Source organism: Brevundimonas sp. TWP2-1, assembly GCF_049897645.1.
GTDB lineage: Bacteria > Pseudomonadota > Alphaproteobacteria > Caulobacterales > Caulobacteraceae > Brevundimonas.
Map to the genome: position 1 here is coordinate 776,674 of NZ_JAFCWR010000002.1, position 108,644 is coordinate 885,317.

General features: G+C 67.6%; 115 protein-coding genes, 1 pseudogene and 1 riboswitch (2 of these 117 only partly in view). Of the genes and pseudogenes, 48 read left to right on the forward strand and 68 right to left on the reverse strand.

The window, feature by feature from the left end:
* Nucleotides 1-1,519 carry the 5' portion of a prolyl oligopeptidase family serine peptidase gene (locus tag ACP7BH_RS14130; RefSeq protein WP_425986218.1) on the reverse strand. 593 nt of this gene lie to the left of the window's left edge, so 1,519 of the gene's 2,112 nt are visible here — the first part of the coding sequence; its start codon is at nt 1,517-1,519; the stop codon falls past the left edge of the window.
* 112 nt (nt 1,520-1,631) lie between these two features.
* Between ACP7BH_RS14130 and ACP7BH_RS14135 the strand changes: the two genes are divergently transcribed.
* Nucleotides 1,632-1,877 (forward strand): type II toxin-antitoxin system prevent-host-death family antitoxin, encoded by a 246-nt coding sequence (locus ACP7BH_RS14135; RefSeq protein WP_346495819.1) that lies wholly within the window; start codon nt 1,632-1,634, stop codon nt 1,875-1,877.
* Complete coding sequence (locus ACP7BH_RS14140; RefSeq protein WP_425986219.1) at nt 1,874-2,257, forward strand: type II toxin-antitoxin system VapC family toxin; 384 nt, start codon at nt 1,874-1,876, stop codon at nt 2,255-2,257. Before ACP7BH_RS14135 ends, ACP7BH_RS14140 begins: the two co-directional genes overlap by 4 nt.
* 13 nt (nt 2,258-2,270) lie before the next feature.
* Here ACP7BH_RS14140 and ACP7BH_RS14145 read toward each other — a convergent pair whose 3' ends face one another.
* Nucleotides 2,271-4,343, reverse strand: coding sequence for a prolyl oligopeptidase family serine peptidase (locus ACP7BH_RS14145; protein ID WP_425986222.1), 2,073 nt, complete (start codon nt 4,341-4,343; stop codon nt 2,271-2,273).
* 128 nt (nt 4,344-4,471) lie between these two features.
* On the opposite strand from ACP7BH_RS14145, the gene ACP7BH_RS14150 reads away from it, so the two are divergent.
* The 8 genes from ACP7BH_RS14150 to ACP7BH_RS14185 all read left to right on the forward strand — a co-directional run bounded on the left by ACP7BH_RS14150 (nt 4,472) and on the right by ACP7BH_RS14185 (nt 14,788).
* Nucleotides 4,472-5,326 (forward strand): GNAT family N-acetyltransferase, encoded by an 855-nt coding sequence (locus tag ACP7BH_RS14150; RefSeq protein WP_425986224.1) that lies wholly within the window; start codon nt 4,472-4,474, stop codon nt 5,324-5,326.
* A complete protein-coding gene (gene tsaE, locus ACP7BH_RS14155) occupies nt 5,323-5,781 on the forward strand; it encodes a tRNA (adenosine(37)-N6)-threonylcarbamoyltransferase complex ATPase subunit type 1 TsaE (RefSeq protein ID WP_425986226.1) in 459 nt (152 codons plus the stop codon). The genes ACP7BH_RS14150 and tsaE overlap by 4 nt, the downstream gene beginning before the upstream one ends.
* Nucleotides 5,768-6,865 carry an N-acetylmuramate/N-acetylglucosamine kinase AmgK gene (gene amgK, locus ACP7BH_RS14160; RefSeq protein WP_425986228.1) on the forward strand — a complete coding sequence of 366 codons (1,098 nt, stop codon included), beginning with the start codon at nt 5,768-5,770 and terminating at the stop codon, nt 6,863-6,865. The genes tsaE and amgK overlap by 14 nt, the downstream gene beginning before the upstream one ends.
* A complete protein-coding gene (gene murU / locus ACP7BH_RS14165) occupies nt 6,862-7,578 on the forward strand; it encodes an N-acetylmuramate alpha-1-phosphate uridylyltransferase MurU (protein WP_425986231.1) in 717 nt (238 codons plus the stop codon). Before amgK ends, murU begins: the two co-directional genes overlap by 4 nt.
* Complete coding sequence (gene addB / locus ACP7BH_RS14170; RefSeq protein ID WP_425986233.1) at nt 7,575-10,640, forward strand: double-strand break repair protein AddB; 3,066 nt, start codon at nt 7,575-7,577, stop codon at nt 10,638-10,640. The genes murU and addB overlap by 4 nt, the downstream gene beginning before the upstream one ends.
* On the forward strand, nt 10,637-14,071 hold the full coding sequence (gene addA / locus ACP7BH_RS14175) for a double-strand break repair helicase AddA (protein WP_425986235.1): 3,435 nt from the start codon (nt 10,637-10,639) through the stop codon (nt 14,069-14,071). Before addB ends, addA begins: the two co-directional genes overlap by 4 nt.
* A gap of 116 nt (nt 14,072-14,187) precedes the next feature.
* On the forward strand, nt 14,188-14,523 hold the full coding sequence (trxA, locus tag ACP7BH_RS14180) for a thioredoxin (RefSeq protein ID WP_135193854.1): 336 nt from the start codon (nt 14,188-14,190) through the stop codon (nt 14,521-14,523).
* Nucleotides 14,524-14,590: 67 nt separating this feature from the next.
* Nucleotides 14,591-14,788 (forward strand): hypothetical protein, encoded by a 198-nt coding sequence (locus ACP7BH_RS14185; RefSeq protein ID WP_425986237.1) that lies wholly within the window; start codon nt 14,591-14,593, stop codon nt 14,786-14,788.
* A 141-nt stretch (nt 14,789-14,929) separates the two neighbouring features.
* Here the strand turns inward: ACP7BH_RS14185 and ACP7BH_RS14190 are convergent, their stop codons facing one another.
* Nucleotides 14,930-16,216, reverse strand: a complete 1,287-nt coding sequence (locus ACP7BH_RS14190) for a bifunctional folylpolyglutamate synthase/dihydrofolate synthase (protein WP_425986239.1) — start codon at nt 16,214-16,216, stop codon at nt 14,930-14,932.
* Between the two features lie 36 nt (nt 16,217-16,252).
* On the opposite strand from ACP7BH_RS14190, the gene ACP7BH_RS14195 reads away from it, so the two are divergent.
* On the forward strand, nt 16,253-16,696 hold the full coding sequence (locus ACP7BH_RS14195) for a DoxX family protein (RefSeq protein ID WP_425986241.1): 444 nt from the start codon (nt 16,253-16,255) through the stop codon (nt 16,694-16,696).
* Here ACP7BH_RS14195 and accD read toward each other — a convergent pair.
* From accD to ACP7BH_RS14245, 10 genes are all read right to left on the reverse strand, one after another.
* Nucleotides 16,651-17,541, reverse strand: coding sequence for an acetyl-CoA carboxylase, carboxyltransferase subunit beta (gene accD, locus ACP7BH_RS14200; protein WP_425986243.1), 891 nt, complete (start codon nt 17,539-17,541; stop codon nt 16,651-16,653). The two genes, ACP7BH_RS14195 and accD, sit on opposite strands and share 46 nt — an antisense overlap.
* 10 nt (nt 17,542-17,551) lie before the next feature.
* The gene (gene trpA / locus ACP7BH_RS14205) at nt 17,552-18,394 is read right to left on the reverse strand and encodes a tryptophan synthase subunit alpha (RefSeq protein WP_425986245.1); all 843 of its coding nucleotides are present in this window, start codon (nt 18,392-18,394) and stop codon (nt 17,552-17,554) included.
* Nucleotides 18,391-18,861, reverse strand: a complete 471-nt coding sequence (locus ACP7BH_RS14210) for a hypothetical protein (RefSeq protein WP_425986247.1) — start codon at nt 18,859-18,861, stop codon at nt 18,391-18,393. Before ACP7BH_RS14210 ends, trpA begins: the two co-directional genes overlap by 4 nt.
* On the reverse strand, nt 18,858-20,075 hold the full coding sequence (gene trpB, locus ACP7BH_RS14215) for a tryptophan synthase subunit beta (protein ID WP_425987077.1): 1,218 nt from the start codon (nt 20,073-20,075) through the stop codon (nt 18,858-18,860). Before trpB ends, ACP7BH_RS14210 begins: the two co-directional genes overlap by 4 nt.
* A 62-nt stretch (nt 20,076-20,137) precedes the next feature.
* Entirely contained in the window at nt 20,138-20,776 is a 639-nt protein-coding gene (locus ACP7BH_RS14220; RefSeq protein WP_425987078.1) for a phosphoribosylanthranilate isomerase, read from the reverse strand.
* Nucleotides 20,776-21,189 carry a type II toxin-antitoxin system VapC family toxin gene (locus ACP7BH_RS14225; RefSeq protein ID WP_425986248.1) on the reverse strand — a complete coding sequence of 138 codons (414 nt, stop codon included), beginning with the start codon at nt 21,187-21,189 and terminating at the stop codon, nt 20,776-20,778. Before ACP7BH_RS14225 ends, ACP7BH_RS14220 begins: the two co-directional genes overlap by 1 nt.
* Nucleotides 21,186-21,449 carry a type II toxin-antitoxin system Phd/YefM family antitoxin gene (locus ACP7BH_RS14230; protein ID WP_159848814.1) on the reverse strand — a complete coding sequence of 88 codons (264 nt, stop codon included), beginning with the start codon at nt 21,447-21,449 and terminating at the stop codon, nt 21,186-21,188. The genes ACP7BH_RS14225 and ACP7BH_RS14230 overlap by 4 nt, the downstream gene beginning before the upstream one ends.
* A 19-nt stretch (nt 21,450-21,468) precedes the next feature.
* Nucleotides 21,469-22,173 (reverse strand): pseudouridine synthase, encoded by a 705-nt coding sequence (locus ACP7BH_RS14235; RefSeq protein ID WP_425987079.1) that lies wholly within the window; start codon nt 22,171-22,173, stop codon nt 21,469-21,471.
* A 38-nt stretch (nt 22,174-22,211) separates the two neighbouring features.
* On the reverse strand, nt 22,212-23,135 hold the full coding sequence (locus ACP7BH_RS14240) for a class I SAM-dependent methyltransferase (RefSeq protein WP_425986250.1): 924 nt from the start codon (nt 23,133-23,135) through the stop codon (nt 22,212-22,214).
* A 38-nt stretch (nt 23,136-23,173) separates the two neighbouring features.
* A complete protein-coding gene (locus ACP7BH_RS14245) occupies nt 23,174-23,974 on the reverse strand; it encodes an undecaprenyl-diphosphate phosphatase (protein ID WP_425986252.1) in 801 nt (266 codons plus the stop codon).
* A gap of 129 nt (nt 23,975-24,103) precedes the next feature.
* Between ACP7BH_RS14245 and ACP7BH_RS14250 the strand changes: the two genes are divergently transcribed.
* The 6 genes from ACP7BH_RS14250 to queG all read left to right on the forward strand — a co-directional run bounded on the left by ACP7BH_RS14250 (nt 24,104) and on the right by queG (nt 28,434).
* Nucleotides 24,104-25,105, forward strand: coding sequence for a cation diffusion facilitator family transporter (locus ACP7BH_RS14250; RefSeq protein ID WP_425986255.1), 1,002 nt, complete (start codon nt 24,104-24,106; stop codon nt 25,103-25,105).
* 61 nt (nt 25,106-25,166) lie between these two features.
* On the forward strand, nt 25,167-25,853 hold the full coding sequence (locus tag ACP7BH_RS14255; protein WP_425986257.1) for a glutathione S-transferase family protein: 687 nt from the start codon (nt 25,167-25,169) through the stop codon (nt 25,851-25,853).
* 103 nt (nt 25,854-25,956) lie between these two features.
* Nucleotides 25,957-26,667 (forward strand): toll/interleukin-1 receptor domain-containing protein, encoded by a 711-nt coding sequence (locus ACP7BH_RS14260; protein WP_425986259.1) that lies wholly within the window; start codon nt 25,957-25,959, stop codon nt 26,665-26,667.
* A 34-nt stretch (nt 26,668-26,701) separates the two neighbouring features.
* Nucleotides 26,702-26,914 carry a DUF2158 domain-containing protein gene (locus tag ACP7BH_RS14265; RefSeq protein ID WP_425986261.1) on the forward strand — a complete coding sequence of 71 codons (213 nt, stop codon included), beginning with the start codon at nt 26,702-26,704 and terminating at the stop codon, nt 26,912-26,914.
* Nucleotides 26,911-27,168, forward strand: a complete 258-nt coding sequence (locus tag ACP7BH_RS14270; protein ID WP_425986263.1) for a DUF6953 family protein — start codon at nt 26,911-26,913, stop codon at nt 27,166-27,168. The genes ACP7BH_RS14265 and ACP7BH_RS14270 overlap by 4 nt, the downstream gene beginning before the upstream one ends.
* A 147-nt stretch (nt 27,169-27,315) precedes the next feature.
* A complete protein-coding gene (queG, locus tag ACP7BH_RS14275; RefSeq protein WP_425986265.1) occupies nt 27,316-28,434 on the forward strand; it encodes a tRNA epoxyqueuosine(34) reductase QueG in 1,119 nt (372 codons plus the stop codon).
* Between the two features lie 347 nt (nt 28,435-28,781).
* On the opposite strand, the gene ACP7BH_RS14280 is transcribed toward queG, so the two are convergent.
* Nucleotides 28,782-29,297 (reverse strand): FKBP-type peptidyl-prolyl cis-trans isomerase, encoded by a 516-nt coding sequence (locus ACP7BH_RS14280; RefSeq protein WP_425986267.1) that lies wholly within the window; start codon nt 29,295-29,297, stop codon nt 28,782-28,784.
* Nucleotides 29,278-30,480 carry a threonine ammonia-lyase gene (locus ACP7BH_RS14285; protein ID WP_425986270.1) on the reverse strand — a complete coding sequence of 401 codons (1,203 nt, stop codon included), beginning with the start codon at nt 30,478-30,480 and terminating at the stop codon, nt 29,278-29,280. The genes ACP7BH_RS14280 and ACP7BH_RS14285 overlap by 20 nt, the downstream gene beginning before the upstream one ends.
* A gap of 174 nt (nt 30,481-30,654) precedes the next feature.
* Between ACP7BH_RS14285 and ACP7BH_RS14290 the strand changes: the two genes are divergently transcribed.
* Nucleotides 30,655-31,170 carry a hypothetical protein gene (locus ACP7BH_RS14290; RefSeq protein WP_425986273.1) on the forward strand — a complete coding sequence of 172 codons (516 nt, stop codon included), beginning with the start codon at nt 30,655-30,657 and terminating at the stop codon, nt 31,168-31,170.
* 112 nt (nt 31,171-31,282) lie between these two features.
* Nucleotides 31,283-31,480 carry a hypothetical protein gene (locus ACP7BH_RS14295; protein ID WP_135193876.1) on the forward strand — a complete coding sequence of 66 codons (198 nt, stop codon included), beginning with the start codon at nt 31,283-31,285 and terminating at the stop codon, nt 31,478-31,480.
* Between the two features lie 14 nt (nt 31,481-31,494).
* Here ACP7BH_RS14295 and ACP7BH_RS14300 read toward each other — a convergent pair whose 3' ends face one another.
* From ACP7BH_RS14300 to ACP7BH_RS14320, 5 genes are all read right to left on the reverse strand, one after another.
* The gene (locus tag ACP7BH_RS14300; RefSeq protein ID WP_425986275.1) at nt 31,495-32,028 is read right to left on the reverse strand and encodes a GNAT family N-acetyltransferase; all 534 of its coding nucleotides are present in this window, start codon (nt 32,026-32,028) and stop codon (nt 31,495-31,497) included.
* A 168-nt stretch (nt 32,029-32,196) separates the two neighbouring features.
* Nucleotides 32,197-32,484 (reverse strand): 50S ribosomal protein L27, encoded by a 288-nt coding sequence (rpmA, locus tag ACP7BH_RS14305; protein ID WP_159848772.1) that lies wholly within the window; start codon nt 32,482-32,484, stop codon nt 32,197-32,199.
* A 96-nt stretch (nt 32,485-32,580) separates the two neighbouring features.
* On the reverse strand, nt 32,581-33,147 hold the full coding sequence (rplU, locus tag ACP7BH_RS14310) for a 50S ribosomal protein L21 (RefSeq protein WP_425986277.1): 567 nt from the start codon (nt 33,145-33,147) through the stop codon (nt 32,581-32,583).
* A gap of 175 nt (nt 33,148-33,322) precedes the next feature.
* A complete protein-coding gene (locus tag ACP7BH_RS14315; RefSeq protein ID WP_425986279.1) occupies nt 33,323-33,856 on the reverse strand; it encodes a phosphoribosyltransferase in 534 nt (177 codons plus the stop codon).
* A complete protein-coding gene (locus tag ACP7BH_RS14320) occupies nt 33,849-34,817 on the reverse strand; it encodes an MJ0042-type zinc finger domain-containing protein (protein WP_425986281.1) in 969 nt (322 codons plus the stop codon). Before ACP7BH_RS14320 ends, ACP7BH_RS14315 begins: the two co-directional genes overlap by 8 nt.
* A 71-nt stretch (nt 34,818-34,888) precedes the next feature.
* On the opposite strand from ACP7BH_RS14320, the gene ACP7BH_RS14325 reads away from it, so the two are divergent.
* Genes ACP7BH_RS14325 through ACP7BH_RS14345 form a run of 5 tightly spaced genes read left to right on the forward strand, consistent with a single transcriptional unit; the run spans nt 34,889 to nt 38,709 of the window.
* Nucleotides 34,889-35,599, forward strand: coding sequence for a cell division ATP-binding protein FtsE (locus ACP7BH_RS14325; protein WP_425986282.1), 711 nt, complete (start codon nt 34,889-34,891; stop codon nt 35,597-35,599).
* Nucleotides 35,596-36,504 (forward strand): cell division protein FtsX, encoded by a 909-nt coding sequence (locus ACP7BH_RS14330; protein WP_425986284.1) that lies wholly within the window; start codon nt 35,596-35,598, stop codon nt 36,502-36,504. Before ACP7BH_RS14325 ends, ACP7BH_RS14330 begins: the two co-directional genes overlap by 4 nt.
* Nucleotides 36,501-37,160, forward strand: a complete 660-nt coding sequence (locus tag ACP7BH_RS14335) for a YdcF family protein (RefSeq protein ID WP_425986286.1) — start codon at nt 36,501-36,503, stop codon at nt 37,158-37,160. The genes ACP7BH_RS14330 and ACP7BH_RS14335 overlap by 4 nt, the downstream gene beginning before the upstream one ends.
* The gene (locus ACP7BH_RS14340; protein WP_425986288.1) at nt 37,160-37,873 is read left to right on the forward strand and encodes a lysophospholipid acyltransferase family protein; all 714 of its coding nucleotides are present in this window, start codon (nt 37,160-37,162) and stop codon (nt 37,871-37,873) included. Before ACP7BH_RS14335 ends, ACP7BH_RS14340 begins: the two co-directional genes overlap by 1 nt.
* A 50-nt stretch (nt 37,874-37,923) precedes the next feature.
* On the forward strand, nt 37,924-38,709 hold the full coding sequence (locus ACP7BH_RS14345; RefSeq protein ID WP_425986290.1) for a MipA/OmpV family protein: 786 nt from the start codon (nt 37,924-37,926) through the stop codon (nt 38,707-38,709).
* A gap of 45 nt (nt 38,710-38,754) precedes the next feature.
* On the opposite strand, the gene hisC is transcribed toward ACP7BH_RS14345, so the two are convergent.
* Genes hisC through ACP7BH_RS14370 form a run of 5 tightly spaced genes read right to left on the reverse strand, consistent with a single transcriptional unit; the run spans nt 38,755 to nt 44,960 of the window.
* Nucleotides 38,755-39,843 (reverse strand): histidinol-phosphate transaminase, encoded by a 1,089-nt coding sequence (gene hisC, locus ACP7BH_RS14350; RefSeq protein ID WP_425986293.1) that lies wholly within the window; start codon nt 39,841-39,843, stop codon nt 38,755-38,757.
* 14 nt (nt 39,844-39,857) lie between these two features.
* Nucleotides 39,858-40,544 (reverse strand): hypothetical protein, encoded by a 687-nt coding sequence (locus ACP7BH_RS14355; protein ID WP_425986295.1) that lies wholly within the window; start codon nt 40,542-40,544, stop codon nt 39,858-39,860.
* Complete coding sequence (locus ACP7BH_RS14360) at nt 40,544-41,596, reverse strand: DUF2125 domain-containing protein (protein ID WP_425986296.1); 1,053 nt, start codon at nt 41,594-41,596, stop codon at nt 40,544-40,546. The genes ACP7BH_RS14355 and ACP7BH_RS14360 overlap by 1 nt, the downstream gene beginning before the upstream one ends.
* A gap of 33 nt (nt 41,597-41,629) precedes the next feature.
* A complete protein-coding gene (gene ybaK, locus ACP7BH_RS14365) occupies nt 41,630-42,103 on the reverse strand; it encodes a Cys-tRNA(Pro) deacylase (protein WP_425986298.1) in 474 nt (157 codons plus the stop codon).
* A 1-nt stretch (nt 42,104) separates the two neighbouring features.
* The gene (locus ACP7BH_RS14370) at nt 42,105-44,960 is read right to left on the reverse strand and encodes an ATP-dependent DNA helicase (protein ID WP_425986300.1); all 2,856 of its coding nucleotides are present in this window, start codon (nt 44,958-44,960) and stop codon (nt 42,105-42,107) included.
* 96 nt (nt 44,961-45,056) lie between these two features.
* On the opposite strand from ACP7BH_RS14370, the gene ACP7BH_RS14375 reads away from it, so the two are divergent.
* The 5 genes from ACP7BH_RS14375 (at nt 45,057) to ACP7BH_RS14395 (ending at nt 49,535) form a co-directional block, all read left to right on the forward strand.
* Nucleotides 45,057-45,296, forward strand: a complete 240-nt coding sequence (locus ACP7BH_RS14375) for a hypothetical protein (RefSeq protein ID WP_425986302.1) — start codon at nt 45,057-45,059, stop codon at nt 45,294-45,296.
* Nucleotides 45,293-45,730, forward strand: a complete 438-nt coding sequence (locus ACP7BH_RS14380; protein WP_425986305.1) for a type II toxin-antitoxin system VapC family toxin — start codon at nt 45,293-45,295, stop codon at nt 45,728-45,730. The genes ACP7BH_RS14375 and ACP7BH_RS14380 overlap by 4 nt, the downstream gene beginning before the upstream one ends.
* The gene (locus ACP7BH_RS14385; protein ID WP_425987080.1) at nt 45,718-48,228 is read left to right on the forward strand and encodes a ligase-associated DNA damage response DEXH box helicase; all 2,511 of its coding nucleotides are present in this window, start codon (nt 45,718-45,720) and stop codon (nt 48,226-48,228) included. The genes ACP7BH_RS14380 and ACP7BH_RS14385 overlap by 13 nt, the downstream gene beginning before the upstream one ends.
* Nucleotides 48,225-48,977, forward strand: coding sequence for a ligase-associated DNA damage response endonuclease PdeM (gene pdeM / locus ACP7BH_RS14390; RefSeq protein WP_425986307.1), 753 nt, complete (start codon nt 48,225-48,227; stop codon nt 48,975-48,977). The genes ACP7BH_RS14385 and pdeM overlap by 4 nt, the downstream gene beginning before the upstream one ends.
* A 93-nt stretch (nt 48,978-49,070) precedes the next feature.
* Nucleotides 49,071-49,535, forward strand: coding sequence for a hypothetical protein (locus ACP7BH_RS14395; RefSeq protein WP_425986309.1), 465 nt, complete (start codon nt 49,071-49,073; stop codon nt 49,533-49,535).
* On the opposite strand, the gene ACP7BH_RS14400 is transcribed toward ACP7BH_RS14395, so the two are convergent.
* The 4 genes and pseudogenes from ACP7BH_RS14400 to ACP7BH_RS14415 all read right to left on the reverse strand — a co-directional run bounded on the left by ACP7BH_RS14400 (nt 49,532) and on the right by ACP7BH_RS14415 (nt 51,939).
* Complete coding sequence (locus ACP7BH_RS14400; RefSeq protein WP_159848721.1) at nt 49,532-50,092, reverse strand: HNH endonuclease; 561 nt, start codon at nt 50,090-50,092, stop codon at nt 49,532-49,534. The genes ACP7BH_RS14395 and ACP7BH_RS14400 overlap by 4 nt on opposite strands.
* Before the next feature lie 139 nt (nt 50,093-50,231).
* Nucleotides 50,232-50,629, reverse strand: a pseudogene (locus tag ACP7BH_RS14405) (ASCH domain-containing protein).
* 3 nt (nt 50,630-50,632) lie between these two features.
* Nucleotides 50,633-51,292 carry a trimeric intracellular cation channel family protein gene (locus tag ACP7BH_RS14410; RefSeq protein WP_135193898.1) on the reverse strand — a complete coding sequence of 220 codons (660 nt, stop codon included), beginning with the start codon at nt 51,290-51,292 and terminating at the stop codon, nt 50,633-50,635.
* Nucleotides 51,289-51,939, reverse strand: a complete 651-nt coding sequence (locus ACP7BH_RS14415; RefSeq protein WP_425986312.1) for a DNA-3-methyladenine glycosylase family protein — start codon at nt 51,937-51,939, stop codon at nt 51,289-51,291. Before ACP7BH_RS14415 ends, ACP7BH_RS14410 begins: the two co-directional genes overlap by 4 nt.
* 112 nt (nt 51,940-52,051) lie before the next feature.
* On the opposite strand from ACP7BH_RS14415, the gene ACP7BH_RS14420 reads away from it, so the two are divergent.
* Genes ACP7BH_RS14420 through gluQRS form a run of 3 tightly spaced genes read left to right on the forward strand, consistent with a single transcriptional unit; the run spans nt 52,052 to nt 53,451 of the window.
* Nucleotides 52,052-52,300 (forward strand): type II toxin-antitoxin system ParD family antitoxin, encoded by a 249-nt coding sequence (locus tag ACP7BH_RS14420; protein WP_372692345.1) that lies wholly within the window; start codon nt 52,052-52,054, stop codon nt 52,298-52,300.
* Nucleotides 52,297-52,587 carry a type II toxin-antitoxin system RelE/ParE family toxin gene (locus tag ACP7BH_RS14425; RefSeq protein WP_425986315.1) on the forward strand — a complete coding sequence of 97 codons (291 nt, stop codon included), beginning with the start codon at nt 52,297-52,299 and terminating at the stop codon, nt 52,585-52,587. The genes ACP7BH_RS14420 and ACP7BH_RS14425 overlap by 4 nt, the downstream gene beginning before the upstream one ends.
* 3 nt (nt 52,588-52,590) lie before the next feature.
* On the forward strand, nt 52,591-53,451 hold the full coding sequence (gene gluQRS, locus ACP7BH_RS14430) for a tRNA glutamyl-Q(34) synthetase GluQRS (protein WP_425986317.1): 861 nt from the start codon (nt 52,591-52,593) through the stop codon (nt 53,449-53,451).
* On the opposite strand, the gene ACP7BH_RS14435 is transcribed toward gluQRS, so the two are convergent.
* From ACP7BH_RS14435 to ACP7BH_RS14445, 3 genes are all read right to left on the reverse strand, one after another.
* Nucleotides 53,435-54,244, reverse strand: coding sequence for a TIGR02186 family protein (locus ACP7BH_RS14435; protein ID WP_425986319.1), 810 nt, complete (start codon nt 54,242-54,244; stop codon nt 53,435-53,437). The genes gluQRS and ACP7BH_RS14435 overlap by 17 nt on opposite strands.
* Nucleotides 54,244-55,167, reverse strand: coding sequence for a sulfite exporter TauE/SafE family protein (locus tag ACP7BH_RS14440; RefSeq protein ID WP_346495768.1), 924 nt, complete (start codon nt 55,165-55,167; stop codon nt 54,244-54,246). The genes ACP7BH_RS14435 and ACP7BH_RS14440 overlap by 1 nt, the downstream gene beginning before the upstream one ends.
* 99 nt (nt 55,168-55,266) lie before the next feature.
* The gene (locus ACP7BH_RS14445; RefSeq protein ID WP_425986321.1) at nt 55,267-58,119 is read right to left on the reverse strand and encodes an SEL1-like repeat protein; all 2,853 of its coding nucleotides are present in this window, start codon (nt 58,117-58,119) and stop codon (nt 55,267-55,269) included.
* A gap of 215 nt (nt 58,120-58,334) precedes the next feature.
* Here ACP7BH_RS14445 and ACP7BH_RS14450 point away from each other — a divergent pair, with 215 nt between their 5' ends.
* Nucleotides 58,335-58,547 (forward strand): hypothetical protein, encoded by a 213-nt coding sequence (locus tag ACP7BH_RS14450; protein ID WP_425986323.1) that lies wholly within the window; start codon nt 58,335-58,337, stop codon nt 58,545-58,547.
* Between the two features lie 66 nt (nt 58,548-58,613).
* Nucleotides 58,614-59,111, forward strand: a complete 498-nt coding sequence (locus ACP7BH_RS14455) for a pyridoxamine 5'-phosphate oxidase family protein (protein ID WP_425986325.1) — start codon at nt 58,614-58,616, stop codon at nt 59,109-59,111.
* A gap of 57 nt (nt 59,112-59,168) precedes the next feature.
* Here the strand turns inward: ACP7BH_RS14455 and argF are convergent, their stop codons facing one another.
* The 5 genes from argF to ACP7BH_RS14480 form a co-directional block, all read right to left on the reverse strand.
* Nucleotides 59,169-60,083: an ornithine carbamoyltransferase gene (argF, locus tag ACP7BH_RS14460; protein ID WP_425986327.1), complete on the reverse strand. Its 915-nt coding sequence runs from the start codon at nt 60,081-60,083 to the stop codon at nt 59,169-59,171.
* Nucleotides 60,084-60,264: 181 nt separating this feature from the next.
* On the reverse strand, nt 60,265-61,458 hold the full coding sequence (locus ACP7BH_RS14465) for an aspartate aminotransferase family protein (protein WP_425986329.1): 1,194 nt from the start codon (nt 61,456-61,458) through the stop codon (nt 60,265-60,267).
* Nucleotides 61,459-61,548: 90 nt separating this feature from the next.
* Nucleotides 61,549-62,067, reverse strand: a complete 519-nt coding sequence (locus ACP7BH_RS14470; protein ID WP_425986331.1) for a YcxB family protein — start codon at nt 62,065-62,067, stop codon at nt 61,549-61,551.
* Nucleotides 62,068-62,069: 2 nt separating this feature from the next.
* Complete coding sequence (locus ACP7BH_RS14475; protein ID WP_425986333.1) at nt 62,070-63,068, reverse strand: M28 family metallopeptidase; 999 nt, start codon at nt 63,066-63,068, stop codon at nt 62,070-62,072.
* A gap of 41 nt (nt 63,069-63,109) precedes the next feature.
* Nucleotides 63,110-63,940, reverse strand: a complete 831-nt coding sequence (locus ACP7BH_RS14480) for an ABC transporter permease (RefSeq protein WP_425987081.1) — start codon at nt 63,938-63,940, stop codon at nt 63,110-63,112.
* 229 nt (nt 63,941-64,169) lie between these two features.
* Here ACP7BH_RS14480 and ACP7BH_RS14485 point away from each other — a divergent pair, with 229 nt between their 5' ends.
* The gene (locus tag ACP7BH_RS14485) at nt 64,170-64,703 is read left to right on the forward strand and encodes a GcrA family cell cycle regulator (protein ID WP_159848688.1); all 534 of its coding nucleotides are present in this window, start codon (nt 64,170-64,172) and stop codon (nt 64,701-64,703) included.
* A 376-nt stretch (nt 64,704-65,079) separates the two neighbouring features.
* On the opposite strand, the gene apaG is transcribed toward ACP7BH_RS14485, so the two are convergent.
* Nucleotides 65,080-65,487 (reverse strand): Co2+/Mg2+ efflux protein ApaG, encoded by a 408-nt coding sequence (gene apaG, locus ACP7BH_RS14490; protein ID WP_425986335.1) that lies wholly within the window; start codon nt 65,485-65,487, stop codon nt 65,080-65,082.
* An 81-nt stretch (nt 65,488-65,568) separates the two neighbouring features.
* Here apaG and ACP7BH_RS14495 point away from each other — a divergent pair, with 81 nt between their 5' ends.
* Complete coding sequence (locus ACP7BH_RS14495) at nt 65,569-66,594, forward strand: 2'-deoxycytidine 5'-triphosphate deaminase (protein ID WP_425986337.1); 1,026 nt, start codon at nt 65,569-65,571, stop codon at nt 66,592-66,594.
* A 160-nt stretch (nt 66,595-66,754) separates the two neighbouring features.
* On the opposite strand, the gene ACP7BH_RS14500 is transcribed toward ACP7BH_RS14495, so the two are convergent.
* On the reverse strand, nt 66,755-68,047 hold the full coding sequence (locus ACP7BH_RS14500) for an MFS transporter (protein WP_425986339.1): 1,293 nt from the start codon (nt 68,045-68,047) through the stop codon (nt 66,755-66,757).
* A complete protein-coding gene (locus ACP7BH_RS14505) occupies nt 68,044-68,520 on the reverse strand; it encodes a cupin domain-containing protein (RefSeq protein ID WP_425986340.1) in 477 nt (158 codons plus the stop codon). The genes ACP7BH_RS14500 and ACP7BH_RS14505 overlap by 4 nt, the downstream gene beginning before the upstream one ends.
* A gap of 42 nt (nt 68,521-68,562) precedes the next feature.
* On the opposite strand from ACP7BH_RS14505, the gene dapE reads away from it, so the two are divergent.
* On the forward strand, nt 68,563-69,750 hold the full coding sequence (gene dapE / locus ACP7BH_RS14510) for a succinyl-diaminopimelate desuccinylase (protein ID WP_425986343.1): 1,188 nt from the start codon (nt 68,563-68,565) through the stop codon (nt 69,748-69,750).
* A gap of 291 nt (nt 69,751-70,041) precedes the next feature.
* Here dapE and ACP7BH_RS14515 read toward each other — a convergent pair whose 3' ends face one another.
* Together ACP7BH_RS14515 and ACP7BH_RS14520 are read right to left on the reverse strand one after the other, a co-directional pair.
* The gene (locus ACP7BH_RS14515) at nt 70,042-71,745 is read right to left on the reverse strand and encodes an ATP-dependent nuclease (protein ID WP_425986346.1); all 1,704 of its coding nucleotides are present in this window, start codon (nt 71,743-71,745) and stop codon (nt 70,042-70,044) included.
* Nucleotides 71,746-71,829: 84 nt separating this feature from the next.
* Nucleotides 71,830-73,137, reverse strand: coding sequence for an amidohydrolase (locus tag ACP7BH_RS14520; protein WP_425986348.1), 1,308 nt, complete (start codon nt 73,135-73,137; stop codon nt 71,830-71,832).
* A gap of 87 nt (nt 73,138-73,224) precedes the next feature.
* Here ACP7BH_RS14520 and ACP7BH_RS14525 point away from each other — a divergent pair, with 87 nt between their 5' ends.
* Both ACP7BH_RS14525 and ACP7BH_RS14530 read left to right on the forward strand, forming a co-directional pair.
* Nucleotides 73,225-73,575 (forward strand): hypothetical protein, encoded by a 351-nt coding sequence (locus ACP7BH_RS14525; RefSeq protein WP_425986350.1) that lies wholly within the window; start codon nt 73,225-73,227, stop codon nt 73,573-73,575.
* A 56-nt stretch (nt 73,576-73,631) separates the two neighbouring features.
* Nucleotides 73,632-74,066 (forward strand): SRPBCC family protein, encoded by a 435-nt coding sequence (locus ACP7BH_RS14530; RefSeq protein ID WP_425986352.1) that lies wholly within the window; start codon nt 73,632-73,634, stop codon nt 74,064-74,066.
* Here the strand turns inward: ACP7BH_RS14530 and ACP7BH_RS14535 are convergent.
* The 9 genes from ACP7BH_RS14535 to ACP7BH_RS14575 form a co-directional block, all read right to left on the reverse strand.
* The gene (locus ACP7BH_RS14535; protein WP_425986355.1) at nt 74,063-75,043 is read right to left on the reverse strand and encodes a type II secretion system F family protein; all 981 of its coding nucleotides are present in this window, start codon (nt 75,041-75,043) and stop codon (nt 74,063-74,065) included. The two genes, ACP7BH_RS14530 and ACP7BH_RS14535, sit on opposite strands and share 4 nt — an antisense overlap.
* Before the next feature lie 10 nt (nt 75,044-75,053).
* Nucleotides 75,054-76,031 (reverse strand): type II secretion system F family protein, encoded by a 978-nt coding sequence (locus ACP7BH_RS14540; RefSeq protein ID WP_425986357.1) that lies wholly within the window; start codon nt 76,029-76,031, stop codon nt 75,054-75,056.
* A 3-nt stretch (nt 76,032-76,034) separates the two neighbouring features.
* Nucleotides 76,035-77,522 (reverse strand): CpaF family protein, encoded by a 1,488-nt coding sequence (locus ACP7BH_RS14545; RefSeq protein ID WP_425987082.1) that lies wholly within the window; start codon nt 77,520-77,522, stop codon nt 76,035-76,037.
* A gap of 162 nt (nt 77,523-77,684) precedes the next feature.
* The gene (locus tag ACP7BH_RS14550; protein WP_425986359.1) at nt 77,685-79,244 is read right to left on the reverse strand and encodes an AAA family ATPase; all 1,560 of its coding nucleotides are present in this window, start codon (nt 79,242-79,244) and stop codon (nt 77,685-77,687) included.
* A gap of 4 nt (nt 79,245-79,248) precedes the next feature.
* Nucleotides 79,249-79,923 carry a CpaD family pilus assembly protein gene (locus ACP7BH_RS14555; RefSeq protein ID WP_425986360.1) on the reverse strand — a complete coding sequence of 225 codons (675 nt, stop codon included), beginning with the start codon at nt 79,921-79,923 and terminating at the stop codon, nt 79,249-79,251.
* A gap of 5 nt (nt 79,924-79,928) precedes the next feature.
* Nucleotides 79,929-81,443: a type II and III secretion system protein family protein gene (locus tag ACP7BH_RS14560; RefSeq protein WP_425986361.1), complete on the reverse strand. Its 1,515-nt coding sequence runs from the start codon at nt 81,441-81,443 to the stop codon at nt 79,929-79,931.
* A gap of 26 nt (nt 81,444-81,469) precedes the next feature.
* A complete protein-coding gene (gene cpaB / locus ACP7BH_RS14565) occupies nt 81,470-82,387 on the reverse strand; it encodes a Flp pilus assembly protein CpaB (protein WP_425986363.1) in 918 nt (305 codons plus the stop codon).
* A 117-nt stretch (nt 82,388-82,504) separates the two neighbouring features.
* Complete coding sequence (locus ACP7BH_RS14570; protein ID WP_425986365.1) at nt 82,505-83,023, reverse strand: A24 family peptidase; 519 nt, start codon at nt 83,021-83,023, stop codon at nt 82,505-82,507.
* Nucleotides 83,024-83,126: 103 nt separating this feature from the next.
* Nucleotides 83,127-83,303, reverse strand: a complete 177-nt coding sequence (locus tag ACP7BH_RS14575; RefSeq protein WP_425986367.1) for a Flp family type IVb pilin — start codon at nt 83,301-83,303, stop codon at nt 83,127-83,129.
* Between the two features lie 240 nt (nt 83,304-83,543).
* Here ACP7BH_RS14575 and ACP7BH_RS14580 point away from each other — a divergent pair, with 240 nt between their 5' ends.
* From ACP7BH_RS14580 to ACP7BH_RS14590, 3 genes are read left to right on the forward strand one after another with little or no spacing between them, the layout of a single operon-like run.
* Entirely contained in the window at nt 83,544-83,957 is a 414-nt protein-coding gene (locus ACP7BH_RS14580) for a pilus assembly protein N-terminal domain-containing protein (RefSeq protein WP_425986369.1), read from the forward strand.
* Nucleotides 83,958-83,965: 8 nt separating this feature from the next.
* The gene (locus tag ACP7BH_RS14585; RefSeq protein ID WP_425986371.1) at nt 83,966-84,514 is read left to right on the forward strand and encodes a TadE/TadG family type IV pilus assembly protein; all 549 of its coding nucleotides are present in this window, start codon (nt 83,966-83,968) and stop codon (nt 84,512-84,514) included.
* Nucleotides 84,507-85,055 carry a TadE/TadG family type IV pilus assembly protein gene (locus tag ACP7BH_RS14590; RefSeq protein ID WP_425986373.1) on the forward strand — a complete coding sequence of 183 codons (549 nt, stop codon included), beginning with the start codon at nt 84,507-84,509 and terminating at the stop codon, nt 85,053-85,055. Before ACP7BH_RS14585 ends, ACP7BH_RS14590 begins: the two co-directional genes overlap by 8 nt.
* 1 nt (nt 85,056) lies before the next feature.
* Here the strand turns inward: ACP7BH_RS14590 and ACP7BH_RS14595 are convergent, their stop codons facing one another.
* The 7 genes from ACP7BH_RS14595 to ACP7BH_RS14625 all read right to left on the reverse strand — a co-directional run bounded on the left by ACP7BH_RS14595 (nt 85,057) and on the right by ACP7BH_RS14625 (nt 89,272).
* Nucleotides 85,057-86,364 carry an anthranilate synthase component I family protein gene (locus ACP7BH_RS14595; RefSeq protein ID WP_425986374.1) on the reverse strand — a complete coding sequence of 436 codons (1,308 nt, stop codon included), beginning with the start codon at nt 86,362-86,364 and terminating at the stop codon, nt 85,057-85,059.
* Nucleotides 86,361-87,140, reverse strand: a complete 780-nt coding sequence (locus ACP7BH_RS14600; protein WP_425986376.1) for a tyrosine-protein phosphatase — start codon at nt 87,138-87,140, stop codon at nt 86,361-86,363. The genes ACP7BH_RS14595 and ACP7BH_RS14600 overlap by 4 nt, the downstream gene beginning before the upstream one ends.
* 21 nt (nt 87,141-87,161) lie before the next feature.
* The gene (locus ACP7BH_RS14605) at nt 87,162-87,464 is read right to left on the reverse strand and encodes a winged helix-turn-helix domain-containing protein (RefSeq protein ID WP_425986378.1); all 303 of its coding nucleotides are present in this window, start codon (nt 87,462-87,464) and stop codon (nt 87,162-87,164) included.
* A gap of 2 nt (nt 87,465-87,466) precedes the next feature.
* On the reverse strand, nt 87,467-88,090 hold the full coding sequence (locus tag ACP7BH_RS14610; RefSeq protein WP_425986380.1) for a hypothetical protein: 624 nt from the start codon (nt 88,088-88,090) through the stop codon (nt 87,467-87,469).
* A gap of 138 nt (nt 88,091-88,228) precedes the next feature.
* Entirely contained in the window at nt 88,229-88,408 is a 180-nt protein-coding gene (locus tag ACP7BH_RS14615) for a DUF1328 domain-containing protein (RefSeq protein ID WP_425986382.1), read from the reverse strand.
* 109 nt (nt 88,409-88,517) lie between these two features.
* The gene (locus ACP7BH_RS14620; protein WP_425986383.1) at nt 88,518-88,928 is read right to left on the reverse strand and encodes a hypothetical protein; all 411 of its coding nucleotides are present in this window, start codon (nt 88,926-88,928) and stop codon (nt 88,518-88,520) included.
* Nucleotides 88,928-89,272: a DUF883 family protein gene (locus tag ACP7BH_RS14625; protein WP_135193936.1), complete on the reverse strand. Its 345-nt coding sequence runs from the start codon at nt 89,270-89,272 to the stop codon at nt 88,928-88,930. The genes ACP7BH_RS14620 and ACP7BH_RS14625 overlap by 1 nt, the downstream gene beginning before the upstream one ends.
* Nucleotides 89,273-89,409: 137 nt before the next feature.
* Between ACP7BH_RS14625 and ACP7BH_RS14630 the strand changes: the two genes are divergently transcribed.
* From ACP7BH_RS14630 to ACP7BH_RS14640, 3 genes are all read left to right on the forward strand, one after another.
* Complete coding sequence (locus tag ACP7BH_RS14630; RefSeq protein WP_425986385.1) at nt 89,410-90,078, forward strand: fumarylacetoacetate hydrolase family protein; 669 nt, start codon at nt 89,410-89,412, stop codon at nt 90,076-90,078.
* A complete protein-coding gene (maiA, locus tag ACP7BH_RS14635) occupies nt 90,075-90,710 on the forward strand; it encodes a maleylacetoacetate isomerase (protein WP_425986388.1) in 636 nt (211 codons plus the stop codon). The genes ACP7BH_RS14630 and maiA overlap by 4 nt, the downstream gene beginning before the upstream one ends.
* Nucleotides 90,711-90,804: 94 nt before the next feature.
* A complete protein-coding gene (locus tag ACP7BH_RS14640; RefSeq protein WP_209307975.1) occupies nt 90,805-91,725 on the forward strand; it encodes an aldo/keto reductase in 921 nt (306 codons plus the stop codon).
* On the opposite strand, the gene ACP7BH_RS14645 is transcribed toward ACP7BH_RS14640, so the two are convergent.
* Complete coding sequence (locus ACP7BH_RS14645) at nt 91,709-93,544, reverse strand: TonB-dependent receptor plug domain-containing protein (protein WP_425986391.1); 1,836 nt, start codon at nt 93,542-93,544, stop codon at nt 91,709-91,711. The genes ACP7BH_RS14640 and ACP7BH_RS14645 overlap by 17 nt on opposite strands.
* 146 nt (nt 93,545-93,690) lie before the next feature.
* A riboswitch (cobalamin riboswitch) is annotated at nt 93,691-93,876 on the reverse strand.
* A gap of 75 nt (nt 93,877-93,951) precedes the next feature.
* Here ACP7BH_RS14645 and mutS point away from each other — a divergent pair.
* The gene (gene mutS, locus ACP7BH_RS14650) at nt 93,952-96,645 is read left to right on the forward strand and encodes a DNA mismatch repair protein MutS (protein ID WP_425986393.1); all 2,694 of its coding nucleotides are present in this window, start codon (nt 93,952-93,954) and stop codon (nt 96,643-96,645) included.
* Between the two features lie 95 nt (nt 96,646-96,740).
* Complete coding sequence (locus ACP7BH_RS14655) at nt 96,741-98,558, forward strand: methyl-accepting chemotaxis protein (RefSeq protein WP_425986395.1); 1,818 nt, start codon at nt 96,741-96,743, stop codon at nt 98,556-98,558.
* Nucleotides 98,559-98,649: 91 nt separating this feature from the next.
* On the opposite strand, the gene lpdA is transcribed toward ACP7BH_RS14655, so the two are convergent.
* Nucleotides 98,650-100,050 (reverse strand): dihydrolipoyl dehydrogenase, encoded by a 1,401-nt coding sequence (gene lpdA / locus ACP7BH_RS14660; protein WP_425986398.1) that lies wholly within the window; start codon nt 100,048-100,050, stop codon nt 98,650-98,652.
* Between the two features lie 196 nt (nt 100,051-100,246).
* A complete protein-coding gene (locus ACP7BH_RS14665) occupies nt 100,247-102,499 on the reverse strand; it encodes a TonB-dependent receptor plug domain-containing protein (protein ID WP_425986400.1) in 2,253 nt (750 codons plus the stop codon).
* A gap of 262 nt (nt 102,500-102,761) precedes the next feature.
* On the opposite strand from ACP7BH_RS14665, the gene ACP7BH_RS14670 reads away from it, so the two are divergent.
* The gene (locus tag ACP7BH_RS14670; protein WP_425986402.1) at nt 102,762-103,871 is read left to right on the forward strand and encodes a phytase; all 1,110 of its coding nucleotides are present in this window, start codon (nt 102,762-102,764) and stop codon (nt 103,869-103,871) included.
* 477 nt (nt 103,872-104,348) lie between these two features.
* Here ACP7BH_RS14670 and ACP7BH_RS14675 read toward each other — a convergent pair whose 3' ends face one another.
* The 7 genes from ACP7BH_RS14675 to ACP7BH_RS14705 all read right to left on the reverse strand — a co-directional run.
* A complete protein-coding gene (locus ACP7BH_RS14675; RefSeq protein ID WP_425986404.1) occupies nt 104,349-105,041 on the reverse strand; it encodes a hypothetical protein in 693 nt (230 codons plus the stop codon).
* 175 nt (nt 105,042-105,216) lie between these two features.
* Nucleotides 105,217-105,666, reverse strand: coding sequence for a hypothetical protein (locus ACP7BH_RS14680; RefSeq protein WP_425986406.1), 450 nt, complete (start codon nt 105,664-105,666; stop codon nt 105,217-105,219).
* Nucleotides 105,667-105,791: 125 nt separating this feature from the next.
* Nucleotides 105,792-106,064, reverse strand: coding sequence for an HPr family phosphocarrier protein (locus ACP7BH_RS14685; RefSeq protein ID WP_017506134.1), 273 nt, complete (start codon nt 106,062-106,064; stop codon nt 105,792-105,794).
* Nucleotides 106,061-106,465, reverse strand: coding sequence for a PTS sugar transporter subunit IIA (locus ACP7BH_RS14690; protein ID WP_135193946.1), 405 nt, complete (start codon nt 106,463-106,465; stop codon nt 106,061-106,063). The genes ACP7BH_RS14685 and ACP7BH_RS14690 overlap by 4 nt, the downstream gene beginning before the upstream one ends.
* Before the next feature lie 120 nt (nt 106,466-106,585).
* Entirely contained in the window at nt 106,586-107,008 is a 423-nt protein-coding gene (locus tag ACP7BH_RS14695) for an HPr kinase/phosphorylase (RefSeq protein ID WP_425986408.1), read from the reverse strand.
* Nucleotides 107,009-107,010: 2 nt separating this feature from the next.
* Nucleotides 107,011-108,624, reverse strand: a complete 1,614-nt coding sequence (locus ACP7BH_RS14700; RefSeq protein ID WP_425986410.1) for an ATP-binding protein — start codon at nt 108,622-108,624, stop codon at nt 107,011-107,013.
* On the reverse strand, nt 108,593-108,644 hold the final stretch of the coding sequence (locus ACP7BH_RS14705) for a response regulator transcription factor (RefSeq protein WP_409719397.1). It continues 653 nt past the right edge of the window; only the last 52 of its 705 coding nucleotides appear in the window; its start codon lies off the right edge, out of view — the gene reads right to left on this strand; the stop codon is at nt 108,593-108,595. The genes ACP7BH_RS14700 and ACP7BH_RS14705 overlap by 32 nt, the downstream gene beginning before the upstream one ends.

The following is a 108,644-nucleotide window of genomic DNA, read 5'->3' on the forward strand; positions in this document are numbered from 1 at the left end:
CCGCATAGCCGGCGCCGGCATAGGTCTCGGGGTTCCAGCGATAGGACCAGCCGTCGCCGAACGAGCCCTGCGGCCCGCCGTGGATCAGGAAGGCGACCGGATATTTGCGGCCCTCGACATAGCCGACCGGCTTGATGACATAGCCGTGGACCGTCTCGTTGTTCCAGCCGGGGAAGCTGAACTGCTCATACTCGCCGAACGATTTGGCGGCGAAGGCGGGGTTTGACTGCGTCAGGCGGCGCGGCATTTCGCGACCGAGATAGGTCTTGAAATACAGATCGCCCGGTTCGCGCAGGCTGTCCTGGGCGAAGACGAAACCCGACGGCGTCTGCTGGAAGGCCGAGACGTGGCCCGCGCCCGTGATCGGCGTCACCACCCCGTTGCGCGCATCCACCGAGAACAGCTTGGTCGAGCCGACGTCGCCCGCCGTCGTGTACAGCGTCTGGCCGTCGCGCGACCATTGCAGCGTGTCGGCCGACCGGTCCCAGTTCGAGGCGATCTCGCGCTTTTGGCCGGTTTCGACGTCCATCAGCACGATCTGATAGCGATCGGCCTCGAAGCCCGGCCGCGCCATGGCGCGATAGGCCAGGGTCCGCCCGTCTGGCGAGAAGACCGGGCCGGTGTCCCAGGCGTCGTTGTCGTCGGTCAGGTTTGTGAAGGTGCCGTCGCCCGAAAGACCGTTGGTCTTCCACAGGTCGAAATTGGTGCTCCACGGCTCGGTCTGGCCCGCCAGACGCGCCGAAAAGACCACGGCGTCGCCCGCCGGCGTGAAGACGAACTCGCTCTCGTCGCCGAACGGCTTGGACGGCGTGTCGCCGTCGAAGCCTTTCGTGATCCAGGCGGGCGTTCCCGTCGCCTTGCCGTCGCGGCCGATGGACTGGACGAACAGGTGGTTCTGGGTGTGGTCGTTCCACGTATCCCAGTGGCGCACGAACATCCGGTCATAGACCTGGCCCGTCGTCTTGCCTTCGGCGATGGCCTTGCCCTGTTCGACCGAGGCGTTCAGGTCGGCCGCGTTCGGATAGACGGCCAGCGACACCGCCACCTTGTCGCCCGTCGGGCTGATCCGATAGGCGTTCACGTCGGTCGGCAGGTTGGTCACCTGAACCGGCGCCGATGTCGGCGAAGCGACGCGCCACACCTGGCTCGCCCCCGACTTGCCCGACAGGAAATACAGATTGCCGTCCCCGCCCCAGCGCGCGGTGTTGGCGCCCTGATCCGAGATGGCCAGGCGACGCGGCGCGGCGTCCGGCGTGGTCAGATCCAGGATCCACAGGCTGCCGGCGCGGCTGTTGGCCTCCACGTCCGTGGTCGTGACCGAATAGACGACATAGCGGCCGTCCGGCGACACCTGCGGATCGCCCAGCCGGTTGGCGGCGATCATGTCCTGATAGGTGAAGGCGTCGGACGTCGCAGGCGCGGCGGGAACCGGGGCGGGCGGAACCTGGGCCAGGGCCGGAACGGCGCTCATCAAGGCGACAGCCGCGCAGGCGGCGGACAGAAGGGAACGGTGACGCATCAAGCTCTTCCTCGGAAATCTTGCTGCGGCGAGGCGTAGCACCGCCGTTCGTCGGGCGGAAGTTGCCGCGAACGGCTGACTTAGCTAAGATAGTGGGACCAAGGAGCGCGACATGACCACCGTCACCGTCCACCACGCCAAGACCCACCTGTCCAAACTGATCGCCGCCGCAGAGCGCGGCGAAGAGGTCGTCATCGCCCGCGGCGACAAGCCCGCCGTACGGATCGTGCCGTTCGAACCGGCCGCCAAGCCTGATCGCAAGCCGGGCCGGCTGAAGGGTATGGGCAAGTTCGACGAAAGCTTCTTCGATCCCCTGCCCGAGGAAGAACTGCGGCTGTGGGAAGGACGCGGCGATTGAATATCTTGCTCGATACCCACGCCCTCATGTGGTGGGTTTGGGACGACGAGCGGCTGACGCAACCCGCGAGACAGGCCATTCGATCTGCCGAAACTATATTCGTGAGCAGCGTCTCGGCCATTGAGATCGCCATCAAATATCGCATCGGCAAACTGCCGAACGGAGAAATGCTGGCCGAGCACTTTTTGAAGGTCATGGACGATGAGTCGTTCGCCGAACTCCCCGTGACTTGGCGCGAAGCGAGCCTCGCCGGCCGCATGGAGGGCGATCACCGCGATCCGTTCGACCGGCTGCTGATCGCCCAGGGCCTGCTCAACGAACTGACGCTCGTCTCCAACGAGCGCCTGTTCGACAGTTTCGGGGTCGCCCGGATCTGGTGACCGATCTGGTGACCTATTCGGCCGCCGTGTAGCGGCCGACCCAATCCAGGATCTCCTGCTGCCAATCGACCCAGGTGCGGGGTTTCAGCACCCAATGGTTCTCGTCCGGCACATGGACGAAGCGGCTGGGAACGCCTTGGCGCTGAAGGGCGGAGAAGGTCGCCAGACCCTGCTCCATCGGCACGCGGAAATCCTTTGACCCGTGCAGCAACAGCATCGGCTTGTTCCAGTCGCCCGCATAGGTCTCCGGGTTGAAGGCGTCGTACACCGCCTTGCGCTCCCAGCTCGGCCCGCCGAACTCCCAGATGAAGTTGCCGATATCCATGGCGTTCATCAGTTGGGGCACATCGAACACCCCGGCGTGGTTGACCAGGCAGCGCCACGGCCCGTTCCACTTGCCGGCGATCATATTGACCATATAGCCGCCGTAGGAGGCGCCCAGGGCGCAAGCCCGGTCGCCGTCGATCCACGGATTGCCGGACAGGGCCGCCGCCCAGCCCTTTTCCAGATCCTCCAGCGGCCGATCGCCCCAGTGGTCGTTGATGGCGTCGGTGAAGGCCTGGCCGTAACCGGGCGAGCCGTGGAAGTTGATCATCACCACCGCATAGCCGGCGGCCGTATAGGTCTGCGGGTTCCAGCGGTAGGAGAAGCTCTCGGTCCAGGGCGATTTCGGCCCGCCATGGATCAGATAGACGGCCGGATAGCGCCGCCCCTCGACCGCCCCGGCCGGCTTGAACACCCAGCCCTGCACCGGCTCGTCGTTCCAGCCGGCGAAGGTGAAGGCCTGCCCTTGGGGCAGGTCCAGTTGCGCCAGCACCTCGGCGTTCTGGCGGCTGATCTGGCGCGGCTCGCCGTTGGCATGGACGAAGATCTGCGCCGGAGCGACGAAGCTTTCGTGGGCGTAGGCCAGGACGCCCGCGACCTCTTCATAGGACCCGACCGCGCCGTTACCGGTCAGGGGCGTGACCCGACCGTTTCGGGCGTCGACCGAGAACAGCCGGTTCTGGCCCTCGTCCGCCGCCGAAACCAGCAGCGACCGGCCGTCGGTGCGCCATTGCAGGCCGCCTGCGCCGCGATCCCAGTCGGTCAGCTTCCTCGCGCCCGACCCGTCGGCGTCAGCCACCCAGACCGCCGCCTGATCCCCGCCGACGTTCTCGCGCGGCGCCGACAGCCAGGCCAGTTGGCGGCCGTTGGGCGAGAAGACGGGATTGCCGTCCGATCCCTTGTTGCCTTCCGTCAGATTGACCGGCGTCCCACCATCGAGCGCCACTCGAAACACGTCGCTGTTGCTGGTGAAGGGCTCGCCCGCCCCTTGCGTCTGGGTGCCGTAAACCAGGGTCCGGCCGTCCGGCGAAATATCGAAGCTGGAATCGCCCGCCGAGACATCGGCGTCGAGCCCCGCCAGCAGATCGCGCGGCTCGCCTCCACCCAGCCCCGACCCATTCAGCGGCTGAACGAACAGATGAGTGCGGCGCGTATCGACCCAGTGATCGAAGTCACGCAGCGGCAGCCGGTCATAGGCCTGGAGCGTCGACTTGCCGCGCGCATCCAGCCGCGTCTTGGTGCAGGCCAGCGTATCGCAATCGACGAAGACCGACACCGCCAGCACCAGAGATTGGCCGTCCGGCGCGATGCGAAACCCCGAGACATCGAACGGCAGGGTCGTCACCTGAGCCGCCGCCATACCGGCCGCATCCGTGCGCCAGACCTGGTTCGACCCGCCGCGCGACGACAGGAAATAGATGGCCCCGCCGTCCGGCGCCCAGCGCGCGCCCGAGGCGCCGCCTTCCGAGATCGCCAGCCTGCGCGGCTCTCCCCCTGTGACGTCCGCCAGCCACAGGCCGTTGACGCCCTTGTTGCCGTCCCAGTCGGTGGTGCGCACGGCGTAGACGATCTGGCGGCCGTCCGGCGAGACGCGCGGCTCGCTGACCCGCTCCATCATCGCCAGATCCTTCAGCGACAAGCCACGCGAAGCGGGCGCCGCCGCCTCGGCCGTCGCAGGCGCCGCCTCCTGGGCGAACACCGGCGCGGCGGCCAGCATCAGGGTTCCAAAGGCGGCGGCCGCCATCCAGCGTGAACGCGTCATGTCTCAATCCCCACAGCGATTTGCGATCTTGATAGGGGGCGTTCGCCGCAACGCCAAGCGACCAAGGCGTCGCTGCCTGCGCCGCGCATCTTGCTCCCCTCGACCGAACCGGCGACAAGCGACCCTTCATGGATTCAGCCCCTCTTCCCGCCCGACGCCGACCGCACATCGTCGATGTGCTGATCGCCGAACGTGCGCCGCGCCTGACCGCCTCGCCCCTGTGGCCCGTGGTGCGGCCGGCGCTTTACGGCGTGCTTGGCTATGGGGCGGCGGTGCGGATGGCGGACGCGATTCATCCCCTGTCGGGGACGCAGACCTTCGACTACGTCTCCGACCTGCTGAAGCTGAAGGTCACGACGACGAACCTAGACCGTCTGCCCGCGACCGGCCGCTGCATCGTCGTGTGCAACCACCCCACCGGCATCGCCGACGGGGTCGCGGTGTTCGATGCGATCAAACAGCGACGCAGCGACATGATCTTCTTCGCCAACGCCGACGCCATCCGCGTTTCGCCCCGGCTGGACGAGACCATCATCCCCGTCGAATGGGTCCACGACAAACGCACCCGCGACAAGACCCGCGCCACACTGACCGCCGCGAAAGAGGCGTTCGAGGCCGAGCGCTGCGTCGTCATGTTCCCCGCCGGTCGTCTGGCGCGCGAGAGGAACGGCGTCCTGACCGATCCCGAATGGGCGCCGACCGCCGCCTCGATGGCGCGCAAATACGATGCGCCGGTGATCCCCCTGCACATCACCGGCCCCTACAGCCGTCTGTTCCACCTGTTCGACAAGGTCTCGCAGGAGCTGCGCGACGTGACCCTGTTCCATGAGCTTCTGAACAAGGCGGGCAAGCGGTTCGGCGTCGATGTCGGCCTGCCGATTCCGGCCGAACAGCTGGACGTGGACGCGGCCAAGGCGACCGAGGCGTTGAAGACCTTCACCGAACGGACCCTGGCCAACGATCCCGACGCGGTGTTCGCATGAAGATCGAACTGCCCGACGCCGAGGCCACCACCGCTTTGGGCCAGGCCGTCGCCCCTCTGCTCGCGCCGGGCGACAGCGTCCTGCTGTACGGGCCGCTGGGCATGGGCAAGTCCACCTTGGCGCGCGGCCTGATCCGCGCCCTGACCACGCCGGACGAGGACGTGCCGTCTCCCACCTTCACCCTGGTCCAGTTCTATGAGAGCGACCCGCCCGTCGCCCATTTCGACCTCTATCGTCTGACCCGGCCGGAAGAGGCGTTCGAGATCGGGCTGGACGAGGCGCTGGACGAGGGTTGCGCCGTCATCGAATGGCCCGAACGGCTGGGCGAGGAACCCGGCCGGTTCCTGGGGCCGGACCAACTGATAATCACGATTTCGGAACAGGGCGAAGGCCGCCTTGCGACCGTTTCCGGCGTAGGCCGATGGAAAGAGCTGATCGACCATGTCCGTTTCTGACCGCGAACAGCTTCGCCTCGACTTCCTGGCGTCCGCCGGCCTGGCCGAGGCCGTGCGCGCCCCCCTGCCCGGCGACGCCTCGACGCGACGTTACGAGCGGCTGACGCCGGCCAGCGGCCCGACCCTGATGCTGATGGACCAGGCCCCGGCCGTCGAAAGCCCGCCCGCAGATCCAACGTGGACGCCGCAGCAGCGTCACGCCGCCGGCTGGAACGCCGTCGCCCGTCTGTCTGCCGGCCGGATCGAGGCCTTCGCCGCCGTCGCCGCCCACCTGAAATCCCTGGGCCTGTCCGCCCCCGAAATCCCGGCCCTGGACGCCGCCAACGGCCTCGCCGTGCTGGAGGATTTCGGCGACGCTCTTTTCGCCCGCGTGATCGAAGACGGCGCCGACGAGACGCCTCTCTATCTGACGGCCATCGAGGCCTTGGCCGCCCTGCACAACGCCGGCGCCCCGCCGCAGACCCTGCACGGCCCCGGCGGCGACTGGCCGCTGCTGACCTATGACGAGACGGCGCTTCAGGGCGGGGCCGATCTGTTCGTCGACTGGCTGCCAAAGCTTGACGACCGCGTCGCCTTCGACGCCGCCGCGATCGCCGACTGGCGCGCGGCCTGGGCGCCCCTCGTCGCCTCGGGCGCGGCCGAGGCCTCGGTCATGGCTCACCGCGACTATCACGCCGAGAATCTGATCTGGTTGCCCGAGCGAGACGGCCCCGCCCGCGTCGGCATGATCGACTTCCAGGACGCGGTGCGCGCTCACCCCTCCTGGGACCTGCACTCCCTGCTTCAGGACGCCCGCCGCGATGTCGCGCCCGCGCTGGAGGCCGAGGCCCTCGACCGCTATTTCGCCCTGCGGCCCGGCGTGGACCGCGCCGCCTTCATGGCCGACTACGCCGGGCTCGCCGCCCTGAACGAGGCGCGGATCATCGGCATCTTCGCCCGGCTGATCGCCCGCGACGGCAAGCCCCGTTACCGCCAGTTCCTGCCGCGCATGTGGCGACATCTGAACGCCAATCTGGAACAGCCGGCCCTGGCGCCCGTCGCCCGCTGGTTCGACCGCCATGTCCCCGCCGAGGTTCGCGCATGACCACTCCCAAGACGGCCATGGTCCTCGCCGCCGGCCTGGGCACCCGGATGCGCCCCTTGACCGACGACCGGCCCAAGGCCCTGGTCGAGGTCGGCGGCCGCGCCCTGATCGACCATGTGCTGGACCGGCTGGCGGACGCGGGAGTCGAGCAAGCGGTCGTCAATGTCCACTGGTTCGCCGACCGGCTGGAGGCTCATCTGGCCGCGCGCGGACGCAGCCCCCGGATCGTCATCTCTGACGAACGCGCCGAACTGCTGGAGACCGGCGGTGGGCTGAAGAAGGCCCATCCCCTTCTGGGCGAGGATCCCGTCTTCGTCGCCAATATCGACAGCGTCTGGATCGACAGAGGCGACGCCCTGACCGATCTGATCCGCCTGTGGAACCCGGACACGATGGACGTCGCCCTGCTGCTGGCCCGTCGCGAAGGCTCCATCGGCTTCGACGGCGACGGCGACTTCTTCCTGGTGGAGGACGGCCGCCTGACCTTCCGCGGCGACGCCCCGTCCGCCCCCTTCGCCTATATGGGCGTACACATCACCCGCCCCGGCTATGCCGACAACGGCTGCGAAGGCCCCTTCTCCCTCAGCCCCCTATGGCGCAAATCCGCCGCCCAGGGTCGTCTGTTCGGCTGCGTCCTGGACGGCGACTGGATGCACGTCGGCGATCCCCAGGCGCGGGATCAGGCCGAGGCGAAATTGGCGGGAGACGCGTGAGCGCGTTCGACCCCTTCGCGGCGTCCGGCGCCCGCTGGTACGCCATCCCCGCGCACCGGCCCTTCCTTGAAGATCTGGCCGCCGGCGTCCTCGCCTGGCTGGGCGATCTGCCGCCCGAGACCCTGTCGGACGCCACCATCCTTCTGCCCAACCGCCGCGCCGCCCGCGCCTTCACCGGCGCCCTGTCGAAACTTTCTCAGGGCCGCCCCATCCTGCTGCCCCAGGTTCGGCCGCTGGGCGATCTGGAGGAGGACGAGCCGCCTTTCACCCCCGGCGCCCTCGGCCTGGACCTGCCGCCCGCCATCCCCGCCCTGACCCGCCGGTTCGAGATGGCGCGGATGATCGTCGAACAGTTCGACAGCGACCTGACGCCGATGCGGGCCCTGGACCTGGCCGATGCGCTCGGCGGCTTCCTCGATTCCTGCCAACTGGAAGAAATCCAGAACCCCGAACGGATCGCTACACTGGTGGACGGCGAAATGGCCGAGCACTGGGAACGGTCAGCCGAGTTCCTGGGCCTCGCCGTCACCGCCTGGCCCAAACGCCTGGCCGAGCTGGGCCTGGTTGATCCCGCCTGGCGCCGCGCGACCCTGCTGCGCCGCCTCGCCGAGCTGTGGGACCACACGCCCCCGACCCAGGCCGTCATCGCCGCCGGTTCGACCGGCACCGTCCCTGCCGCCGGCGACGTGCTGAAGGCTGTGGCCAAGGCGCCGTTGGGCTGCGTCGTCCTGCCGGGACTGGACCTAGATCTGGATGAGGCGGTCTGGGACCGCCTGGACGAACAGCATCCGCAAAGTGCGATGAAACGGCTGCTGGACCGCTGCGACATCCCCCGCGACGCCGTCCGCCCCTGGTTCCGCCCCCCGGTCGCCCCCGCCGTCGAGGCGCAAGGCCTGGCCCGCCAGCGGCTGGTCAACGAAGCCCTGCGCCCCGCCGAGGCCACCGACGACTGGCGCCGCGCCATCCGCGACATCCGTTCGGCCGCCGCCGCGCGGGGCGAGGCGCGCGACCCCATCGCCGAGGGGCTTCAGGGCCTGTCCCTGCTCACCGTCCGCGCCGAGGAAGAGGCCGCCGCCGCCATCGCCCTGATGATGCGCGAAACGCTGGAGACGGCCGGAAAGACCTGCGCCCTCGTCACCCCCGACCAGGCCCTAGGCCGCCGTGTCGCCGCCCGGCTGGAACGCTGGGGCGTCATCCCGGATTCCTCGGCCGGCGCGCCCCTGTCGCGTCTGCCCGCCGGCGCCCTGGTCGATCTGTGCGCCCGCTGGATCGCCGATCCGGTCCAGCCCCATCTGCTGCTGGCCGTCGTCAAACATCCGTTGGCCCGGTTCGACCTGGGCGACTCCCCTCAAGCCGCCGCCGTCGCCGCGCTGGAGGAACACGCCCTGCGCGGCCCCCGCCCGCGCGACTTCGCCGCCATCCGCCGTCGCCTGCTGGAGGCGGTCGAACCCGACCGACGCGGCAAGGCCCCGCCCGAGTGGAAGCGCGAGCGCCTTTCGGCCGCCACCCGCCTGGTCGACTATCTGCAAACCGTCGTCGAGATCGCAACCGCTGTCTTCACGCCCGACGCGGATTTGAACGCCGCCGCCTCGGCCCTGACGCGCCTGATCGAGACCCTGGCCAGCCAGAACGCCTGGGCCGGTCCCGACGGCGAGGCCGCCGCCGCCCTTCTGTCCGGCCTGATCGAGGGCGGAGCCTCGCTCGGCCGCATCGGCCGCGCCGAGATGGCCGAACTGGTCACGTCCCTGGTCAAGGAAAACGTCGTGCGGACCGGCGGGGCCACCCACCCGTCGCTGCGGATCCTCGGGGCCATCGAGGCCCGGCTGGTCCGCGCCGACCAAATGATCCTAGCGGGCCTCGAGGAAGGCGTCTGGCCTCAGACCGCCCCGACCGACCCCTTCCTGTCGCGCCCGATGCGAAAAGCGCTCGGCCTGCCCCCGCCCGAACGCCGCCTGGGCCAGACGGCCCAGGACTTCGTCCAGGCCGCCTGCGCCGACGAGGTGATCCTGGTCCACAGCGAACGGCGCGGCGGCCAGCCGGCCGTGCGTTCGCGCTGGCTGTGGCGGCTGGAGATGCTGACGCGCGGCGCAGATGCGGCCGAGACGCCCGTCTCCATCGCCCGCCCGACCACCGTCCTAGACTGGGCCCGCGCCCTGGACGCCCCACCGCCCGGCCCGCCGCGCTTCGCCAAACGGCCCGAACCGCGCCCGCCGGTTCATCGCCGTCCGCGCAGCCTCTATGTCACCCGCATCGAACGCTGGGTCCGCGACCCCTACGCCATCTACGCCCTCTGGGTGCTGGGGTTGGAGGCGATGGAGCGTCCCGGCGCTTCTGCCGAAGTGCTCGCCCGCGGCAACGCCGTCCATGCGGCGATCGAACGGCTGACGCTGGACTGGCCCGACGACCTGCCCGACGACTGCGAAGCCATCCTGCACGACCATCTGCTGCGCGAACTGGGCGCGCGCGGGTTCGAGGATGCGGCCATGGCCCGCGAGGCGCCCCTGGCCCGCAACTGCGCCCGCTGGCTGACCGATTTCGAGCGGCGCCGCCGCGCGCGGGGCATCGAAATCCTGGTCGAGCAACAGGGGACCATGACCTTCGACTCCCCCGCCGGCCCCTTCACCGTCAAGGCCTTCGCCGACCGGATCGAACTGGCCGCCGACGGAGCGGCGGTGATGGACTTCAAGACCGGCGCCGCGCCATCCGCCAAACAGGTCAAGTCCGGCTTCGCCCCGCAACTGACCCTGACCGCCGCCATCCTGGCCGACGGCGGGTTCGAACGCACCAACGGCCCCGTCACGCCCGACGAACTGACCTATGTCCGCGTGGTCGGGCGCAAGACGGCGGGCGAAGTCATCACCCGCGCCTCGGGCGCCGAGGCCGCCGACCTGGCCCAGGCGGCGCTGGACGGACTGAAGCGCCGCGTCGCCCGCTTCGACGACCCGAACACCCCCTATGTCTCCTGGGCCGCGCCCCAGTTCATGGGCAACCAGGGCGGCAACTACGACCATCTGGCCCGCGTCTGGGAATGGTCGGTCATCGGTGACGGGGACGAAGAATGAGCCTGTCGCCCCAAATCGTCGCCGCCGATCCCCGCCTAACCGTCTTCGTCACCGCCAACGCCGGCTCGGGCAAGACCACCACACTGGTCAACCGGGTGGCGCGGCTGCTGCTGGATCAGGTCGATCCCGGCGCCATCCTGTGCGTCACCTACACCAAGGCCGCCGCCGCCGAGATGCAGGCCCGGCTGTTCGACCAGCTGGGCGGCTGGGCCGTGCTGGACGACGCCGCCCTGTCGCGCGAACTGGCCCGGCTGGACGACGGCGACCCGCAGGCCATGGATCACGCCGCGCTTTCCCGCGCCCGCAAGCTGTTCGCCCGCGCGCTGGAGACACCGGGCGGGCTGAAGATCCAGACCATCCACGCCTTCTGCGAAAAACTGCTGCGCCGCTTCCCGCTGGAAGCCGGCGTCTCGCCCCGTTTCACCGTCCTGGAAGACCAGGCCGCCACGGCCCTCAGCCATGCCGCGCGCGAGGACCTGGCCCGCGCCGCCGTCGCCGCCCCGGACGGTCCCATCGGCCAGGCCTACAGCCATTTCGCCGTCGAACTGGACTGGCAGAGGTTCCAGGCCCTGCTGTCGATGATCGAGGCCAAGCGCGCCGACCTGCTGGACTATATCGACCGCGCCGAGGCCGGAACCGCGCCCGATCCCTACGCCCTCACCGGCGCCGAGGCGGGTCGCACGCCCGAGGATCTGGAACAGGACTTCGTCGCCTGGATCGACCCCGCCGAATGGAACCGCATGGCCGAGGCCATGGAGACCGGCTCGACCAACGACCGCAAGATCGCCGACGCCATGAGCGTGGCCGCGCCCCCCTACGCCGGGTTCGCGGCCCTGGCCGGGGTCTTCTGCACCCTGGCGGGCGAGCCGCGAAAGAGCATGGGCACCAAGTCGGCGCCGCAAGGGGCGGTCGGCTGGCTGCTGGACCTCCAGACCAAGTTCCTCGCCACCCGCGAGGCCCTGCGCAAGGCCCGGATCGCCGACGACACGATCAAGGTCCTGACCCTGGCCCGCGCCCACGCCGCCTTCTACGAGGCCGCCAAGGCCCAGCGCGGCGCGCTCGACTTCCCCGACCTGGTCGCCCGCGCCGCCGCCCTTCTGACCCGCAGCGGGGCGGCCGCCTGGGTGCTGTACAAGCTGGACGGCGGGGTCGATCACGTCCTGATCGACGAGGCCCAGGACACCGCCCCCGAACAATGGGCCATCGTCCGCGCCCTGACCGGGGAGTTCTATTCCGGCCAAGGTTCACCCAATCGGGCCTCGGGCCGCACCGTCTTCGCCGTCGGCGACGAGAAACAGTCGATCTACTCCTTCCAGGGCGCCCGGCCGGAGCGTCTGCGCCAGGAACGGGCCGACTTCCTGGCCTTGGCCGAGGGCGCCGGCGAGCCCTTTGCCGGGCCCGAGCTCAACACCTCCTACCGTTCGACCGAGGAGGTGCTCGCCTTCGTCGACGCCGTCTTCGCCGACCCCGACCGCACCCGCGCCCTGACCGGCCCGCAAGGCGACATCGCCCGCCACATCCCCGCGCGCATCGGCCAGCACGGCGCCGTCGACCTTTGGCCCCTGTTCCTCGACGAACCCGCGCCCGAGACCGACGCCTGGGACGATCCGGTCGATCAGGAAAGCGTCGGCAGCGCCCGCAAACGCCTGGCCCGCGACCTGGCCCGCGAGATCCGCCGCCAGGTCGAAAGCGGCCTGGCTGTCTTCGACAGCCGCACCCGCGCGCTGCGTCCTGCCGGCTATGGCGATTACATCGTCCTGGTCCGCCGCCGCGACGCTACCTTCGAAGAGATCATCCGCGCGCTGAAGACCGAAGGGGTGCCCGTGGCCGGCGCCGACCGGCTGAAACTGTCCAGCCATATCGTCTTCGACGACCTGATCGCCCTGGCCCGATTTGCGCTCTTCCCCGACGACGACCTGTCGCTGGCCGAGGTGCTGCGCAGCCCCCTGTGCGACGTGGACGAGGACGGCCTCTACGCCCTCGCCGGCCGCGAGAACCGCAAATCCGGCCAGCTATGGCGCGACCTGCGCGACCGGGCGCACGAACGCCCCGAATGGGCCCGCGCCCGCGACGCGCTGCAAGCCGCCATCGATGCACGGGGCGGCGATCCCTTCGCCTTCTTCTCCCAGGCCCTGAACCGCGTGGACGACACCGGCCGTTCGGGCCGAGCCCGCATCCTGGCCCGGCTGGGCCGCGAGGCGGAGGAAGCCGTCGACGAAACCCTGAACCAGGTCCTGGCGGCCGAGAACCGGGGCGCGATCGACCTTGAATCCTGCCTGGCCCAGCTCGAGGCCGCCGATGTCGAGGTGAAGCGCGAACTGGAAGGCGCGCGCGGCGAGGTCCGCGTCATGACCGTCCACGGCGCCAAGGGGCTGGAGGCGCCCATCGTCATCCTGCCCGACACCACCATGAAGGCGAAGGCCCAGGGCCCGTCCCTGATGCCCGCCGTCACGGCGGAAGACGAAGGCGAAGCCTGGCTGATGGCGCCCGGCTCGGCCAAGGACGACTGCCCTGCCTCGGCCGACGCTCGCGCGGCGCGCCAGGCCCGCACCGACGACGAGACCCTGCGTCTGCTCTATGTCGCCCTGACCCGCGCGCGGGACCGCGTCATCGTCATGGGCCGCGCCTCCGGCCGGGGCGCCGAACCCGGCAGCTGGTGGTCGGTGATCGAAGAGACCTTCGACCGGCTGGGCGACCAGGTGCGCGAGGTCGAGAACGGCGTGCGCCGCTTCGGCGTCGATCCCGAACGCCGCCCTGCCTCGGTCGCCGAAACTCGGTCCGTCGAGGCCCTGCCCGTCTGGGCCGCCACGCCGCCCTCGCCTGACGCCGCCGCCCGCTTCGCCGCGCCGTCGCGGATGGAAGGCGCTATCCGCATCCCCGCCCCCTCGCCCCTGGCCCGCAGCGCGGCCAGCGGCGCGGCGCTGGGTCGGTTCCGACGCGGCGACCTGATCCACCGGCTGCTGGAACGCCTGCCCGAGATCGCCCCCGCCGACCGCCCAGACGCCGCACGACGCCTGCTGGCGCGCGAGACCGATCTTGACGAGGCCCAGCGCGCCGACATGATCGACGCCGCCTTCTCGGTGTTGGACGACGCCCGCTTCGCCCCGGTCTTCGGTCCCGGCTCCCGCGCCGAGGTGGCCCTGACCGGCGCCCTGCCTGGCCCGTCCAGCGTGGCGATCAACGGCCGCATCGACCGGCTGGTGGTCACGCCCGACCGGGTGCTCGTGATCGACTACAAGACCAACCGCCCCGCCCCCGACGCCCTCGACCGGGTCGATCCCGCCTATGTCTTGCAGGCCGCCGTCTATGTCGCCGTGCTGAAACGCCTCTACCCCGACCGCCCGGTCGAGGCCGCCCTGGTCTGGACCGACGGCCCCAAACTGATGCCGATCCCGCAGGCGATGCTGGACGCGGCGTTGGCGGACAGTTGAATTGCCCGCGATTCGCTCCCACATCTGCACTTGAACCCGGACAGGCCGGACAACCCCATTTGCGCTCAAGCAGCAAGGCCCCGCGGGCCGAGCGATAGCGCCCCAAGGAGCCATTTATGGCGACGGTAAAAGTCACCGACGAAAGCTTCGACGCCGACGTCCTGAAATCCTCCACCCCCGTCCTAGTGGACTTCTGGGCCGAATGGTGCGGCCCCTGCAAACAGATCGGCCCGGCGCTGGAACAGATCGCCGACGAACTGGGCGGCAAGGTCACGGTCGCCAAGATCAATATCGACGACAGCCCGATGACCCCGTCCAAGCTGGGCGTGAAGGGCATTCCCACGCTGATGCTGTTCAAGGACGGCCAGATGACCTCGATGAAGGTCGGCGCCATGCCCAAGGGCAAGATCGTCGAATGGCTGGCCGAAGCCGGCGTCAAGGCCGACGCCTGATCCTTATCTGCCTGTGAAACGCCCGACGGTCCCGACCGGCGGGCGTTTTTCATGCTAGGATGCCGCCATGAGCGACGACGACACCCCCATCCCCGCCCCTATTTCTGACGAGGAAATTCCCGGCGAGACCCCCGTCCAGCGCGCCCTGCGCCTGAAGAACGCCAAGCTCGACGGCCGGCCGCAGGCCCCGCGCGGCGGCCGTTTCCAGCGCGAACAGAACGCCCGCATCGCGGCCGGCAAGTCGCGCCCCTGGATGAGCAAGTAGAACGACTCTCCCTCCCCTTCATGGGGAGGGACGATCGCGAAGCGATCAGGGTGGGACCGAGAGGGCGTGAGCGAGGTTCTGACTGCCCCACCCCGGCTGCGCTACGCTCCGCCACCCCTCCCCATGAAGGGGAGGGAGATATCACTCCGGCCAGGTCTCCCGGCTCGCGCCCAGCACTTCTCCCGCCAGATACAGCGACCCGCAAATCGCGATCCGCCCTGCGCCCAGGCGCAGGGCCAGGTCCAGCGCCTCGCCCACCAATCCCACAGGCGTCGCCGCCAGTCCATGACCGCGCGCCACGGCCGCCAGCGCCGCCGGCTCGGCCGCCGCCCCGTCGAATCCGACCGTGAACACCGTCGCCTGACTGTCCTTCAAGGCGGCGAAGAACCCGCCCGCATCCTTGTTCGACAGCATGCCGCAGATCAGGGCCAGCGGACGCGGCGCGCGTGCCTGGCGCTCGGCCAGAAACGCCGCCAGGGCCTTTGCGGCATGGGGATTGTGGCCTCCGTCCAGCCAAAGCTCGGCCTCGGCCGCCCGCGCCGCCTCGCCGTAAGGTCCGGCCGAAATCCGTTGCAGCCGCGCGGGCCAGCGCACGGCCTTCAGCCCTTCGGCGATCGCGGCTTCCGGCAGGTCCAGCTCGACCGCCGCCGCAATGGCTAACGCCGCATTGTCGATCTGGTGCGCGCCCGCCAACGCCGGCGCCGGCAGGTCCATGAATAGCTCCGCCGTCTGGAACGCCAGGCCGCCCCGCTCGGCCCAGGCGTCGAAATCCACCCCCAGCACCGTCAGCCGTGCATGGACGTCGGCCGCCCGCCTCTCGATGGCCGCCATCGCCTCTTCCTTCTGGCGCGCGATCACGGCCGGCGCCCCCGCCTTCAGCACCCCCGCCTTCTCCGAGGCGATCCCCGCCAGGTCCGTGCCCAGAAACTCCGCATGGTCGTAATCGACAGGGGTGATCACGCTGAGCAGCGGCCGTTCGATCACATTGGTCGCGTCCAGCACCCCGCCCAGCCCGACCTCGATGATAGCCAGGTCGGCCGGCGTCTCGGCCATGGCGAGGAAGGCGGCGGCGGTGGTGCTTTCGAACACCGTCGACTCGCTACCGGTTTCGGCCATCGCGGCTTCGATCCGGTCCAGGATGGCGTTCAGCGCCTCGTCCTCGATCAGCTTTCCCGCCAGGCGAATCCGCTCGTTGAACCGCACCAGATGGGGCGAGGTATAGGCGTGGACCTTCAGGCCCGCCGCCTCGGCGATGGCGCGGATCAGGGCGACGGTCGAGCCCTTGCCGTTGGTGCCCGCCACATGGATGACCGGCGGCAACTTGTGTTGCGGATCGCCCAAGGCGGCGCACAGCACGCGCATTCTTTCCAGCGACAGGTCGATCCGCTGGGGGTGGCGCGCACGTAGACGTTCGGAGACGGGATCCATCCGCCTCCTTTACCCCCTGATTTCGAGAACCGCGACATGACTTCCAGGCCGCACATCAGAACCGCGGCCCGCATCGTCCTGGCGACCGTCTTCCTGGGCGCCGGCGTGCTGCATCTGATGGTTCCCGGCCCCTTCGTGCGGATCACGCCGCACTGGGTGTCGGACCCTGCCCTGGTCGTGGCGCTGACGGGTATAGCCGAGCTGCTGGGCGCGGCGGGGCTGATGATCCCGCGCCTGCGTGTATTCGCCGGCTGGGCGTTGGCCCTCTATTGCGTCTGCGTCTTCCCTGCGAACATCCAACACGCCGTCAGCGGCCTGACGACGGGCGCAGGGTTAGGCTGGGCCTATCACGGCCCGAGACTGCTGCTTCAGCCGGTGATGATCTGGTGGTGCCTGTGGGCCTCGACCGCGATCGACTGGCCCTTCAGGACACGTCAGGCGGCGGCGCGCGTCCCGCCCATCAGCATGGAGAGGATCTGACCCAGGGTGCGCGGCAGGTCGGCGCGGGTCACGACCCGGTCCACCATGCCCTTTTCCTGCAGATATTCGGCGCGCTGGAAGCCTGGCGGCAGTTTCTCGCGGATGGTGGCCTCGATCACGCGCGGACCGGCGAAGCCGATCAGGGCCCCCGGCTCCGCCAGATGCACGTCGCCCAGCATGGCGTAGGAGGCGGTCACACCCCCCGTCGTCGGGTCCGTCAGGACCACGGCATAGGGCAGCTTCGCGTCCTTCAGTTCCTGAACGGCCAGGGTCGTGCGCGCCATCTGCATCAACGACAGGGCGCCTTCCTGCATCCGCGCCCCGCCGGCGGCGGTGAAACAGACCATCGGAACCTTACGGGCCACGGCCTCGCGCGCGGCCTTGATGAAGGCCTCGCCAGCCGCCATGCCCAGCGACCCGCCCATGAAGGTGAAGTCCTGAACAATCACGACCGCGTCCTGACCGCCGACGACGCCATAGCCGATGGCCATGGTGTCCTTGCGGCCCGCCGCCTTGCGCGCCGCGCTCAGGCGATCCTTGTAGGACTTGCCGTCCGAGAATTTCAGCGGGTCTTCCGGGACGTCCGGCGTATCGATCGCCTCATACTGACCGCCGTCGAAGGTGGCCTTCAAACGCGTCGGCGCGTCGATCCGCATGTGACGGCCTGACGGCGTCACCCACAGGGACGCCTCCAGATCCGAGCGATACAGCATCTCGCCGCTATCCGGATCCTTGACCCAGAGATTGTCGGGGGTGTCGCGGCGCGACACGATCTTGCGGACGCCGGGGGCGAAACGGCTCAGCCAGCCGCCGCGCTTTTCCTGAGGTTTGCTCTTGTCGATCATGGGCGGGCTCTTAAACGGTTTCCGCCACGGAAGCACTACTGACGACCGATCGAACCGCGTCGCCCAGCGCCTTCACCCGGGCCAGAACACGCGGGGCGACCGGTTCGCCGGCCTCCAGCGCGGCGGCGACCTCGTCCACCAGGGCCGAACCGACGACGACCGCATCGGCCACGCGCGCGATCTCGGCGGCCTTTTCGGGCGTCTTGACCCCGAAGCCGACCGCGACCGGAAGGCCCGAGGCCTTGCGCACCCGCTCCACCGCCGGCGCCACGACGTCGGCGTTCGCCTCCTTGACGCCCGTCACGCCCGCGACCGCCACATAATAGACGAAGCCCGACGTCCCCCGGACCACGATCTTCAACCGCGCGTCGTCCGAGGTCGGCGTCGCCAGTCGGATCAGCGAGATCGAAACCTTGTCCAGCGCCTCAATCAGCGGCCCGGCCTCTTCCGGCGGGCAATCCACAACGATCAGCCCGTCGATGCCGCAGTCGGCCGCATAGGCGGCGAAGGCGTCATAGCCCAGGCTCTCGATCGGGTTCAGATAGCCCATCAGCACGATCGGCGTCGCGTCGTCGCCTTTGCGGAATTCCTTGGCCAGATCCATGGTCGAGCGCAGACCGAACCCGGCCGCCATGCCCCGGATCGCCGCCCGCTGGATCGGCGGCCCCTCGGCCATCGGATCGCTGAACGGAAAGCCCAGTTCGATGATGTCGGCCCCGGCGCCGGGCAGGCCGTTGAGGATCGCCAACGCCTCCTCGCGCGACGGATCGCCCCCCATCACGTAGGGAATAAAAGCCGCACGGCCCTCGGCCTTCAGCGCAGCGAAACGGGCGTCGATACGAGCGGTGGTCATTGCGGCGGCGATCCGGCGGGAGCGGCAGGCGGGGTCGCAGCAGCAGCCGCGCACACGTCGCCGGGAATGGTGGCGAAGCCCAGATAGGCGGGCAGTTCGGCGACGGCGGTCTTGGTCGTGTCGTAGAAGGCGACCATCTGCATGCCGTCGCAGCCGCCGGCCTCGCGGCGCTTGATCAGGACCACGCGGTTCTCGTCACCGCCCGCCGCCAGCCAGCCCTTGGTCTCCAGATCGGCGATATAGGCGTCGGCCAGGGCGCCGATCTCGCCGAGCTGCGCCGTCACGCAATAGGCCCGGCCCGCCAGATTGTTCAGCCCGCCGCAATCGGCAGACAGCTCCGCGCCGCTCAGCAGGCCGACATCGGCCGGGCCGCCCTGCTGTGCAGCCGGCGCGGGCGCCGGCGTCTGGGCCTGAGCGGCGGTCGCGAGGCTCAGGACGGCGGTCGCCGCCAGCAGGCTACGGATCACAGTTCCACTCCCAGATGTTTGGCGACCTGGAAGATGTCCTTGTCCCCGCGTCCCGACATCAGCAGGACGATATCGCCGCCCTTGCCGACTTCGCGCGCCACTTCGCCGGTCCGCGCAAGGGCGTGGGCCGGTTCCAGCGCCGGGATGATGCCTTCCAGCTTCGAACACAGCTGGAACGCCTCCAGCGCCTCATTGTCGGTCGCCGAACGATATTCCGCCCGGCCGATGTCGTGCAGCCAGGCGTGCTCCGGCCCGATACCCGGATAGTCCAGCCCGGCCGAGATCGAATGCCCCTCGACGATATTGCCGTCCTCGTCCTGCAACAGATAGGTCCGGTTGCCGTGCAACACGCCCGACCGGCCGCCCTTCAGCGAGGCCGCGTGGTCCGGTGTATCCAGCCCATGCCCCGCCGCCTCGACCCCGATCAGGCGCACGGCCGCGTCGTCGATGAAGGGGTGGAAGGCGCCGATGGCGTTCGATCCGCCGCCGATACAGGCCACGACAGCCTCGGGCAGCTTGCCCATCCGGGCCATCGACTGGGCCTTGATCTCCTTGCCGATCACCGACTGGAAGTCGCGCACCATGGCCGGATAGGGGTGCGGACCCGCCGCCGTGCCGATGATGTAATAGGTGTCCGACACATTGGTGACCCAGTCGCGCATCGCCTCGTTCATCGCGTCCTTCAGGGTCGCAGCCCCGGCCGTGACCGAGAAGACTTCGGACCCCAGCAGACGCATGCGGAACACGTTCGGCTGCTGCCGCTCCACGTCCACCGCGCCCATATAGACGGTGCAGGGCAGGCCGAACCGCGCCGACACGGTCGCCGACGCCACGCCGTGCTGACCCGCGCCGGTCTCGGCGATGATCCGGGTCTTGCCCATGCGACGGGCCAGCAGGATCTGGCCCATGCAGTTGTTGATCTTGTGCGCGCCCGTATGGTTCAGGTCCTCGCGCTTCAGCCAGATCCGCGCCCCGCCGAAATGCTCGGTCAGCCGCTCGGCGAAATACAGCGGGCTCTCGCGCCCGACATAGTGGGTCAGGAAGCCGTCCAGCTCGGCCTGGAAGCTCGGATCGGCCTTGGCCGCCTTATAGGCCGCATCCAGCTCGTGGATCAGCGGCATCAGGGTCTCGGCGACGAACTGCCCGCCATAGGGACCGAACCGGCCCTGCGCGTCCGGCCAGGCATAGGCGTTGGACAACGGCTGGCCAGAGATCGGAGCTTGGATGGGGATTTGAGCGTTCACGAGTCCAACTTTCACGCAGGGAGGCGTCGTAATTACGTCCGGCACGCGTTTTGGATGAAGGCCGCGATCCGGTCGGCGTCCTTAACACCCGGCGCGCTTTCCACGCCAGAGGACACATCGACCATGGGCGCCCCGGTGATCCGCAGCGCCTCGGCCACATTGTCCGGGTTCAGCCCCCCCGCCAGGAACCAGTCATGGCGAAACGCCCGGTCCGCCAACAGAGTCCAGTCGAAACTGTGCCCAACCCCGCCCGGCAACACCGACCCCTCCGGCGGCTTGGCGTCGAACATCAGGTGATCGGCGTGATAATCCCATTCGTCGGCGGCGGCGAAGTCGTCGCCATGCCGGATCGGCAGGGCCTTGATCACCCCCGCCCCGGTCAGCGCCCGCACCCGTTCCGCACGCGCCGGCGTCTCGGATCCATGCAACTGGATGAAGTCGGGCCGCAGCACCCGCGCGATCTCGTCCAGCAAGCCATCGTCCGGATCGACCGTCACCGCCACGATCTTCGCCCGCCCGCGCGCCCGTTCGAACAGACGCGCCGCCGCCTCGGGCGCCAGATGCCGGGGGCTTTTCGGAAACACCACCGCCCCCACGAAATCCGCCCCGCCGTCCAGCGCGGCATCCAAGGTATCCGGCGTTGTCAGCCCACAGATTTTGATCTTGATCATCATGGTACGATCACTGTCAGGCCAATGTCGGTCGCGACCTTGGCCATGTCCTCGTCCAGTGTCGCCAGGCTGCAGCCATGCCTCGCCGCCAGCGCGAGATGAAGCGCATCGGGCGCGCGCAGTCTGACGTCGTTCTTCACCATACGCCGCGCTTCCACCATATCACCGTCAACCACAGAAAGGACGACTCTGCCCCTCAACCATTGGTCCAGTTGCAGTTCGAACTCGCGCCGATCCCTGTCGAGCAAGTTGCGCATACGCGTCCTCACCGCCAAGGCCGACGAGAACTCCGTCAGGGTCCAACTGCTCATGACGAAGGCCTCGACGCTCGCGATCCAGACAGACGCCCGCTCGGTGTGCTTATCGGTCTGAAACAGGGACATCAGGACGCTGGTGTCCAGATAGACGGTCAAATCTCTTCGTCCCGCATCCGGCGCAAAAGCGTCACCGAATCCATCGACGCTTCAGACTTGATCCGCACCCGTTTCAACCAGTCCATATCCATCGGCCCTGACGTCGGCTCAACCTCCTGCGCCGGCTCCAGTCGCGCCACGGGCACACCGCGCCGTGTGATGGTCACGGCCTCGCCCGCCAGCATGCGATCCAGCAGCTTGGGCAGGTTGTTCTTGGCTTCGGCGACGGAGTAGCTGGACATGGCCATCAAGATAGCCATCTGACCCCGACATGTCCAATCAGGCCCCGGTCGATTCCACGAAGATCGACGCGATCTCCTCCGGCGCCAGCAGCCGCCACTGCCCCGGCGCTAGATCGGCCGGCAGGGCCAGCCCGCCCATTCGTTCGCGGTGCAGGGTCTCGACATGATTTCCGGCGGCGGCGAACATGCGCCGCACCTGATGATAACGCCCTTCGGTCACCGTCAGCAGGGCCTCGGTCGGGGACACCACCTCCAGCACCGCCGGCGCCAGCGGCTTGTCCTCGCCCTCCAGCACCAGCTCCCCGGCGGCGAACAGTTCGCCTTCCGTCCCGACCAACGGCCGCGCCAGTCCGGCGCGATAGACCTTGGTCACATGGCGCTTGGGCGAAATCACGCGGTGCAGCAGGTCGCCGTCGTCGGTCAGCAGCAGCAGGCCCGTCGTCTGTTTGTCCAGCCGCCCGATGGTCGAGATGGCCGGATCGCGCGCGCGCCACCGCCCCGGCAGGATGTCATAGACCAGCGCCCCCTCTTCCTTGTGGGAACAGGTCATGCCCAGTGGCTTGTTCAGCATGATCACTAGCCCCTGCACGGGATCCAGCGGTTCGCCGTCGATCTCCATCCGGGTCGGCAGGTCGCGCGTCACCGGAATCCGCTTGGACACGTCCGTCAGATCCGCCCCGTCCAGCACGATCCCGCCCGCCTTGGCCATCCGCGCCATCTCGGCCCGCGAGCCATAGCCCATCGAGCCCAGCAGGCGATCGACCCTCGACGTCGGAGTTTTCACTTCACCGCCTCGAACAGCTTGTATCCGCCCGCTTCCGCCACCAGCCGCACCCGTTTGAACGCCGCGTTCAACTCGGCTTCATAGGGCAGGTGCCGGTTGGCCACGACCCAGGCGACGCCGCCCTTCTTCAACAGCTCCGCCGCCTTCCTGATGAAGGCCTGACCCAGCCGCCGGTCCTCGGCCCCGCCGTCGTGGAAGGGCGGATTGCTGACTACGAAATCCTTGTCGCCCTTGGCCTCCAGCGTGCGGGCATCGGACCACCAGACCTTGGCCCGTTCGTCCGTAACGTTCTCGCGTGCGGCGCGGATGGCGCGGCGATCCAGATCGACCAGCTTCAGCTTGGTCACCGCCGATGAACGCAGCGCCACGATCGACAGCGCGCCATAGCCGCAGCCCAGATCGACCCCCTCGCCCTTCATCGGCGGCAGGTGGTCGGCCAGCAGCGCCGAGCCCGCATCGATCCGGTCCCAGGCGAAAATCCCCGGCTGCGACCAGGCTTCCAGCCCCGGCACGAACTGCGGCCCGCCCGCAGCGATGGCGGCGCCGATGGCCGCATCCAGCCCTTCGGCCGTCTCGGGCTTGAAGACGATGCAGCGGCGATGGTGGGCCTTGGCCGTCTCGGCCACCTCGACGCCGAACGCCTTCAGCTCCTTGCCCAGGCGCGAGCCGCCCTTGTCCTTGGGCGCCATGACGTCCAGACGCCCGCCGACCTTCAACGCCCTCAGCGCCAGGGCCAGGACATAGCGCCGCTCCAGCACGCCAGGCGGGGCGTAGATCATCACCGTATCGGCCGAACCGGCCTCCTGCGCCTCCAGCGCAGCGGAATCCGGGATCAGGGGCGAGGTCTGGGTCGCCCCACCCTCACCAGTGCTTGGCGGATCGAAGACGACAGGCGGGCGGCCATAGAGAAGCGTGGTCATGCCCCGCCCTTAGCGCCCGACGGCGTCGGGGACCAGCCTCAGAACCCCGCCTGCAGCAGCGCCAGCCCCACGACCCCGACCACGATCCGCCACCAGGCGAAGACTCCGAAGCCGCGCCGGGACACGAAATCCAGCAGGAACCGCACCACCGCCAGGGCCGAGAGGAAGGCCACGACGAAGCCCACGGCGATCAGGCCCACGTCGCTGAAGTCCAGCGTCTTGTGGTTCTTGAACAGGTCATAGGCCACCGCCGCCCCCATGGTGGGCAAGGCCAGGAAGAAGCTGAACTCGGCCGCCGACCGCTTGTCTGTCTTCAGCAGCAGGCCGCCGGCGATGGTGGCGCCGGACCGCGACACGCCGGGGATCATGGCCAGGCACTGGAACAGGCCGATCAGGAAATAGATCCGCATCGGATAGGCCTCGGCGTCCAGCCATTTGGGGCGCTTGTCCATCCGGTCCAGCGTCAGCAGGATCACCCCCCCGACGATCAGGGCCACGCACACCACCTGCGGCGTCTCGAACAGCACCGTCTTGATGTAGTCGTAAGCCAAAAAGCCGATCACGACGGCGGGCGCGAAGGCGACCAGCAGGCCGATCAGGAACCGCCGCGCCTCGGGATCGAACGGCCAGCGCGTCGTCAGCGCCCACAGCCGTTTGAAATAGACGCTGATGATGGCCAGAAGGGCGCCCAGCTGGATCACGATCTCGAACGTCTTGCCCGAACTCTCGAAGCCCATGAAATGGCCCAGCAGCAGCATATGGCCCGTGGACGAGACCGGAATGAACTCTGTCAGCCCCTCGACCAGACCCAGGATGATGGCCGCCAGCCAGTCCGACATGAAAACCCCGAAACAGGTCCGGGATCACGACGCGCCCGGTTCGATCTCCCCATAGCCAACCGCCCCCAAAGAAGCGAGGGACGGCGAGCGGTTGGCTTTCCGCCATGATTGCGCGAGAAGAGGCCGCATATGACGACGCCCGCCCCCGCACCTGCGCCTCTGGAAGACGCCCACCTGGCTGCGCGCCGCATCACCCGCCTGTCGGTCGGGGTCGCGGTGGTGCTGATCGCGATGAAGGCGTTCGCGCTCGGCGCCTCCGGCTCGGTCTCCATCCTGGCGACCCTGGCGGATTCGGTGCTGGATCTGGCGGCGTCCCTGACCACCTTCTTCGCCGTGCGCTGGGCCGCCGCCCCGGCCGATGAAAACCACCGCTATGGTCACGGCAAGGGCGAGGCCCTGTCCGCCCTGGTCCAGGCCGGGCTGGTCTTCGCCTCGGCCCTGTTCATCGCCTGGGAGGGGGTGCAGCGCATCTTCGATCCCCGCCCCGTCACCGCCGGCTTCTGGGCGACCGGAATCATCGTCGTCGCCATCGCCATCACCGCCTGGCTGGTTTGGATGCAGACCCGGGCGTTGAAGAAGACCGGTTCGCTGGCCGTCGCCGGCGACCGCGCCCATTACGCCGCCGACCTGGCCGCTAATGTGGTGGTGCTGATCGGAGTGATCTCGGGCGCCTTCCTGGGCGCGCCGGGTCTGGACGCGGCGGCCGGCATCGTCGTCGCCGTCTGGCTGTTCTGGGGCGCGACCGGCATGTTGAAGGCCGCCGCCGACCACCTGCTGGACCGCGCCGTGCCCGAGGCCGACCGTGTCGCCATCATCCAGGCCGTCCTGGCCGATCCTCAGGTGTTCGGCGTGCATCAGCTGCGCACCCGCATGGCCGGCCAGGTGATGATGATCCAGATGCACGTCGACCTGGACGCCCACCAGACCCTGGACGCCGCCCACGCCATCGTCGTCGCGGCCGAGAATCGGGTGCTGGCCCTCTTCCCCACGGCCGACATCCTGATCCACGCCGACCCGCGCGGACACACCCGTCCGCAGACGGACGTTCCCGCCGTCGCGACGCCCGCGCCTGCGCAAACCGAGGCCGTCAAGGCGCCGACCGGCCCTGCGCCAAAGGGCCCCTGGTCCTGACCTTGCGTCCAATTTCAATGCAGTAAACGCGCATTAACGGGTCGGGGCGCATCAACCCCTGATGGCCGACCCTTGCGTTCTCTTCCACTTCGCCTTCCAGCCCGCCTCGCGCGCCGCGCGCCTGGCCCTGGGCGAGGCGCGGATCGAATGGGCCGACACCCCGGTCCGTCCGTGGGAGGCCGACTGCCCGGTCAACGACTTCAATCCGTCGGGCCTGCCGCCGGTGATCCAGACGATGGATCGCGGCCGCCCCCTGGTCCTGTGCGAACTGCCCGCCGTCCTGGGCTGGATCGAGGATCAGCAGAAGGCGCCCCTGCTGCTGCCCGCCGACGCCGCCGAACGGGCCGAGGCGCGGCGCCTGACCGGCTGGTTCGAGCGTCGCTTCATGGACGAGGTCGACGCCGTCCTGCTGCACGAGCGGATGGAGAAACCCCTGCTCAAACTGGGCCCGCCCGAGGCCCGCGCCCTGCGCGAGGGCCGCGACGCCCTGAAAGCCCATCTCGCCATGCTGGAGGACCTGGTCGCCGCCCGCGACTGGCTGGCCGGCCGCCGCCTCAGCCAGGCCGACCTGATCGCCGCCGCCCACCTGTCGGTGCTCGACTATTTCGGCGAGATCCAATGGAAGAACTGGCCCGGTCTGAAGACCTGGTACTCCAAGCTGAAATCCCGCCCCTGCTTCCGCCCCCTGCTCGCCGACCGCTTCGTCGGCGTGCCGCCGTCGGCCTGGTATGCGGATCTGGATTTCTGAAGCTGCAGTTGGCTGCCGCATTGATTGAAAGAATCAAAAAGCGTTAACGCTTGGAAACTATACAAGCGACACTATATCGTGATTCAACCCTAGGGAGGACACGATGGCTAGATGCACCGCACCAATAAGAGGGCATACTGGGGGTGGCGCAGCAAGCTGTCCCGCCTGTAGCAGCCGGTATGGTCGCGGCTCTAGCTGGGGGTATTCGCCGTCATATTCATCGCCGTCTTACTCGCCTCCAGCCGCCTCGTCGTCAGGCGGAGGCGGCGGGCGAAGCACCGGCGGGGCTAGCAAGACCTCTAAACCCCGCTGGGCGCGAGCTAGCTCAGCCGTTTGGTACACACCTGCCGAGGTGCTTGAGCTCGAACCCGCACGAGCGCACGTCGAACAGCGAGCGACCGTTCCTGACCTTCGCGACGTATTCCTCTGCCACGCGTGGGACGACAGAAACGGAGCCGCTCAGGAGTTGCACGATCTGCTTGAGGCTCGCGGCGTGAGGGTCTGGTTTAGCCAGAAGGACATCCCGCTCGGAACGCCGTTCATGCGCGAGATCGACAAGGGACTAGCGAAGTCCCGCGTTGGCATCGTTTTGGTGACGCCAAGTTTTCTCAGACGCATCAAGAGTGAGGGTGTCGCTGACAAAGAACTCTCCGTACTTCTCCATCGGGGCGCAATCGTACCTATCATCCACGGTGCATCTTTCGACGAGTTGAACAACGAAAGCCCCATGCTGGCTTCGCGAAACGGCCTTAACACTGAAGACGGATCGATGAGCGAAGTCGCCACGAAGCTAGCTGATCTTGTCGCCGTATAACTGACGATACAAAAACCAAACGAAGAGGGGCTTTATGGTCAACATGTTCAACAGGGGCGACGTCGTCCAACTGAAGTCAGGCGGGCCAGCGATGACAATCGACGCCGTCCCCGGTGAGGCGAGTAGCAAATACGATTTTGAAGAACGCACCACTTATCGGTGTGAATGGTTTAAGGGCGCTACTCCTGCTAACGGCAATTACGCCGAACATCTCCTCCAGGTTTTCGTGGCACCCGAAAAGAAATGACGCCCGACGAAGCTGCCCAGTGGATGCTGGACCGCTACGATGCAGAGCGCTTCCTGTATCAGGAAGCTGCGGCCTCATACTTGCTCCATCTCCACGATGAAGCCCTTGCCTACTATGATGCCAACGGCAACGTGTGTGTCGGCAAGGGTGTGCTCGCCATCTTCAACAGGCTGACACCCGACTCGGTTTATGAACGCGGCGAGAAGTTCTGGCGCGACCGGCTCTCGACGGACCAGCCGGGAAGGCAGCAATAAACGGCGGCTTTGCCGCGTCAAATCGCGACAGTCAGCGCCTGAATCTGGACGCTGTTAATGTCCGATATGGTCGAACAAGGTCCTCGTCCTCTTCGTCAAAATCGCTCGCCTCAAGACGCTTCAGCGCCCCCGTGCTATCCCCCGCCCGTGTCCGACCGCCTGAAAACCTTCATCCGCCAGCGCGCGGCCGAGCTCGGCTTCGATGTCTGCCGTTTCGCCTCGGCGGCCGACGCCTGGCCGGCGGGTGAGCGGCTGCGTCATTTCGTGGATGAGGGCCGGCATGGCGACATGGAATGGATGGAGACGACGCTGGATCGCCGCCAGCACCCCACCGCCATGTGGGACGAGGCGAAAACCGCCATCGTCCTGGGCATGAACTACGGCCCCGACGAGAACCCGCTGGACCAGCTGGCCGACCGTTCGGCCGCCTATATCTCGGTCTATGCGCGCGGCGACGACTATCACGAGGTGATCAAGGGCCGGCTGAAACAGCTGGCGGGCCAGATCGCGGCCCGCAACGGCGCTGACATCAAGGTCTTCGTCGACACCGCCCCCCTGATGGAAAAACCCCTGGCCCAGCGCGCCGGACTGGGCTGGCAGGGCAAACACACCAATCTGCTCAGCCGCACCCACGGCAACTGGCTGTTCCTGGGCACGATCCTGACCGCCGCAGAGATCGAACCGGACGAAAGCGAGACCGAACATTGCGGCCGCTGCACCGCCTGTCTGGACGCCTGCCCCACGAACGCCTTCCCCGCCCCGTTCCAGCTCGACGCGCGGCGTTGCCTGTCCTACCTGACCATCGAGTTCGCCGATCCCTGGCCGGTCGAGTTCCGCACCCTGACCGGATCGCGCATCTATGGCTGCGACGATTGTCTGGCGGTCTGTCCGTGGAACAAGTTCGCCCAGGAAGCCCGCGAGATTCGCCTGCTGCCCCGTGAGGCCTTCGAAAGCCCGCGCCTGCACGACCTGCTGGCGCTGGACGACGCCGCCTTCCGCGTCCTGTTCACCAAAAGCCCGGTCAAGCGCATCGGCCGTGACCGGTTTCTCAGGAACGTCCTCTACGCGGTGGGCAACTCGGGCGACGCGACCCTGATCGCCCCGACCCAGGCCCTGCTGACCGACCCCTCGCCCCTGGTGCGCGGCGCGGCCGTCTGGGCCCTGTCGCGGCTGACGCCGCCCGGCGAGTTCGCGGCCTTGTCCGCCGCGACGACCGAGACCGACCCCCAGGTCCTGACGGAATGGCGAAGGCTCGAAACGGCCTAGCCAGCGCAGTCGCCAAGACGAACCGCAGCGATTTCAACGCCCTGATCGGCACCAGCGACCGCTACCTTATCGCCGTCGCGCGCTGGGCTATACTGCCCGCCTGGTCTTTGACATTCGCCAAGCGCCAACACTGCAAACCGCTCGCAAAAATCTGCACGAAAGTGCACTCAAAAAATTCGCAGTGCACTTTTTCGTCTCCTCCCCGCTTCGCGGGGAGGGGGACCGCGTAGCGGTGGAGGGGCTCTGGACGCCCCACAGGCGTCTGCGATGGGCGACAGCCCCTCCGTCACGACGCGAAGGCGATCCGTCTCCTCCCCACGAAGTGGGGAGGAGACGGATCGCTGGGATCACCCCATCGCCGTGCCTACGCCCGATCCGCCGCCAGGCACCTTGGCCACGTCCAGCAGTTTCAGCCGGAAGATCAGCACCGAATTCGCCGGGATCTTGGGGCTGCTCCGCTCGCCATAGCCCAGCTCGGGCGGCACATGGAGCAGCCATTCGTCGCCGACGCGCATCTTCTGCAACGCCTCGGTCCAGCCCTTGACCACCTCTTCCGGCGTAAACACCGCCGGCGCCCCGCGCGCGAACGAGCTGTCGAACACGCTGTTGTCGACCAGCTTGCCCTCGTAATCGACCTTGACCAGGTCGTTGCGGTCCGGGCTGACGCCGCTCGCCGGACCCGCCTGCACCACCTTGTATTGCAGGCCGCTGGGCAGGGTCACGACGCCCTCGGCCTTGGCGTTCTCGGTCATGAAGGCGACCGCCTCGGCCTTGCCCGCGTTCGGATCGACCGGCTCGGCCTGGCCGCAGCCCGCCAGCAGCACCGCGCTCAACAATGCCGCCTTACCCCATCCGAAGTTCATAGCCGCGTTCCTTCAAGGCCTCGCCGATCTCGTCGGCGTGGGCGCTATCGCGCGTTTCGACCATGATGTCGAACTCCGCGCCCTTGGCCGGCACGTCCAGCGCCAGACGGTTGTGGACCACGTCGATGATATTGCCGCCCAGGCCGCCGATCACCGCCGCCATGGCCGACAACATGCCCGGCCGGTCGTCGCCCAGGATGCGGTAAACCAGCAACCTCCGTTCACGGACCATCTCGCGGTTCAGCACCACCGCCAGCATCCGCGCATCGATGTTGCCGCCGCACAGCTCCAGCCCGACCTTCATCCCCTTGAACCGCTCGGGATAGGCCAGCAGGGCCGCCAGACCGCCCGCGCCCGCGCCCTCGGACACCGTCTTCTCATAGGTGACGTAGTGGGCCACCGCCCGTTCGAAGTCGGCCTCCTCGCAGACGAAGACCTCGTCCACCAGCGGGTCGGCCAAAGCAAAGGGGATCTCGCCCACGGCCTTGATGGCGATGCCCTCGGCGATGGTCTGGCCGGTGCAGACCGGGGGCTTGCCCGCCCGTCGTGCGGTGAAGGACGGATAGCGCGCCGCCTCGACCCCGAACACCTTGATGTCCGGCTTCATCGCCTTGGCCGCAATGGCGCAGCCGGCGATCAGGCCGCCGCCGCCGATGGGGATGATCAGGGCCTCGATGTCGGGCGCGTCCTCCAGGAACTCGATGGCGCAGACCCCCTGGCCCGCCACGATGCCCGCGTCGTCGAAGGCCGAGACGAAGACATAGCCCTTCTCGGCTTCCAGCCGCTGGGCCGCCTCGGTCGAGCCAGTGAAATCCAGCCCCTCGATCACCACCGTCGCCCCGTGCGAGCGGGTGCCGTTGATCTTGGCGAAGGGCGTGCCCTCCGGCATGACGATGGTCACCGGCACCCCCAGCCGTCCGCCGTGGTAGGCCAGGGCCTGGGCGTGGTTGCCGGCGCTGGCCGCCACCACCCCGCGCTTGCGCTCCTCGGGGCTAAGCATCAGCAGCCGGTTCAGCGCGCCGCGTTCCTTGAAGCTGCCGGTGAATTGCAGGTTGTCGAACTTGACCCAGACCTCGGCCCCGGTCAGCTGCGACAGCTTCCTGGAATAGCGGGTCGGGGTGTGGTCGACCTGGCCTGCGATCCGGGCGCGGGCGGCTTGGATGTCGGCGAAGGTGACGGTCATGCGGGCGTTTCCGAGCTGTCGCGCCTCGACGAATGGGCGCGTTGTTCGGGCCTGTTTCGCGCGTTGTCGGGTCCGGGTCCAGAGGCGGGCGTCTTGACCGTGGAAGTGGGAGGCCGGGTCTGCGATAGTGGGCGCGTCGTCCCCCCGACCGCGAAATTCCCCGGAGGAAAGCCCATGTCGATCCGCCTCTTCGCCGCCCCAGGCCTCGCCCTCGCCCTGGCCGCCGCCGCCCTGTCGGCCTGCGCCCCCACGACCGGAGGCGGCCTGCCCTATGCCGGGCCTGCGGCCTTCGACGAAGGCGACTTCGGCTGGTCCCAGATGCCCGGCCGCAACAGCATCGAAGGCCAGATCGCGTTCGCCCAGGATGGCAAGACCTTCGCCTGCGTCGGCTCGGCCGGCCTGACGCCGGACACCCCCTACACCCGCGCCCGCTTCCGCACCCTGTATGGCTCCACCGAGCGCGCGGCCGTCCCCGCCGCCGTGGTCCGCGCCCGCACCGTGCCGGACGCCAACGCCGACTACCGAACCTATGTGCGCGACACCCGCTGCGAGAACGGCCGCGTCCGCTTCGACGGCCTGCCGGACGGCGGCTGGTTCCTGATCGTGCCGGTGACGGCGGGCGATGCGCCGCTGGTGCTGATGCGCCACGTCCAGACGCGCGGCGGCCGGGTGGTCGCCGTCACCCTGTGACCCCCACGCCTGTTCTCACGAAGATGCGACCCCGGTAACGCGGATCGCCATCTTCTGACCACGAGCGCCCCGGACTGATCGCTTCTTCTGTGAGAGTTCGGGGAGCGTTTTCTTGTCCCAACACAATATCGTAGGGTCCGAGGCCTTTACACGAGGGCCATCGGTCATCATCCGCAAATATAAGGCGGGCGGCATGCGTCGGCGACGGTCCAAGACCATCGCCACCTTCATCGCCGGCGCGGGCGCCATGCTGGTGGTCGGCCTGATCACCGCCGCCGCCGTCTATGGACCGACCTTGGCCGGCGGCTGACGCCCGGCTGGCTTTCAGGCCAGCCAGACCATCATGCGGGTGTCCGCCTCGGCACGACGCGCCTTGCTCCAGGCTCGGCGCGTCTCGCCGGTGTAGAGAAAGCCCGCCTTCTCCAGCACGCGACCCGACGCCGGATTGTCGGCGAAATGCCCGGCGACCAGCGCCCGGCGCTTCCACTTGCGGCTGGCCCAGACCAGGGCGGCGTCCAGCGCCTCGGTGGCAAAGCCCCGACCCCAGTACTCCCGACCGATCCAGTAGCCCGTCTCGGGCACGCGATCCTCGCCCTCGAACAGGCCGATGACGCCGATCGGCCCCATGTCATCATGATCAATGACGAAGGTGTTGGCCCGCCGGGGATCCTGGGACGCCACCTGCAGCACGAAGTCGTCGGCGTCACGCATCCGGAACGGATGCGGCATCCGCTTGGTCATGCGCGCGATGTCCAGGTCGTTGGCCAGGGCCGCGATGCGCGGGGCGTCCTGGGGCGCGGGCGCGCGCAGGACCAGACGCCGGGTCTCGACGATGGGAGAGGTTTCGATGACGCACATGGGCGTTGCCTCGGATCTTCAACCGTCTCCTTGAAGGGCTCGGACGGTCTTCGAGGCGGGGAAACGCAAACGGGGAGCCTGGTGATCCAGACTCCCCGCGGAATATAATCCCTGGTCCGGACCGGCTGCTTTCAGAAGCAACGCCGATCCGGGAAGGTCCAGATCGCGTTACTCGGCGGCCATCGCCACTTGGGCGTCGTCATTGGCCGCGAGGATCGACACGTAACAACGGCCACCGGCTTTCTTGGTGAATTTCACCGCGCCGTGCGTCAGGGCGAACAGGGTGTGGTCGCGGCCCATGCCGATGTTCTCACCCGGGTGGAAGGTGGTGCCGCGTTGGCGCACGATGATGTTGCCGGCCAGCACGCGCTCGCCGCCATACTTCTTCACGCCAAGGCGCTTCGACTCGGAGTCGCGACCGTTACGCGACGAACCACCGGATTTCTTGTGAGCCATCTTGCCGCTCCGTCTTTCTTGGGGCGCTACCGGCCTTTCGGCCTACTTGAGCGCGTCCGTAACTAGGTCTGGCGCTGTGAGGCGCCGGTGAATGTCTTAGGCTTCGTCGCCGGCGGCTTCAGCCTTGGGCGCGGCCTTCTTCTTGGCCGGGGCCTTCTTGCCAGAGTCTTGGGCGGGAGCCGAGCTCTCGACCACGACGCCCTTGATCTCGGCGCCGTCCACGTCGGTCACGACCGTCTCGGTCGAACCCAGCGAAGAGGTGGCGTCACGGGCGGCCAGGTTGCGGGCCCGCAGGTTGATCTCGGCCTTGGTCGTCAGATCGACCTTGCCGTCCCACTTGGCGGTCTCGCCGGCGCCGTCGATGCCGGTGATGCGCAGGACCGATTCCATCTGGCGGTGGCCGTTGGTGCGGCGATAGCCCTGGCGACGGGTCTTCTTGAAGATCTTGATCTTCTCACCCTTGCGGGTCTCGACCAGGGTCGCGCCGACGAAGGCGCCGTCGATCAGGGGAGCGCCCAGGGTCACACCGTTGTCGCCGCCCAGCATCAGGACGCTGTCGAACTTCAGCTCCGAGCCGGCGTCGCCGTCGAGCTTTTCGACGACAATGGTGTCGCCCGGTTGGACCCGGTACTGCTTGCCGCCGGTCTTGATCACCGCGTACATGTTGAAGCCTCAGCGCAAACGCAAAAAAAGATACGCCGCCCAAGGACACCCCCGGCGGCGAAGAGCGGCGACATATACGGAAGGGTGTCCGAGAGTCAACGCCGAACCCGGCGGAAATTCAGCCCCGGACGGATTATCCCCCGCCGTTATGGCCCATACGGCCTCAGTCCCAGACTCAATCCAGGGCGCAGATGTCGGGCAGGCCGCGCAGGGCGCCGGCGTGGTCCAGGCCGTAGCCGACCAGGAAGCGGTTCGGCGCCTCCCAGCCGACGAAGTCCGGCTCGGGCGCACGCGGCGCGGGCCAGGGCTTTCTGGCGAAGACGCAGGTCAGGACCTCGGATGCGCCGGCTTCCCTGGCGATGCGGACCGCCTCGGCCAGCGACAGGCCGGTGTCGAACACGTCGTCCAGGATCAGGACGCGACGCCCGGCGATCGGGCGCTGGAACGGGGCGTATACGTCGATGCGGCCCCGGCTGGTCTGTTCGTCGCCGTAGGAGGCCAGCCACAGGGCGTCGAAGCGGACGTTGCGCCCGACGCGCGACAGGGCGCGGGTCAGGTCGGCGGCGAACCACAGGCCGCCGGTCAGCAGCACGGCGGCGACGGTGTCGTCGTCGGTCACGGGTGCGATACGCTGGGCCAGGTCGGCGACGATGCGCGCCACCTCGGCCTCGGGCAGGAGAACGGTCGGCGTCGGGGAGGGATCAGCCATGATGCGAGGCCGATACCGCCTCACCATGCCCCTTGTCCACCGCGCCCACGGGTCGCGCCTCGATCGGCGCGGCCGTATTTGGGGCCTCGGCGCCGGGCGCCGTGGCCGAGCGCAGCCCTTGGGCCGTCGCCGGCTGTGCTGCGGCGGGGGCGTGGTTGGACGTCGGTTCGGCCTCGTGCGCCGCAGCCTTCTTGTCATCATCGTGCCCGGCGGTCGGCTTGGCATGGGCGGGGGCGGAAGTTGGGCTCACCGGAGCGAAGTCGACGCCGATACCGGCGCCGTGTCCGCCTGGATCGGGGATCAGTGCGGCGAATCCCTGGACCTTGCCCGGCAGGACGGGTGCGGCGTCGATCTGCACGATCTTGAAGCCCACCTCGGCGCCGTTGGCGTCCACCAGGGCGACGCGGACGGGCGGCGACACGATCTCGACGTCGCGCACGTTGCGAATGGCGCCGGACACCACGACCATGCCGGGATGGCCGGGCGCGGCCTTGGCGGTCAGGGCCTCGAAGTCCAGCCCGACCGGGTTCACCGTCGCACCGAAGAATTTGTAGGCCGAGGCCGCCTTGGGGAAGGCCTGGACGATCTCGACCCGGAACAGGAAGGCCGCCACGATCAGGCCGATGAAGACGCTGGCCAGACCGGCCCAGACGACGCCGTGGGCGGCGGCGCGACGCAGCTTCTTCTGGCGGTCGGCGCGGGCGCGGAAGGCGCGGGGCAGTTCCGGAGCTGGGGTCTCGGCCAGGCTGGCGGCGGTCGGCGCGGGGTCCGGCTCCGGCGTGGTTTTTTGGGTGGGGGCTGCGGCAACCGGCTCGGGCGTCAGGGTCAGTTCCAGCGGTTCGTCGGGGGTCGCGCGCCACACTTCGCCGCAAGACTGGCACCGCACCTTGCGGCCGTTCGTACCGACCGCGTCATCGGGAATGAAATAGCTGGTGGCGCAGGCGGGGCAGGTCAGTATCATGTGGCTGACTGCGAGGCTGTCGCCCCCTCCCGTAAGGCGCGACGCCGCGCCCTGTTCCTGAAACACATACCATGCCGTCCTCGCCCGCCGATTCCGCTCCCGTGTCCGAGACCGCCCGCCTGTCGGGGGTGGGTTTCGGCTATGCAGGCGCGCCCGACGTGCTGAGCGACATTAACCTCATTCTGCCGCGTGGCTCTTTCCACTTCCTTACCGGGCCGTCCGGGGCCGGCAAGTCTTCGCTGCTGCGCCTGCTGACGCTGGCGGACCAACCCCGAACGGGCAGCATCCGCCTGTTTGGATCGGATGTCACGCGCATCGACCGCCGCGACATTCCCGCCTTCCGACGGCGCATGGGGGTAGTGTTCCAGGACTTTCGCCTGCTGGATCACCTGTCCGCCTTCGACAATGTCGCCCTGCCCTTGCGCCTGGCGGGCGGATCCGAGGCCGACTATGCCGCCGATGTGCAGGAGATGCTGAAATGGGTCGGCCTGGGCCGCCGGATGGACGCCCGCCCCCCGGCCCTGTCCGGCGGCGAGAAACAGCGGCTGGCCATCGCCCGCGCCGTCATCACCCGGCCCGGCCTGATCGTGGCGGACGAACCGACGGGCAGCGTGGACGCCGTCATGGCCGACAAGCTGCTGCGGCTGTTCCAGTCGCTGAACAAGCTGGGGGCCACGGTCCTGATCGCCAGCCATGACGACGCCCTGGCCCAGCGGTCGGGCGCGCGCGTCCTGCGGCTGGACGCCGGGCGTCTGAGCGAACCGTCGCGGGCCGCCGCATGATCCGCCTGTCCGACTTCAGCCTGTCCAGCCGCCGCCCCGGCCTGTTGCCGCCCGCCGCCGCCGGCGAGCCCTGGCTGATGACCGTCATCGCGGTCCTGTGTTTCCTGGCGTGCCTCGCCGCCGTCGCCGCATCGGCTGCGGATCGCGCCGCGCACGGCTGGGCCAGACAGTTGGGCGCCGAGGCTACGGTGCAGGTGCGCCCCAGCGTCGGTGAGACCGGCGACACCGCCGCCGCCCGCGCGGCCGAAACCCTGTCGAGCGTCGATGGGGTCGAGGAGGCCGCCGCCCTGAGCCGCAAGGCGGCCGAGGATCTGCTGCGGCCCTGGCTGGGCGACGCGGTCCTGCCCGATCTGCCCCTGCCCCATCTAGTGACCGTCAGGCTGAACGCCCAGGCGCCGGCCAGCGCCGTGACCCTAAGCCGCGCCCTGGCCGAGGCCGGGCTGGACGCGACGGTGGACGACCACAGCCTGTGGCGCGGCGAGGTCGAGCGGTCCGCCGCCCTGATCACGGCCCTGGCCGGCGCCGCCTTCCTGGCCATCGCCTTCGCCGCCGCCGCCGCCATCGCCTATGCGACCCGCGCGGGTCTGGCGGCCGGGCAGGGCGTGATCGAGACATTGAGCCTGAACGGGGCGACGGACGGGGCCATCGCCTGGCTGTTCCAGCGGCGATTCGGTCTGATGGCGGCGGGCGCGGGCGCGATCGGCGCCGGGCTGGCGGCGATCCTGCTGGCCTTCCTGAGGTTCCTGGGCGGATCGGACGGGCTGTCGGCGGCGTTGCCGATCACCTGGAGCGACCTTGCGCTGCTCTCGCCATGCCCGCTGCTCGCGGCTACGGTTGCGGTTCTCGCCGCGAGATTCGCCTCTATGCGAGTGCTGGCTTCGGGCAAGGATGGAGGAGGCGCATGAGACTGTTGAGCGTCATCGCCATCGCGGCCCTGATCTGGCTGGTCGGCCTGTTCGCCTTTGCGCATCGGGTGCGCGAGCTGACGCCGGCCGACGATCCCGCGCGCGCCGACGCCATCGTCGCCCTGACCGGTCCCTCGTCCGAACGGGTCAACACCGCCATCCGCCTGCTGGAACAGGGCAAGGGCGAGCGGGTGCTGATCTCGGGCGTCAACCGCGAGGTCCGTCGCCGCGAACTGCGTGAGCTGACGCCCGGCTCAAGCCGCCTGTTCAACTGCTGCGTCGATCTGGGCTTCGAGGCCGAGGACACCGTCGGCAACGCCCAGGAGATCGCCGCCTGGACCCGCGCCAAGGGCTATCGCAGCCTGATCGTGGTCACCTCCGACTATCATATGCCGCGTTCGCTGGTCGAAATCCGGGGCCAGTTGCCGGGCGTGAAACTGACGCCCTACGCCATCTCCACCCCGTCGCTGGACAATGTCCGCTGGTGGCGGGCGGCGGTGACGGCGCGGCGCATGACGCTGGAGTATATGAAATATCTCGCCGTCCTGGGTCGTGAGGGCGTGCGTCGCATCACCCGCGACCGGCCCGCCGACACGGAAGGCGACGCCGTGACGCCCTTAACCGACACGTCTCCTGACGAAAAGGCCGCGCCTTAGTGAACACCCTGCGTTCCCTGCTCTTCACCGCCTGGCTCTATCTGTCGATGCCGATCATCGCCATCGGCCTGTCGCCCATCCTTCTGGCGCCGCACCGCTATGTTCAGGGTGTGTGCAAGCTGTGGGCGAAGATCGTGCTGTTCGGCCTGCGCTGGATCGCCGGGGTCAAGGTCGAGGTGCGCGGGCTGGAGCACGCCCCGTCCGGCGCGGCCCTGATCGCGTCCAAACACCAGGGGATGCTGGACATCGTGGCCCTGCTGGCCGTGCTGCCGGACGCCTGCTTCATCATGAAGAAGGAGCTGATGCCCCTGCCCTTCTTCGGCTGGTTCGCCTGGAAGGCCAGGATGATCGCCGTGGACCGCGCCGGTCACGCCAAGGCGCTGAAGGACATGACCCGTCAGGCGCACGATCGCCTGGCCGAAGGCCGCCAGATCGTCATCTTCCCCGAAGGCACCCGCAACGACCCTGGCGTTCCCGGCGATTACAAACCCGGCGTCGCCGCCATCTATCGCGATCTGGAAGGCCCCTGCTGGCCTGTCGCCACCAACTCCGGCGTCCATTGGCCGGCGCACGGCTTCCGCCGCTATCCGGGCAAGGTCGTGTTCGAATTCCTGGAGCCGATCCCGGCCGGGCTGAAACGCGGGGCCATGATGGCGTTGCTGGAAAGTCGCATCGAGACGGCTTCGTTGGCCCTGTTGGAGCCAAAGGCCTAGCTGGGGCGTATGAGGGCTTCCGATTTCGTCTTTTTAGGAAACCTCCCCGTATGTTCCTGCGTACCCTCGCCCTGACGACCGCCGCTGCCTGCGCCTTCGCCGGCTCCGCCTTCGCCCAGTCGCAACCCTATGAGCAGCTTCGTCCTGCCCCCCAGGGCTGGACTGTCGATCTGGGCGTCGGCGCCCTCTACAGCAAGGACAGCGGCGGCGACACGGGATCCCAGACCACGGTCGTGCCGTGGGTGTCGGCCAACTATCGCGACGTCGTCTATGTGAACGCCATCGACGGCCTGGGCTGGAACGCGATCAAGACCGACGACTTCCGCGCCGGACTGCAGCTGCGCCCGCGCTTCTCGCCTGAAGACATCGAGGGCTTGGACCTGGATCGTCCCGACTTCGGCGCCGATCTCGCCGCCTATGCCTACAAGCGCCTGCCCGGCAACATCGTGGTCGGCGGCCGGGTCAGCCGCGATGTGACCGACGTCAGCGAAGGCACCGAATACTACGCCTCGGTCGGCCATCAACGCGTTACGCCGATCGGTCTGCTGAACGCCTCGGTCTATGCCCGCGGCGGCGACGCCAAGCTGGCCGACACCTACTACGGCGTCAGCACGGCCGACGCCGCGCGCAACGGCATCGACGCCTATTCGCCGGGCAGCGGCCTGCAAGGCGCGGGCGCCAGTCTGGTGCTGCTGGTTCCGATCGGCGACAAATGGGGCGCGGGCGCTCTGGTCAACTACGAACGCCGTTTGGGCGACGTCGCCGACAGCCCGCTGTCCCAGGAAGACGACACGATCCGCACGGGCGTCTTCTTCGCCCGCCGCTTCGGCGGCTGATGACAGAACGGCGGCCGTGGATGCGGCCGCCGTCCCTTGCTTTAATCAGGTCGCCGCGAACTCGCTCAGCGCATCGATCACGGCGCGGTTCTGGTCTTCCGTGCCGATGGTGATGCGCAGGGCCTGGGGCAGGCCGTAGCCGCCGACCGGGCGCACGATGATGCCCTTGGTGTTGAGGTATTCGTTGGCGGCGGCGGCGCGTTCGGGCCCGTCGAACATCACCAGCACGAAGTTGCCGGCGCTGGGCAGCACCTCCAGGCCGAAGCCGCGCAGGGCCTGGGTCAGGCGCGGCTTCCAGTTCGAGACCAGGTCGCGCGACGCCGTCTGGTGCGCCTCGTCGAACAGGGCGGCGGTGGCGGCGTCCAGCCCCGGCACCGAGACGTTGAACGGCAGGCGGATGCGGTCGATGGCCTCGGCGACCTTCAGCGGCGCATAGCCGAAGCCGATGCGCAAACCGCCCAGGCCGTGGATCTTGGAGAAGGTGCGGGTGACGACGATGTTCTGGGCGTCACGGGCCAGCGGGAAGGCGGTCTCCCAGTCGGCCTCGGTCACATATTCCGCATAGGCCTCGTCCACGACCAGGATGATGTGGGCCGGCAGGGCGGCGTGCAGGCGGCGGATTTCCTCGCCGGTATTGTAGCTGCCGGTCGGGTTCGACGGGTTGGAGACATAGACGATCTTGGTCCGGTCATCGACCTGGGCCAACAGGGCGTCGACCTCGGCCTTGAAGTTCGGCTCGGGCGCCAGCTTGACCTGGGCCTCGCAGCCCAGGGCGCTGATCCGGTAGGCGAGGAAGCCGTACTGACCGCAGACGATGTTGTCGCCGGCCGTCAGATAGGTCTGGTTCAGCAGGGCGAAGACCTCGTCCGAGCCGTTGCCGAAGATCAGCCGCTCGGGCTCCAGCCCGTGGATCTCGGCTGCGGCGTCGCGCAGCTTGGTCGCGCGGCCGTCGGGATAGATGTGGATGTTCTTGATCGCGGCCTCATAGGCGGCGCGCGCCTTTTCGCCGGCGCCCAGCATATTCTCGTTCGAGGACAGCTTCATCGGCTCGGCGACGCCGGCGATGGACGACTTGCCGCCGACATAGGGGGCGATGTCGAGGATGCCGGGCTTGGGGGCGGGCGCGTCGGTCATGGAAAGCCTTGATTTCAGAAGATGGGGGCGGCGCCGATGACGCCGTTCAGGCGGCCGGGCGCGGTCTTCAGCCGCCCGTCCTCGGCCTGCACATAGCCCGTCAGCACGAACAGCTTCAAGCCGCCCGCCGCCGCCAGCGGATCGGCGACCAGTCCGGCCTCGCCCATGGCATCGACGATCTTGGTCTCGGACCAGCCGCTGTCAGTGACCCAGAAGCTGCGGTCGTCGCCGGTCGGGCCGGAGGTTTCCCTGGACACCACAAAGGCCTGGGGCCGTCCGCGCCGGTCATCGGGCAGGGCGGCGACAATCCTCAGTTCAGGCCGCGCCAGCAGCCGCCCCCACCACGGCCGGTCGGGCGTCAGATCGATCACCGCGCGCGCGCCGGCCTCGACCGCCTTCAACGCCTCGTCGGCCGACATGGGCCGAATGCCCAGGCCGTAGCGGTCCGTCGCCAAGGCCTGGGCCAATCCGCCGCAGACGATCAGAGACGTGCCTGTCGCCACCTCCAGCCGCCCCCACACCGCCTTGACCGCCGTGGCCTCGGCGGGCGATGCGCCCTCCAGCAACTGACGCAGGGCGATGGCCGAGGCGTCGGCCCGGTCGCGCGGCCCGGCCGCGACCCGCGCGCGCACCGCCTCGACCAAGGCGCGGTCCAGCGCCAGCAGGGCCTCGTTCGTCTCGGGTTCGTCCAGCAGGGCCATCAGAACAGCTTGGGCGCCGGGGCCAAGGGGAAGGGGCCGAGCCAGGTGCGACCGTCGCGGAACACCAGCGTCAAGGGAAGCTGCTCCTGGCCCGTCGCTTCGGCCGCGCCCGCCGCAGCGGCGGCTCCGGCCGCGCCGATCCGGTTGACCGGCCCCTGTCGCGTCGCCATCAGACCGGCCAGCGCGGGCAGAGGTTTCTGCGCCTGCAGTTCGACCTGTCCCGTCAGCCGTCCGTTCGCATCGGCGCGCAACACGTCGCTGCTGAGGGTTGCGCGGCTGTCGCCCGCCTGCAGGTCGCCGCGCACATTGCGGAACGTGCCGCCCGCCTTCGTCCAGGCCGAGAAGACCCCGGCCGCGTCGCCGCCCGTCTTCAAAAGGCTGGCCTGGCCGATCACGGCCTCAAGCTGGGTGGTCAGGCGGCCGTCCTGGGCGAAGCCTTCGACGGGGCCGTCGGCGCGGCCCTGCCCGTCCACCAGTCGGAACATGACATCGACGTCGTCGGTCGGCGTGGTCGAGCCTTCCAGATGCGGTCGGGCGTACAGCTCGATCCGCGCCGCGCGAGCGATGGGGAAGGGTTCGGCGCCGGTCTGGGTCGTGAAGACCGGATTGACCATCTCAAGCGCCAGATTGGGCCAGCGCTGGTCGATGCCGCTGGCGCTCATGCGGATGGCGTCGCCCTTGACCGCGACCTCGCCCTTGCCGGCGCGAGTCAGCATCAGCCCCTGCGGCGCCACGACCACCCATTTGGTCGGCTGATAGGCATTGGCCTCGGCGTTCAGTTCGGCCGCATTGATCGCGTGACCCGACGGCGTCTCGACTACCAGCTGGGTCAGGCCGACACGGGCGCGGAAGGGCCAGCCTGTGATCGTCTTGCCCGCGAACCGCACGTCCCAGCCGTCGTGACGCAGGGTCTGGACCTGGGCCTCCAGCCGCGTGTCGATCTGGCGCGTCAGAAAGACCCACCAGCCGGTCCAGGCCGCCAGTGCGATCAGCACAAGGATGAAGGGCGCATAGAGGCCCTTGCGGCTGGGTCGCTTGGTGGTGTCGGTCATGCGCGATCCTATAGCGCGCCATTTCAAGCCGTTCTAGGCGGTGAGGTCGGCCAGCAAGCCGTCGGTCGCTCGCAGCGCCTCGTCCGGCGCGACGCCCAGCAGCAGCCCGCGCTGCCCCCCATTGATCAGCACCTGATCGAACAGGATGGCCGTCTCGTCCATGGCGGTCGGCACGGTCTTCTTCTGACCGAAGGGACTGACGCCGCCGACCTTGTAGCCGGTCAGCCGTTCGGCGTCGGCGGGCTTCATCATCTGGGCCGATTTTCCGCCCAGCACCGCCGCCAGCTTCTTCATGCTGACCTCGCAGTCGGACGGCACGATGACACAGACGGGCGCGCCGTCGACCATGACCATCAGAGTCTTGAACACCTGCTCGGGCGCAATCCCCAGCGCCTCGGCCGCCTGCAAACCCACGCGCGGCGCATCGGGATCGTAGTCATAGGGAAACAGGTCGAAGGCGACGCCGGCCTTCTTCAGGGCGACCGTCGCGGGCGTGGTCCTCGACATCTCAGGTCGTCTCGGGGTTGAGGAAGCTGCGGGTCAGTTCCACCGCATCGGCCAGGCCCATACGCTGGACCTCGGTTCCCGGCGGCAGGCTGGCGAACAGGCGTGTCGGCGTGGCGGCGTCCAGCATCAGGAAGACCCCCTTGTCGTCGCCGCGTCGGATCAAACGGCCGAAAGCCTGGGCGATGCGGGCGCGGGCCAGGGCGTCGTCATAGCCCTTGCCCCCCAGCCGTTCGCGCCGCGCCTTGTGCAGCAGGTCAGGTCGCGGCCACGGCACGCGGTCGAAGGCCAGGACCCGCAGGGACCGACCCGGCACGTCCACCCCGTCGCGCACGGCATCGGTGCCCAGCAGGCACGAGTTCTCCTCGACCCGGAACATGTCCACCAGCGCCCCGACCTCCAGCGGATCGACGTGCTGGGCATACAGAGGCACGCCCGACCTCGCCAGATCCGGCCCCAGCCGCTCATAGACCGACTTCAGCCGACGGATGGCGGTGAACAAGCCCAGCCCCCCGCCCCCGGCCGCCAGGAACAGTTCACGCATCGCAGCCGCCGTCTGGCGCGGATCGTCCTTGACCAGGTCGTTGACGACGATGACCCGGCTGTTGGTCGCATAGTCGAACGGGCTTTCGACCTTCAGGGTGCGCGGCGGATCGATCAGACGGGCCGATCCGGTCCGCATCCGCGCCAGATCGAACGGGTCCTCCTGCATCGGATCGGACAGGGTCGCCGAGGTCACCAGCACCCCGTGCGACGGCACGATCACGGCGGCCTCCAGCGGCACGGTCGGATCGATCCAATGACGACGCAGGGCCACGTCGTGGATGCGGCCGAACGCCGTCTCGGCCGACAGCCAGTCGACGAAATCGGGATCGGGCTGATCGCCCCCGTCCTCCAGCGCCGCCAGCATCGAGCGCCAGCCCGGCAGGGTCATGCGCGCGCGCCGGTCCAGGCCCCGCAAGGCCCCCTCGATGCGGGACCGTTGCGACCCATCCAGTTCGGCCGCCTCGTCGTCGAGAATGTCCTCCAGATGCCGCGACAAGGCTAGCAGCGGCGCCTCGATAGCGGCCAAAGCCTGCGCCGCCGCACGGGCGGTTTCGGCCACAGGATCGGTCACCGGTTTAAGCGCGCACTCCATGCCGAACTCCGGCCCGCCGTATGTGTTGGTCTCGGCCGTGCGCGCCCGCAGCTGATCCAGAGCGGCCGCCAGAAAGGCCTCGATCGGGCCGATCGGATTGACCTCGCCCGAGGCAGGCGCGACGCGGCCCGACACCCCCTCGCCCGGCAAGGCGGCGGAGGCGCGGATGGCGTCCTGAAGCGCCTTCAGCGCCGCCTCATTGTCCCCGACCATGTCCCCCAGCCGCTGTTCCAGCCCCCGCCCGCGACGCCCCCGCCCCTCCGGCCCGCGTATCCAGCGGCGCAGCTCGGCCGCCTCCTGGCCCGACAGACAGGCGGAAAAGGCGCTGTCGGCGGCGTCGAACAGATGGTGGCCCTCGTCGAAGACGATGCGCTTCAGGGCCGCCGTCTCGCCGTCCTGCTTCTGCCCCCGCGCCGACCGGGCGCCGTCGAAGGCGGCCTGGGTCAGGACCAGGGCGTGGTTGGCGATGACCAGGTCCGCGCGGCGGCTGGCGCGAATGGTCTTCTCGACGAAACAGCTACGGTAGTGCGGACAGGCGGCGTGGACGCATTCGCCGCGCCGATCCACCAGGTTCGCCGCCCCCGCCGCATGGGCCGCCGGCATGGCGAACAGGCCCGGCAGCCAGCCGGGGAAGTCCCCGCCGGTCATGTCCCCGTCGCGCGTATGCAGGGCCCATCGCCCGGCCAGGGCCAGGCCGATCAGGTCGCCGTTCCCCAGTTGGGCCGCCTGGACCATGTCCTGCAGGTTCAGGACGCACAAATAGTTCTCGCGCCCCTTGCGGATCACCGCCTTCTTCTTGCGCTCGGCCGGATCGGGCCAAAGCGAATGGCTCTCGCGGTCGATCTGGCGTTGCAGGGCGCGGGTATAGGTCGAGATCCAGGCCGCCCCCTGGTTCCGCTCGGCCCACAGGGAGGCGGGCGCCAGATAGCCCAGGGTCTTGCCCGTGCCGGTCCCCGCCTCGGCCAGCAGCACGCGCGGCCGCCCTTCCTCGTTACGCGGCGAAAAGGCGAATGCGGCCTCGGCCGCATAGTCCGACTGGGTCGGCCGCGTCTCGTCCAGGCCCGAGGCCTGAAGCAGCTTCTCCAGCCGGATGCGCGCGCTCTCGCTGTCGACCGGGGCCGATCCCGCCTCGCCGCGCGGCGCCTCGTCCTCCCATTCCGTCAGGCGCGACCAGACGTCCAGGCCCGACCCGCGATGCTGGCGCGCCCGCACGCCGCCCGCCTCCAGCGCCTGAACCACGCGCTCGCCCCAGGCCCAGCCCGCCCGCTGCATCGTCAGGGCCAGGACATAGGCGGCCTCACGCTCGGGATAGGCCGCTTGCGCCAATTCGCGCAGCAACAGCCCCGCCGCCTCGCGCAGGGCCGCCGCCTGTTCCTCCGCCGACTTGGGCTCGGCCAGCCCCAGCGACAGGGCCAAGCCCGTCGGCGACGGGGCGCAGAACCGCGCCGGCCGCACGAAGGCGTAAAGCTCCAGCACATCCATCAGCTCGGCCGACCTCGGCGGCGGCGTCAGCCCCAGCCGTCGCGCCGTCAGCGAGGCGTGCGCCACCATGACCGGCCCGGCGCTGAAGAACCCCTCGGCCGCGCCACGCCCGATCTTCCTCGCCCCCGCGTCGTCGCACACCGCCCCCGCGCCCGGCGGCGTGGCGAGCGCCGGCGGCAGGGCCAGCCACGGCTCGGCGCCGGTCAGGCGGGTTTCAGCAATGACGGATTCGTCGGACACGACCGATAGATAGCGACCTCGGGGCTGAAACGGAACGGGAACATCTGGTTTCGACCGCCACACAGTTATATATGTCGATGGAACGAGGAGATCGCCGTGAACAAACCGATTGATCCCACGGACTGGCTGGTCGCCATGGCTGCCAAGATCGAGGTCGAAGGCCCGCAGACGGTGGACGTCGCCGGGCACGGCCGCGTGACCTTGGTCGCCGAGGCGGAATTCCGGCGATTGAACGAACGCAAGCCCACCTTCAAGGAGTGGCTGCTGACCGGTCCCCGGCTTGACGACGTCGAGATTGAGCGCGATCCGCGTCCCAGCCGAGACTTCTCTTTTTGAAGTATCTGCTCGACACCAATGCGATCAGCGAAACGCTAAAGTCCCGACCCAATGAGGGCTTTCTCGATTGGCTGGATACGGTCGTCTCGCTGCCGGAAGAACTCGACGACACCTTGTACATCAGCGTCCTGTCTCTGGGGGAGATGCGGCGTGGCGCAATGAAACTGGCGCCCGGTCCGAGACGCGAGGTGATCGAACGAAGGATCGCGGAGATGGTCGAAGACTACAGTGACCGGCTTCTCGCCGTGGATCTCGCAGTCGCAGAACAGTGGGCCATACTGGCCGAGCGCTACAAAACAAGCGGGATCACCGTGGGGCTGATCGACGAATTGATCGCCGCGACCGCGCTCGCCAACAATCTGACCCTGGTGACCCGAAATCTTCGCCACTTCGAACATAGCGGTTGCCGTCTGCTGTCGCCGTGGAGCGTGTGACGACCCTTCCGCCCCTATTCGCCGACTGGTTCGCGTCGCGCGGCTGGTCGCCTCGGCGGCATCAGCTGGAGATGATCGCGGCGGGTGAAGCGGGCCGGCACGCCTTGCTGGTCGCCCCGACCGGCGGGGGCAAGACGCTGGCGGGGTTTTTGCCCAGTCTGATCGAACTGGCGGAGCGTGGGCCCAGGCCGGCGACCGGGCCGGGGTCGGGGGTGCATACGCTGTATCTGTCGCCGCTGAAGGCCCTGACCACCGACGTCGAGCGCAATCTGATGACGCCGATCCGCGAGATCGGGCTGAACATCCACGTCGAGACGCGGACCGGCGACACCAAACAATCCAAGCGTCAGCGTCAGCGCGACTTTCCGCCCGACATCCTGCTGACCACGCCCGAGCAACTGGCCCTGTTCTGCGCCTGGGAGGGCGCGCGGGCCTATTTCGCCGATCTGAAATGCGTGGTGCTGGACGAGGTGCATGCGATCTGGAGCGGCAAGCGGGGGGATCTGTTGTCGCTGGGGCTGGGGCGGTTGCAGAGCTTTTCGCCGGGGATGCGGCGGGTGGGTCTGAGCGCGACCATCGAAGATCCCGATCTGATCCGGGGGTGGCTGGCGCCCAGACTTCCTTCTCCCCTTGCGGGAGAAGGAGTGAGCTTGGTCCGTGGCGACCCCGGCGCGCCCGCCGTCATCGACGTCCTGATCTCGGAGGGCAAGGTGCCGTGGGCGGGCCATACGGGCCAGCACGCCATCCCCGAGGTCTATGCCGCGATCCAGCGTTCGACCCTGGCGCTGATCTTCGTCAACACCCGCTGGCAGTCGGAATTCGTGTTCCAGCAGTTGTGGGCGATCAACGACGAGAACCTGCCCATAGGCCTGCACCACGGTTCATTGGCGGCCGAACAGCGGCGCAAGATCGAGGCGGCGATGGCGCGCGGCGACCTGCGGGCCGTGGTCTGCACCTCGACGCTGGATCTCGGCATCGACTGGGGCGATGTGGACCTGGTCATCCAGATGGCGGCGCCGAAAGGATCGAGCCGCCTGGTCCAGCGGATTGGCCGCGCCAACCACCGATTGGACGAGCCGTCACGCGCCCTGCTGGTGCCCGCCAGCCGGTTCGAGATGCTTGAGTGCCAAGCCGCGCGCGAGGCGGTGGCCGACAACGCCTTCGACTGGGAGCCCGTCCATATCGGAACGCTCGACACCCTGGCCCAGCATGTGATGGGCGTGGCCTGTTCGGAGGCCTTCGACATGCAGGCCCTCTATGACGAGATCGTCGGCTGCGGCCCCTATCGCGACCTGACGTGGGAGCAGTTCGAGGAGGTGGTCGATTTCGTCGCCACCGGCGGATACGCGCTGCGGACCTATGACCGGTTCGCGCGAATCGTGCGCACGCAAGACGGCCGCTGGAAAGTGCGCAACCAGCACATCGCCCAGCGCCACCGCATGAACGTCGGGGCCATCGTCTCGGCCGGCACCCTGAACGTCCGGGTCGCGAGCCGCCGGGGCGGGGCGTCCCGCCAATTGATCGGCGGGCGCAAGGTGGGCGAGGCCGAGGAGTGGTATTTCGAACAGCTGACACCCGGCGACACCTTCCTGTTCGCCGGCCAGGTCTGGGCGTTCCAGGGCATCACCGGCACCGACGCCCTGGTCACCCACGCCAACGACAAGGATCCCAAGATCCCGTCCTGGGGCGGGTCGAAGTTCCCGCTGTCGACCTCGTTGGCCGACCGGGTGCGGACCATGATCCACGACCGCGACCACTGGCGCGTCCTGCCGCCCGACGTGCAGGAATGGCTGGAGCTTCAGGAGACCCGCTCGGTCATTCCCAATGCGGAATCCATGTTGGTGGAGACCTTTCCGCGCGGCAGCCGGCATTTCCTGGTCGCCTATCCGTTCGAAGGCAATCTGGCCCACACCACCCTGTGCATGCTGCTGACGCGGCGGCTGGACCGGATGGGCGTCGGGCCTCTGGGATTCGTCGTCACCGACTATTCGCTGGCCATCTGGTCGATCAAGCCGATGGACGGCATCGATCTGGACGCCCTGTTCCAGTCGGACATGCTGGGCGACGATCTGGAGGCCTGGCTGGAGGAAAGCTTCATGATGAAGCGGTCCTTCCGCAATTGCGCCCTGATCTCGGGCTTGATCGAACGTCGCCAGCCCGGAGCCGAGAAGACCGGCCGCCAGGTGACCTTTTCCACCGACCTGATCTACGACGTGCTGCGCCGCCACCAACCCGACCATCTGCTACTCAAGACCGCCCGCGCCGACGCCGCCTCGGGCCTGCTCGACGTGGCGCGGCTGGGCCAGATGCTGGCGCGGATCGAGGGTCGAATTCGCCACCAACCCCTGACGCGACCCTCGCCCTTCTGCGTGCCGGTTCTGGTCCAGATCGGACGCGAGCGGGTGGGCGGAGACGCCGCCGAAATGATCCTGGACGAGAGCGCCGACCTGCTGATCGCAGAGGTCATGGACGACGCCGAACCCGGCGAGGCCGCATGAACGCCGCCCTGCGCCTCACCCTGTCCCCTGCCCGCAAGACCTGCGGGTCGTTGAGCGTGCGGATCGCGGGCGAAGCTTGCGTGCTACGCTGTTCCGGGGCCATGTGGGTTCCGGCGCACGGCGCCCTGATCGTTGCGGACCTTCATCTGGAAAAGGGGTCCGCCTTCGCCGTGCGCGGACAGCTGCTTCCGCCCTATGACAGCCGCGCGACGTTGGACAAGCTTGAGGCCGAGATCGCCGAACTGGACCCGGCCGTGGTCGTGCTGTTGGGCGACAGTTTCCATGACACGAAGGCCATTTCCCGTATGGCCGCCGACGACCGCGCGCGGCTGGACCGGCTGGCGGCGGGGCGCGACTGGCTGTGGCTGGAGGGCAATCATGACCGCGAGGCGCTCGCTCGGGATGCAGACACGGCGGCCCGCCTGCCCGGTCGGGTCATCGGCGACATGGCCCTGGGCCCGCTTCGCCTGACGCATGAGCCGGAACCGCTGACGGCCAAAGACGACCGGCGCGGCGAGGTCGCGGGACACTTGCATCCCGCCGCGCGCGTCGCCGCCTATGGACGCGGCGTGCGGCGGCCGTGTTTCGTCACGGACGGATCGCGCATCATCCTTCCGGCCTTCGGCGCCTTCACCGGCGGATTGAACGTGCGCGATCCGGCCATCGCCGATCTGTTCGCCGCCCCGCCCCTCGCCGCCGCCCTTGGTCGGGACCGGGTCCACGCCCTGGCCTGGGACGTGCTGCGATAGGTCGTTCGTAAACCGTTCAGCACGTCGCTTCACCGCATCTTGGCGGATGGCGATGCAGGATGACGGCGGATCAAGGATCACGGACGCCGCCTCATGCTCACGCCCCGCCGCATCGTCATGGCCGCACGCCTCGGCTTCGCCCTGGCGGCGCTTGGGATGGCCGTCCTGATGCTGGGACCGTTCCAGGGGCTGGAGCAGGTCTTCGGTCTGAACGACAAGGCCGCGCACGTCATCGCCTTCTATGGCATCGCCAGCGGACTGTTCCTGATCGCGCCCAGCCAACGCCGCGACGACCTGGCCCTGTACGTCATTGCCGCCGCCTTCGGGGTCGAACTGCTGCAAGCCCTGACCGGCCGCAGCGTCTCCATCATCGACTTCCTGGCCGGCGCGGCAGGCGTCACGGCCGCCTGGGCGCCCGGACGCATTGAACAGTTGCGCCAATCGTTCCGCCGCCATCCCGACCTGACCCTGACCGAGATCGACCGTCTGGACCGCCGCCTGCGCCGCCGCCGCGCCTCGACAGGCCCGTCCCCCGTGAACGCCGTCCAGCGCCTTTAGGGCTCCAGCTCGATGTCCCAGTAGAGATAGTCCAGCCAGCTCTGGTGCAGGTAATGTGGCGGGAAGCGACGGCCCGCATCTTGAAGCTGCCAGGCGTTGGGGCGATAGGGTTCGCGGCGGATCGGCATCATGGCTTGGCGCGGGGTGCGGCCGCCCTTGGCCAGGTTGCAGGGGCTGCAGGCGGCGACGATGTTCTCCCAGGTCGTGCGGCCGCCGTGCGAGCGGGGGATGACGTGGTCGAAGGTCAGATCCTTCGACTCTCCGCAGTACTGACAGGCGAAACCGTCGCGCAGGAAGACGTTGAAGCGGGTGAAGGCGGGGTTGCGGTCCTGGTCCACATAGCTGCGCAGCGCGATCACGCTGGGAAGCTGCATCTCCATCGAAGGGGAGCGGACGACCTTGTCATACAGGGACACCACATCCACGCGGTCCTGATAGACCGCCTTAACCGCCTCCTCCCACGGCCAGAGCGACAGCGGATAGTAGGACAGCGGCCGGAAGTCGGCGTTCAGCACCAGGGCGGGAAAACCGGAGGGCGGTCGATGGAGAACCTGCATCAGGCCCTCCCGCGCGGACGGGGGGATATTGAGGCGACAGAGGTGAGGACACGTCTCCTTCCCTAGTCTTGCAGCGACAGCCTACCCTTGATTCCCGCTCATCGCCATGACCAGAGTGCAGCGTTTTCGTGACGAGGCCTCAGAAAATCTCGACCAGTTCGAACCGCTCGCAAACGACCTTCATGCCCGGCGCCCAACTGCCCTCGCGGCGGTAATAGGCCTCGTGCGCGTCCCGCCACCATTTATAGCTAAGATCGTCCTCCCCTCCGCACGGGCGAAGTCCTCTCCGACGTCTTCAAAGGCCATGATCTCGACCTCGGTCGTGCGGATGGCGCAGCGGGGCGCGCCCGCGCCATCCAGGATCACGCTGACCTCGCCGACGGTCGGCATGATGTCGGCCTCGCACGCCGCCAGAGACGAACAGGTGGCGCGCTTGCCGCCAGCCAGCACCAGGGCCAGCAGTTCGTCGGCCAGTTCCGGGCTGTCGCCGAAGGGCCAGCGCGGGGCGTCGCGATAGGCGGCGGGGATTTCGCTCATGACCTAGGCCCGACTGGCATGGGTGGGAAAGCCCGGCAGGGTCCAGCCCCAGCGCAGGGCGGCGGCTCGTAACAGGAAACCGCACAGGGCCGCGACGATGGCGGCCGGCCAGATCGGCATGCCGGGCGCGCGCAGCGCAATATAGACCGTCGCCGCCAATATGGCCGCCGTGACGTTGATCTCTCGCCGCAGCAGGATCGACGGCTGACCCGCCAATGTGTCGCGCACCACCCCGCCGAAACAGGCCGTCAGCGTGCCCATGACGATGCAGATCAGGGCCGGCGCGCCCGCCGCCTCGGCCTTGGCTGCGCCCATGACGCCATAGGCCGCTAGGCCTACTGCATCCAGCCACAGCAGAGCGCGGAACCGCCAGTCGCGCTGGCCTACCAGCCACAGGGCCGTCGAGGCGAACAGGCAGACGGCCAGATAGCGCCAGTCCTGCACCCAGAAGACCGGCAGGCCCAGCAACAGGTCACGCAGGGTTCCGCCGCCCACGCCGGTAATGGCGCCGAAGAAGGCGAAGGTGACGACGTCGTGCTTCTCGCGGGCGGCGGCCAGAGCGCCGGTCGCGGCGAACACCGCGACGCCGGCGAAGTCCAGCGCCGACAGCACGGTCTGGGGATTGCGCAGGGGTTCGGTCAGGACGGGATCGAGCGGGGTCATTGCGCAGCCTCCAGAACGATCTCGCCGCGCTTCACGCCCGTGTACCAGGCCCACAGCAGATGGGTCGCCACCGCGCGATAGGGCCGCCAGACCTCGGCGCGGGCGTAGGCGGCTTTCTGATCGGGTCGCACCTCGGCGCCGTCGGCCCAGCGGATCGCCTCCTGCAGCGCCACGTCGCCGCCGGGGAAGACATCCAGCCTACCCTCGCACATCAGCAGATAGGCCTCGGCCGTCCACAGCCCCACGCCTTTCAGCGCCGTCAGGGCGGCGATGGCCGCTTCGTCGTCCAGACTGGCCAGATGCTCCAGATCGATCTCGCCGGCGAGCTGGGCGCGCGCGATTCCCTGGCCATAGGTCGCCTTCTGCCGCGAAAGGCCCATGCCACGCAGTTGGTCCAGGTCGTGCGCCAGCAACAGCTCAGGCGTGATCCCGCCCATCCCCTCGCGCAGCCGCGCCCAGACCGAGGCGGCCGAGGCCACCGAAACCTGCTGCTCCACGATCATGCGAAACAGCCCCTCGAACCCGCCGACCCGCAGCCGCCATTCGAAGGCCGGCGTCTGCGCATGCACCCGCGCCATGGCCGGATCGGCGGCGACCAGCGCCTCGCGCGCGGCGGCGATGTCCTGGGGCGTGGGTTGAAGCGGCATGGCCTACCTATGACCTGCTCAGGCGGTCAAGGAAATGGAGGCGCTGGCGGATTTCGGCTGGCGACAGCGCGACGTAATAACTATTATTGGTTGATCGATTGAGGATGCCGTCATGACCATGACCGTCGAACTGGGTGCGCTGGAACAGGTGGTGGACCGTCTGGTCCGCGACGGCCGATACGGCTCCAAGAGCGAGGTGCTGCGCACCGGCGTCCGTCTGGTGCAAGAGCATGAGGCCCGACTGGCGGCCCTGCTGGGCAAGCTGGAGGAAGGAATCGCCGACGCCGATGCCGGACGGCTAACCCCGCTCGAAGACGCCCGCGCTGCGTTCGAGGCCCGGTGGGCCGCCGAGGGCGAATGAGAGTTCGGCTCGCCGACGCCGCCTTACGCGACCTGGCTTCGATTGAGGGCCATGTCGCTCTGGACAGCCAAAACGCGGCGCGGCGACTGGTCAGGACGCTTTTTGGACGCTGCGAAACGCTCGCTCAAAATCCCCGGCGCTATCCAGAGGCCGGCATCGCCGATCTGCGAAAGCGCCCCGAGGGCAGCTATCTGATCTTCTATAGGGTGACGGCCGATGTCGAGATCGTCCGCATACTTCACGCCGCCCGCGACTGGACGCATCTGCTGGACACGGACGAAGACTGAGCCGTGTCCACGACCCGTTTCGCCCCCTCGCCCACCGGCCGCCTGCACAAGGGCCATGCGTTCTCTGCCCTGATCGCCTGGTGGGCGGCGAAGGCGGCGGGCGGGCGGTTCGTGATGCGGATCGAGGATATCGATCCGACGCGGTGCAGGCCCGAATATGAGGCAGGCATTCTGGAGGATCTGGCCTGGCTGGGTCTGGATTGGGAGACGCCGGTGCGGCGCCAGTCCGATCATCTCGACGACTATGCCGCCGTGATCGAAGGCCTGAGAGAACGCGGCCTGCTCTATCGGTGTTTCCGCACGCGCAAGGAGATCCTGAACGGCATCGGCGACGCGCCGCACGGGGCGATGGAATCGGTGCGGCCCGGCCCGCATCCGGCACAGGAAGAGGCGCGGCTGCTGGCCTCCGGCGCGCCCTTCGCCTGGCGGCTGTCGCTGGATCGGGCGCGCGAGGCGCTGGGCGAGACGGTCTGGACCGGCCTGAGCTTCGTCGAGGAGGGCGAGGGTCCGCACGGCGAAACCGGTCTCGTCGCCGTCGATCCCGGGGCGGCGGGAGACGTAGTGCTGGCGCGCAAGGATGCCGGCGTCGCCTATCATCTGGCCGTGACGCATGACGACGCCTTGCAGGGCGTGACCCATGTCATTCGCGGCAACGACCTGTTCGAGGCGACCCATGTGCAGCGGCTGATCCAGACGCTGATGGGCTGGCCGTCGCCGACCTATCGCCATCATCGGCTGCTGGCGGGACCGGACGGGCGGCGCTACGCCAAGCGGGATCGCTCGGTCACTCTGACAGAGTTGAGAGCGGGCGGATTGGCGGCCGAAACCCTGTGCGCCGAACTGGGCTTCAGCTCCGGCGGCTGAAGATGCGCGAGGCGCCGTAGCCGGTCAGGGCGGCCAGCACGACGCACAGGACGCCGTAAAGCCAGGGACGACGGTGGGCGAACTCGTAGATGTCGCGCTCCAGCCCGACCTTCTCGACCGTCAGCGTCAGGTTGGACACCGACTGAGGCTCGCCATTCTGGAACAGCCAGACCTCAGCGTAATATTTACCGGTCGGAGCGACCGTGGGCAGTTCGACCTCGGCGCGGAACAGGCCCCGGTCGACGAACTCGACCCCCTGGGAATCCGTATTGTAGAGGGCGGCGGCCTCCTTCAGCCGGATCACGGCGCGGCGCCAGTCCAGATAGTCGTCGCCCAGCCGGCTGACGACCACGTCGCGCACGCCGTAGCGGGTGACGGTGCGGCTTTCCTCCGGCGCGTCGATGCGCAGGTGATCGACCCCGACGCCCAGGCGACGCAGCTGGCCGAAGTCGGCGATGTCGCTGAGCGGGCGGGTCGAGGCGGTCATGTAGAAACCGGGCGCGCCCTCGAACAGCACGGGCCGGCTGTTCAGCCAGACGCCCGAGGTGCGGGTCTTCTTGACCAGGCGGATCGGCGCGTCGGGCCCGCGCACGACCACGACGACATCGGCCGGTTCGTCCGTGGGATTGAACACCGCGCCATAGAGGACGATGGACGCGCCCGTGAAGCTGGAATCGACCCGGACCTGGGCGTCGGTCAGGGCGGCGGCGACGCGCAGTTCGCCCGTCGTCGCCTCCGACCGATCTGGAGCCGGCGCCGTCATGGCGGGCGGAGGAGGGGGCAGCGCCTGCATCAGTCCGCGACCCCTGGGGCGATCATGAAGATGTCGTTGGGCCGCACGAACAGGTCCAGTCCCATTTGGATCCCGACCAGCAGCACGATGAGCCCCAGGGCCGCCCGCAGCTCCTCGGCGCGGAACCGACCGGCGAACCGCGCGCCGATCTGCGCCCCAACCACCCCGCCCAGCAGCAGGATGGTGGACAGGACGATGTCGACCGTCTGGTTTCGCCCGGCCTGGAGGATGGTGGTGATGGCGGTGGTGATGATGATCTGGAACAGGCTGGTCCCCACCACCGCGCCCGCCCGCATCCGCAGGATATACAGCATGGCCGGCACCAGGATGAAGCCGCCGCCGACCCCCATGATCGCCGACAGCACGCCCGCGAAGACGCCCAGGCCGAACGGCGGCAGGGCGCTGATGTACAGACCCGACTTGGGGAACTTCATCTTCAGCGGCAGGCCGTAAAGCCACATCGGCCGCCGACGCTGCTTGTGCGGCGCAGGCAGGCCCCGACGACGACGCAGGATTTCGGTTAGGCTCTCGTTCAGCATCAGCACGCCGATGGCGCCCAGGAAGACGAGGTAGGAGACGGCCACGACCAGGTCGGCCTGGCCCAGCAGGCGCAGGTATCGAAACAGCTCGACCCCCGCCAGGGCGCCGACCGCGCCGCCGGCCGCCATGACCGAACCCATCTTGAAATCGACCGCGCCCGCCCCAGCATAGCGGATGACGCCGGAGGTCGAGGAGGCGACGACGTGGCTGGCCTGGCTGGCGACGGCGACGGTCGGGGGGATGCCCAGGAAGACCAGGATCGGGGCCATCAGGAAGCCGCCGCCGATGCCGAACAGGCCGGACACGAACCCGACCACCGCCCCCAGGATCACCAGGGTCGGCCAGTTCACCGAAACCTCGGCGATCGGCAGATAGATGTCCAAAGGACGCGCCTTCGGCTGGAGCGGTTAAAGGATCGCCGTCAGGCGGCAGCGAGGGTCGTCAACGACCGGGCGACCGATAGCCGCCCGGCGCGTGTGAATCTACCCCGTCGCCTGCGACGCGGGTTGAGAGTGGGCCACGAAGGCGTCTGCGGCGGTGCGGGCGGCGCGCTGGGCCGTGGCGGTGGCCGTCGGGCGCAGGCGCGTCACGGCGGCCTGGGCCTCGGAATCGCCGCCGCGCGCGGCGATCATGTACCACTTCAGGGCTTCGGTCGGATTCTTGGCCACGCCGTCGGCGCCGGTCTCGTAGATGCGCGCGACATTGTACTGGCTGTCCGGCAGGCCGCGCTCGGCGGCGTTGAGCAGCCAGGTCAGGGCCTCGGCCTGATTGGTCGCGCCGCCGTCGCCTTCATACAGCTGCATCCCGTAGAGATGCATCCCACGCGGATCGCCGCCTTCGGCCGCGCGACGGCCCCACTGACGGCTCAGCGCCGGGTCGGCGGGCACGCCGTTGGCGCCGTCCAGATAGAGCTGACCCAGATAGGTCTGGGCGGGCGCGTAACCCAGGTTGGCGGCGCGCTTCATGGCGTCCAGACCGGAGTTGTCGCCGGCCTCCAGCTTGCCGATGGCGGCTTCGTAGTCGGCAGCGCCGGGACCGGCGAGGTCGAAGGTCGGCCGCACGCCGGTCGGCGTCACGGCCGAGGCGGCCAGAGGCATGGCGGGTCCGGCGGCCTGGGCGTCGCCGCCGAAGTTCGGCAGGTCGAAGTCCGGCGCGCCGCCGTCGGTCAGGGACAGATAGCCATAGACGCCGCCGGTCAGGGCGACCGCCGTGACCGAGGCCAGGAAGGTCTTCTTGACGGTCGAGCCGTCCTTGGCGGCCTGCCTGTCCAGCCGCTCCTGCAGCTTGGACTTGCCGCCCCGCTTGAGGCCGAAGCCCGAACGCGGCGCCGGTTCCGGCTCGGGCGGCGCGGTGATGGCGGCTCGGGCGGCGTCGATGGTGCTGCGGGTCGCCGAGGCGCGACCGGCGGCGGCCGCAGCGCCCATCGTGGCGCGAAGCTGGCGCGGATCGACGAACTCGGTCTCGCCGCCGAAATCGTCGTCGTCGGCGTCCAGAACAGGCGCGGCGCGCTTCTCGGTCGAGGCGGTCGAGAAGCCGGGCGAGGTCGCTTCCAGCGCGTCCTCGACATCGGCCCCGCCGAAGCCGCTGAAGGGCTGGATGATGGGTTCGACGCCGTCGGGATCGACCTGGCGCGACGGCGCCTCATCCACCTCGGCGGCGACCGGCTCGGGTTCGGGTTCGGCGAAGGCGGTCGCGGGGAAGGGCGAGGCGGCGGCGACTTCGGGCGTGACCGGATCGCTGGACCAGGCGTCCTGGTCGGTGAAGGTCTCGTCGGGGAAGGCGGCCGCGCGCCAGTCGCCATCGACCGAGGCCGACTGTATCGGCGCCGGCGCAGCGCGTTCAGGAACGGCGCGCGACGGAGCCCACGACGGTTCGTTGTCCAGCGGCTTGTCGCGGATGGCCGAAGGCGTTCGCGTCTCGATGCTCTCGCGCGCCTCGGCCAGCAGACGGGCGGTGCGCTCTTCGCTCATCCGCATCCGCTCGGCCAGTTCGCCCGAGGCGCGGTCGTAGCGTTGCTCGATCTTGTCCGAGCTTTCCGACAGGCGACGGCCGATGTCTTCCAGCGCCTGCTGCGAGCGGCGCTCCGACTGGGCGATGCGGTCGCTCAGCTGGTCCGAGATGCGGGTGATCTCGCCGCCCAGCTTTTCCAGCGCGATGGCGTGGCGGTCGTCGCTGGCGGTCAGGCGTTGATCGACGCGATCGACGTGACGCGCGAACTCCTTGTCCAGACGACCGGCGCGACGTGCGACCTCTGTCTCGATGGTCTGGCCGACAGCTTCCGTCACGGCGCGGGCGACGGCGTCGGTGCGACCGTCGCTGTCGGTTTCGACCTTCTGGACGCGGGCGTTCAGGTTGCGGGCGATGCGCAGGACTTCGCGACCCATGGCCTCAAGGCCCACGGCGCCCTTCTGCTCGGACGCCTTGATCTGGTCGCCGACGGCCTGGACCGCGCGTTCGATGCGGTCGATGCGCGCGCCGGTTTCGGCGGCGTCGAGACGCTGCATCATTTCGGCGCGATTGTTCTCGATCTGGCGCGAAAGGCTTTCGGCCAGCTTTTCGAAGCGTGCAAGATCGCGCGCGCTTTCCGGTTCAACCCGGCTCTCGGCCGACCGCATCCGCTGATCCAGCTCGGCGAACGAGCGTTCCAGCGTCTTCAGCGCTTCGGTGGTGCGGTTCTGGGCCTCGTCCAGACGCGCGCCGACCTGGGCCAGCATTTCCGTGCCGACGCCGGGGCCGGCGGCCTTTTCGACCGCCTCCATCCGCTCGCGCAGGTCGTTGACGCCCAGACGCTGGCGTTCCTCGATGTCGTACAGACGGCCGGTCAGGGCGCCCAGCGAGGCCTCGACCTTGCCGAATGCTTCTTGCGTCAGCGGGCCGGTGTCGCGTTCGAAGGCGCGCAGGCGGCGGTGGCCCTCGCGCAGTTCTTCGGCGATGTCGTCGATACGGCGCGCGGCGCCCTGGGCCTCGGCCTCCTGGCCGTCCAGGCGACGCATCAGGCCGGAAACCGCCTGGTCCACGCCCTGGATGGCGACGGTCGAGCGACGTTCGGCGGCTTCCAGCCGCGCGGCGATTACATCGATGGAGGCGCTGACCCGATGCCCGTTGTCTTCGGCGACATCATAGGCGTCGTCGAGACGGCGGCTGCGGTTGCGGCGTTCGTATTCGGACGCTTGGGAGCGACGCGGCAGGGTGGCGTAGCCCTCCTCCTCGTCCTCCATGATCATGGAGTTGAGCCATTCGCCCAGCGTCATGCCGGAACGACGCGCAAGGTCTTTTGCGACCTCACGGGCCTTGGGATCGATTCCCTTAACGCTCCAAGGCGCTGCAGCGCTCACTGATTCGGCTCCCGACCCATACACGAAGGCTATACCGTCAATATCGAGGGTGTAAACTGATGGTTAACCGCAATATCTAGCGGCGATCTTCCAATCCTGTGGACAGGCCTCCAGACGCCGGGATTAGTGAATCATCTCGGTTAACACGGTGTGAAGATTAACCTCCCGGCAAGGGTTCGCTTGCCAAGCGGCGCGGGCTTCGCCACGTGCGGCGCATGAGCCTGACGACAACCCTAATTCTTCTGGCCCTGGCCTTGGCGGTGATGGTGTTCACCGGCTGGCGGGGGGCGCGTCCGCCCGACCCGCTCAAGGGGCCGCGCATGATGCCGTGGCGGTTTCTGATGATCGGGTCCGCAGCCATCGCCATGCTGCTGCTGATCCATCTGACGACCCTGTTCGGGGCCGAACGCGCGCCGTGGATTCCCTGAGCTTAGCTTTAGGAACCCGTTTCCTTTCGGTCGGTTGATGCTGCGACCAATGCAAGGAGACGTCGCATGACCGACAAACTGACACCCGCCGAGGCGGAAAAGGAATTCTGGAAGAGCCTGAAGGAGTCCAACACCGGGATGCTGGGCCTGGACAAGCCCGGCTATCACCATCAGCCCATGACCGGCTATGGCGAGGACGAGACAGGAACCATTTGGTTCTTCACCCGCGACGACACCGACTTCGCCCGTGACGTCGCCGGCGGCGGGCAGGACGGCATGTTCTGCTACCAGGCCAAGGACGGCAAAGTTCAGGCCTGCATCCACGGCCGCCTGGCCATCGACCAGGACCGCACCCGGATCGATAAATACTGGAACCCCGTCGTCGCCGCCTGGTATCCCGACGGCAAGGAAGACACGCACCTGACCCTCGTCCGGTTCGATGCCAACGACGGCCGCGTCTGGGTGTCCGACAAGGGCGCGTTGGGCTTCGGTTACGAAGTCCTCAAGGCCAACGTGACCAAATCGACGCCCGACGTCGGCGGCGTGTCGGATGTGAAGCTGTAGGCGACTGACGCCAGTCAGTTAGAAAGGGCGGACCCGATCGGGTCCGCCCTTTTTCGTTCAGCCCGCGAAGCACCAGGCCAGGACGGCCTTCTGGGCGTGGATGCGGTTTTCGGCCTCGTCCCAGACCAGGGAGCGGGGTCCGTCGATGACGGCGTCGGTGACTTCCTCGCCGCGGTGGGCGGGCAGGCAGTGCAGGAAGACCGCGTCGGGATCGGCCAGGGCCATCAGGGCCTCGTCCACCGCATAGGATTCGAACGCCGCCAGACGCGCCTCATAGTCCTGATCGCCCATCGAGACCCAGGTGTCGGTGACGACCACGTCGGCGCCCTTGACCGCCTCGCGCGGGTCGCTGGTCAGCGTCACAGCGTTCGTGCCCTTGGCCAGGTCGCGCAGATCGGGATGATATTCCGCCGGGCAGGCGACGTTCAGATGGAAGCCGAACTTGGGCGCCGCATGCATGAAGCTGTGGCAGACGTTGTTGCCGTCGCCGATCCAGGCGATCGTCTTGCCGGCGATGGGGCCGGAATGTTCCTCGATCGTCTGCAGGTCGGCCAGGATCTGGCACGGGTGGCTGCGGTCGGTCAGGCCGTTGATCACCGGCACGGTCGAGACGCGGGCGAAGCGCTCCACGTCCTCGTGGTCATTGGCGCGGATCATCACCGCATCGACCATGCGCGACAGGACGCGGGCGGTGTCCTCCACCGGCTCGCCACGACCCAGCTGCATGTCGGCGGCGGTGGCGATGATCGACGACCCGCCCAGCTGGCGAATGGCCGCGTCGAAGCTGAAGCGGGTGCGGGTCGAGTTCTTCTCGAAGATCATCGCCAGGACGCGATCCTTACCCGGCACGTCGGCGTCGGGACGCCCTTGGGGCCAGCCCTTGCGCGCAGCCTTGCGGGCATGGGCGTCGTCCAGAATGGCGCGCAGGTCGGCGGCTTCGAGCCGATGGATGTCGAGGAAGTGGCGGGTCATGGCATCCTCCACCCTCTCCCGTTGGGAGAGGGCTTGAGCGCCCGAGAGCCGCAGGCGCTCGGACTTGCGCGAAAGGGTGAGGGTTCGGTCTTGGCCGGTGAGGTGCGACCCTCACCCTTTCGCCTTGACGTATCGCTGCGCTCTGCGAGGCTCAAGCCCTCTCCCAGCGGGAGAGGGACGCTCATGCCGCCAGCTTCTCGCGCGCGACCTCGCAGGCGCCTTCGAACCGGGCGATCGCCTCGCGGGCCTCGTCCAGCGTCAGGTTCAGCGGCGGCAACAGGCGCACGCAGTTGTCGCCGCCGCCGGCGATCAGCAGCTGTTGCGTATCGCGCGCCAGCGCCATGAACTCGCGATTGTTCGGCACCAGCTTGATGCCGATCAGCAGTCCCTTGCCGCGCACGTCGGCGATCACATCGGGGAACCGTTCCTGCAAGCCCACGAACTGCTGCTTCAGATAGCCGGCGATCTCGTTGACGTTGTTCAGGATCTCGGGGCTGTTGATCAGGCTCAGCGCCTTTTGACCGACAGCCATGGCCAGGGGGTTGCCGCCGAAGGTCGAGCCGTGAGCGCCGACCGTCATGCCCGACGCTGCCTTGGCCGAGGCCAAGCAGGCGCCGATGGGGAAGCCGCCGCCCAGAGCCTTGGCCACCGCCATGATGTCGGGCGCCATGCCGGCCCATTCGTGGGCCCACAGCTTGCCGGTCCGGCCCATGCCGCACTGGACCTCGTCGAAGATGATCAGGACGCCGTGTTCGTCGCACAGCTCGCGCAGGCCGCGCAGGCACTGGTCCGGCATGGCGCGGCAGCCGCCCTCGCCCTGGACCGGCTCGACGATGATTGCGGCGGTCGTGGGGTTGGCGATGGCGGCCTTGATAGCCTCGTGGTCGCCCCACTTTAGCTGGTGGAAGCCCTGCATCGGCGGGCCGAAGCCCTCGGTGTAGCTGGGGTTGGCGGCGGCGTTGATGGCCCCATAGGTCCGGCCGTGGAACGAGCCGTCGAAGCCGTAGATGTCGATCCGCTCGGGCGCGCCGTTGGCGGAGTGATATTTGCGTGCGGTCTTCAGCGCGCACTCGACGGCTTCCGTGCCCGAGTTGGTGAAGAAGACCACGTCGGCGAAGCTCGACTCGCACAGGGCGTCGGCCAGGGCTTCCTGGCCCGGAATGCGGAAGATGTTGGACACGTGCCACAGCTTCTCGGCCTGATCCTTGACCGCCTGGACCAGTTCTGGGTGGGCGTGGCCCAGACCGTTGGTCGAGATGCCGGCGACGCAGTCGAGATATTCGGTCCCGTCGGTCGCCCACAGACGGGCGCCTCGGCCGCGTTCCACTTCCAGCGGCGCGCGATTGTAGACACCCATCAGATGTTCAGTGGACACGGACCAAGACCTCCAAAAGCGATACGGCCCCGCCGCGAGCGCGACGGAGCCGGATTGATACGGACAGGCGTTGTCGGATTAGTGACGGTGTTAGTCAACACCGGCGCCGAGCACGCCCAGCGACCGCGCGTCGGCGACGATGGCGCGAACGGCTTCGGCCTGACCCGCATCCAGAACCCGCAGCGGCAGGATGAAGTTGCTGTTCGGCGTCAGGGCGAAGATCCAGCGATCCTTCTCCTCGACCGCCGCCGCGACCAAGGTCCAGCTCACCCGGCTTTCCAGCCTCTCGGCGGACACGACGAAGCCGTCTGCGGACAGACGCCAGGTCACCGGCCGTTGCGAGATCGGCGCGGCGCGGGACACGGCCATGACCCGCTGATGAGCCAGCATGCTGAGGCCGACGAAGCCATAGAGGCCCGCGAGTTGCAGCCCGACCACCCAGGCGACCGGTCCATAGGGATCGAAGGCCGCCACCAGGATGGTCGCCATCATGAACAGGCCCAGCCACAGCATCGGCCAGGTCGTCCAGCGACGGATGGTCGGCCACGCCTTGATGGCGGCGCGGCCTTCTTTCGGCGTCGGCTGGACGCCGAAAACCTCGACGACCATGCTCACTGGCCGCTGGGGACCGGCTCCGGCGCGGCAGGGGCGGTCTCGGCGGCGACGGCGTCATCCTTGGCCTGGATTTCGACCAGCCGCTTGTCCAGGGCCAGACCCAGGTCGGCGATGAACAGGCCGAAGCGGGCCACGTCCACGCCCTTCAGATACGACAGCCTGTCCTCGGTCGAATGGATGCGCTGGAAGACGGGCGGGACGAAGCCTTCCTTCAGGCCGTTGTTCTCGCCGCCGTTGAAGGCCAGCCACATCTGGTGGGCGCCGACCGCGTCCTGGGTGCCCATCGACACCACCGGCACGCCGGCGGCCGAGAAGGCGCGGTCGTCGCTGGGCGGATAGACCGGATAGGGCATGCAGTCGAAGCCGCGCTCGGCGCACAGGCTGCGCAGCGTCTCCAACACGAAGTCCGACTGGTCGCCGTTGTTCTCGCCATACATGACCGTCTGGCCGTAGGCCGCGACGTCGGCGTTGATGACGGCGGCGATCCTGTCCTTGCCGTGCTTTTCGAGAAACGCCTTGGCGCCCAGCAGGCCCAGCTCTTCCTGGTCGGTGAAGACGAAGACGAAACGGTGGGCGACCGGCTGGCCCTCCAGGCCCATCTCCAGGGTCTTGGCCGCCTCCATCATCGCCATGACCGAGCCGACGTTGTCGACGATGCCTTGCGACAGGGTGCCGTCGCGCAGCTTCACCGCGTCATAGTGGGCGGTCAGGACGATGTCCCTGGCGCCCTCGCCGACCGTGACGACGACGTTCGCGCCTTCCATCGGGCCGGTGGCCTGGTTGCCGCCGGCGAAGACCTGGATCTCGGGCGTGAAGCCCAGCGTGGTCAGCATGCCGACCAGGACCTGGGTCCGTTCGGCGTTGGTGGGCTTAACGAACTGGGCTGCGCCGGCGCCGATGTCGGGGCGGTCCCCAGCCTGGGGCGTCGCCTCCTGAGCGAAGGCAGGAACAGCAGTAAACAGCGCCGTGGCGGCGACGAGCGAACGGAACAGCATGGCGGACCTCTCGGGGGGAGCGATCCGCAAAAGGTAGCGATCTAGCTCTTGAGACGCCACCCCGAGCGGAACACCAGCCAGCAGACGACGCCCATGACGACCATCAGCACGGCCGAGCCGACGACTCCGACCATCAGATTGCTCTCGGCATGGCCGATGAAGCCGTAGCGGAAGCCGTCGATCAGATAGAAGAACGGATTGTAGCGGCTGAGCGAGCGGAACGGTTCGGGCAGGTTCTCGACCAGATAGAAGGTGCCCGACAGGAAGGTCATGGGCATGACGATGAAGTTCTGGACCGCCGACAGATGGTCGAACTTCTCGCTCCACAACCCCGCCAGCACGCCGGTCATGCCCATGACGAAACAGGCGGCCAGGGCGAACCAGACGATGGCGAAGATGTTGGCGATGCCCAGCGGCGCGAACGGCAGGACGCAGATCGCCGTCACCAGACCGACCGCCAGGCCCCGCGTCGCTGCGCCCAGGGTGAAGCCCAGCGTCAGCTCCAGCGGGCTGAGCGGCGGAGTCAGGAAGTCGGTCGCCGTACCCATGATCTTGGCCTGGATCAGGCTGGACGAGGCGTTGGCGAAGGCGTTGTTCAACATGGCCATCATGATCAGGCCGGGCGCGACGAACAACGCAAACGGCGTCCCGTGCAGCGGCGGCCGCGCGTTCTGAAGCGCCACCACGAACACCAGCATATAGAGCAGCGTCGTCACCACCGGCGCCGCCACCGTCTGGGCGCCCACCTTCCAGAAGCGCCGCACCTCGCGCAGATACAGGGTCTGCACCCCGATCCAGTTGACCCCCGGATAGCGACGCGGCTGCGGCAAACCGGCTGGGCGGGTGGAGATCAGGTCGGGGGTCTCGGTCATGGCCCGCCAGATGCGCTCGACCGTGGCGGTTCGCAAGGGATCACCCCCGATCCGCCAGAAAACGACCTTCCCGCCTTAACCTTAACGATGATTCAATATCTGGTTTCTGTGGACGGTTGATTCGCACATCTTGCGTCTCTTAACGGCTGGTTTACGATTAGTTGTAGGTCAAGACCCCGGAGGGGGAGCCTGGACCTAGATATTGAATCCAAACTCGCTGGAGGGTGGCATGACCGCAGGCTGGACCGACGACCGCGTAGGCGCGCTGAAGAAGCTCTGGCTTGAGGGCCAATCCGCGAGCCAGATCGCCAAACAATTGGGCGGCGGGGTCACCCGAAACGCCGTGATCGGCAAGGTGCACCGCCTGGGCCTTTCGGGCCGGGCCGCCCCGTCGCAACCGGCGCGCACCGTCGCCGCGACCTTCCGCACCGCCCGTCCGCGCCCCGCGCCGGCCGCCCCGGCCCAACCCTCGGCCCCGCGCCGTCTTGAGGCCGTCCAGCCCAAGCCTGTCCAGGCCGCCGCCCCCGTCCCCGCCCCAATCCCGGATCTGCCGGGCACGGCGACGGTGATGACCCTGGGCGCCCACATGTGCAAATGGCCGATCGGCGACCCGTCGTCGCGCGAGTTCAGCTTCTGCGGCCGCCGCTCCTCGGAAGGCGTCTATTGCGTCGAACACGCCCGCGTCGCCTACCAGCCGCAAGTCCGTCGCGGCTCCAAGGAAAGCGGTTCGGACCTGGCCCGCAGCCTGCGTCGGTACATTTAAGGGCGCTATCGCGCTTCGCGCTACTTGAGCGCGGCGCTTCGCGCGGGTTCATCCCCGCGTCACAGATGCTCCTTATGGAGCCGACTTCCCCCTCGCCGGCCTGCGCAAGCGGCCGGCGAGATTCCAGGGGGCGGGGCTGCGGTTCATCCGGGTTGACGCAGCCCCATCCGCCTTTCTCGATCCTCCCCAGCGGAGCGGGGGAGGGGGACCGCGCGAAGCGGGGTGGAGGGGGCGAAACCGGACTCGATGTTCAAAGTGCAGCATCAGACTGCGCCAGACCAACTATCGGCGTTTGGCGTGGATTCTGCGCCCGCCCCCTCCACCGGTTCGCGGTCCCCCTCCCCCGTTTCGCTACGCTTCTCGGAGGAGGATTTGCTTAGTTCAAAACCCTGCGCGCGTCGGGCGTGTCCAACGAGAACGCCGGGATATCCGCCTCGAAACTGCGGCCTTCCGCATCCGTCATATAATAGGCGCCGACCATCGACCCGCTGTCGGTGCTGAGCGGGCATCCCGACGCATAGGCGTAGCTGCCGCCCGGCTCGATCACCGGCTGTTCGCCGACCACGCCGGGGCCGCGCACCTCTTCCACATGACCGTGACCGTCGGTGATGGTCCAGCGGCGCGCCATCAGCTGCACCGTCGATCCCGTCAGGTTCACGATCTCGATCTGATAGGCCCAGACCCAGCGGCCTTCGTCGGGGTCGGACTGGCCCGCCAGATAGCTGGGCCGGACCCGGATCAGGATGCCGTTCGATTCGGCGGTATAGGCAGGACCATCGTGCATGGGCTATATGCTCGCCCCGCCGCGCGCGGGCTGCAAGCGCGACTTGGCGACAAGTCGTGAAAACCGTGTGAGACAGACGCCATGAGCTCCTTCCAGGCCCCCCGTCCCGGCATCCTGCCCGCCCAGTCCATCGAGACGTTGATCGCCACCGGCGCCATCACGTCGGACACAGCCTTCGATCACGATCAGGTCCAGCCGGCCAGCCTGGACCTGCGCCTGTCGGACCAGGCCTGGCGCGTCCGCGCCTCCTTCCTGCCCGGCCGTCGCAAGGTCGAGGAACGGATCGCCGATGTGGCTATGCACGCCATCGAGATCACCCCCGCCGGCGTCGTGCTGGAAAAGGGCTGCGTCTATATCGTGCGGCTGCAGGAGCGGCTGAAGCTGCCCAAGGGCCTGATCGCGCGCGCCAATCCGAAAAGCTCGACCGGCCGGGTCGATGTCTTCGTGCGCCTGCTGACCGACCAGGGCGCCCGTTTCGACGACGTGGCCGAGGGCTATGACGGCCCGCTCTATATGGAGGTCGCGCCCCAGACCTTCTCCATCCTGGTCCGTCCCGGCACCCGGTTGAACCAGCTGCGGCTCAAGGCCGGCGACCCGCCCAAGCTGGAGACCCGCAGCGTCGGCGTCGATCTGCAGGGCGGCGACATCGTCGGCTTCCGCGGCCGTCGCCACGCCGGGGTGGTCGATCTGGACCATATCGACGGCCATGACCCGCGCGACTTCTGGGAGCCGCTGACGCTTCGTCGCGGAGAGCTGCTGCTGGATCCGGGCGAGTTCTACATCCTGGCCTCGTCCGACGACGTCGAAATCCCGGTCGATCAGGCCGCCGAAATGACCCCCATCGATCCGTCGGTCGGCGAGTTCCGCGTCCATTACGCCGGCTTCTTCGACCCCGGCTTCGGCACGGACGAGGCGCATGGCGCAGGATCAAAGGGCGTGCTGGAGGTCCGCACCCACGACACCCCCTTCCTGCTGGAACACGGCCAGATCGTCGCCCGCCTGGTCTACGAACCCCTGACCGAACGGCCCAGCCGCCTGTATGGCGAAAGCGGCAGCCACTATCAAAATCAGGGCCTGAAGCTGTCGAAGCATTTCAGGGTGTGGTGAGCCGGCGCTAAAGTCTCCTCCCCGTTTCGCGGGAGGTGGCTCGTAGCGAAGCGGAGAGACGGAGGGGTTCTTCGCCGCATCACAGACGCCTGCGGGACTTCAAGAGCCCCTCCACCGCTACGCGGTCCCCCTCCCCACAAGTGGGGAGGAGACGCGGTCGTCACGTCAGCTTGTCCGCCTTCCGCAGCCCGGGGAACATCACCGACCAGGCGCCCGTGGCCGCCAGAGCGCCGAAGCCGCCGAACACCGCCGCCCCGACCGCGCCCAGCAGCCGCACCATGACCCCGGAATAGGCCTCGCCCAGCTCGTTCGACGCGCCGATGAACAGCATGGAGACCGACGACACCCGGCCGCGCATATGGTCGGGCGTCGCCAGCTGAATCAGGGTCTGGCGGATGTTGACGCTGATCATGTCCGCGCCGCCGCCGATCAGCAGGGCCAGGGCGCTGAGCCAGACGATCTTGGACAGGCCGAACGTCAACGTGCAGATCCCGAACACCGCCACCGCCGCGAACATCCATCGCCCGCCGTGCCGCACGATCGGATAGCGGCTCAGATAGATCGCCACCGCCATCGCGCCGACCCCGAACGAGGCCCGCAAAAGGCCGAACCCTTGCGGTCCGACATGCAGGATGTCGCGCGCGAAGATCGGCGTCAGCAGGGCCACGCCGGCGAACAGCACCACGATCAGGTCCAGAGATATGGCGCCCAGCACGATCTTGGTCTTGTAGACATAGGCCAGCCCCTCCTTGACGGACTCGATGGGCGACAGGGGATTGGCCTGGGGCGCGGGCTTGCCGCTGGTGCGGATCAGGATGAAGGCCGCGACCGCCAACAGGAACATGCCCAGCGACACCGCATAGGCCAGGGGCACGTTCACGCCGACGATCACCCCGCCCAGGGCCGGACCGGCGATGGCCCCGGTCTGGAAGGCGATGGACTGGGCCGCGATGGCCGGCGGCAGGGCCTTGCGCCCCACCACCATCGGCAGGAAGGCTTGGCTGGCCGGCGCCAGAAACGCCCGCGCCGCGCCGAACAGGGCCGCCACCGCCAGCAGGCCCCACAGGGGCGGGTTTCCGTGCAGGGCCATGGCCAGGAAGGAGCCCGCACAGGCGGCCTCGACCAGGATGGATATCCACACCGTGCGCTTGCGGTCGCGCCGATCCGCCATGGCCCCGGCGGGCAATGTGAAGGCCAGCAGCGGCAGGAACTGACACAGGCCGACCAGACCCAGATACAGGCTGGCCTCCTCGATCGGATGATCCCGCCGTGCGATCTCATAGACCTGCCACAACAGGGCCGAGGACTGGATCTGAATCGCCAGCACGGCGACCACCCGCCCGAACCACAGCAGGCGAAAGTCGCGGATGCCCCATGGACTGGACGGCCCCTCTGGAGGCGAAGGCGGAACGGGCGGGGCGGCGGGGCCGGTATCTATGGTTTCTGTGGTCACGTGCGTCTGGATTGTTTCGGATAGGGCGAGCCGTCGCGGTGGAAATAGCCGTCGACGCCCGCGTGGAGCACCATGTCGATGTCGGGATAATCGCAAGGGGTGATCGTCGGGCTGCGCGTTCCGACCTCAAGCAGCACCGCCTCATGGCCGGATCGGTTCTCGATCCTGTGGCCGTTGGGGACGCCCGCCTTGAACCCGGCGCAGTCGCCGGCGCGCAGGACGGTCTCGCCGTCGTCCTCGATGAGCACCACCTCGCCCTCGACCACCATGACGAACTCGTCCTCCTCGGCGTGCCAATGCCTCTGGCTGGACCAGGCGCCGTCGGGCAGGCGCAACAGGTTGACGCCGAACTGGCTGAGGCCCGCAGCATCGCCCAGCTTCCAGCGGCGACGCGGCTTGCACGGGTCGGCGAATTCTTCCGGATAGGTCGTGCCGTCGCCTCTCGGCGCGCTGTCGATATCGATCTTGGGCATGGGCCTTCTCGCCTTGGCGCGTTTTCCCTAAAGCATAGCCGCATGAGCCGCGCATCAACTCCTGTGATCGATCCTGTCGAACTGACCCGCGACCTGATCCGTATTCCCTCCGTCACCCCCGCCGACGAGGGGGCGATGGATGTGCTGGAACGCCATCTGACGGCCCTGGGCTTCACCTGCCGCCGGCTGGCCTTCGAGGGGCCGGGAGGCGAAGGGGTCCATGCGCGGATCGAGAACCTGTATGCGCGGCGCGGGACCGCCGCGCCCAACCTGTGTTTCGCCGGCCATACGGATGTGGTGCCGACCGGGCCGTCGGACCAGTGGTCGTCGCAACCCTTCACCGCCGAGGTCAAGGACGGCGTCCTGTACGGCCGCGGCGCGGTGGACATGAAGGGCGGGATCGCCGCCTGGGTCGCCGCCGTGTCCCAGGTGCTGGCGAAGGGCGAGCCGAAGGGCTCCCTCTCCTTCCTGATCACCGGCGACGAGGAAGGCCCGGCGCTTCACGGCACCAAACGGGTGGTCGAGACCCTGGCGGCCGAGGGCGAGGTCATCGACGCCTGCGTGGTGGGCGAACCCTCTTCGTCGCAGCACCTGGGCGACATGATCAAGGTCGGGCGACGCGGCTCGCTGAACACCTGGATCACGGTCACGGGCAAACAGGGCCACGTCGCCTATCCCGAACGGGCGGCCAATCCGGCGCCCGTGATCGCCAAGCTGATGGCCCGCCTGAACGACCATGTGCTGGACGACGGCTACGAGAACTTCCCCCCGTCGAACCTGGAGATCACCAGCATCGACATCGGCAATCCGGCGACCAACATCATCCCGGCCCAGGCCAAGGCGCGGCTGAACATCCGCTTCAACCCCAGCCATACGGGGGACGGCCTGATCGACTGGCTGAACCGCGAGGCCGGCGCCATACAGGCCGAGACCGGGCTTCAGATCAGCCTGGATCACCTGTGTTCCGGCGAGGCCTTCCTGACCGAGCCCGGCGTCTTCGTCGCGGCGGTGCAGGATGCGGTCGAGGCCGTCGCGGGCCGCCGGCCCGAGGCCTCCACCACCGGCGGCACCTCCGACGCCCGCTTCATCCGCGCCCTGTGCCCTGTGCTGGAGCTGGGCCTGGTCGGCCAGACCATGCACCAGATCGACGAACGGGTTCCGGTGGCGGAGTTAGAGACGCTGACGGCTGTGTATCGGCGGGTGATCGAGACGGTATTTGAAAGGTTGTGAGGCCGGGGAAATAGACGAATCCACTGCGAAAAAAAGAGATTCTATTTCGTCTAATTTGTCTTTTCGCGCGCGGCTAGGCCGGGGCGTGGGGTGTGGGAGATTGGGTTGTCAAAGACCGGACGGGGAGTATCGCACGGTTTTGGGGCGTGATGGGTTGAGGGGCATTTTCTGGCATTAGCGCCTTGGAAAAAGCGGCGTTTTTCTTGAGGCATTGGGATGGGAGGGGCTTTTCCACCCACTGGAAGCTGCCCCGCACAAGAAGAACTAGCCGCCTACGCCACCGAGCGGCATTCATGCTAGCTGTTTACTGATGTGGTCAACGACCTCGCTCATGAACGCTCGACCTTCAGCGAGCTCCAAATCCCGGGCTAAATCCCTCTTTGTGACCTCTGCTACCCAGCGCGGTCCATGGCCACCAACGCTTCGGCAGAAGCCCTCCATTTCTCCTACCGGTGCGACAAAGATCCCTATCGCTTTCAGTCCGCCGAGCAACGCCTTGGCCGCCTGGGTCGCTGGGCCATTAGGCAGACTTGCTAACCCACTTTGCTTGGCATGGTCCCAGGGCGATGCGTTGCGAGCTAGTGCTTTCACATTTGAGAGGATTGTCTTCTCGACGGCTCCCCCAGGCTTCACAGTCTTAATCAAGGCAGACATCTCGGTCTTAAATCGGTCAGCACCGACGAAACTGGCGTTCTCCTCAACTGCCGCCTTTAACGTCCTCCAGTCAGGCTCAAGCTTCGCCCAGTTCCCACCATGAGCTGCAACAATGCGGGACATGGTTGCCTCGTTGTTGAGCAGATCAAAGTCAGCGATTGTGACCACTGGCACCTTCAGCGCGCGAAGCGCCGTCACCACGACCGCCAGCCGGTCTTTGCCGCCGCTGTAAGTGTAGTGAATGTCCGGCCGTATTTCCGGGTTGGTTGATACAGAGGCTAGCGCCTCGTAAAATCGGCAGTCGGCGTCAGCTTCAGTTAAAATGACGGCATCATGAAACAGGCCGTCCATCACATTACTGAAGCGTAGGATGGGATCTTTCCAAAGATCCTGCAACTTCTTCCTGGCCAAAAGCACAGCGCCGCCGCCTTTGCGGGTCCGCGTAAGCCGGACCACGGAGACTCTCTCAGAGTGATTCCCAAGCAGCCCTTGTAATACTTCGCTGCTGTGAGTGGCCAAGAGCATCTGTCGGTCGGCCGCCTCCGCACCAATTATCTCGGCGAGCAGGCGCGCCTGCGGCGGGTGTAGGAATGCCTCAGGCTCATCTATAATGATCAGTGGACGCCGTTCAGCAAGCACACGGCCCAAGATTGAGGCGAAGCTGCGCATACCGTCGCCCTGCTCTTCAAGCTTATCCAACGTTTCGATGCGATCCAAATACGTCGAAGAGCGCCGATCTTCGCCCCTACCGGGTTTGGGACGATCACCCACATATGCGGGGATGTTTTTTGAGTTTCCCGTATGGATAACCAAGTCTTTCTTAAAGGCCCGCCGAAATAGTTTGGACGCTTTAAGCTCCAGCTTATCGTCTCGGTGGAAATGTTGGAACGGATGATCCGCCGAGAAAGGATCACGACGATCATACGTCGCCGCAGGATCGCAGTCAGCTAGGCGAGCCCGCGTTGTTAACTCGGAGACAGACCGGCCATGGAGAAATTTCCCAAGCCCCTTCTTCTGATCGCCCCACCAATTCTTTAACATGCCCATGGGAAAGGCGGCACCCCCGACCGACACCGTGCCGTTGGCACCACGGAAGGGTTCGATCCAGGCCTCAATATCCTCAAGCGGCGTTATGCGGATGAAATCCGCTTCCTTGACCACCACGCCTTCCGCTCGGGATTCAAGGGACGCTGATATATCTTTAAGAGAGCGACTCTTGCCGGCATTATTGGGCCCGACAACTACAAGGATGTCACCTCGATCTAGCGTCAGTTCCAGACCACTTTGGAAGATGGCCCGAGCGACATAACCCTTGATATCAATGTTCTGCATCTCGTCCATATACAGCGTGACAGCGAACTTCTAGCGCCCGAATGCGAAAGCTCAACGCAAGGGCAGCACCGGTCTTAAACAGCTCTCCTTCCTCTAACTCCGCTCCAGGAACCGCAGCGCCGTCAGGACATGCGTCTTCACCCCCAGCGGCAGCACCTTCTCGTTCGGTGAGAACTCCGGCGAGTGGTTTGGCGCGGACTGGGACGGGTCCACGCCGTCAGGACTGGCCCCAAGATGGTAGAAGACGCCGGGGATGACCTGTTGGAAATAGCTGAAGTCCTCGGCGACCGTGGTCGGGGGCGTGGCGGGGTTGACGTTCCCCTCGCCCGCCGCCTCGATCAGGACCGGGGCCAGCCAGGCGGACAAGCCGGGGTCGTTGAACACCAGGGCGGCGTTCTGTTTGACGCCGAACTCGGCGGTGGCGCCATAGGCGGCGGCGACATGGTCGATGGCGGTCTCGGCGCGGGCGACCAGGGCGTCGCGCTGGGCCGTATCGAAGGTGCGAAGCGTGCCCGACAGGGTCGCGCTGTCGGGGATGATGTTATAGCGGACGCCGGCGTTCAGGGTGGCGATGGTGAAGACCGTCGGGGTGGTGGTCGGGTCGACCGTGCGGGCGGTCAGGGTGTTGACCGTCTCGATCACCTGGCCGGCCACCGCGATCACATCGACTCCGCGCCACGGCCAGGCGCCGTGCGTCTGTTTGCCCTTCAGACTGATGTCCACGCGGTCCGAGGCGGCCATGAAGCCTTCGGGCCGATAGAAGACGCTGCCCGGACGGCCGGGCACGACGTGCAGGCCGAAGATGGCCTCGGGTTTGGGATCGTTCAGCGCGCCCTCGGCGATCATCAGGGCGGCCCCGCCCTTGGGTTCGCCAGGAGGGGCGCCCTCCTCCGCCGGCTGGAAGACGAAGACCACCGTGCCGGCGATCTGATCCTTCATCCCGGCCAGGACGTGAGCCGCCCCCATCAACATGGCCATATGCATGTCGTGGCCACAGGCGTGGGCGACAGGAACCGTATTGCCCATATAGGTCCCGGTGGCGGTGGAGGCGAAGTCCAGACCCGTCGCCTCCTGCACCGGCAGGGCGTCCATGTCGGCGCGCAGGGCCACGACCCGGCCGGGCCGGGCGCCGCGCAGGATGCCGACGACGCCGGTCTTGCCGACCCCGGTGCGGACCTCCAGCCCCAGGGACCGCAGGTGCTCGGCGATGACGGCGGCCGAGCGGGTCTCGGCGAAGCCCAGTTCGGGATGCCGGTGGAAGTCGCGGCGCCATTCGACCACCTGGGGCGTCACGCGCTGGACGGCGGCGTCCACGGTCGCCGCATCGACCTGAGCCTGGGCCGGGGCAGCGCCTGCCGCGAGCAGCAGCGTCAGGGTGGAGACGGCGAACAGGCGGCGCATGTGAAGATCCCGTGAAATCGGAGGAGACGCAGGATGGGGGCGCCGGGGCCGCTTGTGCAACGCCGATCGCTCGGCGACACTCGAATCATGGCCAAGCCGATCAAGAGCACGACGACCGAGTGGCGCGACGTCGTGCTGGTGTGCCGCAAATGTTCGAAGAAGCTGGACGGCGGGTTCGGGCCGGACGGCGACCTCACGCTGAAGAAGGCCCTGCGGAAATATCTGCACCTGAAGAAGGGGAAACAGGGGCGCAAGGGCGCGCTGACGGTGGCGGGAACCGACTGTTTCGACATCTGCCCCAAGGGCGGAGTGGTGGCGGTCAACGCCGCCCATCCCAAGAAACTGCTGATCATTCCCGCCGGCGCCGACCTGTTCGAGGTCAAGACGCGGCTGGGGCTGGACGACGGGCGTCGGCTGAAACTGGTCGAACCGGACTGAAGCCAGACGGCGGGTTGCGCCTTCCTTCCGGCGACAAGCCGTGCCAGAGCGAAACCATGGATGACACTCGTATCGAAAAACGCGTCGGCGTTCAGGCGACCTCGGACCGGATCTGGGATCTGATCGCCGACCTGTCCGGCTGGAGCGCCTGGAACCCGGTCGACACCGATGTCGAAGGCGCTATCGCCTATGGCGGCCGGCTGACGATGACCGAGGCCTGGCCCGATATGCCCGAGCGTCAGGCCCTGGCCCAGGTCGTCGAATGGCAGCCGCGCATGCGTCTGGTCTGGGCCGAACGACGCGGCTTCCTGTTTCAGAGCCTGCGCTACATCCAGATCGAGGAGCTGGGCCCCGGCAACTGCATACTGACGGTCGGCATCCGCTTCTCTGGCCTGCGCGGCGAACTGTTCCACGACAAGCACCGCCCGGCGATCAAGGGCGCGCTGGAGCGCGCGGCCGAGGGTCTGAAGGCGGCGGCGGAGGCCGCCTAGCCGCCCTCTTTCATCATGTCGATGACGTTCAGGATCGCCGGTCCCAGGATGACGATGAACAGCACCGGCAGGAAGAACAGGATCATCGGCACGGTCAGCTGCGCCGGCAGGGCCGAGGCCTTCTTCTCGGCGGCGGACAGGCGCAGGTCGCGGTTTTCCTTGGCCATGACGCGCAGGGCGGTCGCCAGCGGCGTGCCATAGGTCTCGGCCTGGGTCATGGCGGTGGCGACCGACTTCACGCCCGGATGGTTGGTGCGCTTGCCCAGATTTTCATAGGCCATCCGCCGGTCGGGCAGATAGCTGAGCTCGGCCGACAGCAGCGACAACTCCTCGGCTAAATCGATCGACGACGACCCCATTTCCTGGCTGACCTTGGTGATCGCCGCCTCGATGGACATGCCGGCTTCGACGCAGATCAGCAGCAGGTCCAACGCATCGGGAAACGCCTGCATGATCGAGGTGCGGCGCTTGGTGATGCGGTTCTTCAGATACAGATTGGGCGCATAGAAACCCGCGACCGCCGCCGCCATGACCAGCGTCAGCTTGTTCATCGTGGGCCAGTCCACGATCTTGATCACGAACATGTAGAAGGCCGCCACGATCATGAAGACGAAGGGCGAGGCGAAGCGGAAGAAGTAGAAGGTCGTCAGCGGGCGCGGCCCGCGATAGCCGGCCTGGGCCATCTGACCGGCGACCTTAGGATCCTCCAGCAGCTTGGTCAGGTTCAGCCGATCCACGATCCGTTTCTTGAACCCGTCGTCGGTGTGACGCAGCGCGCCCTGGCCGGCCGCCATATTGGCGCGCGAGCGGCGCTTCAGATCGTCACGGCGTTCGGCGACGGCCTTCATCCGCTTGTCCAGCTTCACCCCCCCGCTCATCGACGAGAGCAGGGTCATGACGGTGGCGAAGACCAGCACGCCCACGCCGATGCTGAGCAGGTTCTGCGGGTCGGTGATGAAGCGGATGAAGCCTTCCATGATTCCCGCCTCAGAACTTGAACGAGATCATGCGCTTCATCACGAAGATGCCGGTCGCCATCAGGCAGACCGCCATCAACAGCATGAAGTTGCCGCGGAAGTCGGTGAACAGCGGCATCATGTAGGACGGCGTCGTGAACATCACCATCGTCATAACCGCAGGCGGCAGGGAGGCGATGATGCCGGCGGAGGCCAAGGCTTCGGACGACAAAGCCTTGATCTTCTCGCCCATCATCCGGCGCGCGCGCAGCACGCCCGACAGGTTGCCCAGGGCCTCGGCCAGGTTGCCGCCGGTCTTCTGCTGAATGGCGATGACGATGGTGAAGAAGCGCAGTTCCGGCGTAGGCATCCGCTCGAACATCTTCTCCAGCGCCTGCTCCAGCGTCAGGCCCACACCCAAACCCTCGACCAACTTCTGGAACTCCGGCCCCAGCGGCGCCGGGCTTTCGCGGCCGATGATCTTGAAGCATTCGTGGACCGGCAGGCCCGACTTGATGCCCCGCACGATGACGTCGACGGCGTTGGGAAACTCCAGCGAGAACTTCTTCATCCGCCCCTTGGCCAGGAAGCCGACGACCCAGCGCGGCAGGCCCAGGCCGAACACCAGGGCGAGGCCCAGCACCGCGAGAACAGGCAGGCCTAGCACGAAGGCGACCAGCGCCGCCACCACGCCGACCACGGCGGAGATGATGTAGAAGGTGCGCACATTCAGGCTGAGACCTGCCTGTTTCAGGCGCGCGGCCAGGGTGGTGCGCGCCTTGCGTTCGCGGCGATCCGCTTCCTGAAGCTGGATCAGGATCTGTTTGCGCCGCGCCTCGGGCGTATTGGCGGCGGCCGCCTTGCGGGCGATCGCGGGGTTCTTCTTGGCCTCGCCCAGGCTTTGGGCGCGCTTGACCGCCTGGGCCGACGAATCGTCGCCCCCGACGTAGACCCAGCCCAGGCCGCCGATGGTGATGAAGGCCAGAACGGCGGCGAGGATCGGCAGCATGGTCTACTCCGCCGCGTCCAGGGCGTCGGCCAGCTCGCGCTCAAGCCCGTAATAGCGGGCGCGATCCCAGAACCGCGGACGGGCGATGCCGGTCGAACGGTGCCGGCCGATGATCTTGCCGTTCTCGTCCTCGCCGGTGATGTCGTAGACGAACAGGTCCTGGGTCACGATCACATCGCCTTCCAGCCCCACCACCTCGGTGATGTGGGTGATGCGGCGCGAACCGTCGCGCAGGCGGGCGGCCTGGATGATCACATCGACCGAGCCGACGATCATCTCGCGGATCGTGCGCGAGGGCAGGCCGTATCCGCCCATGGTGATCATGGATTCCATCCGGCTGATGGCTTCGCGCGGGCTGTTGGCGTGCAGCGTGCCCATGGAGCCGTCGTGGCCGGTGTTCATGGCCTGCAACAGGTCGAAGGCCTCGGGACCGCGCACCTCGCCGACGATAATCCGCTCGGGACGCATCCGCAGGCAGTTCTTCACCAGGTCGCGCATGGTGATCGTGCCCTGGCCTTCCAGGTTCGGCGGGCGGGTTTCCAGACGCACCACGTGCGGCTGCTGCAGTTGCAGTTCGGCGGCGTCCTCGCAGGTGATGACGCGCTCGGTCGGGTCGATGAAGGCCGTCAGGGTGTTCAGCAGGGTCGTCTTGCCCGAACCCGTACCGCCCGAGATGACCAGATTGCATCGCGACGCGCCGATGACGCCCAGGACGCGCGCGCCCCCTGGACTGATGGAGGCGTACTCCACCAGGTTCTTCATCGTCAGCTTGTCTTTCTTGAACTTCCGGATCGTCAGCGTCGGGCCGTCGATCGCCAACGGCGGAGCGATGACGTTGACGCGCGAACCGTCCGGCAGACGGGCGTCGCAGATGGGGCTGCTCTCGTCCACGCGGCGGCCGACCTGGGACACGATCCGCTGGCAGATGTTCATCAGCTGGGTGTTGTCGCGGAAACGGACGTTGGTCAGCTGAACCTTGCCCGCCACCTCGATGAAGACCCGGCCGGCGCCGTTAACCATGATGTCGGCGATGTCGTCACGCGCCAGCAGCGGCTCCAGCGGCCCATAGCCCAGGACGTCATTGACGATGTCCTGAACCAGATGCTCCTGCTCGGCGACCGACATGGAGACGTTCTTGATCGCGACCAGTTCGGCGACTATGTCGCGGATTTCTTCCGACGCGGCCTTCTGGTCCAGATGCGCCAGCTGAGCCAGGTCGATGGTGTTCATCAAGGCATTGAAGATCGTCGTCTTCGTGGCGTGATAATAGTCGCTCTGTTCCCGGACGATCTCGGCGACGGCCTGGGCCTTCTTCAGCTGCTCAAGACCCGCAGTGGCCTTCGGACCCGTTCCGGCGACGTTGCCGGTCGGGCGCGGAGCATCAGGAGCCGGCTTGGGCTTGGGACGCGAAGCCAGCGCGTCCAGGCGATCGGCCGGCGCAGGCTGGGTGGGCGCAGACGCGCGATCGAAGGCGTCCGCCGCCGGTTCCATATCCTCGTCGGCATAGGCATAGGCCGGCGCCTTGGCCGCCATCGCAGGAGCGGCGGCGTCCACATTGAACACCGACACAGGTTCGCCGCCACCGGGCGCAGGGGCCGGACGCAGGGGCGCCGGCGCGGCGCCGGGCTGACCTGTGCGTTTGCCGAACATCCGTCAGCGCTTCTTGAACATGTTGGCGAACAGGGATTTCGAGGCGCCGTCGGCCGGCTTGGTCTTCTCGGCCTTGCCGGCCTTTCCCGGCTTGGCCTTCGGTCCCGCCACCATGGGCAGTTCGCGCCGCGAGACGATCTGGGCCAGGGTCTGGAAGGCCTCGGCCGACTTGGTCTTGGCCCCGGCGTCTAGGATCATCTGGCCGTTGTTGGCGGCCGCGCCGAAGGTCTTGGCGTCGAAGGGAATGATCAGGCTGGGATGCACGCCCAAGGCGGCGCCGAAGTCCTTGGCCGGAATCTCGGGACGCCCCGGCACCCCGACCTGGTTCAACACCAGGCGCGGCGGCGCATCGTTGGGACGGCCCTGACGGATCAGGTCGATCATGTTCTTGGCGTTGCGCAGCGAGGCGAGGTCCGGCGTGGCCACCACCACCACCTCATCGGCGCTGATCAGGGTCCGGCGCATCCACGGCGACCACAGGTGCGGCAGGTCCAGGACCACGAACGGCGCCGTAGCGCGGATCTGGTTCGTGACCTCCTCGAACGCCTCGGTCGAGATGTCCCAGTCCGTATCCAGGCTGGCGGGCGCGGCGAACAGGCTCAGCTTGTCGGTGCAGCGGACCATCATCCGGTCCAGCAGGGTGGCGTCCAGCCGGTCGGGCTGGCCCAGGGCGTCGGCGACGCCACTCAGCGGGTCCTGGTTGAAGTCCAGGCCGGCCGTGCCGAACGGCAGGTCATAGTCGACGATGACGGTGTTTGCGCCGATCCGCTCGGAGATCGCATAGGCGGTGTTGTGCGCGACGGCCGAGGCCCCCGCCCCGCCCCGCGCGCCGACGAAGGCGATGGTGCGGCCGACGAAGGGCTGGGCCGGATCGTTGAACAGGCCGCCGATGGCCGCGATCAGTTGCAGCGGCTGTAACGGCGCGACCAGATATTCACTGACCCCGCGCCGCATCAGCTCGCGGAACAGGATGATGTCGTTGGTCGCCCCGACGACGATCACCTTGGTGCCCGCGTCGCAGACCTCGGCCAGTTGATCGACTTCCCACAGCAGGGTCTGGGGGTCTTTCAGGCACTCGACGATGATCAGCGGCGGCGTCGGTTCGTGATGATAGGTCTCGACCGCAGCGGCCACGCCCCCGACGCGGATCTGGGTCGTCGCACGCGACAGGCGTCGATCCTGGGCCGCGCGTTCGGCGGCCGCCAGCGTATCCTGGCGCTCGGCGAAAACGTGGATAGCGATGCGCGGCACCGACACCTCGCCGATGGCGCTGGACGGCGCCAGGCCGGCGGAAGCAAGGCCGGTTTCCACCAGGCTGGCCTGAGCCTGGGCCACGACGTCGCCGACAGGGTTGAAACTTGCGGTCTCGGGGACATAGGCGGGCGCTGCTGAAACAGGCGCAAGCGATTGGGGCGCGGGCTGAACCGGCGCGGCGGCCGTGAACTGAAGCGGCGCCCGGGCTTGATCGGCCGAAACCTCAGCCAAAGGTTCGGCGAACTCCATATCGACGTCGAAGGCGTCGTCGAAGGTATCGAACACGCGGGTGACGGGGGCTGTGCTCATGGGTCTAGTTCACCGCACGGGAGACGGCGGTCTCCTGGATCAGCGTTTCGGCTTCGGCCGCCGTCGGCTTGCCGGCCCGGTAGAGATCGAACACCACAGTGCGTCGTCCCGCGTCGGCAGGCGTCATCGCACGAGGTCTTTGAATGTCGCGCGGATCCTCGATCTGGGCGGCGAGGTTGGCCGTGACTGCGCAACCGAAGTTCGACGCGGACCGGTTGTCTCCGGTGCGGCTCAGATTGCCCCAGGTCGTCCCGCATTGCGGCACGGCGGCGCGGACGGTCTGATAGCCGACCACCACCGGCGCCCTCGGATCTGGCGCGGCATAGCTGACAAGGGTGATGCGATCCGGCGACACGCCGGACGACGCCAGTATGGACTTGATGTCATAGGCGGTCTTCAGCGCGACCGGATCGTTTCCGGCGGGCGCCTCGATCACCATCGGCACGGCGTCAATGTAGCGATAGCGTCCGACCAGGGCCTGCAGGGCCTCGGCCTGCGCCGGCGACAGGCCGGTGTCGTGAACCGCCAGGGCGATTCGGTCCAGGTCAGGCTCGACCTGAAGCTGATAGCGCGAGGTGGGTGTCAACGGCGGTTCCCCGCCCAGGCTTGCCGGCCCGCCGACACAGCCGCCAAGCGAAAGCGTAGCAGCCAAGAAAACGATAATCGGGGTGCGGTTCATGTCGCTCACTCGATCACATAGCCGACCGAGCCGGCCGGGGGCGCATTGGGCAGGCCATAGACCTGGTTCAGCTGTCCGAAGAGGATGGTCTGGCTGTCTTCGGCGATCCGCAGGCCGTCGGCCGGCGTCTGCATCCGGCCAGGCGAGGTCGGGCTGACGATATAGGGCTCGACGATGACCACCAACTCGGTCTCGCCCATCAGATAGTCGCGCGAGCGGAACAGGGATCCCAACACCGGCAGATTGGTGACGCCGGGCAGCGAATCCACGGTCTGGCGGCTGCTTTCCTGAAGCAGGCCGGCGATCATCATCGATCCGCCCGAGGGGATTTCGATGGTGTTCTCGCTGCGACGGACCGTCAGGCCCGGCAGGGTGATGGAGGACGGCGTTCCCGCACCGATGGTCAGGCCGCCCTGCGACGACAGTTCGGACACCTCGACCTTGACCTGCAGGCTGATGCGGCCGCCCGACAGCACGACCGGACGGAAGGCCAGGCCCACGCCATAGGGCTTGTACTGAACCGTGATCTGGCCCTGAGCGTCACGGCTGGCAGGAACGGGGAACTCACCGCCGGCGAGGAAGCTGGCGGCCTCACCGTTTACGGAGGTCAGGTTCGGCTCGGCGAGCGTGCGCAGCAGACCCACGCGCTCGAAGGCCTTCAACATGGCCTCGCCCTTGTTCAGACCATCCGAGCCCGGACCGGTGCCCGCAGCCGCGGTATCCCAGTTGGAGGCGTCTTCTGGACCGTTGACAGTGAAGTTGCAGAGCGCTCCGACGGAGAAAGCCCCGCCGCAGGGCCGCTGCAACTGATAGTTCTTGGTCGTGTCGATCGACGTTCCGGTGCTGATGCCGCCCAAAAGCGCGCCATTGACGCCCCAGGTGGCTGCATTGCCCAACAACCATTGGGTGTCGCCGAGGCGGCCGATGACCGCAGACGTGTTGAAGCCCAGCTGCTTGATGACGTTGCGCTGAACCTCGACCACGCGGACCTTCAACGTCACTTGATCCGACCCCGGCACAGTGATCAGGTTCAGGACCTTTTCGGGCGCGGACACGAAGGCGGCGGCGATACGGCTGGCCTGGGTCGATTGTGCAGGGTTCTCGGCCACGCCGCTCAGGATGATGCTGTCGTTGACCGCCTCGGCCTTGACCTGGCCGCCTGGGATCATGCGGTTCAGCGTGTCCTGTAGAGCGCTTGTGCCCGCATCGACGCGGACGCGCAGGCTCAAGATCGTACGTCCGGCCCCGTCCAGGAAGACGGCGTCGGTTTCGCCCGGCGCGATGCCGATCACAGTAATGCGGCGCGGCGAATGCAGCATGGCCTCGGCCACCTGCGGATTGGACACGATCACGTCGCGCGCATCGGCGGGCAGATCGACGGCGAACGACGTGCCGCGCGGAAGATTGATCATTTGCGGCGCGGCGCCCATCGACACGGCGGTCCGCGTCTGGGCCACGCCGGCCGGCACGGCGGTCAGGCTGGCCAGAAGAGCACACGCGACGGCGGCGGTCTTTTGCATCGCGGATCGGCGCATCGAAACGGCTTTCATGGGACGGCGACCACTTCGGGCGCGCCGCCGCGATAGATGCGAACGGCTTGGGGTTGGGCCGTCGCCGCAGCGCGACGGTGCGTGGCGCCGGATGGGCCGGCCGTATCGGCATAGGAGCGCAGCGACAGCGACAGTTCGCCCTCGGCCTTGGCTTGGGCCAGCATTTCCGCGTCCTGCGGACGGACTTCCAGAGTGGCGGTCGCGCCGACCACCGCCTGTTCGTCGTCGCCGGCGCGCGTCGATTGGTCGATGGCCAGCACCTTGATGTTCTGCAGAACGGTGCCGGAGATGAACTTGGACTTGGAGGCGCCTTCGACCGCGCCGTTGCGATTGGTTTCGGCGGTCAGGACCACATCGACCCGGTCGCCCGGCAGGATGAAGCCGCCTGCGGCGGATTCCACGGTGACGGCGATCGCCATCGCGCGCATCCCCGGTTCGAGATAGGCGGCCAAATAGCCGCTGTCGCCGGCCCGCACGATCTTGCGCGCCACGATCGGTTCACCGGCCAGAATGGGCTCGCGCACGACCGAGCCGATATAGTCGGACTTGGCGCCGGGCCCGGCCATGTCGGTCACGGCCTTGGCGACGCCCTCAACGGCCCCGCTTGTCTTCTCGGCCGCGTTATCGGCGGCGGGCTTGGCGGGAACGGGCGTGGAGCCGTCGGTGATGAAGACCGGATTGACCTCGTCGACCGGCCAGTCCTTCCAGGCCAGATCGCCTTCGACCAGACGTTGGCCGGGCTCCAGATCCTTGGCGGCGACCAGCACCTTGGCCATCGGGCGCGTCTCGACCTGAGCGGCGGCGGCCGGTGCGGCGGGTTGGTTGGACGACGACCCCATGGCCCGGACCACCAGGGCCAAACCGATGGCCGAGACGGCGGCGATGCAGATGACGACGATACGGGCGGGCTTCATCCAGAATGTCTCCAGCAGGCGCTGTGTTCGGATTCAGTCCCCGAGGCCTACCGTTAACGATCATGACCCTTACGGGTTAACGCTTCCTAAGCGGTGCGAACGCTGGTCCGTGCAACCTCAACGACCCGACGCGAAGGTCAGCAGCAGACCGCTTTCCGGCAGGGCCAACAGGGCGCCGGCGGCGATGGCGACGCCATAGGGGATGTCGCCCTTGGGCTGCATCAGATTGACGACCCAGCCTTGCGACACCGACGGCGCGACCATCGGGAAATATTGACGCGCGGTCATCAGGAACAGGCAGAAGGCACCGCCCGCGATGCCGGTCCACAGCAGGAAGGGCGCGACGCCGGTCGATCCCATCCACAGACAGCTGGCGGCCAGCAGCTTGGCGTCGCCGCCGCCGACCCATCCGGCCGCGAACATGCCCATTCCGACCAAAAGCGCAGCCACGCCGATCCCGACGTGAATGGCGATGTCCATCGGCGCGGCGCCGATCAGCAAGGCGACGGGAAAGAAGGCGGCGATCAGGGCCAGGGAGACCCAGTTGGGAATCTTCATCGTGATCAGGTCATGCAGACCTCCGACGATCACGAGGGCCGGAAACACGCCGAGCACGATGAGCAGCAGAATATCCATGACGCCTATCTTGCCCGTCAGGGCTTAAGGTTGGGTTGCCAAAAAGAAAAGGGGCCGGAGCTTTTCAGCTCCGGCCCCCGTCTCTACGTCGATCACTCGACGATTACGTGTTCGCTTTGTTCAGTTCGGTCGAGACCTTGGTGAAGGTCGCCTTCAAGCTGGTGCTCATGGTGCCGAGCACCGTGATCAGAGCGACGGCGATCAGAGCAGCGATCAGGCCGTATTCGATGGCGGTGGCGCCCGATTCGTCTTTGGCGAAGCGCGAGATGAACTTGGTCATGGGTAGGTCCTTTTTTTCAAAATGGTCTAGCGAGCAACTTGGCGGGGGGAGCCGGTAGCCCGCTTGACCCCCAAACGCAGGATCAAAATGCCAGACCCCCGTTAAATCTGAGTCACGAGGTTTGGTTACGCGCAGATTTACCAAAGAAAATTCTCATCCCGACGCTTCAGCCTTTGTTGAGGATCATCGGCGCATCATGCGTGCGTCCGCGTCCGCACGCGCCGTCATTCAGAGCCGCCGATGTCTCGCATCTCCGCCCCCGTCCTGGCGCAAGTCCTCGCCTTCGCCCTCGTCGCCGCCCCTATCGCGGCGCATGCCCAGAACGGACCGCTCAACGTCGAGATTGATCGTTCGACCCGGGTCCAGCTGCGCGGCGCGGCCGCCTCGGTCATCGTCGGCAACTCGCAGATCGCGGACGTATCCATGGTTGACGCCAACACCCTTTTCATCGTCGGCAAGGGCTATGGCGTCACCGAGGTCGCCGTGGTCGACAGCGTCGGCCGCACCCTGTTCCAGCGTGAGATCGTCGTGTCCGGGGGCTCGACGGGTTCGGTTCGCGTCTGGCGCGGCGCCCAAGCGACGGAAATGGCCTGCGGCTCTTCCTGCGCGCCCAGCGTTCGCGTCGCTCCGACAGCCGCGCCGACCGCCCCCTGACCCCGGATATGAGCGCCCCGGATCCATCGGCCGCCAGTCAGCGTCGTTCGCGGCGCCGACCCAAGCGTGAAGGCGCGGCGGCGGTCGAGTTCGCCATGGTCGCTCTTCCCTTCTTCCTGATGATCTTCTCGATCCTGGAACTGGGCGTCGTGTTCATTCTGGATTCGGTCATGGAGACGGCGACCACCGAAGCCGGCCGCCTGGTCCGCACCGGACAGGCCGATCAGCAGAAGTTCAACGCCGCCCGCTTCAAGACCGAGTTCTGCAGCCGCATGATGCTGTTCGAAAGCGACTGCGCCAATCGCGCGACCGTGGACGTCCGCGTGATCCCCAAATTCACCGAGCCCAATCCTCCCGATCCGATCACCAACGGCGCGATGGACGAGAAGAAGACCATCTACGACGGCGGCAAGCCCGGCGATTTCATTCTGGTCAGCGTCTGGTATGTGCATCCGCTCGCTACCCCGATGTTGAGCCAGGCCACCTCGCCGCTGGGGGTCGGCAAGATCATATTGCGCTCCACGACCGCCTTCCGCAACGAGCCCTGGAATGCGTAGGTCCGGCCTGATCTCATGCTTCAGGGCGCTGGGACGTGACACGCGCGGCCTGGCGGCGGTGGAGTTCGCCTTCCTCGCACCGATCCTGATCGTGTTCTATTTCGGCATGGTCGAATTCTGCCAGGGTTATATGGCGCTGAAACGCACGGGACATGTCGCCGCGATGACGGCGGACCTGGTGTCCCAATCCGATTCCGTCACCAAGACCGAAATCCAGGATATGCTCGCTTTCGGCGATCTGATTATGAAACCTTTTGCAGCGAGCGGCCTGACCCAGCGGGTCTCAAGCGTCACGCGGGTCAATGCGACGACCTACCGGGTCGATTGGAGCGTCGGAAAGGGCATCACCGCGAAACTGACGGTGGCGGAAGCCAAGCTCCCTTCCGACATGCTCACCGACGGCGAATCCGTCATCGTGTCCGAGGCGAACTACGACTACAGATCGCCGTTCGATCGCGTCGCGCCCTACGTCACCCAGTTCAAGCGGATGGCCTATCTGCGTCCCCGCACGGCCGACGTGATCGCCTGCACGGGCTGCTGACCTAATATCCGATCAGAGCGTCGCGCATCGCCGAAATCTTCGCGTCGGTCTCGGCCTCTTCCTCCACTGGATCGCTGTCGGCGACGATTCCCGCGCCGGCCAGGGTGCGGAAACGCCAGACGTCGCCGGCGCGTTCAAAGCCGGCCGTTCGGATCAGGACCGACGCAGTCAACGTCCCGCCGTCCTCGATCAGGAACAGCGATCCGCACCACGGCCCGCGCGGGGGCTCATGCGCCGCGATGACCTTCATGGCCTGATGTTTGGGCGCGCCGGTGATCGAGCCCGGCGGGAAGGTCGCCTCCAGAAGGTCGGCGGGGCCGACGCCGGCCTTTGCCCGTGCAGTCACGGTCGAGACCAGATGATGCACGGTCGGATGGTTCTCGACCTCGAACAGGGTCTCGACGCGGACCGATCCCGCCTGGGACACCCGCGCCAGGTCGTTGCGCATCAGATCGACGATCATCAGGTTTTCGGCCCGATCCTTGGCGCTGGCCTTCAGCTCGTTCGCCAAGGCCGCGTCCAGGACCGGATCGGCGGCGCGGGGGCGGGTGCCCTTGATCGGTCGCGCCTCGATGCGGCGGCTGGCGGCGTCGAAGGCGAGAAACAGCTCGGGCGAGTTGGATACCAGCGCCCGCTCCCCGATCCGCCAATAGGCCCCGAACGGCGATGCGCGATCCTGCTGAAGTCGCAGAAAGACGTCGAAGGGATCGGCGTTCAGCTTCAAGGCTCCGGACCAGGCCTGCGCGATATTGGCCTGGAACAGTTCGCCCGCCGCGATTCGATCCACCACGTCCGACACGGCGGCGCGATAGGCGCCCGGCGACATCTCGGCCTCGAAGGTCTCGGCCGGCGCCGACGGTGGCGCGACGACGGCGGCGTTCGACAGCCACCCTAGGGCCACCTCCGCTGCCTCGCTGGCTTGCTCAGCCGTCGCCCCTCGCCCCACGGCGCGCACGGTGCGCCGATGATGGTCGAAGGTCAGCATGGCTGGATAGCGTGCCAGCATCAGGTCGGGCCATGTCGTCTCTCGCCGCCCGGTCGCCGGCCGCGCGCCCGCATCATAGGCGGCCAAGCCCACCACACCTGCGCCGAACGCCGGGTCTCGCAGCGCCTGGAACAGCGCGGCGTCATCGACAGGGCCGACCTGAACAAGGTCCGGCGCCGTGGCGATATGCGACCAGCGCCCGCCCGGTCCGCCATCCGACAACAGAGCCAAGGCCCCGTCGCCGCCGCCCAGTCCCACTGCGACCTCGACCGGCTCGACCCACGGCGCGTCGCGCGTAAAGAGGTGGTTCAGAACCGCGTTCACGCCGACAGTCGCTCCACGATCCGGTCGCGCCGGGCTGTATCGACACCCAGGGCGTCGCGCAGATAGGCGTCCACCGACCCATGCCGCGCCTCAACCTCGGCGAGGGCGGCCTCCAGATAGGCGGCCTCGACACCCAGGAAGGCCACGACGGCGTCGTCGGACGCCCTACGGCCGGTCATCTCGTGCAGTTTCCTGGCGATGCCCGGCGCGCGCCCGGCCAGATCGACGGCGACATTGGTCAGCAGATAGTCCTCGATCATGTCGTCGCGCGACACGCCCAGCAGGTGGTGGGTCAGGGCGGCCAAGAACCCCGTCCGATCCTTGCCTGCCGCGCAGTGGATCACCACCGCCCGGTCCTGATCGGCCAGAGCCTGAAAATAGCGGCCGAACACATCCAGATGCGACGCGTCGAACGGCAGGGTCCGATAGGTCTTGGCCATGAAGCGCCGACCCGACTCGGGCGTCAGGTCGGCGGTCTTCAGGAAGGTGATGTGCGGCGCCTCGGCGCCGTCGTCCACGCCGCCCTCGATCACCAGACCGGAGAATCCCTCCGGCCGACGCGACGGCTGGTCGCGGCGTTCGCCGGGCCGGCGCAGATCGACCACAGCCCCGATGTCCAGCCGGCGCAACCGCTCCAGATCCGCATCGCTGGCCCGCGCGTGGTGGGCGGAGCGCAGCAGACGGCCGGGCTGCACGCGCCGCCCGGCCGTCGTGGCGTAGTCGCCATAGTCGCGGAAGTTGTCGATGGCCTCGAAGGCGTGAAGACGGGTGGTCATACCCGCGCTTCTAGCTTGATTTCACCGCTCTGGCAGCAGGCCCGCCATCGCATCCAGATAGGCCACGAAGGCGTCACGGCCCTGGTCGGTCAGGCTGGCCTCGGTCAGGGGTTTTCGGCCCTTGAAACTCTTGGTCACGGCGACGAAACCGGCCTCTTCGAGCTTGCGCAGATGGACCGACAGATTGCCGTCCGTGGTCTGCAACCGGGTCTTCAGACTGGTGAAGTCCGCCGTCCCCGCACCCGACAGATAGGCCATGATCCCCAGCCGGATGCGTCCATGGATCACGTCGTCGATCCGGCTGATGTCGAAATCATCGGCCATGCTCAGACGATCTCCGACGGTTCCTGACGCATCAGGATGATCCCGGGAACCAGGGCCACGGCCATCAGGACGACCGTGAAGACCAGATAGATCGCCGGGCTGTCGATGAACCAGGCCACGGCGACCGCGCCGACATAGGCCGCCAGCGCCGTCACCGACATCCAGCGCGTCTTCGTCATCGCCGCCGCGATCATCCAGGCCGACCCATAGGCCACCAAGACCGTCGTCGGCATCACCGCCATCCATGACCAGTTGTCGGTCTTGAACGACAAGGCCACCAGCGCCAGCCAGGTGACGAAGATGCCGTAGCCGACCCCGGTCCAGGCGGCGCCCACCGCCTTGTTGCCGGCCGAGTTCATGCCCGGCTTGCCCTTCATACGGCCGATCAGCATCGTCAGCGCGACGGCAAAGACGACGCCAGCGCCGATCCAGAGCCAAAGCTGGGCCCAAGGGGTGACGTCCAGAACCCCGGCCTGGATGGCCCATTGGCCCAGGTTGGCGCTTCCGAACACGATGGCGGCGGTGACCAGCATCGGTCCCGCCAGCAGCGGCGCGTGGCGCCCCTCGTGCGCGAGGCTGCGCATATAGGCGATGTCGTCCTGAATGGCCTGCGTGTCGCGAGTCATGGGTCTCTCCTCCTCAAATCCGATGAGGAAGCATCGCCCACAAACTTTGCATTGTAAAGTTCTTTTTCAGGAAAGGTTTCGCGCATAGAAAAAGGGGCGAGACCGAAGTCTCGCCCCTCAATCTGATTGTCTCGCCCGTTATAGTCGGGGCGTGCCGCCGCGTCCGCGAAGTCCGCCGGCCACAAGGGCGATGACGAACAGGATGATGGCGACGACAGCGACGAATTTGGCGATCTCGAACGAGAAGTTCGCGATGCCGCCGAAGCCGAGGACGGCCGCGACCAAGGCCACGACCAGGAAGATAATTGCCCAACGCATCATGGGTTTGGCTCTCCTGAGTTGATGTTGCCGTCGGCGACCCGAGAGCCGTTCGTCGGTCCGATACATCAACGTTGTCGCGGCTTGGCCGTTCCGTCCTTCGGGCGCCTTATCGACGACGACGACGCGAATAGCCGCCCTGATCCATCTTGCGCTCGGCGACCATGCTGGCGACGATCGCCGCCAGGGCCGGATTGCGCAGCAGCAGGAAGGCCGCGCCCAGACCGCCGACGGCGCCCACGATCGGGCGCTCGCGCACGATATGGATCACCTTGGCCAACAGACCTTCCGGTTCGTCCTCTTCATCGTTCTCGTCGTGCTTGTCGCCCTTCAGGAAGACGACGGTCACGATCAGGGCGACCAGGGCGAACAGGCCGAAGGTCACGGCCGCCGCGCCCAGCGGCGTCAACGTCAGGCTGAGCGCATAGAAGATGGACAGGCCAAGAAAGACGACGGCCAGAAACACGCTGGCGGCGACGACGGCCGTCGCCACCAGCTTTTTGACGATGCCCTTGAACATCAGCGGCGGCGGCCGGCCAGCAGCAGGCCCAGGATGACGCCGACGCCCAGAGCCACGGCGGTGGACTGAAGCGGACGCTCCTGCACGCGCTCGACGACATAGCGTTGCGCCTCGTCGAAGCGTTCTGCGGCGTCATCGTAATATTCGCGGCCCTTCACGCGGGCCTCGTCATAATAGCCCCGGGCTTGGTCGCGCACTTCGTCGCTCTTGGCGCGCAGCTTAGCTTCCGCCTCGGCCGCCTTCTCGCGCAGGCGCTGGGTTTCTTCGCGGGCGCCGGTCTTCAGATCCTCCTTGAGGGTCTTCAGGTCGGCCTTGATGTCTTCTCGGGCCTTGGTGGTGGCCATGATGCGCGCTCCGTTGAAAGCTTGGCGGTAGAATAGAGAACCCCGTGTTGCAACGCCACATGTTCGACGAGGTTCCAACAGATGGGCGCCCGCCTGCGCTCTCGCCACGGGCTTTTCGCCGCACTAGAACACTGGCCATGACCCAATGGCTGTTCGCACCCCGCCCCGTCCCGTCGCTGCCGATCGTCGGATCGGACCAGCGGTTTCCCGTCCGTCGTATCCTGTGCGTAGGCCAGAACTACGCCGCCCATGCGCGCGAGATGGGGTCGGACCCCGACAAGCAGACGCCCTTCTTCTTCGCCAAGCCCGGCGACGCCGTGGTGTCGGACGGGGCGAACCCCGCTTATCCCTCGGCGACGGCGAACCTGCATTACGAGGCCGAACTGGTCGCGGCCATCGGGCCGGATGCGGACGGCGGCGTCGCCATCGTCGGCTGGGCCGTCGGTTGCGACCTGACGCGCCGCGATCTCCAGGCCGAGGCCAAGAAGGCGGGCCGTCCCTGGGACGCCGCCAAAGGCTTTGACCAGTCGGCGCCGTGCGGACCCATCACCCTGGGCGCCCTGCCCCATCCCGCCGGTGCCATCGGCCTGAGCGTCAACGGCGAGGTCAAGCAGGCGGGCGCGCTGGACGACATGATCCTGAACCCCGACCGCATCGTCGCGGCGGCGCAGGCCCTGTGGAGCCTGCAGCCCGGCGACCTGATCTTCACCGGCACCCCGTCCGGCGTCGGCCCCGTCAGCCCCGGCGACCGCGTGGTCGTCACCGTCGAGGGTCTGCAGACGCTCAGCTTCGAGATCCAGCCATGATCCTGCACGGCTACTGGCGTTCGGGCGCCAGCTACCGCGTCCGCATCGCCCTGAACCTGAAAGGGCTCGGCTACGACCTCGCCGCCCACGACCTGCGCAAGGGGGAGCAGAAGACGGCCGACTATCTGGCGCTGAACCCGCAAGGCATGGTCCCCGCCCTTCAGGACGGCGACATGATCGTCACCCAGAGCCCGGCCATCCTGGAATGGCTGGAGGAAACCCATCCCCAGCCGGCCCTGCTGCCGACAAACGCCAACGATCGCGCTGCCGTGCGCGCCATGGCCGCCCTGATCGGCTGCGACATTCATCCACTGAACAACCTGCGGGTGCTAAAGGCGTTAAGGTCAAACTTCGAGGCCGATCAGGCGACCGTTGACGCCTGGGCCGCCGGATGGATCGCGCCGGGCTTCGATGCTCTTGAGGCCTTGGTCGCCCGCCACGGCGGCGCCTGGTGTTTCGGCGACGCGCCGACGCTGGCGGATTGCTATTTGATTCCACAGCTTTATTCGGCGCGTCGGTTCAACATGGACCTGTCCCCTTGGCCCCGGCTTCTGGCCATCGAGGCGACCGCCCAGGCGCACCCCGCCTTCGCCTCGGCCCACCCGGATCGCCAGCCCGACGCGGATGCCTGATTTTCGCCGGATTGCGCATATCAGCGGTGGATAAGTAGGGTTCGCTTAAGGTCTCGCTCAGCGTCCCTTAAGCATTGGGCGTCATTGTGCGGGCGTGTCGTATTCCCCCGCCACACCTTCGGCGTCGTCGCCCATCCATCGCCTGGCTCTCGCCGTGGTGACAGAGCCCGAGCGCGCGCCCGGCGCCTTCATGAGCGCGCCGTCGGGCGCCCGCGAAGACGCCATGCGTTTCCTGCTTCAGACAGGGGCCGACGCCGGCGTCAAACTGATCGCCACCCGGCCCGAGGGCGACGGCGAACGCCTGCTGGGTCAGGCCTGGCCCTTCCCCTCCCCCTTCCAGGTCACGGTTCGGACCGTGCCGCTGAGCGAAGGCCTGGACCGGGTCGAGGCTCGCGCCCGGCGCTCGCTGGAACGAATGGGTCTGCCGCGCGGCGACGTTCTGCTGATTTCCAACGCCGCCGACTTGGCCGGGGCCGAGGGTCGCGCCCTGTGGGATCGCGCCCGCAGCCTGAAGGATCGCGGCCTTTATCGCCGCATCGGTTTCTGCGCCACTTTGGAGGACGGCCCCGCCCTGCTGGCCCGACGTCTCGAAGCGGACGTGGTCCAGGTGCCGTGCAGCCTGCTGGACCAGCGCGCGGCCCAGGACGGCGTGCTGGAGGCCATCGCCGATACGGGCGCATCGGTTCATCTGTCTTCGGTCTTCGCCGGCGGCCTGCTGTTCGCGGGCGGCGACGATCTTCCGGCCGAACTGGCCAGCCACGCCCAGGCCCTGTCGCGCACGCGCCGACGCCTGGCGGAACAACGCTGCGACCCGATGCAGGCGGCCCTGGGTTACGCCTTGGCGCTCAAAGGGGTGGACAAGGTCGTGGCCAGCGTCGCCTCCGCCGCCGAACTGCGCGCCATCCTGGCCGCCGCCCACGCCCCCTGCCCCAATCTGGACTGGGGATCATTGGCGCTGGAAGCGCCGGCGGCCTTCACCGCCGGCGCCCGCGCCCGGATCAGTAGCGCAGCCTGATCCCGACATAGCCGGACCGTCCCGGCTCTCCGTAACCGAACACCTGCTGATAGTGTTCGTCGCTCAGATTCTCCATCCGCGCCGTCAATGTGACCTGGTCGGTCAGTTCAAAGGCCGCGTTCAGGTTCGCGGTGACGAAGCCGTCGCGCGCCACGGTCGAGAAGCCGCCGCTGTCGTCCTGATCGCCTTCTGCCCTCACCGTCAGCGCGCCCGAAACCCGGTCGCCCGTCCAGCCCAGGGTCGCCGAGCCGGCGTGTTCCGGCACGCGCAACAGGCGCAGGCCCGTCGTGCGGTCTTCGGCGTCGGTCCAGGCATAGGCCAGCGTCAGGTCGAAACCGGCCCCCAGCAGCGCACGGCCTTCCAGCTCGAACCCGTCCGAACGGGTCTTGGCCACATTGATGTAGCGACCAGCCGTATAGGTGATCTGGTCCTCGACGTTCAGGCGATAAAGCGTCGCGCGACCGTCGAAGCGGCCGTCGGCCGAGGCCCAGCCCAGGGCGATTTCGACGCTGTCGGCCGTTTCCGGCTTCAGTTCGGGATAGGGCAGCGGCGCAAAGCAGAAGTCGCACACCGCCTGGCTGACGGTCGGGGCTTTAAAGCCCGTGCCGTATGCGCCCGACAGGATGAAACCGCCGGCCAGATCATAGGCCGCCGAAATCCGCCCCGTCGTCTTGGAGCCGAAGTCATCGGTGTCGTCATAACGCAGGCCGCCGGTCAGGTTCAGCGCCCCGACGTCATATTGGGCCACGCCGAACACCGAGGTGATCGACAGGTCGCGCGACAGACCGGACGACAGAGCCGCCGACGCCTCGTTGCGCTCGACGCCGAACGCATAGTCGACGCCCTGGGTCGCGCCGTTGGCCTGCCAGCGATAGGCCTGGCGGTCGCCGGTGAAGGTCGAGCCGAAGCCGCCGCTGACCGAGGAGCGGTCGATGTCCGACGCCGAGACGCTGAACTGATGGTTCAGGCCGAACGCCTGGGCGGTCAGCCGGCCAAAGCCCGACCATTGTTCGCTTTCCTGGGTGTCGTCGGTGTCGGCCAGCGCGTAGTTCGGCGCCGGGAAACCGTCCAGGTCGGCCTTGCTTTTATTCCAGCGCACCGAACCGTCGATCTTGACCCTGTCCGAGAAGGCGTAGCGGCCCTTGGCGCCCAGGGTCGTGCTGCGGAAACCGTCGGCTTCGGGATTGCCGTCGGCCTCGTCGGCGGCGGAGATGCCATCCGTGTCGAACCGCGAAACATAAGCGCTGACGGCGTAGGTCTCATTGGCGACGCCTGCCGATACGCGACCGCGCACCGTGTCGAAGCTGCCAGCCTCAGCCTCGGCGCGCACGCCGTCGATCTCCTTGGTCATGAAGGCAATCACGCCGCCGATGGCGTCAGAGCCCCACAGCGACGACTGCGGGCCGCTGAGGACTTCGATGCGCTCGATGTCGGCCAGCTCGAAGCTGGAGAAGTCATAGGCGCCGTTGGGTTCGGCTGCGTCGTTGACGGGCGCGCCGTCGACCAGCACCAGGGTCTTGCCCGGCGTGGCGCCCCGCATGCGGACCTGGGCCACGCCGCCGAAAGCGCCCGTGCGCGTCACCGACAGGCCCGGCACGTCGGCCAGGATGTCGGCGGCGAAGATCGCGCCGCGCTGTTCGATGGTCTTGGCGTCGATGACGCGGGCGCCGGGCGTGTCGGCGACGATGGCCGCGATGCGGGTGGCGGTGATGACGACGTCGTCCAGCTGGGTCGCGTCGTCAGCGGCGAAGGCAGGCGCGGCGAAGGCGCCAATCGTTACAGAAAACGCAGCCGTCGAGAGAAGAATGGAACGCTTCATTGAGCGAGATCCCCGTTTCGGTCCCGCGAATGCGCGCGAGAGACCGGTCAAAGCGAGCCGACCCGCCAGACCGCGAGGGTCTGGACGGCGCAAGGTCGGGTCGCTGCGACGGTTAAGTCCCCGCGCCTCTGTCTGGTCCCGGACAGCAGCGAGCGACACAGGCGGCCAGGTTTCCTGGCTTGCGGGTCAAAAACCGCCGTCCTCGCCTTCCCAGTTTCCCAGTGGCGCCGAAGTCGTCAGACCCCGGACGGACGACGGTCTCGCCGCCTACAGTTGCGGGCACAGCCACGGTATCGCACCGTGTTCCCTAAACCGCCTGGCGCGGCCTATCGCAGGGGCAAGAAGCCTGTGCAAGGGCCGTTCAACGGCCTTGAGCCGCCGGGCGCGATCCGTCACCCTGTCGCCACATGAACGCCCCCGCATTTCCCCCCTCCGGCCATCCCCCCGAAATCGCCGCCTCGCTGGAGGGCGCGACGCCGTTCATGGCGCAATATCTGACGGCAAAAGCGGGTCAGCCGGACGCCATACTCTTCTTCCGCATGGGCGACTTCTACGAGCTGTTCTTCAAGGACGCCGAGGTCGCGGCGGCGGCCCTGGGCATCACCCTGACCAAGCGCGGCAAGCACCAGGGAGAGGACATTCCGATGGCGGGGGTGCCGGTCCATGCCATGGAGGGCTACCTCGCCCGGCTGATCCGCATGGGCCACAAGGTCGCCATCTGTGAACAGTTGGAAGACCCCGCCGAGGCCAAGAAGCGCGGCGGCAAATCCGTGGTCCATCGTGGCGTGGTGCGGGTCGTGACGCCTGGCACCCTGACCGAGGACAGTCTGCTGGACGCGCGCGGCGCCAATCGCTTGGCGGCGGTCGCGGTGCGCAAGGGCCGGGCGGCGGTCGCTGTGGTCGAACTGTCGTCCGGGGCGGTGGATTCCGTCGCCTGTTCTATCGAAGACCTGGGCGCGGCCCTCGCCGCCTTCCGCCCGTCCGAGGTTCTGGTCACTGACCGGATGTATTCGGACGAGGCCACGCGAGATGCGCTGGATGGTTCGGGCGGCGTGGTCCAGGCGCTGGCCAGCGCCATCGCCGAACCGCAGGCCGCGCGGGTGCGGGTCGAGCGGCTGTACGGCGTCTCGGCGCTCGACGGCTTCGGCGCCTTCGAGGAGGCCGAGGTCTCGGCGCTGGGCCTGATCGCCGCCTATCTGGAGACGACTCAGGCCGGCAAGGTTCCCGCCCTGGCCCCGCCGCGTCGGCTGGGCGAAAGCGGCTTTCTGGCCATTGATCCGGCGACGCGAACCAGTCTGGAGATCGACCGCACCCAGCGCGGCGAGCGCGAAGGCAGTCTGCTCGCCTGCATCGACCGCACCGTCACCTCGGGCGGCGCCCGCGCCCTGGCCGAACGGATCGCCCGGCCCTTGCGTGATCCCCTGGCGATCAACGAACAGCTCGACGCCGTCGAATGGCTGCTGGAGCGTCGCGACCTGCGCCGCGACCTGCGCGAGGCGTTGAAGGCGTCCTCGGACATCGCTCGCGCCGTGGGGCGGCTGGCGCTTGGACGCGGCGGTCCGCGCGACCTGGCGGCGGTGCGCATCGGCCTGTCGATTGCCGAGGGCGTGGCCGGCCTCTTCGTCGGACAGGTCGATCCCCTGACCGGCCAACCGCGCCGCATCGCCTCGGCCCTGGACCGACTGACCCTGTCGGCGGACGTGTCACGGCTGAAGGCCGATCTGATCGACGGTCTGGTGGACGAGCCCTCGCCCCTGGCGCGCGACGGCGGCTATGTGCGCCCCGACTATCGCCCCGAACTGGACGCCGCCCGCACCCTGCGCGACGACAGCCGCCGCGTCGTCGCCGACCTGGAAGCCCGCGCCGTCGCCGAATCCGGCGTCCCCTTCAAGATCAAGCACAACGCCGTCTTAGGCTATTTCCTGGAAACCAGCGCCAAGGCCGCCGAGGGCCTGCTCCGCGCCGGTCCCGACAGCCCCTTCATCCATCGCCAGACCCTGGCGAGCCAGGTCCGCTTCACCACCGTCGAACTGTCGGAGCTGGACGCCAAGATCAACCAGGCCGGTCACCGCGCCCTGGCCATCGAGGGCGAGACCTTCGAGAGCTGGCGACGTGAGGCCGCCCGCCTGGCCCAGCCGCTGCAGGCCGTCGCCGAGGCCCTGGCCGAACTGGACGCCCACGCCGCCCTGGCCGAATGGGCCCAGGAGGTCGGCGCGACCCGGCCCGTGGTGGACGACACCCTCAGCTTCTGCGTCGAGGCCGGCCGCCACCCTGTCGTCGAGGCGGCGGTCAAGGCCCAAGGGTCGCCCTACACCCCCAACAACGCCCGTCTGGATGGATCAGGCCAGGACGGATCGCGCCTCGCCATCGTCACCGGGCCGAACATGGCGGGTAAATCGACCTTCCTGCGCCAGAACGCGCTTCTGGTGATCCTGGCCCAGGCCGGCGCTTTCGTACCCGCCCGCTCGATGCGGCTGGGCGTCGTGGATCGGTTGTTCTCCAGAGTCGGCGCAGGCGACGACCTGGCGCGCGGCCGCTCCACCTTCATGATGGAGATGGTCGAAACCGCCGCCATCCTGACCCAGGCGACCCCCAAAAGCTTCGTCGTGCTGGACGAGATCGGCCGCGGCACCGCCACCTACGACGGCCTCGCCATCGCCTGGGCCACGGCCGAGGCTCTGCACGAGACCAACCGCGCCCGCACCCTGTTCGCCACCCACTATCACGAGCTGGCCCAGTTGGAGACGCGGCTGGATCACGTCTGCAACCTGTCCATGGTCGCGCGCGAATGGAACGGCGAGCTGGTCTTCCTGCACGAGGCGGCGCCCGGCGCGGCCGACCGCTCTTACGGCGTCCAGGTGGCGAAACTGGCCGGCGTCCCCGCCGCCGTCGTGGCCCGCGCCCGATCGGTTCTGAACCGGCTGGAAGGCGAAAAGGCCGCCGCCGCCCGCCTGGACGACCTGCCCCTGTTCGCCGTCGCCGAACCGGAACCGATGCGCGGCCCTTCGCCTCTGGAAAAGGCCATGCAGGACGTCGATCCCGACGCCCTCAGCCCCCGCGAGGCGCTGGAAGCCCTGTATCGACTGAAGGGTCTGGCCTGAGCCGACTACGCAAGAACCCTTACAGGTTGAGAATTTTAATCTCATTCGGCCAGACTTGAGCTTCGCCCTCCACGCCGCTCCAAGCGAACGAGACGATGAAGCTCAGCGCCCTATCCCTTTCGGCCAAGACGGCCCTGATGGTCATCGCCGCCCTCGGGGCCCTGACCCTGGCCGTTATGGCGCTCGCCGCCGTCCTTCTGACCCGCGACGCCGAGTCGAGAGCGGCCGAGCGTCAGGAAACCAATATGCGCGTCGCCTGGGACGTGCTGGCCGACTATGGCGACGGTTTCACCGCGCGCGACGGCAAGCTCTACGTCGGCTCGACGCCGATGAACGACTTCACCGCCCCCGTGGATCGGGTGAAGTCCCTGGTCGGCGGCACGGCCACCGTCTTCCTGGGCGACCTGCGGGTCACCACCAATGTGGTCAAGGACGACGGCTCGCGCGCGGTCGGCACGAAGCTCAAGCCCGGCCCGGTCTATGACGCCGTGCTGACCGCGGGCCGTCCCTATCGCGGCCAGGCCGACATCCTCGGCAAACCCTATTTCGTCGCCTACGACCCGATCAAGACCACGGCGGGCCAGACCATCGGCGTGCTGTATGTCGGCATTCCCAAGGCCGACTTCATGGCCTCGGTGAACCAGATGATGATCGCCCTGTTCGCCTGCGGCCTGGTCGTTGCCCTGCTGACGGTCGGCGCCTGTCTGGTCGTGTCGCGCCGGATGTTCTCGCCGATGAAGGGCCTGTGCGACCGGATGGAGGCCCTGCGCCAGGGCCGCACCGACTTCGACGCCCCCTGGGTCTCGCGCGGCGACGACATCGGTCAGATTTCGCGCGCCGTCATCGCCTTCCGCGACGCCGCCCTGCGCCAGAAGGAGACCGAGACCGAGGCCGAGACCATGCGCGAGACCGCCCGCGCCACCCGCCTCGCCGGCGAGGCCGAACGCGAACGCCTGGCCGCCGAAGACGCCGTGGTGGTCGAGGCCCTGGGCGATGGCCTGGCGGCCCTGGCGCGCGGCGACCTGACCTATCGGATCACCACCACCTTCGCCGAGCGCAGCAAGAAGCTGAAGGACGATTACAACGCCGCCGCCGACACCCTGACGGCGACCATGGGCGACATCATCGAACTGGTCGGCGCCATGCGCTCCGGCACGGCCGAGGTCACCACCGCCACCAACGACCTGTCGCGCCGCACCGAGCAGCAGGCCGCCGCGCTCGAAGAGACCGCCGCCGCCCTGGATCAGATCACCGTCACGGTGAAGAAGACCGCCGAAGGCGCCCAGTCCGCCGCCGGCATCACCGCCAAGGCCCGCGGCGGCGCCGAGGAGCGCGAGCGGATCATCGCCGACACCACCGCCGCCATGGGTCAGATCGAGAGCACCTCGGGCCGCATCGGCGAGATCATCGGCGTCATCGACGAGATCGCCTTCCAGACCAACCTCCTGGCCCTGAACGCCGGGGTCGAGGCCGCCCGTGCGGGCGAGGCCGGTCGCGGCTTCGCCGTCGTCGCCTCAGAGGTTCGCGCCCTGGCCCAGCGTTCGGCCGACGCCGCGCGCGAGATCAAGGGGCTGATCGCCGCCTCAAGCGCCAGCGTCGGCGAAGGCGCCCGGCTGGTGTCCCAGACCGGCGGCGCCCTGACCGCCCTGATCAGCCAGGTCGCGGACATCAACCTGCTGGCCGCCGAGATCGCCGCCTCCGCTCGCGAACAGGCCGTGGGTCTCGCCGAGGTCAACGTCGCCGTGAACCAGATGGACCAGACCACTCAACAAAATGCTGCGATGGTCGAACAGACCACCGCCGCCAACCAGACCCTCAGCCACGAGGCCGAGCAACTGGCCGAGCTGGTGTCGCGCTTCCGCATCGAAACCCAACGCCAATCCTACGGCCGCGAGGCGGCCTGGGCCGCCTGACGCACCTCTGAACAACAAAAGGCCCGGCCGACGAACATCGACCGGGCCTTTTTCTTGTCCTGGAGCCTGCGCCTTTCGACGCGGCGCCGGATCAGGCCTGCATCATCCAGCCTTCGACATCCATGGCCGCCTGGCGCACGGCTTCCGAACGGGTCGGGTGGGCGTGGCAGGTGCGTGCGATGTCTTCCGACGCGCCGCCGAAGCTCATGGTGATGGCGGCCTCGTGGATCATCTCGCCGGCCTGCGGGCCCATGATGTGGACGCCCAAGACCTTGTCGGTGGCGGCGTCGGCCAATATCTTGGCGAAGCCGTCGGTCTCGTGGTTGATCTTGGCGCGGCTGTTGGCGGTGAAGGGGAACTTGCCCTTCTTGTAGGCGACGCCGGCGGCCTTCAGCTGATCCTCGGTCTGGCCGACCCAGGCCACTTCGGGGAAGGTGTAGACGACGCTGGGGACCAGGGCGTAATCGACGTGGCCGTATTTGCCGGCGATGGTGTCGATCACGGCGACTGCGTCTTCTTCCGCCTTGTGCGCCAGCATCGGGCCGTGGGTCACGTCGCCGATCACCCAGACGCCGTCTGCGACCTTGAAGTGGTCATGGTCGATGAAGCCGCGCTTGTCCGGCGTCACCCCGACGCTCTCCAGGCCCAGGCCTTCGGTGTAGGGACGACGGCCGATGGCGATCAGGACGACGTCGCCCTTGAGGGTTTCGGCCGCGCCGCCCGCCGACGGTTCGACCGTCAGCTCCACGCCGTCCTTGACCGACTTGGCGGCCGTGACCTTGGCGCCCAGTTTAAAGCTCATGCCCTGTTTGGTCAGGGTGCGCTGGAAGGCGGTGGCGACCTCGGTGTCCATGCCGGGCGTGATCCGGTCCAGGAACTCGACCACCGTTACCTCGGCGCCCAGACGGCGCCAGACCGAGCCCAGCTCCAGGCCGATGATGCCGGCGCCGACCACGATCAGCTTCTTGGGTACGGCCGGCAGCGACAGGGCGCCGGTGGAATCGATCACCTTGCCGTCCTCGAAGGCGACGCCCGGCAGCGGGGTCGGCTCCGAGCCCGTGGCGATGACGATGTTCTTGGCGTCCAGCGTCTGGACCGAACCATCGGCGGCGGTGACTTCCACCTTGCCCTTGCCCACGATCTTGCCGCGGCCCTTGATCCAGTCGGCCTTGTTCTTCTTGAACAGGAACTCGATCCCCTTGGTCAGGGCGGTGACGCTCTCGTCCTTGGACTTGTGCATCTGGCCCAGGTTCAGCTTGGGCTGGACCTCGATGCCGATCTTGGCGAACTCGCTGTTGGCGGCGTTCCACATCTCCGAGGCGTGCAGCAGGGCCTTGGACGGCATGCAGCCGACGTTCAGGCAAGTGCCGCCCAGGGTGGCGCGCATCTCGACGCAGGCGACCTTCAGGCCCAGCTGGCCCGCACGGATCGCGGCGTTATAGCCGCCAGGGCCTCCGCCGATGATGACGACGTCGTAGGAAGCTTCGGCCATGGTGTCCTCTGATCGTTCGGTGCGGGGGGAGAGGCCCCGCGAATACAGGCTCTCGGGGCTGTAGGCAGCCGCCCCGCCGGGGTCAACCGCCCCGCCGGCATATGGGGTCGCGATTGCGACCTTTGGAGGGGCGCCGCCACGCAAAAGGGCCGGGCGTCGCCGCCCGGCCCCTTTCGTCGTCTGGAAAGGCTAAGCCTCAGAAGGCCATCCGCGCCACCAACTGGAACACCGGGCCGGCGTTCTCGGACTCGATCTCGAACTCGTCGTAGTCGCGGTCGATCTGGTCGGCGATGGTGTTGAACTTGTCGAACACCTCGTCCTTGGACGAGTCGAGCAGGTTCGAACCGGTGAAGCGGATCACCACGTTCGAGGCGACCTGTTTCTCGAGGAAGATTTCCAGATCGCCGCCGTACGAGGTGACGACTTCTTCGCCGACGATCCGGCTCTTGGCGTCGCCCTGTTTGCGATAGGTGGCGCCGAAGGCCGCGCCCCAGGTCGGGATGTCCTGGGTGAAGCCGACGTTGAAGACATAGTCCGACTGCGAGTTGAAGCGGCGCTCGCCCAGGAAGTCGTCAACCGAACTGTCCAGCCACGAGTAGTTCAGGAACACGCCCGTGTGCTCCATGCCGATGAAGTCCAGCGGCGTGGACAGGTCGAACTCGACGCCCCAGACCTGGCCGTCGCCGACGTTCTCGGCCGTCAGGCGGAAGGCGTCCGGTTCGTCCTCGGCCTCTTCACCCGTGTTGGTGATTTCGATCAAATCGGTGATGTCGCGATAGAAGGCGTTGACGCCGATCACGCCGCGGCGACCCAGACGACGCTCGAAGCCCAGGTCCGCGCCCCATGCCGTTTCCGGCTCCAGGTCGGGATTGCCGATGAAGTCGTTGTCGCCGTATTCGCCTTCCAGCAGGGCCGGCGACAGGAAGTCGAAGTTCGGGCGGCGCACGGTGCGGGCCACCGAGGCGGTGATCCGGTCGCTGTCCGACAGCTTGAAGCGCACGCTCGCGGACGGCAGCAGGATGCCATAGTCCTTGTCGTTGGTGCGGTCGGCGGCGGCGACGGTCTCGTCCGTGATCGAGAAGTCGGTCGTCTCGTAACGCAGGCCGGCCTCCCACTTCGCCGGGCCGTTCTCGCCCGACAGCATGATGTAGGGGTCGATCCGGGTTTCTTCGATCGAGTTGATGCCGCCGTCGACGGCTTCGAAATCGCCGTACTCGCTGTCGAGCAGGGCACGGAAGACCGGCTCGTCCTCGGCTTCGGCCTCGGCCGAGAAGACCGTGCTGTCGCGGTTCTTCTTCGAATACTGGACGCCGAACTCCAGCTCCAGCTCGCCGCCCAGCTTGATCTTGTGCTCGATGGCGGCCTGGATTTCCTCGTCCGTGACGTTGGTGCGGGTGCGTTCGCCCTCGATCACCTCGTCGCCGACGTCCAGTTCCTCTTCCTGCTCGAACTGCTCGTCGTCGATGGTGGCGTAGCCCAGCTTGAAGGTCGTCTCGCCGCCCAGCATCTCGCGCTCGTAACGGCTGTTGACCGCCCAGTTGTCGGTTCGGATGTCGAGCGGGTTGGCATTGATCTTGGCCACGTCGTTGACGTCGCCCTCGTCGTATTCGATCGAGCTTTCGTCCTGGACGCGGTCGGTGCGAACGAAGACGCCGCTCAGTTCCAGGTTTCCGCCGGCGATCGGCATCTCATACGACAGGTTGGCCGAATAATCGGTGCCGTCGCGGGTGTCGGTCTGGGCCTCGGTGTCGGTCAGCTCGCCGTTCGGCTCTTCGTAGCGTTCCGAGAACTTCTGCTTCGGATTGCGGCGATCCTGGATGTTGCCGCCGATCAGCAGACGGCCCGGCCCGACCTGACCGCCCCAGACGGCGCCGTAGGTGCCGCCCCATTGGCCGTATTCGCTGTCTTCCCAGTGCAGCGCGCCCAGGCGGACATAGCCGCCATCCAGCGACAGGGCGTCACGCAGCACGATGTTGATGGCGCCGGCGACCGCATCGCCCGAGCGATTGGCCGACGAAGAGCGGACGACCTCGACCCGCTCGATCAATTCGGCGGGGATGCGGTCCACGAAGAACGAGCGATCCAGGTTGGCGCCGGGGACGCGCTCGCCGTTGATCAGGATCTGCGTATAGGCCGAGTCCAGACCGCGCATCCGCACGCCGTCCGATTCCAGCACGTCCGACAGGAAGGTGACCGAGGGCACCCGCTTCAGGGCGTCGCCGGCGGTCAGCGGCTCGAACCGCTGGAAATAGTCCAGGTCGTAGGACAGGGTCGGCACCACGTCGTCGGTGCGGTTGCGCATGGCCGGCTCGCCGGTGACGACGACTTCCTCCAGCGCCGTGACGGGCGTCTGGGCGGTCTGCTGCGGCGCGACCTCTTCTGCGGCCAGAACGGGAGCGGCGAAGGCGAGCGGGGCCAGCGCGGCGCCCATGAGCAGTTTGATTTTCATCTCGATGATCCCCTTCGGCGGGCGACGTTTCACCTCTGCCGATGGGCGGCCCGATAGCGGGGACTGGCGACGCGAAAGCGACGTTTCGACGACGGCGATTTCGCGGTTTCAGGACAGTTGCGCGACGATCCGTCCCGACACCGATCATGCGTCATCGAACCGCATTCAAACCGTCACCAGGACGCCGTTGACCTGTGGGGGTTCGGCCTTGATCTGGGCCCCGACGAAATCACGTGACGACGTCACATCCTGGGGACCTGCCATGACTTCGCCGATCCGACGCGCCGCCCGTTTCACCGCCGCCGCTTCCGTCTTCGCCCTGCTCGCGGCCTGCGCCACGACGGAAGTGGATTTCCAAGGTGAGGGTGAAGGCTTCGTCGGCCCCGGAGCGTCGGTCCAGGCCGTGCTGGAAACCCCTTCGGTCGGTACGGCGGGTCAGGACGCCGCCGACGATCCCGCCGTCTGGGCCAGCGCTGCGCCGGTCACGGTGATGGGCAAACAAACCCCCGGCTTCGTCGCCGGCACGGACAAGAAGTCGGGCCTCTATATCTATGGCTTCGACGGCCAGATCCTGCAGTTCCTGCCCGAGGGCCTGCTGAACAACGTCGATGTGGTCGAGGGCCTGTCGGTGGGCGGCCGCCCGCAGGTGGTGCTGGGCGCCAGCGACCGCACGCCGGGCAAGACCGGCATCTCCCTCTATACCTTCGACCCGGCCGGGACCGGCGAGAACCGCGTGCGCTACTGGGGCGCCGTCGCCACCGACGTGATCGAACCCTACGGCTTCTGCTTTGCGCGTCGCGGGGCCGAGGTCCACGCCATCCTGGTCGGCCATGAAGGCGAACTGCGCCAGTTCATCCTGAGCATCGGCGCCGACGGCAAGCCCGCCGCCCGCGAGGTCCGCCGCGCCGAGATCGGCACCATCTCCGAAGGCTGCGCCGCCGACGAGGCCACCGACGCCCTCTATATCACCGAGGAGAACGTCGGCCTGTGGCGCTATGGCCTGAACCCGGCCTCGGGCGCGGCCCGCACCCTGATCCAGCCCATCGCCAAGGACATTCTGGTCGCCGACGCCGAGGGCCTGACGACCATCACCGACGCCGAGGGCCGCTACCTGATCGCCTCCAGCCAGGGCGATTCCGCCTTCCCCGTCTGGCGCATCGACGGCGCGGCGCCCGAATACAAGGGCCGGTTCAAGGTCGTGGACGGCGCGGTGGACGGCATCACCGGCACGGACGGCCTCGCCGCCGCCAGCGGCCCGGTCGGCCCCTTCCCCGAAGGCCTGGTCGTCATCCAGGACGACGTCAACGACGTCGGCACGCAGAACTTCAAATACGTCGACTGGCGCGACATCCGCAGGGCGCTGGGGCTGTAGCGCCCGACGCCATCATCCTAGGCGAGGGTTCACCAAGACCGGCATCAGTTCATGCCCAGCCTAAGCGACGAAATTTATCTTACGGTCTCACAGCGACGCCTTGGGCTGCGCACTGCCGCCGCACACGGGCTTGGGCAGACTGGTTCCGCTCGTGATACCAGTTGCCTACCCGCGTCAGGTTGGGGATTCCGAGCGGTCTATCCTCAACCGTGTCCGGAGTCGTGTCGCTCGATATAAACACCATCGGCGTTTCTCCTGGCGATGTAACAAGTCCGCAAACCGTGCGCCTATCGGTCGAAAACGCAAATGCTGAAAGCTCGGCCTCAGGATAGGCAATCGCCAAATCTCTCAGACGATCCTTGAGGTGACTTTCAATCTCGGCGTTGGTTGCTGGTCCTTGGTTGGTCGGTTGAGGACTGGCGGGCGAGGAACAAGCCGCCAATAGGCCAAAGATGGAAAATCCAATCAACTTCACCATCAGTTCCTCCAGTGGATAGTAACCGGACGCCAGCGGCTATCAGTGTAGCCAGGTCCGCGGGGCGTCTCATCGACAAAGTACCGATCCAAAGCGACACGGACCCGTTTGACGATCTCGATCACGCCGCACGCATCGGTCTTGCGGAATCCAATGAAGATCGGCCAACCTCTGTAATCAGACTGGAGTGCGCAGTTTGCGCTCCATTCGAAGCAGCCCCCCAAGGCCTCGTACGCCTCAGCGCCCTTGGGATAACCGACAACGAAGGTATCGGGCGCCGGAGGGCCGTCGGCGGGCATGTTCGCGGCGACAAGAAGGGATCGCTGCAAGGACGAAAACTCGGTCGCCGAGTATCGATCCACGTCACACGATTGGGGATCCAGCACGAGACCGTCTTCGACAGGAAATCCGAACGCGCCAAAGGACTGGTTGAACTCGCCAATGTTCTGAGATCCGATGTTTCCGCCAACAGCCGTGCTGTACATCCGAACTCTGATCTCTTGGTCGTCGTGCGACGGGCCGTCCGTCATTGGAATCTTGATGCGCAACCGCATCCTCGGGCCGGGCGTGGCGTCGGGCAAGATCATGACGTGAGGCAGTCGGAAGCGTATTCTCTTTCCCGTGATGCGATCACCGCCTGGGATATATTCATAGAGGCTCTGCTCCACGAAACCTTGAGGCTTGGTAATCGACAAACGGGGTCGCCCCGGCTTTACGATATCTCCGGGTTTGGGGTCTCCAGCAGGGGCGTAAGACGCGAGAGTCAAAAGGCAAAGGGGCAAACACGCCCACATCAATTTGCGGCGGCTCATCAACGCCGAGTCCACTTCCAAACCGCTGCGGACATCCGCTCAGACTTGTTGCAAAGAATCACTTTGCTTGCGCCTTGCGAAGCTCAACCAGCGCAAACGCGGCTCGCGTCGCCAGAACACCCGCCAGAACACCCACTAGATTGAACGCGGAAAGAGCAGCCCAGCCATAAACCCATCTGGTGAAGGGATAGGCAAGGCCGACAATCGCCCATGCTGTCATCCCGAGAGCGACGAAGCGATTAGGGACAGAACGAAGGTAGAAGCCTCCCACCATTGCGACGGCGGACAGAACAAGGAGAAAGAGCGAGGTTGCGTTCGGGTCTCGGGTGACAAGCGTGCTGAACGGAAACCGCCACGCGTAGATGGCCGAAAAGACGTGTGTGATAGCAATGGCGTAGAAACCTGCCGCGCCTTCTTCGACACCAGAACGCGCGGCTTCGACGCTGGAAAATTTCTGAAATGGGTTGGCCTTGGCCAGCGTTTTGGCTTGGGAGCTGTAAATCGCCATAGAGGAAGCATCCTCCAAAAGCGTGAACCCCAAGTTGAAAAACTATCGGTGATTTGGAGGTGCGCCGCCCATCCCAAAACAGATGATCGGAATGTCGCTGTCAGACCCGAGGGTAACGGCGGCTGTCACTGATCCTCGTCGAACTTCCGCGCGACAAGGTCGGTCAGGGCTTCCATCGCCTCTTCGGCGTCAGGCCCTTCGGCGGAGACGTCGATGCTGCAGCCGATGCCGGCGCCCAGCATCAACAGGCCCATGATCGAGCGGGCGTCCACCGTCACGCCGTCGCGGGTGACGTGGATCTCGCTTTCGAAGCTGGAGGCCAGTTTGACGAACTTGGCCGAGGCGCGGGCGTGCAGGCCCCGGGTGTTGCAGATGTTCAGGGTCGCGGTGACGGTCATTTTTCGCCTGCGAGCACCCAGGACGCGACGGAGATGTATTTGCGCCCGGCGTCCTGCGCATGGGCCACACAGGATTCCAGCGTCTCGCGGCCGCGCACGCTGGCCAGCTTGATCAGCATAGGCAGGTTCAGTCCGGCGATCACCTCGGCGTGGGTCTGTTCCATCACCGAAATCGCCAGGTTCGAGGGCGTGCCGCCGAACATGTCGGTCAGCAGGATGACGCCGTCGCCGTCGTCCACCGCCGCCGCGGCGTCCACGATGTCGCGACGCCGACGCTCCATGTCGTCTTCCGGCCCGATACAGATGGCCGCGACGCCGCGCTGCGGGCCGACCACATGCTCCATGGCGGAGAGAAATTCGGACGCCAGCCCGCCGTGGGTGACGATCACCAGACCGATCATGAGGACTTCACTCGCATCCCGCCCTGAACCGTCCCAGGCATTCCCCCGCCCGGCAAGGGAGGCCGGACGCCGCCCTCTTTGGACCGCAAGGGGCGTGTCATAGACCCGTCTTTCGGGGTTTCAAAGCGTCTCCAGCGCGACTGCGACCACATCGACGGCCGAGGCGGGTCTGGGGTCCAGCGCCAAGAGGGGCAGGTCCACCCCCGCGAAACGCCGTGTCTGCAGCTCTGGAAGCCGTTCGACGGCCTCCGGCACGCAGGCGACGGCCAGCACCACTCGGGCCAGGGGGCGTGTCGCGGCGGACACGATTCCGACCCCGCGAACCTCGATTCGACCCGCGATCGAGGCGGGCGCAGACGCATGAACCGTCCCGCCCGACGCCCAGACCTGGGTGTAGTCGTCGCTGACCAGCCGCCAGCTCCGCGCGATCAGCCGCAGCGCCAGGTCGCTCTTGCCGACGCCCGATGGCCCCAGGATCATCACCCCCTGCCACGCGCCGCGCCTGCGAACGGCGACCGTCGTGGCGTGGACGGGCGGCTCCATCGTCATGCCCTGCGGCCGACCGCCGGGAAGACGATCTCGAACCGGGCGCCGCCTTCGGGACGGTTCTCGGCATGGACGCGGCCGCCATGCGCCTCGGCGATCTGACGCACGATGGACAGGCCCAGGCCCGAGTTCGACCCGAACGCCGCACCCTTGGGCCGCGAGGTGTAGAAGCGCTCGAACACCGTCTCCAGGTTCTCGGCCGGAATGCCCGGTCCCTGGTCCTCGACCCGCACGCGGATCGGCAGGTCGTCGGTCGTCTCTTCCAGCGTCACCTTGACCACCCCGCCGGCTGGGCTGAACGAGCGGGCGTTGTCGATCAGGTTGCGGAACACCTGCCCCAGCGGCCCGTCGCGCCCCATGACCCGCAGCGCCTGCTCGGGCGCCGTGAAGGTCACCGGGATGTCGCCGGGCTTGGCCGTCGTCTCATAGATGCCGACGATGTCGGCCAGCAGCCGGTTCACGTCCACCGGGCGCGGCCGATCCCGCGACAGTTCCGCATCCAGACGTGACGCGTTCGAAATGTCGGTGATCAGCCGATCCAGCCGCCGCACGTCCTGTTGCAACAGGGCCGTCAGCTTCTCGCGATGCGCATCGGTCTTGACCAGCGGCAGGGTCTCCAGCGCCGAACGAATCGAGGTCAGGGGGTTCTTGATCTCGTGCGACACATCGGCCGCGAACCGTTCGATCGCGTCCATCCGCGTCGACAGGGTGTCGGTCATGGATTCCAGCGACCGGGCCAGGTCGCCGATCTCGTCCTTGCGATCCTCCAGATCGGGCAGGGAGATGGCGCGCGCGCGTTGCAGTTTCACCTGATCCGCCGCCGCCGACAGCCGCATGATGGGCCGCGCCACGAACAGATGCAGCAGCAACGATCCCAGCAGATTGACGCCCAGCGCCACCAGGGCGAACGGGAAAAGGGCCTGCCGCTGGGCGCCCAGGATTTCGTCCACGTCCCCAGATTCGACGGTCAGCACGCCCAGCACCTGACGGACATGGCGCACGGGAATGGAGACGGAGACGACCCGGTCGCCGGATTCGTTGCGGCGAAGCGTCGACTGGGACGAGCCATCCAGCGCCGCCGCCACCTCGGCCGCCAGTTCGCTGTCGGCGCGGGCGACCCGGCGCTCGGACAGCAGATTGGCCTTGGCGGCGTCCTCGGTCGTCGAACCCGCCGGCCGCGCGTCGGGCAGGGGCCGGCCGCCGATCGCTTCCGTCACCTGATAGCTGTCGACCAGCAACAGGCCGTTGACATCATATAGCCGCACCCGCTGGCCCGCGGGGATGAACCGGTCGGTCAGCCAGATTGACGCGCGGATGGGGTCCAGTTCGGGCGTCGGCTCGCCGCGAGTCACGCCTTCTTCGCGCAGCACATTGGCCAGCAACTCGGCCTGCACCGTCAGCGATTCCTGACGCGCCTCGATCAGGCCCGGACGCCATTCGTTGATCGCCAGCGCCCCGCCAAACAGGATCAGCAGGCTGAGCAGGTTGAGCACCAGGATGAAGCCGCCCAGCCGCGATCCGCCGAAGCGGAGCAACGGCCGGCGCACAGGCTCCTCGTCGGGCTCTCGCCCGCCCGGAAGATCAGCTCTCGCGGTAGCGGTAGCCGACGCCATACAGGGTCTCGATCGCGTCG

What these genes read in the sequence shown, in the direction of transcription:
- accD (WP_425986243.1), bottom strand. Translation starts at nt 17,541, where the DNA reads ATGATCGACAAGAGCAAACCTCAGGAAAAGCGCGGCGGCTGGCTGAGC.
- ACP7BH_RS14285 (WP_425986270.1), bottom strand. Translation starts at nt 30,480, where the DNA reads ATGACCGTCACCTTCGCCGACATCCAAGCCGCCCGCGCCCGGATCGCA.
- ACP7BH_RS14290 (WP_425986273.1), top strand. Translation starts at nt 30,655, where the DNA reads ATGTCGATCCGCCTCTTCGCCGCCCCAGGCCTCGCCCTCGCCCTGGCC.
- apaG (WP_425986335.1), bottom strand. Translation starts at nt 65,487, where the DNA reads ATGCACGATGGTCCTGCCTATACCGCCGAATCGAACGGCATCCTGATC.
- maiA (WP_425986388.1), top strand. Translation starts at nt 90,075, where the DNA reads ATGATCCTGCACGGCTACTGGCGTTCGGGCGCCAGCTACCGCGTCCGC.
- ACP7BH_RS14575 (WP_425986367.1), bottom strand. Translation starts at nt 83,303, where the DNA reads ATGACCAAGTTCATCTCGCGCTTCGCCAAAGACGAATCGGGCGCCACC.
- ACP7BH_RS14530 (WP_425986352.1), top strand. Translation starts at nt 73,632, where the DNA reads ATGGATGACACTCGTATCGAAAAACGCGTCGGCGTTCAGGCGACCTCG.
- ACP7BH_RS14420 (WP_372692345.1), top strand. Translation starts at nt 52,052, where the DNA reads ATGACCATGACCGTCGAACTGGGTGCGCTGGAACAGGTGGTGGACCGT.
- ACP7BH_RS14435 (WP_425986319.1), bottom strand. Translation starts at nt 54,244, where the DNA reads ATGCAGGCGCTGCCCCCTCCTCCGCCCGCCATGACGGCGCCGGCTCCA.
- ACP7BH_RS14300 (WP_425986275.1), bottom strand. Translation starts at nt 32,028, where the DNA reads ATGTGCGTCATCGAAACCTCTCCCATCGTCGAGACCCGGCGTCTGGTC.
- ACP7BH_RS14260 (WP_425986259.1), top strand. Translation starts at nt 25,957, where the DNA reads ATGGCTAGATGCACCGCACCAATAAGAGGGCATACTGGGGGTGGCGCA.
- ACP7BH_RS14600 (WP_425986376.1), bottom strand. Translation starts at nt 87,140, where the DNA reads ATGACCACCCGTCTTCACGCCTTCGAGGCCATCGACAACTTCCGCGAC.
- ybaK (WP_425986298.1), bottom strand. Translation starts at nt 42,103, where the DNA reads ATGTCGAGGACCACGCCCGCGACGGTCGCCCTGAAGAAGGCCGGCGTC.
- ACP7BH_RS14685 (WP_017506134.1), bottom strand. Translation starts at nt 106,064, where the DNA reads ATGACCGTCACCGCGACCCTGAACATCTGCAACACCCGGGGCCTGCAC.
- ACP7BH_RS14475 (WP_425986333.1), bottom strand. Translation starts at nt 63,068, where the DNA reads ATGCTGTTCCGTTCGCTCGTCGCCGCCACGGCGCTGTTTACTGCTGTT.
- ACP7BH_RS14240 (WP_425986250.1), bottom strand. Translation starts at nt 23,135, where the DNA reads ATGACCACGCTTCTCTATGGCCGCCCGCCTGTCGTCTTCGATCCGCCA.
- ACP7BH_RS14590 (WP_425986373.1), top strand. Translation starts at nt 84,507, where the DNA reads ATGCGTAGGTCCGGCCTGATCTCATGCTTCAGGGCGCTGGGACGTGAC.
- ACP7BH_RS14395 (WP_425986309.1), top strand. Translation starts at nt 49,071, where the DNA reads ATGCTCACGCCCCGCCGCATCGTCATGGCCGCACGCCTCGGCTTCGCC.
- ACP7BH_RS14505 (WP_425986340.1), bottom strand. Translation starts at nt 68,520, where the DNA reads ATGCCCAAGATCGATATCGACAGCGCGCCGAGAGGCGACGGCACGACC.
- ACP7BH_RS14455 (WP_425986325.1), top strand. Translation starts at nt 58,614, where the DNA reads ATGACCGACAAACTGACACCCGCCGAGGCGGAAAAGGAATTCTGGAAG.
- ACP7BH_RS14185 (WP_425986237.1), top strand. Translation starts at nt 14,591, where the DNA reads ATGAGCGACGACGACACCCCCATCCCCGCCCCTATTTCTGACGAGGAA.
- ACP7BH_RS14145 (WP_425986222.1), bottom strand. Translation starts at nt 4,343, where the DNA reads ATGACGCGTTCACGCTGGATGGCGGCCGCCGCCTTTGGAACCCTGATG.
- ACP7BH_RS14195 (WP_425986241.1), top strand. Translation starts at nt 16,253, where the DNA reads ATGACTTCCAGGCCGCACATCAGAACCGCGGCCCGCATCGTCCTGGCG.
- ACP7BH_RS14485 (WP_159848688.1), top strand. Translation starts at nt 64,170, where the DNA reads ATGACCGCAGGCTGGACCGACGACCGCGTAGGCGCGCTGAAGAAGCTC.
- ACP7BH_RS14520 (WP_425986348.1), bottom strand. Translation starts at nt 73,137, where the DNA reads ATGCGCCGCCTGTTCGCCGTCTCCACCCTGACGCTGCTGCTCGCGGCA.
- ACP7BH_RS14270 (WP_425986263.1), top strand. Translation starts at nt 26,911, where the DNA reads ATGACGCCCGACGAAGCTGCCCAGTGGATGCTGGACCGCTACGATGCA.
- ACP7BH_RS14245 (WP_425986252.1), bottom strand. Translation starts at nt 23,974, where the DNA reads ATGTCGGACTGGCTGGCGGCCATCATCCTGGGTCTGGTCGAGGGGCTG.
- lpdA (WP_425986398.1), bottom strand. Translation starts at nt 100,050, where the DNA reads ATGGCCGAAGCTTCCTACGACGTCGTCATCATCGGCGGAGGCCCTGGC.
- ACP7BH_RS14545 (WP_425987082.1), bottom strand. Translation starts at nt 77,522, where the DNA reads ATGGAACCGGCGGCGGACGCCTTCGATCGCGCGTCTGCGCCCACCCAG.
- ACP7BH_RS14220 (WP_425987078.1), bottom strand. Translation starts at nt 20,776, where the DNA reads ATGATCAAGATCAAAATCTGTGGGCTGACAACGCCGGATACCTTGGAT.
- ACP7BH_RS14615 (WP_425986382.1), bottom strand. Translation starts at nt 88,408, where the DNA reads ATGCGTTGGGCAATTATCTTCCTGGTCGTGGCCTTGGTCGCGGCCGTC.
- ACP7BH_RS14330 (WP_425986284.1), top strand. Translation starts at nt 35,596, where the DNA reads ATGATCCGCCTGTCCGACTTCAGCCTGTCCAGCCGCCGCCCCGGCCTG.
- ACP7BH_RS14265 (WP_425986261.1), top strand. Translation starts at nt 26,702, where the DNA reads ATGGTCAACATGTTCAACAGGGGCGACGTCGTCCAACTGAAGTCAGGC.
- ACP7BH_RS14470 (WP_425986331.1), bottom strand. Translation starts at nt 62,067, where the DNA reads ATGGTCGTCGAGGTTTTCGGCGTCCAGCCGACGCCGAAAGAAGGCCGC.
- rpmA (WP_159848772.1), bottom strand. Translation starts at nt 32,484, where the DNA reads ATGGCTCACAAGAAATCCGGTGGTTCGTCGCGTAACGGTCGCGACTCC.
- ACP7BH_RS14410 (WP_135193898.1), bottom strand. Translation starts at nt 51,292, where the DNA reads ATGACCCCGCTCGATCCCGTCCTGACCGAACCCCTGCGCAATCCCCAG.
- ACP7BH_RS14250 (WP_425986255.1), top strand. Translation starts at nt 24,104, where the DNA reads ATGACGACGCCCGCCCCCGCACCTGCGCCTCTGGAAGACGCCCACCTG.
- ACP7BH_RS14580 (WP_425986369.1), top strand. Translation starts at nt 83,544, where the DNA reads ATGTCTCGCATCTCCGCCCCCGTCCTGGCGCAAGTCCTCGCCTTCGCC.
- ACP7BH_RS14620 (WP_425986383.1), bottom strand. Translation starts at nt 88,928, where the DNA reads ATGTTCAAGGGCATCGTCAAAAAGCTGGTGGCGACGGCCGTCGTCGCC.
- ACP7BH_RS14525 (WP_425986350.1), top strand. Translation starts at nt 73,225, where the DNA reads ATGGCCAAGCCGATCAAGAGCACGACGACCGAGTGGCGCGACGTCGTG.
- mutS (WP_425986393.1), top strand. Translation starts at nt 93,952, where the DNA reads ATGAACGCCCCCGCATTTCCCCCCTCCGGCCATCCCCCCGAAATCGCC.
- ACP7BH_RS14610 (WP_425986380.1), bottom strand. Translation starts at nt 88,090, where the DNA reads ATGACTCGCGACACGCAGGCCATTCAGGACGACATCGCCTATATGCGC.
- ACP7BH_RS14235 (WP_425987079.1), bottom strand. Translation starts at nt 22,173, where the DNA reads ATGGGCTATGGCTCGCGGGCCGAGATGGCGCGGATGGCCAAGGCGGGC.
- ACP7BH_RS14360 (WP_425986296.1), bottom strand. Translation starts at nt 41,596, where the DNA reads ATGACCGACACCACCAAGCGACCCAGCCGCAAGGGCCTCTATGCGCCC.
- addA (WP_425986235.1), top strand. Translation starts at nt 10,637, where the DNA reads ATGAGCCTGTCGCCCCAAATCGTCGCCGCCGATCCCCGCCTAACCGTC.
- ACP7BH_RS14345 (WP_425986290.1), top strand. Translation starts at nt 37,924, where the DNA reads ATGTTCCTGCGTACCCTCGCCCTGACGACCGCCGCTGCCTGCGCCTTC.
- dapE (WP_425986343.1), top strand. Translation starts at nt 68,563, where the DNA reads ATGAGCCGCGCATCAACTCCTGTGATCGATCCTGTCGAACTGACCCGC.
- ACP7BH_RS14315 (WP_425986279.1), bottom strand. Translation starts at nt 33,856, where the DNA reads ATGGCTGATCCCTCCCCGACGCCGACCGTTCTCCTGCCCGAGGCCGAG.
- ACP7BH_RS14135 (WP_346495819.1), top strand. Translation starts at nt 1,632, where the DNA reads ATGACCACCGTCACCGTCCACCACGCCAAGACCCACCTGTCCAAACTG.
- ACP7BH_RS14280 (WP_425986267.1), bottom strand. Translation starts at nt 29,297, where the DNA reads ATGAACTTCGGATGGGGTAAGGCGGCATTGTTGAGCGCGGTGCTGCTG.
- argF (WP_425986327.1), bottom strand. Translation starts at nt 60,083, where the DNA reads ATGACCCGCCACTTCCTCGACATCCATCGGCTCGAAGCCGCCGACCTG.
- ACP7BH_RS14150 (WP_425986224.1), top strand. Translation starts at nt 4,472, where the DNA reads ATGGATTCAGCCCCTCTTCCCGCCCGACGCCGACCGCACATCGTCGAT.
- ACP7BH_RS14680 (WP_425986406.1), bottom strand. Translation starts at nt 105,666, where the DNA reads ATGGCGATTTACAGCTCCCAAGCCAAAACGCTGGCCAAGGCCAACCCA.
- ACP7BH_RS14700 (WP_425986410.1), bottom strand. Translation starts at nt 108,624, where the DNA reads ATGGCGTCGGCTACCGCTACCGCGAGAGCTGATCTTCCGGGCGGGCGA.
- trpA (WP_425986245.1), bottom strand. Translation starts at nt 18,394, where the DNA reads ATGACCACCGCTCGTATCGACGCCCGTTTCGCTGCGCTGAAGGCCGAG.
- ACP7BH_RS14450 (WP_425986323.1), top strand. Translation starts at nt 58,335, where the DNA reads ATGAGCCTGACGACAACCCTAATTCTTCTGGCCCTGGCCTTGGCGGTG.
- rplU (WP_425986277.1), bottom strand. Translation starts at nt 33,147, where the DNA reads ATGTACGCGGTGATCAAGACCGGCGGCAAGCAGTACCGGGTCCAACCG.
- ACP7BH_RS14400 (WP_159848721.1), bottom strand. Translation starts at nt 50,092, where the DNA reads ATGCAGGTTCTCCATCGACCGCCCTCCGGTTTTCCCGCCCTGGTGCTG.
- ACP7BH_RS14495 (WP_425986337.1), top strand. Translation starts at nt 65,569, where the DNA reads ATGAGCTCCTTCCAGGCCCCCCGTCCCGGCATCCTGCCCGCCCAGTCC.
- ACP7BH_RS14665 (WP_425986400.1), bottom strand. Translation starts at nt 102,499, where the DNA reads ATGAAAATCAAACTGCTCATGGGCGCCGCGCTGGCCCCGCTCGCCTTC.
- ACP7BH_RS14555 (WP_425986360.1), bottom strand. Translation starts at nt 79,923, where the DNA reads ATGAACCGCACCCCGATTATCGTTTTCTTGGCTGCTACGCTTTCGCTT.
- hisC (WP_425986293.1), bottom strand. Translation starts at nt 39,843, where the DNA reads ATGACCGACGCGCCCGCCCCCAAGCCCGGCATCCTCGACATCGCCCCC.
- ACP7BH_RS14480 (WP_425987081.1), bottom strand. Translation starts at nt 63,940, where the DNA reads ATGACCGAGACCCCCGACCTGATCTCCACCCGCCCAGCCGGTTTGCCG.
- ACP7BH_RS14690 (WP_135193946.1), bottom strand. Translation starts at nt 106,465, where the DNA reads ATGATCGGTCTGGTGATCGTCACCCACGGCGGGCTGGCGTCCGAATTT.
- ACP7BH_RS14535 (WP_425986355.1), bottom strand. Translation starts at nt 75,043, where the DNA reads ATGGAAGGCTTCATCCGCTTCATCACCGACCCGCAGAACCTGCTCAGC.
- ACP7BH_RS14605 (WP_425986378.1), bottom strand. Translation starts at nt 87,464, where the DNA reads ATGGCCGATGATTTCGACATCAGCCGGATCGACGACGTGATCCATGGA.
- ACP7BH_RS14355 (WP_425986295.1), bottom strand. Translation starts at nt 40,544, where the DNA reads ATGGCCCTGCTGGACGAACCCGAGACGAACGAGGCCCTGCTGGCGCTG.
- ACP7BH_RS14670 (WP_425986402.1), top strand. Translation starts at nt 102,762, where the DNA reads ATGACTTCGCCGATCCGACGCGCCGCCCGTTTCACCGCCGCCGCTTCC.
- ACP7BH_RS14515 (WP_425986346.1), bottom strand. Translation starts at nt 71,745, where the DNA reads ATGGACGAGATGCAGAACATTGATATCAAGGGTTATGTCGCTCGGGCC.
- trxA (WP_135193854.1), top strand. Translation starts at nt 14,188, where the DNA reads ATGGCGACGGTAAAAGTCACCGACGAAAGCTTCGACGCCGACGTCCTG.
- pdeM (WP_425986307.1), top strand. Translation starts at nt 48,225, where the DNA reads ATGAACGCCGCCCTGCGCCTCACCCTGTCCCCTGCCCGCAAGACCTGC.
- cpaB (WP_425986363.1), bottom strand. Translation starts at nt 82,387, where the DNA reads ATGAAGCCCGCCCGTATCGTCGTCATCTGCATCGCCGCCGTCTCGGCC.
- amgK (WP_425986228.1), top strand. Translation starts at nt 5,768, where the DNA reads ATGTCCGTTTCTGACCGCGAACAGCTTCGCCTCGACTTCCTGGCGTCC.
- murU (WP_425986231.1), top strand. Translation starts at nt 6,862, where the DNA reads ATGACCACTCCCAAGACGGCCATGGTCCTCGCCGCCGGCCTGGGCACC.
- ACP7BH_RS14415 (WP_425986312.1), bottom strand. Translation starts at nt 51,939, where the DNA reads ATGCCGCTTCAACCCACGCCCCAGGACATCGCCGCCGCGCGCGAGGCG.
- ACP7BH_RS14325 (WP_425986282.1), top strand. Translation starts at nt 34,889, where the DNA reads ATGCCGTCCTCGCCCGCCGATTCCGCTCCCGTGTCCGAGACCGCCCGC.
- tsaE (WP_425986226.1), top strand. Translation starts at nt 5,323, where the DNA reads ATGAAGATCGAACTGCCCGACGCCGAGGCCACCACCGCTTTGGGCCAG.
- ACP7BH_RS14320 (WP_425986281.1), bottom strand. Translation starts at nt 34,817, where the DNA reads ATGATACTGACCTGCCCCGCCTGCGCCACCAGCTATTTCATTCCCGAT.
- ACP7BH_RS14560 (WP_425986361.1), bottom strand. Translation starts at nt 81,443, where the DNA reads ATGCAAAAGACCGCCGCCGTCGCGTGTGCTCTTCTGGCCAGCCTGACC.
- ACP7BH_RS14585 (WP_425986371.1), top strand. Translation starts at nt 83,966, where the DNA reads ATGAGCGCCCCGGATCCATCGGCCGCCAGTCAGCGTCGTTCGCGGCGC.
- ACP7BH_RS14230 (WP_159848814.1), bottom strand. Translation starts at nt 21,449, where the DNA reads ATGGCTATCTTGATGGCCATGTCCAGCTACTCCGTCGCCGAAGCCAAG.
- ACP7BH_RS14540 (WP_425986357.1), bottom strand. Translation starts at nt 76,031, where the DNA reads ATGCTGCCGATCCTCGCCGCCGTTCTGGCCTTCATCACCATCGGCGGC.
- ACP7BH_RS14655 (WP_425986395.1), top strand. Translation starts at nt 96,741, where the DNA reads ATGAAGCTCAGCGCCCTATCCCTTTCGGCCAAGACGGCCCTGATGGTC.
- ACP7BH_RS14625 (WP_135193936.1), bottom strand. Translation starts at nt 89,272, where the DNA reads ATGGCCACCACCAAGGCCCGAGAAGACATCAAGGCCGACCTGAAGACC.
- ACP7BH_RS14335 (WP_425986286.1), top strand. Translation starts at nt 36,501, where the DNA reads ATGAGACTGTTGAGCGTCATCGCCATCGCGGCCCTGATCTGGCTGGTC.
- ACP7BH_RS14570 (WP_425986365.1), bottom strand. Translation starts at nt 83,023, where the DNA reads ATGGATATTCTGCTGCTCATCGTGCTCGGCGTGTTTCCGGCCCTCGTG.
- ACP7BH_RS14425 (WP_425986315.1), top strand. Translation starts at nt 52,297, where the DNA reads ATGAGAGTTCGGCTCGCCGACGCCGCCTTACGCGACCTGGCTTCGATT.
- ACP7BH_RS14190 (WP_425986239.1), bottom strand. Translation starts at nt 16,216, where the DNA reads ATGGATCCCGTCTCCGAACGTCTACGTGCGCGCCACCCCCAGCGGATC.
- ACP7BH_RS14630 (WP_425986385.1), top strand. Translation starts at nt 89,410, where the DNA reads ATGACCCAATGGCTGTTCGCACCCCGCCCCGTCCCGTCGCTGCCGATC.
- ACP7BH_RS14695 (WP_425986408.1), bottom strand. Translation starts at nt 107,008, where the DNA reads ATGGAGCCGCCCGTCCACGCCACGACGGTCGCCGTTCGCAGGCGCGGC.
- ACP7BH_RS14550 (WP_425986359.1), bottom strand. Translation starts at nt 79,244, where the DNA reads ATGAGCACAGCCCCCGTCACCCGCGTGTTCGATACCTTCGACGACGCC.
- ACP7BH_RS14645 (WP_425986391.1), bottom strand. Translation starts at nt 93,544, where the DNA reads ATGAAGCGTTCCATTCTTCTCTCGACGGCTGCGTTTTCTGTAACGATT.
- ACP7BH_RS14255 (WP_425986257.1), top strand. Translation starts at nt 25,167, where the DNA reads ATGGCCGACCCTTGCGTTCTCTTCCACTTCGCCTTCCAGCCCGCCTCG.